Genomic DNA, 114,206 nt, shown 5'->3' on the forward strand with positions numbered 1-114,206 from the left:
ACTGTTGAAGTCTTTCCTGAGCTGTAATAGTTGTTTGTTACTTATCTAATTTATATGTTTACTCCTCCCCTCTAAATTTCTACTGCCCCAGATTAAATTCTTCCGCCGGATCAAATGTCTGCACGTTGAACCGGAAGCGATAGCGGGAGGTGGCGTTTGTCAAAAAGGGGAGACAAACTAATCCAATCACCCGGCACAGAATATGTACGGAGCCTGACACAATGACATATATACATGCAGGCTTATGCGTACGTCCGTGTAGCCCGATGCGTATATACGTGTAGGCTTATGCGTACGTCCGTGTAGGCTTGTGTCACCGTATGTGTGAAGCCTGATGCGTACAACATTTAAAAATAGGCAGCCCACACTGAATGTTGAAAAAAGACCTTTGTGTTTCCCAAAAAGCTCTTTATGTTTCCAAAAAACTTCACCACCTTTCCAAAAAACTTCAGCGCCTTTCCAAAAAACTTCACCATCTTTTTAAAAAAGTTCGGCATGTTTTTAAGGTAGGGGTAGATTACATCCCCTCACAAAGCTGCTCATTCCTTCTTCTCCGTTCATCCTTACATTTTAAATTTAACGCACTGACGAACAGTTGGTTAAAGATGACAGGACATCCCCTCATCCTCCCTTCAGCCATGCTTTCCAAGTCCCTTCACAATCTGCCTTCAGCAATTTCCTTTTTGACGAATGAAAGGAGGCTGAAAGGGTGGTGACGAGGTATCCACTCACTACCGGTTCCCTTATCAACAGATGAATGAGGGGTTGAAGAATGCCTACGAACAGGCAAGAGAAGAAGCAGGGCGCAAAGCTGCCTTGATACATATCACTGGAAGTGTTCATGATGTAACGGACGTACTTCCCGGTTGTTGATGAACTACATTCAGTTGTAGAAACAGGAAACAAGACATTTTCTCAATAAAAAGAAAATGAGAGTATGATTCTAATATTTAATAGCCACTTTGATAAGTAGGTGAATCGAATGGCTAATAGATTTTCCCGCTGCTTGTTCCGAGCATGAACCAACAGCGGGGTTGTTTGTAGGGATTTACTTTGTGGGAGGATTTATCCCACTACTAGTAATTGGAGGCAAATGGCGAGTATGAAATAAGCTATATAGCAGGCAACGGAGACAGCTAAGGAGACAAGCAGTTGTTTCACAAAAGATTTTTCTTTCCGCATATAATTGTAATTGAACGTTGCGCCTATGATTCCAAATAAAGCACCGATTAGTCCGCCTAGGAGGATAAGTAACACAGGCAGTCCACCCACAATATACTCGCGGGTAGACAGGCGTTCTTCCAAATCGATTTTTCGCCCGCGGAACACTGCGACATGGACAAAGTCAAGTCCGTAGACGACCTTTATTTCTTCTTGTTCTCCATTGGTATTGGTTATATGATACTTCGGATTAAACCGTCCTTGTCTTTTAATCTCTCTTCCGTCTTGATATAAACGTTGTTTAAAAGGGCCGTACTCTAATTTTAAATTGCCTTGTGCGCCTTCCAGTGTAAAATTCAATTCTCTTGCCATAGTATTTATTTTAGATGTTGTTCCTTTTTAAGTTGTCGGTAGATATCGGGTAGTCTGTCGTCTTGAAAAGACGTTATCTGAAAAGAACCGCTTTCTATCCTTCCGTTTACTTGCGGGTTTGTAATAACAGAATCGTTGAAAATAAAGGCTATTTGCCGTCCTATCGCTTTTTCCGTTTCGTCCGCCCATTTGTTTTGCTTGTGTTGACTCACTTTTCCGGTTATTGCATATCTGCCGAAGGCGTCGGTGTCCAGTCGGAGTGCACTAAAGTCTTTTACAGTCACAATCGGTTCAGGGTCAATGCTGTCTTTTTGTTCGGATATGATGTGATACCATCCGTTCTCATACTGTCGTGACTTGTGGTTTCGGTTGCATGAAGCAAGGCATGAGGTGAGGCAGGCAATGGGAAGGAGTATGCCAAATAGATTTCTGAGTTCCATATTTGATTGATTTATCTGTTTTTCAATGTCTTTCTTATCGATAGGCTTACATACGGCTCTTCTGGCTCTGTCCGGCTCCTGTTCCTTTATACTTGTTCTTTGCAGCATTGAACTTGTAGCGCAGGGTGAAAGTGACCTGTCGGAACTGGGTGATATAATCGCTCATCGTGCGTATGCCACTGTATATCACTACGTCCGCATCATCGGTTTCTAAAAGATTATTGGCTTGCAGTTGCATGCTCAGCCGGTTGTCGAAGAAGGCTTTGTATAAAGCCAGCGAAACATTGCACGCATCTTTTTGCTGGTACATGTTCTGGTTGTGTCCGCAAGTGGTGTAGGCGGCGTTTACATCCAGTAATATACCGGCAGGCAGCGAGAAGTTATTGCGCCAGACGAATGTGCCGACAGGATTGTTGAGTGACATCATGCCGTTGTGGGTTTTGATGGAGAACCACTGCTTGTAGAGCTCTGCCGTGAACTGCGGTTTCCACAGCCCGACGGTGGGCGCCACTGTCAGTGATGCTGTCATGCGGTCGTAGGATTCGGTGTTTACCACTTTCAGTAGTGAAATGGTGGGGTTCTCTTCCGAATAGTTTTCTGATATCTGCATCATGTCGTCTTTCACGCGGCTGTATCCCACGGAGACATTCAGCCATTGGTAAGAGGCTGACAGCAAGATGTTTTGCGTCATGGTCGGAGTCAGGAAAGGGTTTCCTGTCTGATAGGTATAGCGGTTGGCATAATAGGTGTTGTTTCGCAGATTGTCGTAAGAAGGGCGGGCGATGTCTCCTGCATAGCTGAGCTGCACCTGTGTCTTTCCGATGGGGAAATTGATGTTCAGCGATGGGAATATGTTATCGAACTTACGGCTTTGTACGTCTATGTGTTTGCCTTTTTCGTAGTAGTCGAAGCCCACGTGCTCGTATCGGATGCCTGCCTGTATGCTTACATCACCGAAGGACCGTGTATAGTCCACAAACATGGAGGCTGCCCCTTCCTTTATCTCGCTGTCATCATCGGCAAGGATACCTTCCGGGTTGAGGTAGAGATTGGTGCGTCCGGTATGCGAGTATTCACCTCCAAATGATAAATTGCCTTGCCACAGAGGGTGTGAAAGTACCAGCTTGGCGGCATAAAGTGTATTGTTGTTTTCATTGAAGGTATTGACATGGTTTTCATCGTGTTCGTTGATGATTTCCGTCGTGTTCTGCGTTTCTTTGGTAGGGCTCCATAAGCCGTCGGCATTGAAGTCGATGTTCCAGTTGTTTATCTGTCCGTTGTAGTAATAGTTCAGGTTGTGGCTGGTGGAAGGGTCGTAAAGCATCATCCGGCTGAAACTCTTCTCGTAAAGTTGGTTGTCGGAGAACACTTGTGTGAGATATCGCCAGTCTCCATGGGTAGCCATATAGCGGTCTATGTTGTAGCGGATTCCCATGGAATGTTTTTCATTGAACTGATAACTCATGGCGAGTGTGCCTTCTATGTTGCTGCGTTTTGTCTTGGCGTATGAGCCGTCCATCTTTTGCTGCCATAACTTGTCCAAATGGGTATTGATGATAATCTGCTGGTTGTTTCCGCCCCGCAATGTGCCTCCGAATAAACTGCCGGAGAGGTCGAAGCCGTTTTTGCGGTAGTTGAAGTTGAACTGGTCATAGACGCTCCAGCCATACGTGCGGCGGTTGCGTGTCACGAGCCGGTTGTCGAAGCCGAACCCTTCGCCTTGCGATTTCTTGGTGATGATGCGCACAACGGCTTTCACGGAAGCGTCGTAGCGTGCTCCCGGATTGCGCACCACTTCCACACTCTTTACGTTGTCTGAAGAAAGTTGCTCCAGTTCCGAGCTGCTTCTCACTTTTCTTCCGTTGATGTAGATTTCTGCCGTTCCTCTTCCGAACACATTTACCGTCCCTTCTTCAGCCGAAATACCCGGTATCTTGTCGAGCAAATCGTTTCCTGTACCGGATTTTTCCAATACGCTGCCGGTAACTGTGGTCACCATCGCATCGCCCTTCAGACGCATTTTGGGCAAGTCGGCTTTTACGGTCACTGCACCGAGCTGGTGTGTGTCTGCCGTCAGTTGGACAACACCTATGTCGGCAGGATTTATCGGTCGGTATATGGTGGCATATCCGATAGAGGAGATGCGTATGATTTGGTGTGGGGGTGTTGCGTTCAGACTGAATGTTCCGTCCTCTCCGCTTATCGTTCCGGTCACGAAGGCAGAGTCGGGGAGTGACAGCAGTACCACGTTGGCGTATGGCATCGGTTTGTTCTCTTCGTCTACTAATTTTCCACTGACTGTTTGTGCAAAAAGTCCGGTGATTATGCCTTGGCAAGCCAATATAAGTAATGCAATATTAAGTGCTTTCATATCGTGGTAAATGTGTTCGCTATACTCTTTCGGGGGCAATGTCGCGAAAATTATTGGTATCTACAAGTAAATAGTCGGAAACTTTAGCCGGCGCTACTGTTTTTTAAGTCGGCTCTAACTGCATTTATCGGGAGCGGTTTTATACTTTTTAGAGAAGGCGGCTTTATTGATGTTTGCGATAAAGGCTCTGGGGGTAATTCCTTTGTAGCGTTTAAAATTGCGGTTGAAGGTTGCATAGGATTTGAATCCACATTGTTCTGATAAAGTGCCGAGGTCTAGGGTCGGTTCTTTGTGTATGGCGGCTATAGCGTAATCGATACGGAGATTATTAATCCATGTAGTAAAGTCCATGCCGGTACACATGTTGACAGCCTTTGACACATAGTCACGGTTACTTTTTACTTCTTTGGTAACGAATTCAATAGACAAATCCTTGCTTAAGAATCTGTTGTGGTCTATGACAACGGTATGAATGTATGCGAATAAGGTCGCATTTTGCTGTGTCGGGCTTTTGGGGCGGTCTATGTTTTTGGATGGGGAGATAACAGTTGCCTTCTGCTGTTTGTCCTGCCGGTTGTTGACAGTCTCTTGAAGCGGTGCTTTCTTCTTGGCTTTGTTTTGCGAACTGGTGATTTTCCATTTTATAAGGTAGAATGCAATGGGGCTGAGTGCAATAAATATCATAATACTTATGATGATTGCATACGTCAAATGGCGGGAATATTCCAATTCTGTGTCTTTTTTCTCCAGGTTGAATTGGAGTTCTTGAATTTCAAGCCGGTCTGCCAAGTTTTTGCTGTCTTTTTCCTTTTGCATTTCATTGTAAATTTGTTGAACAGAGTCTCTGTGAGCAATTAATTCGAGTGCTTTCTTATATTGTTTGGTAGAACGACAGAAATGGCTGAAACTGGTTAGTGCCTCAATTTGTCTTTCTAATAATGGGGCTACTTGGCTGGACTCTTTCATTAAAGGCTCTACCATTGAGTAATAATAGTTTGCTTGTTGTTCTTTTTGATGTTTATGTAATAAGTTTGCTAAATAAGAAAAAGTTGATAACGAATAATTAGGCAGATTCTTTATATTGGGATTGGTTTCAATGGCTTTGTTTATGAAATATATGGCAGAGTCTTCTTTTTCTTCAATGATGTAGCTTTCAGACATTTTACAGTTAAGGAAGAAACTGTTCCTTTCTTTTCCGTTTAATCTTTCAGATAAAACAATGCGTGCGCTATCTGGCTTGTGGAGACCTAAACAGCACGTTACTAACAGATTTTGGATAGAAGGAGAAATCGTGACTATTTCTTTATTATGCTTGATAGCATCATTATAATAATACAGGGCTTTAGAGTAATTTTTATTATCAGCTAATAGCTTGATTAATGGTGGTAAACAAGTGTTCTCAAAGTTACTTAACTGATTGGCTATGATTAATTGGTATGCCTCTTCGTACGTAGAGATAGCTTGATTATAATCACCTAACCTACTTAGGTGATTAGCGATAATGAGTAAATCATCAACAATATATTGGGGAATATTGGCTATACGGTGCTCTTTAAGTAATTCAAACCAAATAGGTAGATATTCTTCTTGTTTTCCTCTTCTGTTAAGTAATTGAGCTTTGAGCCGTTTCACTTTCCATTTTTCTTCTTGAGTTAATGAATAATTTGTTTCTAGCTCATGAATATAATTAAATTCTATGTCCGATATTATAGTATTTGTATTTCTAAGTTCTAATTTATTGCATAGCTCAATTACACGCAATAGTATGCTTTTTCGTTCTCTGTTTGAAGCAAATGGTAAGAAATGCATTAACAAATCTTTTTGTTTTTGTATTGTGTTTGCTTTATTTTCATTTCTTTCTGCTATTTGGATAGCATACTTTACTTGTTCGTTGATAGGTTGCTTTTGTATTATGATTAATAGCGAATCAAAGGAAGATGATGAAATTGCAACTTTAGAGCATATTTGTTGCAATTCATAAACTTCCTTTTGCTTGTGTTTAGTGCAACAGATGCATAAGCATAATAAAAGGATTAAATATAAGATCTTCACTTATAATAGTTCCTTTAGACGAAAGTTATAGCTCGATATGCACAGACACTAGCACAATCGGCACATTCGTTACAATAATTTTCGTTTTTCAACACTACAAGTTGTGATTCTTTATCTATGTAAAGAAGACCAATAGAACATGCCTCTACACACTCTCCACATCCATTGCATTTTTTTTGGTCAATTTTCCATTTTCCTACTGGCATTGGCTCTTTTTTAGAGTTCCCCAATGATTCTTTGTTTTCCATAATTCTAGTGTTTTAAATGTTAGTTTTATCAAAATTACTCATTCTAATTAAAATAACAAGCCAAACTGCAAGGAAAAATACTTTTTATTTTCATAAGAAGGATTACCGTTGGCTTTCTCATATTCTCCTTCTATACCAATAAACCATTGTAAGTCAGACGTATGAGTGTATAAAATAGAGGCTCGGGCACTCCATCGAGGCTCTGTTAAAATATTAAAGTTTTCTTCTAACCTCTCCGGATTCTTCCACAACTTGATATCCGGCATACTTTGACCGGTTTGTGATTGTTCTTTCTTCATTATATCTCCGCTTCCTTTGCCATATTTTAATCCTATTCTGCAATTCATCTCTCCCGATTTCAGCCTGAGACTGTGAGTGAGGGTACTATGCAGCGTAAAGCGGTGTGCCGGTTGTACATATTTAATAGGATAAAAGAAAATAGTCTGTTTACTTGTATTATACAGAACGCCCGAGACGAGCGAAAACTGCGGATGTTGGTCGTCTCGCAGTCGGTAATACCCATATTCCAAAGCGTATTCATTCTGTTTGGAAGCAGAACGGAGGGCTTTTCCGTACGTGTGCCATATTCCGTTTACATCCTGTTGCTGAAGCGGGTCGTAACTCTCTGAATTATTGTATACAATGCGTACATTCCATTCATGGAAGTGGGTGGCGGAGTGCCTTGTAAGGCGGGCGTTGTATTTTATCCTCCATAAGTCGGTTTCGCCTTCTTTCTTGTTCTGTATTTGGCGGCTGACTATATCCTGTTCACCCGTCCTTCCGCTAATCTCCTGATATAAATGAAGCGCTCCGAATTTATTTTCTAGTTGTAAAGCTCCTCCCAGTTCTTCCGCACTATAATGCCAGTCGACATTCTCATTTCCCGGCAGTGTCTTGAAGAATCCCAGCGGATAAGAAATAAAGAAAGGATAAGTGCTGTGTGCACCTATATTCTGATAATCGACTTTCTCTTTTTTGCTCGAGTATAGAAAAGAAGCACCCCAGCGAATCGCTTTGTTCTGATAGCCGATGCTGGGAGTAAATTCCCATTCCATCCATTGATTCTTGTTTCTGGGGTCTGTATCTTTCGCTGTCAATTCAACAAGGTAGTCCAACCGACTGCCGACCATCCAATGTGCAGATACCGGTAGAGAGAATGCTCCTGCCAATTGATATTGTTCGGCACTTTGTTTTCCGCTGACCGAATCGCATAGGTTGAGGCTTTGCCAATAGTCGCCTGTCATTCCGTTCCAGTTTATGCGGTGTTTTTGGCTGTTTCTATATCCCATCTTACCATACACAGAAGCTTTTCCCAATTGTTGAAATGACTCACTGTATATGGAGTAATTGTCTGCCGATGAGGGAAAGGCGGTATTACCCAAATTCCCTTTCTGATGGCTGTATCCCGCTTTCGCGATGGAGAATGCATGAAAAGAATTGAAAGACAGACCGATTGGGTTTTCACCGTCCAGCCAACTGTTTTGCCTGTAAATTTCTTCCATAGAATATATATGTAATGAGTCGGGTCGGGCAAAAGTGAGGATACCGGTCATTAGAAGCAATATGGATAATGTGATTCGTTTTCTCATTGTCATTTCCTGTTTTTCAGAGTGGGCACAGTGGTTATCATATCGTTTGAGGAATTATTGGTATCCTGATAAATGATGCGGCCGTCTTCATTCAGACTACTTTTCCGAATCAGCGATTTGCCGGTATAGGGGCCGTCCGGAAGATAGGCTGCTCCACTGTCCAGTTCATCCGGTACCCGCTTGTAGGAGATGCGATCTGCACTTGCCACGCATTCCACGCAGTCAATTACCCATTCTTTGGGAATCATCAGGTAGAATTTCTTTGTATTGGAAGATTGGGGCCGGTTCTCCCGATTGGATATGTCGTTGACATAACTTTCGGCAGACTTGCCTTCTATTTTAAATACAATCATGGTCGGTCCGATTGCGGGAAGAGGATACATCCATATATTGGTATTCAGGTTGAGAAGCATCTTCATTGGCCTTACTCCGGCAGTAATGTCCTGCTGACTGAGGCTTACATCCCAAAATGCCCAGTCCGCTTTGGATAGGTCTACAGAATTGGTATGCTGATATTCGCCTCCCGTGTGGTCTACTGCATTAGTGGCTATGCTGATTTCTTCACCGGGATGTAAGGGATACTCTGTTCCGGTACCGGGAAATTGCCAGGTTACGTCGTTGATGGGGATACGCTTCATGTCGGTATATTTGATCCATGGAGATTGCAGGCTGGATGCAGGGTCGACGATGGCTACACATAAGCTGTCCAGATAGAGTGTCTCTTCCGAATTATTATGGAGAATGAGATATTGGTCGGATTGATATTCCTCTCCTTTTCTACCTATGCATCCGCCGTAATAAATTTCTTTAATAATGAGTGCGTTGCTCCGTGAACGAGACAGTTGCACTTTTGCAGTTCCTTCATATTGCTCGGATAACAAAGATAAAGCTTCGGTTCTGCCACTGAAGATTAAGCCCGATGCCGTTTGGTAGTGCGCCGAAGCAGTGTAATAACCGTATTCCACACGAAAGGCGGCGAGTCCTTCGGACGAACAAGGCATGGTATAAGTGATGCCTTGGTTCTGGTTGGTCAGGACGACATTGATTTTTTCATAAGGCAATGTGTCATAGCCTTCCGGTGCAATAACTTGTATATCTATCATACATGAGTTGCTCTCTTCTTTTTCTGAACACGAAAAAAGGGATACGGCAAGGAGGATGAACAGATAAAACTTTATTTTCATAATTGATTTGTGATGTTTAATAGGTCGTATTTCTCAGAATCGGATATTGATTTCAGCTCCGTAATACAGTTCCGGATTCAATATGGAGTATTGCTGTGTGCTGTTTCTGTATCGTTTCGGATTTGATTGTGTCAGGTTGTTGGCACAAAAGGCAACGGACACATGACGTCCTATTTCTTTGGTAATTCGCAGATTCAATAAGAAATAGGGCCCGAAAGAGTCTTCCTGGAAAGCCGTTAAGGTATTTGTTGACATGATCAAATCTGAAAAACGGCTGTCTGTCTCCATTTCTGCGGTAAAAGGATAAAGGCTGCCGCTTGCATCCATATAGTAGACCGGATTTAACCGTTTCTGATGTTCGATATCGGTCATGGCATCTCCTTCGATGCGACTGCCATTGGCATCGGTGAGGTAAACCGGATTGTTGTATCGGCTTTCCACGCCTTTCTTTTGCTTGTCCATCCATACGGCTTGCAGTGTCAGGCTGGCAATGAGCCCGATGCGGGGTAGTTGAGTGATGCATTGAAACCGAGTGTTGAACTGTTCCCACACTTGCAGGTTGCCGGTAGAAGAAGATGATTCATAGATGCCTACATAGGGGTAAGGCTTTCCATTGACTTCTATTTGGGGATGAAAGGCAGAAAGAGCTGTATTCTTTTCCTTCATGTGCATATAGTTGCCGCTGATGAGCAATGAAGAATGTAAGGGACGGCACCGGATGGGCCCGATGGTATACTCCACACCTTGCTTCTTTTGTTCTATGCCGTTTTGCGGCTGTTGGTAAGTGGCAAAGGAAGATAGGGTGGTATAGCCCAGCGTCTCTCCGTGATTAACGACACCGTCGGGAGTCAGTTCGGGGTGTTCTCCTTTGCCAATCAGAGTATTATAGCGGCGGTAGCTGAACGGTTCGGCTTGCAGTGCGGTGCAATATCCGTTTTTCAGATGCTCGTTATACCATACAATATCTGTGGTGATATCTGCTATTCGGAAGTTGATGCCCATTTCAAACTTACGGTTGACGGGAACAGCCAAATCGGGATTGAAGGTGCGGTCGGTAGCGTAAGTGTGCATGACGGCCATCCGATAATTATTTTCCGTGTCATTATATGTGAAGCTGTTCTTGTCAGTATAAGAGATATCGGGATACAGATAGGGCAATACCGGCATTTTGTGCATCAGTCCCCAGCCCAGTCGAAGGCTGAGGTACTGAATGAAAGAGTTGTCGTTGTTGTCCATCAATATTTGTTTAAGATTGATGCGCGGATCGGCTATGGGGCGGGGGTGCAATGCGTGAGTGTGTAACTTAATCATGCGCAGGCCGGTTTCCAATTCGGTCTGCATTTCTCCGGTGCGTACGACGATGCGGTTTTCGGCAAAAGCAGAATAATGATACACGAAAGGGATGTCACGATAAGAACGGGTTCGTATTCCTATCATGTTGAGGGGAGGATTTGAAGGATTAAAACTGATTCCCTTTCCCCGGTTACCTTCCATGTCGGCTTCCACTCCTAAAAGAAAATGCTCGTAGACTTGCTCACTCAATGCTTTTCTCAGATTGGCGATGAGGGAGGCGTGGGTGGTCAGTGGTTCTCCTTCTACAGAAAGGGGAGCAAAATAATTAGGCGGTAAGAAGTTTCCTTCATGTTCTCCCGGCAGTGTGGTGTAGGTAGTGACTTGTTGCGTGCCGGAATAATAGGTGTTTGACTCGTTCTTCTGTCTGCCGTAACTCATTCCTGCCCGATATTCCAGACTGGAGAGCCAAGGCTTCATTACCTTCCATTGTCCGTTGGCCGAAAAAGAGAATCCTTGATTGGTGTATCTTTGATATTCACCGTCCACACTGTTGTTTCCTCTTTTATCATTATCTTTCATCCAATACCCGCGTAAGTCAACTCTCAATGTCGCCGACCGGAAGTCTTTGGCGTAAGCGGCCTGGATACCGATACGGTGAAAGGTTTCTTCCGGAATTTGCGGCGCCTCACGTGAGAATGCATAGTCACCTCCTATATATAATGAGCCTCCGTTGCTGCCCAACCGAAAACCTTTCCCTGCGGATGCCAGTTTTTCTGTTGCAGTGAATCGCATGGATGCGCTGAAAGGCTGAATTCCGACTTTGGATTTGACCAAAACCATTCCACTGGTTACGTCTCCGTAACGGGCAGAAGGAATACCCCGTATCACTTCAACCGACTCGACGGAAGTGGGAGAGATGGAGCGCACATCAAAGCCCGAGAGTACTGTGGAATTATAAATTCCTCTTCTTCCTTCCAATCCCATCTGCTGCATATTCATATTATTATTCAAGCGCATTCCGTCTACCAAAATGGCCGTTCCCAATGCATTTGTTGTATTGTCATAAGAAGCGCTACGGATGGTGAAGCCGGCAGGAATGTTCAGATTAGGGTTGCGTGTTGTCACTCCCGGCAATAACTGTGTTAGGCCGGATAAATCCGTAGCCTGAATATGCCGGATAGCATCTTGTCCGATAATGGAACGGGAACCCGGCGTGTCCGGTTGGGAAGCCGTGACAATTACTTCCTTTAATTGTATGTGGCGAAGAGTGTCTACATCCGGCCTCTGCTTCTGTCCGTGGCAATGAAGCGAACAAAGAAGCAGTATCATAATGACAAATGTACTTGTATAATTGATGTAGCTCATCGTTGTTTTATGGGATTTCTTAAAATGTAGGGCATTTGCTCAAATGTTTTTAAGCATGTACAAAGAAAACAATTTTATTTCATCTGTTCACTATCTGCTATTAAAAAAGTAAAGAGGGCTGCCGCGTTTTGGAGTTTTCTAAGTACATTTGCAGGTACAATAACATGACTATGCTGCTATTTATATTAAAAACATTAAGTTTCTGTCTTTCATTATTTGCCTGGCTCTTATTAAGCGTGGCAGGTGTGTCCTTGATATGGGAATCCCGGCTGGTAAAAAAGAATTCAATTCGCCCTTTGTCACTCATTATAATCATGTGGGGCATTCTTTCTTATAATATATGTTCTGACAATTATCTGTTTCTGGCGGTTTACCGCTATTCTGAGTTCTTGTTTTATCTTTGTCTGATTACCGTTTACTTGATTTGTGCTTTAATAGCGAGCTATATAATGGGAAAAACTTTCCTGTACAGACTCCTTATGCATAAATTGAGAGGCTATGTTTCACCTCAAATCGTTCGTCTCCCTATTGGAATTGCAAGCGGAAACAATGCTTTTGATAATCGGCAGAGAATGGAGAACGTGCATTTTACTTCCGATATGAAAAAAAGAATACACGATGTATTGGATAATCCGAATTTGTTACAGGAACGGAATATTACAATGGAGAAAACTGCCAATCTGATTGGAGTGAATGTCTTTTATTTGAGAACTTATCTGAATTACCATCTGCAAACTACTCTTGCTAAATATCTCAGGGATAAGAGACTTGATTATGCCGAACAATTGTTGCTGGGAACTGATAAGTCCGTTGCTGAGATTGCAACGATGACAGGCTTTGAATCGGATGCCAAGTTCTTCGAGGCGTTTAAGGCACGTCATCAAAGTACTCCTTTGGCATGGAGAAAGAGCAAAAGCTCTCTTGAATAATATAAATCATCAGAGAAATATTATATTATCAGACAAGAAATAATCGATGAAATGGGGAAATATTATAAATGTTCTTATCGTTCTCGATTTGGGTATTTGATAAACTTTCATTCTGTCTACCTTTGCAATATGAATAAAACACCAATGGTGTTGTTGCAAATGACGAGACTTTATCACCAGTTATTTAAGATTGGTTTGTTAATTAAGATGAGGAATAGAGGGATATGGCTAGTATGCCACTCATTTAAAAATAAAAGGTCGAATCGTGATAAAGTTGTAGAGAAAACAAGTCCTCTACAAAAGTTGAGGGTCTCAATGTGAGGAATATGAAATAGAGATGAATGATGTCTCTATGGATAAGATTTATTTCTTTATATCGCGTATTTGGAATAAACCTTACATTAAAGAGTGCCGGAAAGAAAATGCCATTTTCTTTCCGGTATTATTTTTCTGATACACTTTTCTGATATGCGATACGTGGGGTACCGTTATGTGTATAGATAATGCCACATTCTTCAAAACCGTTTTTCTTCAAGATATTCTGCATCACATAATTGTCATGATGTGTGTCTACACGTATATTATGATGTTGCTCGAAGCACCATCGGATGCATTTGTCTGCAATTCCTTTTTCTTTCCCATTGGCAGCCATACGGTGAATTACACCATAGGGGGCCTCATTCAGCCACTTGCCATTATCGATAACCGTATAGGTAGGATCTTCTCCGATAATAAAACAGAAGGTGCCTACAATTTCTCCCTGCTCATTCTCGCACACATAGCTGTGGCCGTCGGCTATTTCCTGCTGAATGTATTCTTCAGAAGGATAACCGTTAATCCATTGGTTGGGGTTGCCATGTTCCTTCATAAATTGGCGGGCGTAGTCATATATGGCCATTATCGGCTTCAGGTCATCGAAGGTTGTTTGTCTGATTTTCATATTGGGTTGGGCTTACTATCGTGTTAAGATTAGAAATTCATTTTATATACGTTGGTCTCTTTCTGTTCAAATCCTATTGACTGATACAGCTTGTTGGCGGCTGTTCGTTTGGGGTTGGAAGTCAGCATCAGTACAGGGATGCCTTGTGATTTTACGAAATCGATGGCATGGCGGACTAAAATCTTGCTGAGTCCTTTTCCGCGATAAGTTGTATCCAGTACTACATCTTCTATCCATGCTTTTCCACCGGTGGGAGTATAATAAATGCCGACAGTCAACATTCCTGCGATTACTTGATTTTCTAAAAGGAAAAACAGGTGACTGTTTTCCGAGGTGAGTGTCTGCTTGAAAGCTTCTTCTGTAAGTGTGATGGAGCGGGTGGTCAGTTGAGTCAGAAACTTCCGGGTAGCTTCCAGATATTCGGGCTTATATTCGAGTATTTCGATGATTTGAGTCATAAATAAATTGGTTTTAAGTTTCTAATATAATAATAAGGTGAAGTCCGGTTTATGTCCGAGCTTTGAAAACCGGTGCGATTTTTTGTATTTCCGATTCGAAGCCGAACCAGTAGCCATGTTCTGTGTCAGTATCTGCAGGCAGAAAGCAAAGACGCAATTCAGGTTTATAATAACCATAAAGCACTTCCCAATGTTCAGGCGGGGTCTGCCGTTTGGTCTTTACATGCTCTGCCGGCAGCTTCTTGAGTGACATGCCTGCCTCTATCCATGCAATGGAAGCCTGTGTCTGATAGTTTGGATAGTATTGTTTGCAATATTCATAAAGCACCAACCCTCGTCTTTCCAAGCTCATAGGTTGGTCAATGAGATTGGCTTCCGTCAGGTAGGCCAGAAACTTATATAAAAAAGTCCTGTCGTTTACGATGAGTTCCCGTGTCAGGGATTGCCATGCGGGGGTATTGTAAAAGGCATCGAGTAAGCGGGACAGTTGGCGTGCTGTCTGCAATTCTCCGACGCTGATTTCTTTCGTTTGTAGTACTTCGTAAGGCGGGAGAGGGGAGTAGCGGATTTCCAACTCGTTTGCCCGACGGCGCATTTCTGTTCCGGGCAATAGCTTCAGAGATTCCAATTGGATTTCTCCGGCACAGTATCCGGCGAGGGTGTATACATCTTCGAATATTTCATCCAGATGATAAAGCGGTAGTCCCGCAATCAGGTCGGCATGAGTTTCCATATTGGAGAGTGAACAAAGGAAGGTCAGTCCTTCCAGTGCATCGGAGAGTTTTCCCATTCTCCGGCTTGTCTCCAGAACGGGTGCACGCAGACTTTGAATGCCGGCTTCCAGGTGGAGAAGTCCTGCGGGCAATTGTTTTAACTCTTCTTTCAACTCTTCCGATAACAATGCGGGATGAATTTCCAGATGGAAGCGGATGTCGGGCGAGAACTCCAGGAAGAGGCGAAGAAGTTCTTTGGCACGGCGCGGATTATAGTTGAAGGTACGGTCGAGCACACGTACATTCTTGATGCCATGACTGTGAATGATTTGCAATCTGTGCCGTATGCTTTCGATGGATAGTGTGCGAACAGGCTTTTCTCCTCCGCTTACACAAAAGGCGCAGGTGTTGAAGCATCCGCGTGTGGTCTCCAATTGTACGAAAGGTTTGCTCCAATTGAAGAAGCGGCTTTCTTCAGGGGGGACAAGGTCGGAAAAATGAAGTACGCGTGCTAAGCCATTGTCTTTATATTCCTTCTGGGGAGTCAGATAGCAGAGTCCCGGGATACTTTCCCACTTCTCGGGTTGCTCCCGACAGGCCAGCCATTGCGGAAACGCTTCTTCTCCTTCTCCTCTGAACACACAGTCGACAAAAGGATTCTTACGCAAGAACTCTTCATTATCTCCCAAAAACTCAGGGCCTCCCAAGATGAGACAAGCCTCTGGAAGCAATGCTTTGACACGAGATGTGATATGCATCAGTTGTTCGTGATTGAACAACCAAGTGGTGGCTGCAAGTATGTCGGGCCGGCGGCGGTAGATTTCATCGACAATCATCCCTACATTTTCATTAATGGTAGCAGATACTATATCCCATTCCACAGAGGTGTCCGAAGCTATCTGTGCATGCAAGGCGGGAAGTGCCAGCGAGGAGTGAGCATACGAGCTGTTGAGGTCTATCCAGAGAATCTTCATGTTTAATATTGTTTTCAGTTTGCAAAGATAGCTCTTTTTTTATATCTTGCCTGCGTTTTTAAACAGATACCGTTATGATTAGAAGAGCAGAACTACAAGATGCGAAAGCTATTACGGCTATTTATAATGAATATGTCGCACACAGTGTGGTTACATTTGATATCGAACCAGTGAGGGAAGAGGATATGCGCTTCCGGATAGCTGAGATTTCGGCTCATTATCCTTATTTTGTTTACGAGTCGGACGGAAAGGTTATGGGGTATTGCTATGCTCACCCCTGGAAACAGCGTGTGGCCTACGGACATACATTGGAAACGACTGTTTATCTTCTTCCCGATTGTGTCGGGAAAGGTATGGGCACCCAACTCATGACACGCTTGATAGAAGAATGTCGGAGGGAGGGGTATCATGCACTGATTGCTTGCCTGACGGAGCCGAATGAGGCCAGCACTTCCTTACACACTAAGTTGGGCTTTCAAAAAGTCTCTCATTTTAAGGAAGTTGGACTGAAATTTGGTAGTTGGCTCGATGTCGGCGATTACGAGCTCATCTTATAGCCTGTGAACATTTCCATCAAAAAAAAGGTTATAGCCATTAAAACTAAAAACAACTGACTATGACTCAAATTAGTATTAAAAGGGTATATGAAGACTTTTCGCCCAACGATGGTTATCGGGTATTGGTCGACCGTCTTTGGCCCAGAGGAATGAAACGGGAGCATCTGATATACGATTATTGGGCAAAAGAATTAACCCCTTCCAATGCTTTGCGTAAATGGTTTCATGCCGACGTAGAAAAAAGATGGGGCGCCTTTGCCGATATGTACCAAAAAGAACTGGAACGCTCACCTGCCGTTAAAGCGTTCATTGATAGGATAAAACCTTATGAAAAGGTTACACTTCTATATGCTTCGAAGAATCAGGAGCAGAATCATGCGCGTGTACTGGCGCAATATTTAAGCACACTTTCTTAGTTTTTGTGCAGAAAAAAGCTAACTTTGCGACCGTTTTAGGTAAAAAGAAGGATTATGATACAAAAGGTTCTAATCGCCAATCGTGGCGAGATAGCCGTACGTGTAATGCGTTCCTGTAAGGAAATGGGCATTCGCACCGTGGCTGTTTTTTCGGAAGCTGACCGCACAGCGCGGCACGTAATGTATGCAGATGAAGCCTGTTTGATAGGCCCTGCCGCTTCCAAAGATAGTTATCTGAATATAGATAATATCATCAAAGCTGCCAAGCAGCATCATGCCGATGCCATTCACCCCGGCTATGGTTTTTTATCCGAGAATGCAGACTTTGCCCGCCGTTGTAAGGAAGAAGGGATTATCTTTATCGGGCCTGCCGCCGAGACGATGGAGGCGATGGGCGATAAGATAGCTGCCCGCAAGCGTATGATTGCTGCCGGCGTACCTGTTGTTCCCGGAACGGAACAGCCGTTACAGAGTGCAGAGGAAGCAGTCCGCATTTGCAATGAAATCGGCTATCCCGTGATGCTGAAAGCCTCAATGGGTGGCGGTGGAAAGGGTATGCGCCTCATTCACAGTGAAAACGAAGTGGTGGAGGCTTATAATACCGCACGTTCGGAATCTATGTCGTCTTTTGGCGATGATACCGTTTATCTGGAGAAGTTTGTGGAAGAGCCTCACCATATCGAGTTCCAAATTCTGGGTGACAATCATGGCAATGTGATTCATCTGTTCGACCGAGAATGTTCTGTTCAGCGTCGTAACCAGAAAATAGTGGAGGAAAGTCCTTCGCCGTTCCTTACCCCCGAACTCCGCAGGGAGATGGGTGAGAAAGCGGTTGCCGCAGCCAAGGCGGTGAACTATTCGGGTGCGGGAACCATTGAGTTTCTCGTGGACAAGAACCGTAATTTCTATTTTCTCGAAATGAATACCCGCCTCCAGGTGGAACATCCCATCACGGAAGAAGTGGTCGGTGTAGATTTGGTAAAGGAACAAATCCGTATCGCCAATGACGAGGTGCTGCATCTCAGACAGGAGGAGTTGTTCCAGCGCGGCCATGCCATCGAATGCCGTATCTGCGCTGAGGATACGGAGAATAATTTCATGCCTTCGCCGGGTATCATCAAGCAGCTCACCGAGCCGAACGGTATCGGTGTCCGCATCGACAGCTACGTGTACGAGGGGTATGAGATACCCATCTATTACGATCCCATGATAGGCAAGCTGATTGTTTGGGCTACTACTCGACAATATGCCATCGAGCGTATGCGCCGTGTACTTTATGAATACAAAATCACCGGGCTGAAGACCAACCTCAGCTATTTGAAACGTATCATGCATACGCCCGACTTTGTGAAAGGCGAATATAATACGCTGTTTATCGAGAAGAACTCCCGTATGTTGTTGCGTGGCAACGGCAATAACGAGGAAATCGAGAATATTGCAATGATTGCCTCTTACATTGATTATCTGATGAATCTGGAAGAAAACAAGAGCTCGCAGTTGCCCGACGGCCGTCCCATCAGCCGTTGGCGTGAGTTCGGTTTGCAGAAGGGAGTATTACGCATCTAAACAAACGGAAAAGAAATATGGAAATACATATAGGAGACCGCATCGCCGATGTAACTTTGGTGAGCAAAGAGGGTAATAAGGTACAGTTCCTTATCGATGGAAAGCCTTATGACGTGGATATTGTGATGGCGGAGAACGGAAGTTGTTCCATTCTTCACGATGGCAATTCGTTTAATGCCGAGTTGATTCGCGGTGAAGGCGGTAAGAGTTATGACGTGAACATGTTCTACCGTTCTTACCACGTAAATATTGTGGATACGCAAACCAAGTACTTGCGCATGAAGAAGGGCGGAGAAGAGAAACAAGACAATCGGATTATTGCGCCCATGCCGGGTAAGGTCGTTAAGATTCCCGTCCAAAAGGGAGACTGTCTTAGTGCAGGAGACATCGTGGTGGTGCTGGAAGCCATGAAGATGCAGAGCAACTACAAAGTAAGTTCGGATTGTGTCGTAAAGGATATTCTGGTGCAGGAGGGCGATGCTGTCAATGCTAACCAGGAACTGATTATATTGGATATCATAAAAGAAGATTGAAAGAACCATGACAAGAGAAGAAATATACAGCCGGTTTGAGGAACTGGACAAAAACGCATCGCTGGGTGGCGGTGTGGACAAGATAGAAAAACAGCATGCGCAGGGCAAGATGACTGCCCGCGAACGTATTGAAATGCTCCTTGACAAAGGTACATTCAATGAACTTGACAAGCTGGTAAACCACCGTTGCACCAATTTCGGCATGGAGAAGAAACAGATTGCCGGCGACGGGATGGTGACGGGATACGGAAAGATAGACGGTCGTCTGGTTTTTGTGTATGCCTATGACTTCACCGCACACGGCGGTTCGTTGAGTGAAACCAATGCCGCCAAGATTGTCAAGGTGCAGGAACTTGCTCTGAAGAACGGTGCACCTGTCATTGCACTGAATGATTCGGGTGGTGCCCGTATTCAGGAAGGCGTGAATAGCCTTGCCGGTTATGCCTCCATCTTCTATCAGAATACCATTGCTTCGGGGGTCATTCCACAGATTTCCGCTATCTTGGGGCCTTGTGCGGGTGGTGCTTGCTACTCTCCCGCACTGACCGACTTTATCTTTATGGTGAAAGAGCAGAGCCACATGTTTATTACCGGGCCGGATGTGGTAAAGACCGTGACCAATGAAGAGGTGGGAAAAGAAGAACTGGGTGGCGCTTATACTCACAGTTCCAAGAGTGGCGTCACTCACTTTATGTGTAATAATGAGGAGGAAACTCTGATGAGCATCCGTGAACTGTTGAGTTTCTTGCCTTCCAACAATATGGAGGATGCTCCCCTTGTTCCCTGCACGGATGATATCCATCGTCAGGTAGAAGCGCTTCAGACCGTTATCCCCGAAGACCCCAATATGCCTTACGACATCAAGGACATCATTGAGCCGGTGCTGGACAACCAGTACTTTTTCGAGGTAATGCCCCATTTTGCCAAGAACGTGGTAGTGGGATTCGGTCGTTTGGGCGGTCGTTCGGTGGGTATCGTTGCCAACCAGCCCGCTTACCTTGCCGGTGTGCTTGATATTGATGCCAGCGACAAGGCTGCCCGCTTCATTCGTTTCTGCGACTGTTTCAATATACCTTTGATTACCTTTGAGGATGTTCCCGGTTTCCTTCCCGGCACGGTGCAGGAACACAACGGCATTATCCGTCACGGTGCGAAAATAGTGTATGCATACGCCGAGGCTACGGTTCCCAAAGTTACATTGATTACTCGTAAAGCATACGGTGGAGCCTATATCGTGATGTCCAGCAAACCGACAGGGGCTGATGTGAATCTGGCTTATCCGCAGGCCGAAATTGCAGTGATGGGTGCTGAGGGTGCAGTGAACATCCTTTATCGGAAATCGACTCCCGAAGAGAAGCAGGAAATAATTAAGGAGTATGAGAATAAGTTTTCCAACCCCTACCGTGCAGCCGAACGCGGACTGATTGACGAAGTGATTATGCCGCGCGATACAAGATATAAACTGGCTCAGGCGTTGGATATGTGTCACAACAAAAACCAAAGCAATCCGCCTAAGAAACACGGTAATATGCCGCTTTAAAGAAATAGAAGGATAAATGAACTTTTTATAGAAGAACAGTCTTGTTTCTAAAGAATAGGACTGTTCTTTGTTTTGTTCGTTATGGATTAACTGAAAAGTTGTAACTTTGTGCATTTTGAAGGCGAAGAAGATGATTGCTTGGTTCGCTATAAGTTGCATTAAAGCTTTATATAAAGTTGAATTGCCCGACAATATAGAAATAAAATAGCGTTTTATTTCTATATTGTCGGGCAATCTTTTATCTTTGTGTAACTTAACAACCTAGAAATAATATGTTCTTTCTTTGTAGACTGTGGATATGGTGTAAACGTTTCCGTCATCGTTGTGGTTACGGTGTGCACTCTCCGTCCGACTTTTTTTTGATAACTTCCATTATTTATGAGAGATACCCTTACTATGCATACCGGACATTGAAGAAAAGGGGATTCTCAAATTACCTGCCTCACTATCGGTGCAAAGTGAACCGTTTGCTGTTCAGATTGGTTAATTATTTCAGACCGAAATCTTTGATAGAAGTGGGGATTGGCAATGGAGCGTCCATCAGTTATATGCGTGCGGCTTGTCACACCATGGATTCTGTTACCCTGAAGGGAAGAGACCGGGATAAAACCTTACAGCAACTAGCTGAAAAGTTGGAAGAACTGCAATATATTGATTGCTTGCATATTGCACATACTTCCTTCTACCAAGAAGTGTTTGAACAATCCTTGCCCTATATACACCCGGATAGTTGGTTTATTATAGGAGGAATTTATGAATCAAAGGAGAAGCACGAATGGTGGAAAAAGGTGGTTGCTGATGAACGTGTCGGTATAACCTTTGATTTATATGATATCGGTCTGGTGTTTTTCGATAAGAAACGTTATAAACAGCATTATATAGTCAACTTCTTATAAATAAGACCATGAAAAAAAGTATGATATATACGAAGACAGGCGATAAAGGTACCACCTCATTGGTAGGGGGAGCTCGTGTGCCCAAGACACATATACGCTTGGAAGCTTATGGAACCATTGATGAACTGAACGCTTATTTGGGGTTTCTGCAAACATATTTGACAGAGGAAAACGACAAACATTTGGTGACCCATGTGCAGAATAAGTTGTTTTCCGTCGGCTCCTATCTGGCTACCGACCAGGCACAGACTGCATTGCGCATGGAGAGCCGTATAAGTGATGAAGATATTACATTATTGGAACAGGCCATTGATGAAATAGACAATGCACTCACTCCTCTTCATGCGTTTATCCTTCCGGGGGGGGCGCGTGGCGCTGCTGTCTGTCATATCTGCCGTACAGTGTGCCGTCGGGCTGAACGTCGTATATTGGCATTGGCCGGAGAATGTGAAATAGAGGCTCGTGTAACAGCTTTTGTCAATAGATTATCGGATTATCTGTTCATTTTGGCACGGAAGTTGAATCATCTTGCAGAAAAGGAAGAAATTTTTTGGGATAAAAGTTGCAGATGAAATAATTTATTATACTTTTGCGGCTAAATAGAGATAAAAGGAAAAGTATTTACTCAAAAAATAAGAAAACTATGTACTGGACATTAGAATTGGCCTCGAAGTTGGAAGATGCTCCCTGGCCTGCTACTAAGGATGAGTTGATTGACTATGCAATGCGTTCGGGTGCTCCGTTGGAAGTAATCGAAAACTTGCAAGAGATGGAAGATGAAGGCGAAATCTATGAAAGTATAGAGGATATTTGGCCGGATTATCCGAGCAAAGAAGACTTCTTCTTCAACGAGGAAGAGTATTAAACACAGGTGATGTAAAGACGGGTCGGAGCTTTTGGTTCCGGCCCGTCTTTGGTTTTTATCGGTATCAAACACTTTTCTAGCGGGGTAGGATGCAAGTTTTGTGGAGCTAGTCATTATTCTTAGGGATTTAACATATCAGGCAAACACCTGTCGCCGGATGTTTTCTCCTCCGGTTTTCAACCTCTGCATACGCTTAGAACTCCCTAAGTCGTTTCATTAGCCGGACTAAGCGTTTTCGTCCTTTCGGTTATGCCTGTCTGTCCGTCGGATTACTACAGTTTCCGGCAGTAGACTGTATAGTCTCCTTCAGCGGGCTGTACAGTCCATTACTGTAGACTGTACAGTCCATTACTGCAGTCTGTACAGTCCATTGCCGAAGACTGTAATAATCTTCCGTTTAAAAGGCCTTGGCTGACCCTAAGAAACGGCTTACTCTTCCCATGGTTGGTTAAATCGGGTACTGATAAGATTTTTCCCCCTTCCTGCAAAAGAATAACTTTATGCTGCGATTAAACATTATCATCGGAAAAAGTGTTTATCTTTGTGGCGTAAACTAAAAATAAACAAACATGAAAAAGATTATTAGTGTATTTATGGTAGCTGTATGTTTAATGATGGCTGCTCCTGCTCAAGCTCAGTTGCACTTTGGTGTGAAGGGTGGTTTGAACTTGTCAAAGGTTAGTTTCTCGAAGTCTGATTTAAAAGGAGACAATAAAACCGGTTGGTTTATCGGTCCGATGGCTGAGTTCACATTGCCTATTATCGGTGTAGGAGCTGATATAGCTGCTTTGTACTCACAAACAGATTTGGCTGCAAAAGGATATGATACAGATGCTAAATTGAAGACTTTTGAAATTCCTGTGAATTTGAAGTGGTCATTTGGCCTGGGAAGTATGCTGGGCGCGTATATTGCTGCCGGTCCGCAGTTTGGCTTTAATATTGGCAATAAGAAAGGTTTTATGGACTATGAGCTGAAGAAGAATAATACGACCTTCAATGTAGGTGCGGGTGTAAAGTTGATTCGCCACATACAAGTAGGTGTAAATTATAATTTTGCTTTAAGCCATACTGCTACTATTGAGACTGCCAACGAAGAAGTCATTAAGATTAAAAACAATACTTGGCAGGTGTCACTTGCATATCTGTTCTAAGCAAGCTCATTTAACAAAAGATAAAAGGGAGTGTGTCAAAACTAAACCGGCCTATCCCATCGTCAGCTGTAGGGGCAGGGTTTGCCTGCCCGAAGACACAAAGTAAACTGTTTTCGGGCGAGCGAACCTCGCCCCTACGAACGAAACGACAGCATTATCCACGTTTTGACACAACCCCTTTTTGTAATTTTGCAGCATGAAAAAATATGTAGATGTCATAGTGCCGTTACCCATTGCCGGTCAGTACACTTATTCGCTTCCGGCAGAAATGGAGGAGAAAGTGCAGATGGGGTGTAGGGTTATAGTACCGTTTGGACGGAAGAAATTCTATACGGCTATTGTCACTCATGTGCATTATGCAGCTCCCGAAGGTTATGAGACAAAAGATATAGAAGAGGTACTCGACTCAACTCCTGTGCTGCTGCCTAAGCAGTTTGAGTTTTGGGAGTGGCTGGCTTCTTATTATCTCTGTACATTGGGAGACGTCTATAAGGCTGCCATTCCGTCCGGCATGAAGTTGGAAAGTGAGACTTTAGTGGAATATAATCCGGATTTTGAAGCAACAGCTCCACTTCCTGAGAAGGAACAGAAATTATTGGATTTGTTGAGTTGCGATACGGAACAATGTGTCACACAGCTGGAGAAGGCTAGTGGAATGAAGAATATTCTTCCGGTCATTAAGTCACTGCTCGACAAGGAGGCCATTTACGTGAAGGAGGAACTGAAGCGTCATTATAAGCCTCGTACGGAGGCACGTGTGAAATTGGCTGACTCCGGTATCGATGAGGCCCGCTTACAACAACTTTTCAATGAACTGGGCCGTGCTCCCAAACAATTGGCACTGTTGATGAAGTATGTAGAACTTTCGGGCTGGGCATCGCGTGAAAGTACGTTGAAGGAGGTTACTAAAAAAACTTTATTGGAGAAGGCCGGTGGTTCTGCCGCCGTTCTCAACGGGCTGGTGGAAAAGGGAGTGTTTGAAATCTATCATCAGGAAATAGGACGTTTGGATAAAGGAATGCTGAAAACAGCGGATGTCAATCCATTGAATCCGGCACAACAACAGGCTTATCAGTCTGTTATTCAGAGTTTCAGAGAAAAGAATGTCTGTCTGTTGCACGGAGTGACGTCCAGTGGCAAGACTGAAATATATATTCATCTTATTCAAGAGGTGCTGAAGGCCGGTAAACAGGTTCTCTATTTATTGCCGGAGATTGCTTTGACTACTCAGATAACTGAACGTCTGAAGCGTGTATTCGGTCATCGTCTTGGCATTTATCATTCAAAATTCCCGGATGCCGAACGCGTGGAAATTTGGCAGAAGCAGTTGGGCGACGAAGGGTATGATGTTATATTGGGGGTGCGTTCCTCCATTTTCCTTCCATTCAAGAACCTGGGATTGGTAATAGTGGATGAGGAGCACGAGAATACATATAAGCAACAAGATCCGGCTCCTCGTTATCACGCCCGTAATTCGTCTATTATGCTTGCATCAATGTTTGGTGCTAAAGTCCTTTTGGGGACAGCCACTCCCAGTGTGGAGACTTACTTCAATGCAACATCGGGTAAATATGGGTTTGTAGAATTGAAAGAACGCTATAAAGATATTCAGCTTCCTCATATCGAATTGGTAGATATTAAAGAACTTGCTCATCAAAAAAGAATGCAGGGGCCTTTTTCGCCTCGGTTGGTTAAAGAGATAAAAGAGGCGCTTGAACGTAAAGAGCAGGTGATTTTGTTTCAAAACCGTCGTGGCTTTGCTCCGATGATAGAGTGTCATACGTGCGGTTGGGTTCCGAAATGCAAGAATTGTGATGTGAGCCTTACTTATCATAAAGGCTTGAACCAACTGACTTGCCATTATTGCGGGTATACTTATCAAGTACCTCGTTCGTGTCCTGCCTGCGGTAGTGTGGAATTGATGAATCGGGGATTCGGAACGGAGCGTATTGAAGATGATATCAAATTGATTTTTCCCGAGGCAAGAGTGGCCCGAATGGACTTGGATACTACTCGGACCCGGACGGCATATGAGAAAATCATAGCTGATTTTGAACAGGGGAAGACAGATATTTTGATTGGTACACAGATGGTCTCGAAGGGATTGGATTTTGACCATGTCAGTGTAGTCGGTATTTTGAATGCCGATACAATGTTGAATTATCCTGATTTCCGTAGCCATGAGCGTGCTTTCCAGTTGATGGCGCAGGTAGCGGGGCGTGCCGGAAGGAAGAACAGACAGGGGTTGGTGATTTTGCAGACAAAGTCTCCCGATTTGCCGGTAATTCATCAGGTGATATCGAATGATTATGAACAGCTTTACTATGACCAGTCTGCAGAACGACAGATTTTCAAGTACCCGCCTTATTATCGTCTCATCTATGTTTATCTGAAACATCGGAAAGAAGATATACTTGATATGGCGGCAGATGCGATGGCTGCACAACTCCGCTCCGGCTTGGGAAGTCGTGTATTGGGTCCGGATAAACCACCGGTAGCTCGTATCCAGACCTTATTTATTAAGAAGATTATGGTTAAAGTGGAACAGACCGCTTCGATAGCGAAAGTACGTGAATATTTGCTTGCCATACAACGCGCCATTATTGAAGACGAGCGTTTCCGTTCTCTGTTAGTATATTATGATGTAGATCCACAGTAGTTATGAAAATAGAATTAGATGTGCATACCCACACCATTGCCAGCGGGCATGCATTCAGCACTTTACAGGAAATGGCGCAGGCTGCTGCCGACAAGGGGTTGAAACTGTTGGGAATAACGGAACATTCATCCGGTATTCCGGGAAGCTGTAATCCCATTTATTTCAGAAATTTGCATGTCGTTCCCCGGCAGATGTATGGCATCGAACTGCTGTTGGGAGCAGAGATAAACATCCTTGATGGGGAAGGTAATCTTGATATGGATGAAAATTATATGAGAATGTTGGATATTCGAATTGCCGGTATCCATTCTTTATGTTATAATTATGGCACGATAGACGAGAATACGCATGGCATGGTGAAGGCAGTCAGTAATCCTTTCATTCATATTATCAGTCATCCCGGAGATGGTACGGCCGAATTGCATTTCGAGCCGATTGTATTGGCGGCCAAGGAACATCATACTCTATTGGAGATAAATAACAGTTCTTTAAAACCGACCCGTAATAAGCCGGATGCCCGGGAGAACAATCTTGCTATCCTGCGGCTGTGCAAACAATATGAGGTGCCGGTTATTTTAGGAAGCGATGCCCATATCTCATTTGATATTGCCCGGTACGATTATGTGTACGACCTGTTGCAACTAACTGAGTTTCCTGAGGCACTGATTATGAATCGTGACGTGAAATCATTTAAAGAATATCTTTGCTTGTAAAGCTATATGAAAAGAATACTTTTTGTCTGCCTCGGCAATATTTGCCGTTCCTCTTCTGCAGAGGAGGTTATGCGTACTTTAATTCAAAAAGAAGGTTTGGAAAGAGAAATTGAAGTAGACTCTGCCGGTATCCTGAGCTATCACCAAGGGGAGTTGCCCGATAGCCGTATGCGTATGCATGCTGCTCGCCGGGGATACAATCTGACCCATCGTTCCCGCCCTGTCCATACAGAAGATTTTTATCACTTTGATATGATTATCGGTATGGATGACCGCAATATAGAGGACTTGATAGAGCGTGCACCTGATTTGGACACAGAAAAGAAAATCCATCGGATGACAGATTATTGCAGGCTAAAGATGGCGGATTATGTACCCGATCCTTATTATGGAGGGGCGCAAGGTTTCGAGAATGTATTGGACATTCTGGAAGACGCCTGCGCCGGACTGCTTGAAGATATTCGTGCTATTTCTTCAACTCGGGATAACTGATTCGAGTGTGATACATCGTTTTCAGCTTTTCTTTAAACAGCGCTTTCACTAAGGCGATGTCTTTGAAGGTGATAGGACATTCTTTGAAGAACCCTTCTGTAACTTGTGCATCTATAATCTTGTCTACTAAGGTGCCGATGCTTTCTTCTGTGTATTCGGGCAGGCTTCGTGAAGCAGCTTCTACGGAGTCGGCCATCATCAGAATGGCTTGTTCTTTTGTGAATGGGTTAGGTCCCGGATAACGGAACTTTTCAGTATCCACTTCTTCGTCAGGGTGTTCGTTTTTATAGGAAATGTAGAAGTATTTGGTCAACCCTCTTCCGTGATGCGTACTGATAAAGTCTTTGATGACTTTGGGCAGGTTATGTTTCTCGGCAAGTTTCAGGCCGTCTGTGATATGGCTGATGATAACTTGTGCACTTTGTTCATAGTTGAGGCTCTTGTGTGGATTCACTCCTGATTGGTTCTCGGTAAAAAAAGCGGGATTTACCATTTTCCCTATATCATGATAAAGTGCTCCGGTACGGACTAACTGGCTTTTCGCACCAATCTTATTGGCAGCTTCCGCTGCTAAATTAGCCATTTGAAGGGAATGCTGGAAAGTACCCGGAGCTATTTCCGACATCTCACGCAGCAGACTGTTGTTGATATTGGAAAGTTCCACCAGCGTAACGTTGGAAGTAAAACCGAAGGTCTTTTCCAAAATAAACAATAGCGGATAGGCAAACAGCAGCAGAATACCATTGATCATAAAATAGATATACATACGTGTATTCAGTTTCGTCAGATCATCTTCGTGAATCAGCTCAAAAGCAAAATACAGCAATGCATAGCTGGCAAAGACTACCAAAGCCGTTCGCAGGAGTTGCGAGCGTTGTGATAACTCGCGCAAACTATAGATAGACACCATACCTGCTACCACCTGCAGGAGAATAAACTCATGAGGGAAACGTAACGTGATGGAACAGAGCAGGATGATAGTGACGTGAGCCATGAACGCTGTTCGCGAATCAAGGAAGATACGCACTATAATCGGTATCATTGCAAAAGGCACGATGTAAATACTGGATAAACTCTGCGAGACCATGACGGAGGCGACAACCGGGAATAGTACAATTAATGCGAAAAGCAAGGTCAAACTGCCTTTACGGTCATAATAGTCGGCACGGAACAAATCCAGATAGACCATGAAGCAGAACAGGAATATTCCTACATAAAGTATTTGTCCGGCTAATGTCAACCGCTTCTCCTGTAAAGATTCGCTTCGCTTTTCCCATTCTTTCCGTAAAGATTCCAATATATTATAGGTTTGCTCGTCTACGATTTCTCCCCGATCGATGATTTTTTGACCATTTAGAACGAAACCGTTTGCATACGAGATATTGGAAAGCAAATCTTTTTGTGCCGCTTCGGACTTGGGCTCGTCATAAATAAGGTTCGGAGTAATATAATTGTTTAAGTTGCACTGTTGCAATACTTTCTTTTTATAATGTGTAGTGTCGGCATTCAGCAGGTATTCATAGGCATCCTTTACAGTATATAGCTGCTCCACCAATCGGCTCGTGGCCGTATTTTGTTCTACAGTTCGTATGGCAGTGATGCTGTCCTCTTCCATCCGGGTGAGATCATTACCGGCAATAATTCCATTTCTATACAACTCTTTCAGCATACGTTCTATATATCTCACATAATCTGTGCCGGGCAAAGAGTGACGGAGCGTTTTGTTATAATCTTCCCTCAACTTCTCAATCATATTTTTTTCCACATTCTTTTCTATGTGGAAATAGGGTTGATAGGTGGCAAGAATACTATCCTGTTCTTTTTGCACTTGCATATCATTTTTATAAATGGGGAAATCGAACGATGCTTGCAGCAGTCCGTACTTCCATGGCTTATTGATGTCAAATTGATAGTTGAATTTGCCTTCATTGGGTAAAAAGTAAACTATCACTGACACAGTAGCAATGAAAATAAGGCTTTTATAGAGCAAATCTTTATATGAAAACCGTTTGCCGGTCTTGAAACTTTTCATAATCGTATATTTTTGCGCGCAAAATACGAAAAAATCGGGAAATTTAGATTAATTTTGCAGCGTATTTTATATAAAACAACAATGTCAGAAAGAAAAGTAAGAGTTCGTTTTGCTCCGAGCCCAACGGGAGCGTTGCATATTGGTGGTGTGCGCACTGCTTTGTATAACTATCTGTTTGCTCGTCAGCACGGTGGAGATTTAATTTTCCGTATAGAAGATACCGACTCAAATCGTTTTGTTCCGGGAGCGGAAGAATACATTATCGAGTCGTTCAAGTGGTTGGGTATTACGTTTGATGAAGGCGTAAGTTTTGGTGGTGACTTCGGTCCGTATCGTCAGTCTGAACGCCGCGATATTTATAAGAAATATGTGCAAGTCTTGCTGGATAACGATAAAGCTTACATTGCTTTTGATACGCCTGAAGAATTAGATGCCAAACGTAAGGAAATTCCTAATTTCCAGTATGATGCTTCAACTCGTATGGCTATGCGCAACTCTTTGACAATGTCGAAAGAGGAAGTCGATGCATTGGTGGCAGACGGTAAGCAATATGTGGTACGTTTCAAGATAGAACCTAACGAAGATGTCCATGTACATGATATCATCCGTGGCGAAGTGGTGATAAACTCATCTATTCTTGATGATAAGGTATTGTATAAATCTGCAGATGAACTGCCTACTTATCATTTGGCAAATATTGTGGATGATCATTTGATGGAAGTTTCTCACGTTATCCGTGGAGAGGAATGGTTGCCTTCTGCTCCTTTACACGTATTGTTGTACCGTGCTTTCGGCTGGGAAGATACGATGCCCGAATTTGCTCATCTTCCGTTATTGTTGAAGCCCGACGGAAATGGTAAACTGAGCAAGCGTGACGGTGATCGTCTCGGTTTCCCGGTATTTCCGTTGGAGTGGCATGATCCTAAGACCGGAGAAGTATCATCCGGTTATCGCGAGTCGGGATATTTGCCCGAGGCAGTTATCAATTTCCTTGCTTTATTGGGATGGAATCCGGGTAACGACCAAGAAATCATGTCATTGGATGAATTGGTGCAATTGTTTAACTTAAGCCATTGCAGTAAGGCCGGTGCAAAATTTGATTTTGAAAAGGGAAAGTGGTTTAACCACGAATATATATTAAAGAAAGACAATGCTGAAATAGCAACATTGTTTATGCCTGTCCTGAAAGAAAATGGCATAGAGGCTCCTATGGATAAGGTGGTAACTGTAGTGGGATTGATGAAAGACCGCGTTAGTTTCATTAAGGATTTGTGGGAAACCTGTAAGTTCTTTTTTGTTGCTCCAACAGAGTATGATGAAAAGACCACCAAGAAACGTTGGAAAGAAGATTCTCCCGAGCGTATGCTGGAACTTGCAGACGTATTGGAAGCTTTGGACGACTTCTCGTTGGAGAATCAGGAAAAGGTAGTAATGAAATGGATAGAAGATAAAGGTTATCATTTGGGTAATATCATGAATGCCTTCCGTTTGACACTGGTGGGCGAGGGCAAAGGGCCGCACATGTTTGATATTTCTGCTGTTTTAGGAAAAGAAGAAACATTGAGACGCATTCGCCGGGCTGTGGAAGTGCTCAAGTAATACCGTGAATCATGATTTATAATCTAGTCATCTATATTTATCTATTCGGGGTTAAGCTGGCTGCATTGTTCAGCTCCAAGCCTGCCAAGATGGTGAAGGGTCATCGGGAGGTTTTTGAGATTCTGCGTGACAAGATTGACCGGAATGCTCGTTATATCTGGTTTCATGCAGCATCTTTGGGTGAGTTTGAGCAAGGACGTCCATTGATTGAGCGCATTCGCAAAGAGCACCCCGAGTATAAAATATTGCAGACTTTCTTTTCTCCTTCCGGATATGAAGTGAGAAAAAATTATCAGGGAGCTGATATCGTGTGTTATTTGCCTTTTGATACTCCTCGTAATGTGAGACGTTTTGTCGAATTGGCAAACCCTTGTATGGTATTCTTTATAAAGTATGAATTTTGGCAGAACTATCTGAATACACTTTATAAGAAAGGTATTCCGGTTTATAGTGTTTCATCTATTTTCCGTCCGAATCAGATATTTTTTCGCTGGTATGGTAAGGATTACCGCAAAGTGTTGAAGACTTTTGCGCATTTGTTTGTGCAGAATGAAGTTTCTAAAAAACTGCTGGCAAGTATTGGTGTTACAGATGTGACAATTGTAGGTGATACTCGTTTTGATCGGGTATTGGATATTTGCGCCGTTGCAAAAGAACTTCCTTTGGTAAAAGCATTTAAAGGGGATTCGAAAACCTTTGTTGCCGGTAGTTCATGGGGGCCTGATGAAGATATCTTTATCAAGTACTTTAATGAACATCCCGAAATGAAGTTGGTCATAGCTCCTCATGTAGTGAGTGATAGCCATCTGAAAGAAATCATGGAGAAGGTAAAACGCCCGTGTGTTCGTTATACAGAGGCAACAGAAGAAAATGTATCAAAAGCTGATTGTCTGATTATTGATTGTTATGGATTGCTTTCATCCATTTACCGTTATGGAGAAATTTCATATATCGGAGGTGGTTTTGGAGTGGGTATTCATAATGTACTTGAAGCGGCTGTGTATGGTATTCCGGTTATTTTCGGACCAAACAATAAGAAATTCCGTGAAGCTCAGCATCTTTTAGAAAAGAAAGGTGGGTTTGAAATCAATGATTATGAGGAATTTAAAAGTTTGATGGATAAATTCCTGACTGATGATAGCTATTTGCTGCAGGCGGGAAATGCAGCCGGAGATTATGTGAAGAACAACTCCGGAGCTTTGGAAAAAATCATGAAAGCTATCCGATTGTAATTCATTGTAAGGTACAATAATAGAAGCCGTTTGTGGGATAAGTATTATCTTTCAGGCGGCTTTCCCTTTTTATTTTTTTATTTAATTTCTATCTTTGCGTTCAAGAATCATATTATGAGCATTAATGACGATATATTGTTGTTGAAACTCATTCAAGGCGGTAATGAGCAAGCTTTTAAGTATTTATTTGATACTTATTTTGCATCATTATGTCGTTTTGCACATGTTTATATATCAGATGTTCAAGACGCAGAAGAACTTATATTAGATCTTTTCGTTTATATTTGGGAACATCGAAGTGAGATAAATGTTACTCTTTCTTTTAAAGCATATCTTTTTCAGGCAACCCGTAACCGATGCTTAAATTATTTGCGCGACAATCGTCAAATGCTTCGTCTTGAAGAAGTGAGAGATGAAATACAAGATGAAGATATTTCTGCTCTTGAGATGGAAGAATTGCAGTATCTCATTATGGAGGCTATTTGTTCGTTGCCTAATAAGTGTCGGGAAGTTTTTCAATATAGCAGGCATGAGAATCTGACCAACAAAGAAATTGCAGAGAAAATGCAAATCTCAGTAAAGACTGTGGAAGCGCAGATAACCAAAGCTTTAAAGTTAATAAAGAACTTCTTGGACGAGAAATATACATATCTTTTTTAAAAAAAACTCTTTTTTGAATAAGGGTTATTTCATTTTAAAGTGTCATACAGTTGTAAAAAGCTAAAAAGACATACGAAATGAAAAAAGAAATACCCTGGATTCTAATTATTCAAAAGCTGAAACACGACATTACAGCTGAAGAAGAACACGACCTGACTGTGTGGTTGGCTGAGGATAACCATAGGGTAATTTTTGAGGAGTTGCAAATGTTGTGGCAAAGGGTGCAGGAAAATGCTGTTGATTATACTCCCGATACTAATTATTATTGGCAAGAGTTATCGAAGCGCATGAAGGCTACAGAGGTAAAAGCTGAACCTTCTGTTCATAAGACTCGTTTTGTATCTTTCAAACGCTATGCTGCTGTTGCTTCTGTTTTTTTGCTTATAGTCCTCTCTTGTACATTATATATAGGTATAAATTTGGGACGTCCGGAATCGGGTGCTCAGGTTTATACAAACTTAAGTGGTAAGTCAAAAGTTTATCTGTCAGATGGCACTCAAGTGTGTCTGCATACCAATACTTCCCTTTCCTTGCATACGGACTTTAATGATAACTCACGTCTGGTCAATCTCTTGGGTGAAGCATATTTTGATGTTAAGCATGATAAAGATCATCCTTTCGTAGTGGAGACTGAAGGTATGAAAGTGGTTGTACATGGAACAAAGTTTAATGTTACTTTTCATCCTGACTCTACTAATACATACGTGGGGCTTGTAGAAGGCTCTGTATCATTGGAGACGTCTAAAGAGCATCGTCTTATGCAACCGGGTGAAATGGCAACATTTAATAAGCTGAACAATGCCCTTTCAATTGAAAGAGGAGATGTCCACTTTATGACTTCGTGGGCTAATGATAAGATTATATTTAATGGAAAGTCTTTGGGGTATATTTGTCGCTTCCTTTCTAAATGGTATAGTGTGAAGATTAATCTGGCTCCATCTTTGTCTGATAAATATATTTATAGTTTTACTCTACGTCATGAAACATTAGAGGAAATTGTACGTATTATGGCACGCCTGAATCCATTAGAATACAATTTCGATGAACATAATGTGTTAACCATAAAAGAAATATCTAGTACTAACCCTTAAAAACATGATGCCTATGAAACATTGATGATATAAAAAAGGGAAGCTAAATAGGTTAGCATTCCCTCTTCTACATGAGTTAAATTAATTATTAACCGGAGGAATGAATAAAGAATTTGGTCGTTCTAGGCATTTATTCCCCACTAGTTAACTTTATAATCTACAAAAATATGAATTTAAAGAAATATTCCGCATTTATTTTAATGCTTTTTTGTACAACCTTTCTAATGGCCCAAACAGAAAAGCGTTTCTCCCTTTCTTTCTCAAATATTCCTCTATCAGAGGCTATGCCGAAAGTAGAGAAAGCTAGTGGCTATACATTTTTTTATAATCCCGCTGAAGTCAATATTAAGGTTAAGGTTAGCCTTTCCGTACAGAATGAAACTGTTCGCAAGGCTATGGATAAAATGTTGAATTCGGTCGGAATCGGTTTTGAAATAACAAATTCCCAAATCGTATTGTTTCCTAGCAATAAGAAGAGCACAGGAACACAAGGTGGTAAGGTGACAGTTAAAGGAAAAGTTGTCGATGCTACAGGTGAGCCGATTATTGGGGCAAATGTTGTAGAAAAAGGTACTGTTAATGGTGTAATTACAGATATTGACGGTAATTATCAGTTGAGTGTCTCTAAAGATGCAAGTCTTTTGGTGTCTTATATTGGCTATGTTCCACAGACCATAAAAGCGGGAACTAAAACCGAGATTTGTTTGGTGGAAGATTCCAAAACATTGGACGAAGTGGTTGTAGTAGGTTTTGGTACTCAGAAAAAAGTGAACTTGACCGGGGCTGTAGCTTCTGTTTCGAGTGAAGCTCTTGCAAATAAACCGGTTGCTAACATTGGCCAGGCTTTGCAAGGTGTTATTCCTAATTTGAATGTTTCAGCAACAAGTGCTTCCCCTGGAGCAGTTCCTTCTTTTAACGTTCGTGGAGGTACGTCAATGAGTCAGGATTCAAATGGCAAATGGCAGGTTGATGAAGGTAGTCCATTGATTTTGGTTGATGGTATACAAATGGATGCCACTTATCTTAATATGTTGAATCCTAATGATATTGAAAGCATTTCTTTATTAAAGGATGCTGCTTCGGCTGCTATTTATGGTGCTCGTGCTACGTATGGTGTAATGTTGGTTACCACTAAGTCTGGTCAAAAAGAACAAAGGCCAACAGTTACTTATAATTTTAGTATGCAGTGGAACACTCCATCGCATCGTCCTGATATTATGGATGCTTATACATTGCAATTGGCTGAGAATGAACGTACAGAATGGACTGGTAACTCTGTTTCGGATTGGAGTATGCAGTTATTGGAAGCCAAGAAAAAATGGATGGAAAATCCTACAGCAGAAAATGCTTGGATTTATCAGCAGGGAAGTACATCAAAATTTTCATGGGTTTCAAGCATGAATCCGTTTGAAGAAGTTGTAAGAGACTGGACACCATTGCAAAAACATACGGCCAGTATTAGTGGTGGAACTGCCAAAAGCCGTTATTATTTGTCCTTGGGATATCAGCATCAAGAAGGAATGTATAAAATAAATACAGATAAGCAAAATCGTTTTAATGGATTGATGAGTATCGATTCAGAAATCACCAAGTGGTTTAAAATCAATGCTAAGATTAGTTATAATGTTTCTAATTTGGATGAACCATATATTAATGCACAGAAGGGGTCTTTATGGTCTGCTATGATGGGAGAACCGGAACGTAATGTGTGTGCACCGGTGAAAACTGCTGCAACAGATCCCATGGGCGAAATGTGGACTGATAATATTATAGGTTGGTTGGCCTATGGAGCTACAAAAGAAACGAAACGTACCAATGCGGTGTTCAGTATCAATCCTACTATAACGTTGATGGACGGGTTGAGTTTGAAAGGTGAGTTTTCTTATCGCCCAAATGAATATTATTATAAAGAAGTAATTCCAACTCGTGAGTATGTGGTAGATAACTGGACATCTACTGTGAAAACTCACACTGATCCTTCCAGCATTTTAGAACAGGTAACTCATTCTGATTATTATACTATCAATGCTTATGCTAATTTTGATAAAACATTTGGAAAACATTATGTAGGAGCTGTAGCAGGTTTTAATCAGGAATGGTATACTTATCGTTATACAGGAGCTAAGGCTCAGGGTATTTTAACTCCTAATATTCCAGTGATAAATGCTGCTACTGGCAATTAATATGCTTATGATAGTGCAGAACATTGGGCTATTCGTGGAGCTTTTGCTCGTGTTAATTATATTTTTAATGATCGTTATCTGTTTGAGTTCAATGGTCGTTATGATGGTACTTCACGTTTCCGCAAGGAAGACCGATTCAAATTTTTCCCTTCTTTCTCCGCCGGTTGGAGAGTTTCTGAAGAATCCTTTATGAAAAATAATTGCACTTGGTTGGACAACTTGAAGTTAAGAGCTTCATGGGGCTCTTTGGGTAATCAGAATGTTTCTAATTATGCATATATCCCCGAATATGGTAGCGTTGGTTTTGTAAGTTGGAATATGGGGGGAAGTCGTCCAATGGGCATTTCTCCTTCGGGATTGATTTCTCCAAATTTGACTTGGGAAACAGCAACGACTATTGATTTCGGTATTGATGTGGCTTTATTGGGAAATCGTTTGGATTTGACTTTTGATTGGTACTCTCGTCGGACTAAAGATATTTTAATGGCAGGTGACAAGTATCCTAGTGTCTTGGGCGCTTCGGCACCTAAAAAGAATTCAGGTGTATTGCGCACAAATGGATGGGAATTGAGTTTGAAATGGAAGGACCGTTTGGCTAATGGATTAAATTACGATGTAAGCTTTGTTTTGTCTGACTATATAACCAAGGTCGTTCGCTTTGATGGTAATCCTAATAAATTACTTTCTTCTCTATATGCGGGTAAAACGATGGGTGAAATATGGGGATATAACAGTTTAGGTATTTTGCAAGAAGATGATTTTGTAACAGATGAAAATGGAAAACAAATATTACAAGGCGCTTCACAGTCTGATTTAGGCTCTACATGGTATCCGGGCGATCTTCGTTTTGAGGATTATGGAGGAAAAGAAAGTGATGATGAGCACAGAAGCAGTGTAGGCGCAGATGGTAAAGTTTCTACAGGACAGAATACTATTTATAATCCGGGTGACCGCAAAGTTATTGGTAACAGTACTCCGCGTTTCCGTTTTGGATTAAATGGTAATGTCTCATGGAAGAATATATCTCTCGGCATTTTCTTCCAAGGAGTTGCTAAGCGTGATGTTTGTATAACGGATCGTGCTTTATGGGGCGGAAACAATACTTCCGGAAACCGTGATACTTATAATAATTCATGGCGTCCTGACCGCACTAATGCGAAATATCATATGTATGGCAGAACTCAGAATTCAAGCATTGCACATACAGGAAATTTGTACAATGCTGCATATATTCGTTTAAAAACTTTGTCTTTGGGTTATAGCTTGCCTAAGTCATGGGTTACTAAAGTAGGAATGAATAGTGTTACTTTGAATCTTTCCGGTTATAATTTATTTGAAATTTCAGGTGTGCCTGATGTTTTTGACCCGGAATCAATTTCTTCATCTTACCCGATGATGCGCTCTGTATCAGTCGGTGCACAGATTAATTTCTAATTTTAAAAAGAAAAAGATTATGAAAATAAAAAAATATATATTGGCGTTGGGATTAGTTTCCATGCTTGTAGGATGTAATGATGATTTTATGGAACGTTATCCTTTGGATAATGTGACAGATGAGAATTTCTGGCAGACAGAAAGTGATTTGAAACTTTATTTAAATAAACTCTATCCTGCTTATATAAAAGGGCATGGTGATGGATGGTCGCAAGATAAATATATTACTCCGCTTCCGGTGACAGGAAGTCCTTTGGCTTATGGTGATTTTTATTCAGATAACTGTGTACGTACAGGTAGTGAACCAAAAGAATTGGCAGGGTTAAATAAAATTCCTACCGGGGCAGGAAGTGGTGGATGGAGCTGGACAAATTTACGAACTATTAATTTCTTTTTACAACGTTATCAACGTAGTAATCTTCCTGCTCAGAAGTTGGAACAATATGCAGGTGAGGCTTACTTTTTCAAAGCTCTTGATTATTATAAAAAGGTGTTATTTTTCGGTGATGTGCCTTGGTTGACTCGTGACTTAAATGTAGACTCAGAAGAATTGTATGCTCCACGTAATTCACGTGAAGAGGTTATGGATTCTTTGCTGATGTGTATTAATAAAGCCGTTGCCGGCTTGCCGCAAAAAGGAAAAGAAGAAAGTGGTCGTTTGAATAAGGATATGGCTAATTTTTTAAAAGCTCGTATTTGTTTGTTCGAAGGTACTTATCGTAAATATCATAAGGAACTAAATTTAAATGGAACTAAGTTCTTACAGGAATGTGTTACAGCTTGTAATGAATTGCTAGGCAAATATTCTTTATATACAGACAATTCAGGAGAGTCTTATTGGAAGATGTTTACGGCCTATGATTTTTCTAATAATAAAGAAGTTATTTTAGGTCGTACTTATATTCAGGATGAATTTGGTCATGCTTTTCAGCGTTATTATGACCAAAATAATAGTAACCGTCAATCAATGGGAGCAACCCGAGGGTTTATTGATGAATATTTGTGTGTTGACGGAAGACCTATTTATATAGGTGGTTCCGAAGGTAACTATGAAGAAAATCCAAATTTTGAAGGTTACGGAATGTGGAGAGAGTTGGAAAATCGTGACCCTCGTCTGGTGCAAACCATTTGTCGTCCTGGAGAACATGTTACTATCTATGAAGGAGGCATCGTTTCTTTGGAGGAGAATGGTATTAATTATCCGAAGATTAATTATAACACAAGCGGTTCTACTGTAACCGGATATCGTGTTATTAAACATTGGATGGGTGACATGGAAGAACAAGACCGTACGACTAACGGTATTCAGGCTGCTATCGAGTTCCGTTATGGCGAGCTGTTATTAATGTATGCTGAGGCTAAATATGAACTGGAAGGAACTTTGTCACAAGCAGATGTTGATATGACGATTAATGCTTTACGTGAACGAGCTGGATTTGATTTTGCAAAATATCCAACCTCAAAATTGGTGGTAGGACAAGAACCGGCAGACCCACGTTTGGATAAAATCTATGCAGAAAAATTGGATTATCCGGTTAGTCCGTTGCTTCGCGAAATCCGCCGTGAACGTCGCGTGGAATTGGCTATGGAAAATCATCGTTATGAAGACTTGATGCGTTGGAAGGCAGGTAAACTTCTGACAGTGCCTTTGCGCGGTATGCAGATGACTGATGAGATGCTGGAATTATATAGCGGCAAATATGAGAAGAAGGATACAAGTAAGCCGGGAGCAGAACGTTTTAGTGCAACTAAGGCTACTGTAGACAAGGATATCTTTTTGGATGAAGATGGATTTATTATCTGCTATCCGAAGAGTCCTTATAAATATACTATAAAAGGCACTCTGCCATGGGAAGACTATCGTTATTTATGGCCTATCCCTCGTGAGGAAATAACCATGAATCCGCAGCTCGAACAAAATCCAGGTTGGGAAGAGGCAGAGAATGATAAATAATTCTATTAAAACCTTCTACCGTAAAAAGATGCCTTGTAGCCCTTGCAGGGCATCTTTTTTTAATCATTTTTCTTTCTGAGGACAATATGTGTAGGTAATGGCAACAAAAATGGCAAGTCGTATTCGGTTGCTCTTGTTACTTTTGCATAGTCTTCATAGACAATCTTAATTATAATTCCTTTATTTATTGAACATGAAAAACAAATTCTTAAAGACTTTCATCTTATTCTCATTATTGGCAGCAGGAGCATCTGCTCAGAACAGCCATAAATTATTACCTGCCGAACAGGAAATTCCTTTGAATTATGGTGCTGACCGTTTAGGCAAACGCTATGATGCGGATATGCAGAAATTTCGCGATAACCGTCTGGGTGCTTTTATCCACTGGGGGCTGTATGCTATTCCCGGGGGTGAATGGAATGGCAAGGTCTATCCGGGAGCTGCCGAATGGTTGAAGTCATGGGCAAAAGTTCCGTCAGGCGAGTGGCTGGAATTGATGAAACAATGGAATCCGACGAAGTTTGATGCCAAGAAGTGGGCAAAGATGGCCAAAGAAATGGGAGTGCGTTATGTGAAGATTACCACTAAGCACCATGAGGGTTTTTGCCTCTGGCCCAGTAAGTATACAGAAAACACAGTAGCAAATACCCCATACAAGAAAGACCTTTTGGGAGAAATGGTAAAGGCGTATAACGATGAGGGCATTGATGTACATTTCTATTTCTCGGTGATGGATTGGAGTCACCCGGATTGGCGTTATGACGTGAAGACTCCTGAGGACAGTGCTGCTTTCAGCCGTTTTCTGACGTTTACAGATAATCAACTGAAGGAACTTGCAACCCGTTATCCGACAGTAAAAGACTTTTGGTTTGACGGCACCTGGGATGCCAGCATTAAGAAAAATGGTTGGTGGACGGCTCATGTGGAGCGTATGCTGAAAGAAATGCTTCCGGGTGTGACAATCAACAGCCGTTTGCGTGCCGATGACTACGGAAAACGCCATTTTGATAGTAATGGTCACTTGATGGGAGATTATGAATCCGGTTACGAACGTCGTTTGCCCGACCCGGTGAAGGACTTGAAAGTGACCCATTGGGATTGGGAAGCCTGTATGACAGTACCCGAAAATCAATGGGGATATCATAAAGACTGGTCTCTCAGTTATGTCAAGACGCCGGTAGAGGTGCTTGAACGTATTGTTCATGCTGTGTCTATGGGTGGAAATATGGTTGTAAACTTCGGTCCTCAGGCGGATGGGGATTTCCGTTCGGAAGAGAAGGAGTTGGCTAAATCCATCGGGACTTGGATGAAGAAGAACGGAACATGCATTTATGGTTGTGACTATGCTGGTTGGGAGAAACAGCCTTGGGGATATTACACCCGCAAAGGAGCGGATGTCTACATGGTTGTCTTCAATCCACCTTATTCAAAGCATCTGACAGTGAAAACACCGAAAGGTACTCAAGTAGTGAAAGCTGTATTGCTGAATGGAAAAGAAGTGAAGGTGGTGGAGACGGCACGAAATGAGTATAATGTAGATATGCCTGCACAGGACCCCGGCGAACCATTTGTCATCAAACTACAGATAAAAGAAGCTGTCGGTGCCGCGGATAAATATCGTGATGCTTTAACTTGATGGGAAAGATGAATTATATAAATAGGGTATGGGGAACAGCACTTGCAGTGCTGTTCTCTGTTTCCGTTTCCGCCCGGATTCCTTTTACGAAGGTGGAAACGAAAAATATGATGCGTAAGGTGGCGGATTGGCAGATAGCTCATCCCAATACCGGTCATGAACATGATGATGTGTCATGGACTCATGCTGTTCTTTATGCGGGAATGGTGGATTGGGCTGAACTGAGTGAAAAGGAAGACAATTATGATTTCTATTATCAGTGGTTGCTGCGCATTGGTAACCGTAATCATTACCAGTTGGGACAATGGATGTATCATGCTGATTTTATTGCAGTGGCACAGGTGTACATCGATTTATATAAGAAATATGGTAAGGAAAGAATGATGTGGCACACGTTAGCCCGTACCGATTGGGTGATTAATCATCCGGCGAAGGGAAATTTGGAACTGGATTATGGCCGTATCGAGACACTTGACCGCTGGTCATGGTGTGATGCTTTGTTTATGGCTCCTCCGGTGTATGCCAAGCTTTATACGATGACCGGTGATAAGAAATATATTGATTTTCTAAATCGTGAGTATAAAGCTACTTACGATTTTCTGTTCGATAAGGAAGAAAATCTCTTCTATCGTGATTCTCGTTATTTTAATAAGAAAGAAGCCAACGGCAAGAAGGTGTTTTGGGGCCGTGGCAATGGTTGGGTATTGGGCGGACTGAGTGAAATCTTGCAAGCTTTGCCTGAAAAGGATAAGAACCGCCGGTTCTATGAGGAATTGTTTGTAACTTTGTCTACACGTGTAGCTGAATTGCAGAGTAAGGATGGTTACTGGCATGCCAGTTTGCTCGACCCCGGGTCGTACCCGTCTCCCGAGACCAGTGCTACCGGCTTTATTGTTTATGCACTGGCTTATGGCATAAACGAGGGCTTGTTGGATAAGGATAAGTTTACTCCCGTTGTGGTGAAAGGCTGGCAGGCGATGCTTGATGCTGTTTCGGCAGAAGGTAAGTTGGGCTATGTGCAACCCATCGGAGCCGATCCGCGTAAAGTCACCCGTGACATGACAGAAGTGTATGGTGTAGGTGCTTTTCTGCTGGCCGGAAATCAAATTTATAAAATGGCGCAATAAATAAAGTCTTAAAGTTTAAAAGAATATTTAGTATAGATGAAGAAGTTAGTAAGTCTGTTGTTGGCCGGTTTGTTTGTTGCAGGAAATGCCATCGCTCGCGATGTCACCTCTTTCAATACCGGTTGGCAGTTTAAAAAAGGCCCTTTTTCTACCGATGCAATGAAGGCGGCTGCCCAATGGAACGGTAAATGGGAAGCAGTGGAAATACCGCATACATGGAATGCCAAGGATATGCAGGTGCAGTATAATAATTTCTACGAAGGAGCGGGATACTACAAGAAAAACTTTTTCTGTCCCGAGGAGTTGAAAGACAAGCGTGTGTTTTTGCGTTTTGAAGGGGTAGGTGCTTGTGCGGAAGTATATGTAAACGGGAAGATGACTGGAACACATAAGGGGGGATATTCTGCTTTTATGGTTGAAATCGGTACGTCATTGAAACCGGGTGCGGATAATGAAATTGTGGTAAAGGCTGACAATAAGTCTCGTCCCGATGTTATTCCGGTGAACCATGTCTTGTTTGGTGTTTATGGGGGTATCTATCGTCCGGTGTGGTTGGTTGTGACCGAAAAGACTAGCATCGCTGTTAACGATTGTGCTTCCGCGGGTGTTTATATCACTCAGAAGAATGTATCGAAACGTTCGGCCGATATTGCCGTAAAAGTCAAATTGGATAACGCCGCGTTGCAGCCTGTTCCTGTGATTCTTGAAAATACGATTTACACGCAGGAAGGAAAGAAGGTTGCTTCTCAAAAACAGAATATCGAATTGACACCTCAAGGTACACAGGCTTATGTCTCAAACTTTAAAATGAGCAATCCGCATTTGTGGCAGGGACGGGAAGACCCTTATCTTTATAAGGTGGTTTCACGCCTGATGCAGGATGGAAAGGTGATTGATGAAGTGATTCAGCCTTTGGGGGTGCGCAAGTATGAGATTGTTGCCGGCAAAGGTTTCTATCTGAACGGAGAGAAATATCCTATGTATGGAGTTTGTCGCCATCAGGACTGGTGGGGACTGGGAAGTGCGCTGAAGAATGAAAACCATGACTTTGATTTGGCGCAGATAATGGACGTGGGGGCTACCACTGTCCGTTTTGCCCATTATCAACAGTCAGATTATTTATATTCCCGCTGCGATTCTTTGGGACTGATTATCTGGGCTGAAATTCCTTTTGTGAACCGTGTCACCGGTTATGAGGCAGAGAATGCGCAAAGTCAGCTTCGCGAATTGATTCGTCAGAATTTCAATCATCCTTCTATCTATGTATGGGGGTTGCACAATGAGGTGTATCATCCTCACGAATATACATCGCAGTTGACTGCCGCTCTTCATGATTTGGCCAAGACGGAAGATCCCGACCGCTATACGGTTTCGGTGAATGGTTACGGGCACATGGAACATCCGGTGAATTTGAATGCTGATATTCAGGGTATGAACCGGTACTTTGGATGGTATGAAAAGAAAATTCAGGATATTGATGCATGGGTGGAAGGCCTGGAAGAGAAATATCCGTACGAGAAACTGATGCTGAGCGAATATGGCGCTGATGCCAATATCTATCACCAGACTGAATATCTGGGACAATCTCTCAACTGGACCAAGCCTTATTATCCTGAGACTTTCCAAACGAAGACGCATGAATATCAATGGAGTGTGATAGCTAAGCATCCTTATATCATTGCTTCTTATTTATGGAATACTTTTGATTTTGCTACGCCGATGGCTAACCGTGGTGGCATCCCCGGACGTAACATGAAAGGACTGATGACTTTCGACCGTAAAACCAAGAAGGATTCTTATTTTTGGTATAAGGCAAATTGGAGTAAAGAGCCTGTTTTGCATTTGACTCAGCGACGCAATGTGGAGCGTGAAAAGAAGGAGACTTCAGTAACGGTATATTCCAATATCGGTATGCCGAGGGTATATCTGAATGGACAGGAACTGCAAGGTATTCGTAAAGGTTATACTGATGTGCATTATGTTTTTGACCATGTTACTTTGTCTGACGGCAAAAATATGCTGAAGGCTGTTGTGTCTCGCGATGGAAAAGAGTATACGGATGAAATAGAATGGAACTATTCAGGCGAGAAGAACAGAGGGACGGAAGTCTACGAAAACAAAAACGAGCATTTCGGGTTGTAGAATAAATGTTGTCTAAACTGCTTTCACACAAAACAAAAGATAACCTGCTGATTGTCAGTTGCGTTTTGTGAAAGATGAGCGCGTTATGTGTGAAAGCGGATTTCACAAACTTCGGTTAGGTATTCAGAATGATTGTATTTCCTACTTGTACAATCTCTTTTCCCTTCCCCAAAAAAGACCTTGGAGTTTTCGGAAAACTTCAAGGTCTTTTTTGAATACTTCATGGTCTTTTTTTAAAACTTCACGGTCTTTTATTGGGTAGCTGTTTATTTGAATCGTGACGTATCTACCACTTCATGTTTCTTTTCCTTGTACCCTCCGAATATATAGTTGAAGGTCAGCATAATATGACGTGAATAGCTGTTGTTGTGCATATCCATATATTGTCCTCGGTTTCGCAAAGTGATATCTATATTCCCTTGCATTGAATTGAATATATCATTAGCTTTTAATATTAGGCCGGCTTTCTGATTGGCAAAATTCCAACGTAGTCCGGCATTGACGGCCCATACACTACTCAGTGTATAGCTTCCCTGAATGGAGGGACTCAGATACAGACCGGTCAGTTCCATACGGATGTCGGGATGATTGGAAAGGATGATATTGTTTTGCAACATTCCTAGGGCGGTCCATTTGTTATGATTAAAAGAAATGTCGAAGAAGTTGTCGCATTTAGCCTGATGGTAGATGGCCTGCATAGTGGCACGACTCTCCAGCCGGCTGCCTATTTTGAACGGAAGGATGGTTGTTGTCGAGAAACTTTGTTGATAATCCCAATTCAGCATTTTATAAATCAGAGTAAGTCGTTCGCTGCTCTGGTAGGCCAACTGCTCGAATCTGTGAGGTTCATAGTCGTAGGCTATACTGAAAATATATTTATTCTTCAAGATATAATTCAGGTTGAGCGAATAATCAGTGGATGGTTTTAGCATCGGATTGCCTTGAACTTCTTCGTAGCCGCTGATATAGCCGGTGCTTTCACTTAAATCCCAGTAACCGGGATAAGTCTTGTCCGAAGTAAACGAGAGTTGCAGGATATGTGAGGGGCCTGCTACATAAGTCATTGTTGCTGCCGGATAAATAGACCAGGCATGATAATTGCCCATCTTATAGTATTCTCCGGTTACGGAGACATTGAATGAAAGCCGTTCTCCTATACTTTTGCCGAATCCCGCGTATAGGTCACAGGTGTATTCTTCGTAACGGCTGTCTGTATTCAGTTGGCTCATGTCAGTGGTGCCGACAGCGTGATAAAACTGCGTATTGTGATCGTTGGCATAAGTCAATGAACCTCCGTAGCTCAGTGTACCGATATTTTTCATATCATGCTCCCTATCTATGTATACTTTCCAGCGGTCTATGTTCTGACCACTTGTAGTCTGGAAACGGTTGACGCTTTCCTCTCTGTCTTTGTTGGTAAAATCCTGATTGCTTTCTGATCGGTAAGAAGTATAGTTCACTCCGGCTTTCAGTCCGATGGGTGATATATAGTCCAATGCCAGGTTATGCATTCGTTTGTCTGCCGCAGTGCGGTTGTCATCAAGGTAAAAGATAATGGCTTCGGCATTCCTTTGAAGGATCAAAGCCGTATATTCGAAAAATATGAGCGTGCGTCGGCCGCCACTCGCAGTCGGAAAGGTGGAGCATCCGGATTCGGACTGGGATTGAACTATGTACTCCGTGTCGCTGAGGCACATGGCGGCACTGTGAGGGTAGAGAGCATCGAAGGAGAGTATAGCGAATTTTCTCTTTCTCTGCCTCAAAAAGAGTTCTTGAACTGACCGGGGAAAAGTGATAATGGATTCGGAATAAACAGAAAAAGAATAGGAGAGGAAGTTATGATAAAGTTGCTGTTGGTGGAGGATGATGCCAATCTTTGTTACATTATCCGTGGTGGTCTGGAAGATATGATAGGAGGTTATGAGGTGACGACTGCCATGAATGGGGAAGAAGGGTTGAAAATATGGAAAGGTCAACATCCTGATGTGATTGTTTCGGATATTGAAATGCCTGTAATGGACGGTTATGAGATGGTAAAACGTATTCGCGAACTGGATGGTGATACGCCTATTTTATTTACTTCGGGGCGCGTCTCGCCCAAAGATGTGGTGAAAGGTTATGAACTGGGTGTGAATAACTATATTAAGAAGCCTTTTTTGGCTGAAGAGTTGGATGCGCATATCGGTGCACTGCTGAAATTGAAACAGGGGGTGAGCGCCAGAAATGAGAGTGAAATGTATAGAATAGGTGGGAGTTATGTGTTTGATGCTGCCCATGCGGTATTGAGGCATCTTGTTTCGGGGACGGAGAAGACGTTGACGGAACGTGAAGCCAGTCTGCTGAAAATGCTTTGTGTCAAGATAGGGGAAGTGGTGAAACGTGAGATTATTCTTTCTACTCTTTGGGAGAAAGAGGACGATTATTTTGCGTCACGCAGTCTGGATGTTTTTGTCACACGGCTTCGTAAATTATTGGCTGAGGATGAAAAGGTGCAGATAAAGACTCTCAAAGGGGTGGGGATCAGTTTGGTTTGTTTACCGTAGGGGGAAAGATTGGAAAACCTGCTCTTTCCCCTATGGGTAAATAAAGATGTTATCGGCAAATCTTTAGAATTTATAAGCAAATCCGATATTGAATACGCCTTGGTCAAGGTCGCTGATAATCTGATATTTGATTTCGAAGTTCATCATCCATTGCGAATTAAGGTCAAATTCAGCACCGGCTCCCAGATTAGCGCCGAACTTTCCTTTATTTCCACTTAAATCCATTCCTTCAAATTTACCCAAATCCCAATGCCAATTTGTATAAGTCAATCCGAATAGCGGATAAAGACGTGCACCGCTTGCCACAGGAAAGAGATAGTGAGCATTGACATTGAAGTCGAACATATCAACTCCGTCATTTTTGAAGAAATAGTTGACAGATGGTTCCAGTCTCAGCGCATCAAGAATGTTGTATTGGTATTTAACACCGATGCCCACGCTTTTGATTTCGGTTCCATAACCTACTTGAAACCCAAGTGCTTGTTTACCCTGCTGGGCATGAACGCCGCATACAAATAATACCAGCATGCAGGCAAGAATAAGTAACTTTTTCATAATCAATAAATTAGAATGAATACTAGTTTGCTTTTTTGTTATTGCTTATTTCTTTTCATTAGCTTCTTCATCTTTGAACCAAGAGGCATACATCAGATAACCGTTTGCAATCTTTTCATTCAGTTCACGACTTTGCTCAGGGGGAATCTTTTTGATGAACTTGGCGGGAACGCCTGCCCAAAGACTTCCCGGTTCGATGATGGTATTGCTCAAGACTAAGGCTCCGGCAGCTACGATAGCCCCTTCGCCTACTACGGCATGGTCAAGCACGGTTGACCCCATACCTATCAGGGCACCGTCTTTGATGGTTGCACCGTGGATGGTTACGTTATGTCCCACGGATACATCGTTACCGATTTCGACTACTGATTTCTGATAAAGGGTGTGTAACACGCTCCCGTCTTGAATGTTGACACGGTCACCGATGCGGATGGCATTGACATCACCGCGCAGCACGGCATTGAACCAGATGCTGCAATCGCGCCCCATTACGACATCACCGATGACAGTGGCATTGTCAGCCAGATAACAGTTTTCTCCAATCTGAGGTGTGAATCCTCTTACCGATTTTATAAGTGCCATAATTCTTTCTTAGCGTTTTAAAGGTGAAGTTGCTTCTTTTAACCACTCCTGCTCTTCTTTGTTCAGTTGAGAGCTCAACCGATTATATACCATTTCATGGTATTCGTTGAACCAGGTGATTTCTTCGTCGGTCAACATATCGGTCACAATAGCCTCTTTGTCGATGGGACAGAGAGTTAGCGGCTCGAACTTCATGAAAGAACCGAACTCGGTTTCCATTGCAGGAACAGTCAATAACGTGTTCTCGGTGCGGATACCGTGACGACCGGCTTTATAAATGCCCGGTTCGTCTGTCACTGTCATACCCGGGCGGAGAGGAGTGGGCATATAGTTCATTCTGATCTGGTGAGGGCCTTCGTGCACACAGAGGAAATGACCGACACCGTGTCCTGTGCCGTGGAAATAGTTGACACCCGCTTTCCACATGGCTTGACGCGCTAAAATATCAAGCTGTGTGCCGCACGTCCCTTCAGGAAATATGGCATTTTGTAGCTGAAGGAATCCTTTCAGTACCAATGTATAATCTGTTTTTTCCTCATTACTGAGGGGGCCGAGCACGATGGTGCGCGTAATGTCGGTTGTTCCATCCAAATATTGTGCTCCACTGTCCAGCAGTAACATACCTTCGGGTTTCAAAGGAATATCTGTTTCGGGGGTTGCTTCGTAATGAACGATAGCTGCGTGTTCTTTATATCCGGCAATCGTATCAAAGCTGATTCCTTTGAAATCCGCTTGTTCGGCACGCAATTCATATAGTTTCCGATCGACACTCAGCTCGGTTTCATTTCCGGCGGGAACAGCTGTTTTCAACCATTTTAGGAATTTAACCATAGCTATGCCGTCGCGTTCCATGGCATGACGAAAACCGTTTATTTCAGTTTCGTTTTTCACCGCTTTCAGAAGACTGACGGGAGAAGGAATTTCCATTATCTTGTGCCCGGTGTCAATGCCATTGGCAGTTAGATAGCCGGCAGCATTAAAGAGTTTCATATTGAGAGCCGGAGACACCTGGATGTTCTGACGCACTTTCTTAATGTCACCCTCTACCTGATGATAGGATTTGAGGATGACTCCGTTTTCTTCCAGATAGACTTTGACCTCAGGCGAAAGTTTTTCTTCTATTATATATAAGGTAGCTTTCTTCTGAGTGATATGCATATAACTAATGAATACGGGGTTGCAATGTACATCACTTCCTCTTAGGTTTAGTGTCCACGCAATCTCATCCAAAGCGGATAACAAGATACTTTGGCAATTATTCTTGCGTATTTCCTCTCTGATGAGTTCTATTTTCTGTCGGCAGGAGCGTCCGGCATATTTTTCTTCCAATATAAATATGGGGTCGGATGGCAACGAGGGGCGATCCTTCCATATTTCATCAAAGGGGTCGGCAACACTTTCCACTTGGATTCCCTTGGGAGAACAAACGGCGTAAAGGGATTCCTTAAAATCGATACCGTTTACCCATCCGTCCATTCCGATGATATCTCCTTTTTTAAGTTCTTTAGAAAGCCATTCGGCAATAGAAGGAGTTCCGGGCATGCGGTCTTTAAATAAGGTGATACCTGTACCTTCCAACTGCTCGGCAGCTTGCAGGAAATAACGTGAGTCCGTCCATAGCCCTGCTTTTTTCATGGTGATGACTGCCGTACCTGCCGATCCGGTGAAGCCGGTCAGCCATTTGCGGGCTTCCCAATGTGCGGCAACATACTCACTATTATGTGGGTCGGTAGTGGGGAGTATAAATGCTTGTATACCATTCCTTTGCATAATCTTACGCAAAGCAGCTACTCTTTGTTTAATTTCAAATTTCATTGTATTTTGGTTTATAATAACTTAAACTCAATGACAAAGATACGATTTCTATATTATTTAAGATAAATATTTGCGGAAAGTTTTGTAAATAAAGAAAGTATGTGTAATTTTGCGCCGCAATTTGACTATAGAAAAATTTAGTAACAACATAATTTAATTATTAAAAACAATGATTGTAGTACCAGTAAAAGAAGGCGAAAACATTGAAAAAGCGCTGAAGAAATTCAAAAGAAAATTTGAAAAAACAGGTGTTGTAAAAGAACTGAGAGCTAGACAGCAGTTTGATAAACCGTCTGTAATCAACAGACTTAAGAAAGAACGTGCTGTATACGTGCAGAAACTTCAGCAGGTAGAAGAATAATTAATTCTCGCACTTTCTTTGAATAATTGAATTCTTTTTCATATATTCGTTGCTGAATTAATGAAGCGACGTTTCTTATGTTAATAGAATCTTTTTTGGATTATCTTCGGTTGGAAAAAAACTGTTCCGAGAAAACGATTGTTAGCTATGGAACAGATTTGACCAAATTTGAAGAGTTCTTTAAGAGTGTTGACGAGGAGGTGGATTTTACTACGGTAGATGCAGACGTCATCCGTTCATGGGTGGTAAACCTGATGGATGGTGGATATACTTCTACTTCGGTAAATAGGAAACTGAGTTCTCTCCGTTCGTTTTATCGTTATCTCTTGCGAAAGAAGGTAGTGGTGGTGGATCCGACACGTAAAGTGACTGGTCCTAAAAAAAAGAAGCCTCTGCCGGTCTTTGTGAAGGAAGAAGATATGAATAGGCTGTTGGACGAAATTCCTTGCGAAAAGGGATTTGCCGGCTGTCGGGATAAAACGATAATCGAAATGTTTTATGCTACAGGCATACGGCTTTCGGAATTGATTGGATTGAATGACGCGGATGTCGACTTCTCGGCTTCTCTTATTAAAGTAACGGGAAAGAGAAATAAGCAAAGGCTAATTCCTTTCGGTGATGAACTGAGGATGGCGTTGCTTAATTATATTAAAGTAAGAGATGAAGCAATACCCGATAGGGAGGAGGCTTTTTTCGTCAAACAGGATGGAAAAAGGTTGTACCCCATGAAGGTATATAATTTAGTGAAACGGAACCTGTCAAAAGTTGTAACGCTTAAAAAAAGAAGTCCGCACGTGTTAAGGCATAGTTTTGCTACTTCGATGCTGAATAATCAGGCGGAGTTGGGTGCTGTAAAAGAGCTTCTGGGGCATGAAAGTCTGACAACGACGGAAATCTATACGCATACGACTTTTGAAGAACTTAAAAAAGTGTATGAACAAGCTCATCCAAGAGCGTAAAAAAAGGAGGTAATTATGGAAGTAAGAATTCAAGCTATTCATTTCGATGCGTCTGAAAAACTTCAGGATTTTATTCAGAAGAAGGCGACTAAATTAGAAAAGTATTGCGATGATATAAATAAGGTGGAGGTGTCATTAAAAGTAGTAAAACCGGAAACCGCTATGAATAAAGAGGTCGGAATTAAAGTTTTGGCCATGAATGGAGAGTTTTTTGCGGAGAAGGTGAGCGATACATTCGAAGAAGCAATAGATGTGTGCGTGGATGCACTGTCTAAGCAATTGACAAAAACGAAAGAAAAACTACGCGGCAAATAAAAAAAGTCGCTAAAAGTTTTTGAGAATTAAAATAAATATCTAACTTTGCAGCCGCTTAGCCCTTCGAGGGGCAAGAGCTGCAAAGTTTTAGAAATAAGCCTCTTTAGCTCAGTTGGCCAGAGCACGTGATTTGTAATCTCGGGGTCGTTGGTTCGAATCCGACAAGAGGCTCGAAAGAGATGATGGGAACATCAATTGATCTTTGAAGAAAAGTTGGGCAAATACCAGAGTGGCCAAATGGGGCAGACTGTAAATCTGCTGGCTTACGCCTTCGGTGGTTCGAATCCATCTTTGCCCACACTTTGATTGAGACTAATGGTCTTTAGAATTGCGGAAGTAGCTCAGTTGATAGAGCATTAGCCTTCCAAGCTGAGGGTCGCGGGTTTGAGCCCCGTCTTCCGCTCTTTTTTGCTGTTATAGCTCAGTGGTAGAGCACTTCCTTGGTAAGGAAGAGGTCCCGAGTTCAAATCTCGGTAACAGCTCTTAGATAACGTAATTGCTGATTATTAATCAAATAAATAACAAGTAAAGCTATGGCTAAAGAGAAATTTGAACGTTCGAAACCGCACGTTAACATTGGTACTATCGGTCACGTTGACCACGGTAAAACCACTTTGACTGCTGCTATCACTACTGTGTTGGCTAAAAAAGGTCTTTCAGAATTGCGTTCTTTCGATTCAATCGACAACGCTCCTGAAGAAAAAGAAAGAGGTATTACTATCAATACTTCTCACGTAGAATATCAAACAGCTAATCGTCACTATGCTCACGTTGACTGTCCGGGTCACGCTGACTATGTAAAGAACATGGTTACTGGTGCTGCTCAGATGGATGGTGCTATCATCGTTTGTGCTGCAACAGACGGTCCGATGCCTCAGACTCGTGAACACATCTTGTTGGCTCGTCAGGTAAACGTACCTAGACTGGTTGTTTTCTTGAACAAGTGTGATATGGTTGAAGATGAAGAAATGTTGGAATTGGTAGAAATGGAAATGCGTGAATTGCTTTCATTCTATGATTTCGACGGTGACAATACTCCTATCATCCGCGGTTCTGCACTTGGTGCTTTGAATGGCGTTGCTCAGTGGGAAGATAAAATCATGGAATTGATGGAAGCTGTTGATACTTGGATTCCATTGCCTCCGCGTGATATCGATAAACCTTTCTTGATGCCGGTTGAAGACGTGTTCTCTATCACAGGTCGTGGTACTGTAGCTACAGGTCGTATCGAATCAGGTATTATCCATGTAGGTGATGAAGTTGAAATCCTTGGTTTAGGTGAAGATAAGAAATCAGTTGTAACTGGTGTTGAAATGTTCCGTAAACTGTTGGATCAAGGTGAAGCTGGTGATAACGTAGGTTTGTTGCTTCGTGGTATCGACAAGGCAGAAATCAAACGTGGTATGATTCTGTGTAAGCCGGGTCAGGTTAAAGCTCACTCTAAGTTCAAAGCTGAGGTTTATATCTTGAAGAAAGAAGAAGGTGGTCGTCACACTCCGTTCCACAACAAATACCGTCCTCAGTTCTACTTGCGTACTATGGACTGTACAGGTGAAATCACTTTGCCGGAAGGAACTGAAATGGTAATGCCTGGTGATAACGTAACTATTACAGTTGAGTTGATTTACCCGGTTGCTATCAACGTAGGTTTGCGTTTCGCTATCCGCGAAGGTGGACGTACAGTAGGTGCTGGTCAGATTACTGAAATTATTGACTAATACACATTATAAAATATGATCAGTTCTCGGTCGTAAAACGCCGGGAACTGATTTTTACGGGAGTAGCTCAGTTGGTAGAGCACCGGTCTCCAAAACCGGGTGTCGGGAGTTCGAGCCTCTCCTCCCGTGCTAAACTTGAAAGAATATGTTTCAGAAAGTAACAAATTATTGTAAAGAATCTTATGACGAATTAGTCCATAAAGTATCATGGCCGACTCGTAAAGAACTTTCAAATAGTGCAGTGGTTGTTTTATATGCTTCCCTACTCATTGCACTAGTCGTTTTTCTTATGGATTCAGTCTTCCAGTTCGTAATGGAAGATATTATCTATCCGCACTAATTAATTGTGAGTAAAATGTCTGAGATTGAAAAAAAATGGTACGTATTACGTGCCGTCAGTGGAAAAGAAAGCAAGGTTAAGGAATATCTTGATGCTGACATCAGGAATAGTGACCTTAGCGAGTATGTATCTCAGGTGTTGATTCCTACCGAGAAAGTGTATCAGGTTCGCAATGGTAAGAAAATTGTGAAGGAAAGAAGTTATCTTCCCGGATACGTTTTGGTCGAGGCTGCTCTCGTCGGTGAGGTTGCTCATCATTTGAGAAACACTCCCAATGTGATTGGCTTTTTGGGAGGCTCCGAGAATCCGGTGCCTTTGAGACAATCGGAAGTGAATCGTATACTTGGTACGGTGGATGAACTCCAAGAGGGTGGTGAAGAACTGAATGTTCCTTATACCGTAGGAGAAACAGTGAAAGTAATCGTTGGACCGTTCAGTGGATTCAGTGGTCTCATTGAAGAAGTGAACAGTGAAAAACGGAAACTAAAGGTTATGGTTAAGATCTTCGGACGTAAAACTCCGTTGGAACTTGGCTTTATGGATGTCGAGAAAGAATAATGCATTCTGTTACGTGCATTGTCTTTCGCTATAATTAATATATAAAAATTAGAAAAAAATGGCTAAAGAAGTTGCTGGACTAATCAAATTACAGATTAAAGGAGGCGCTGCAAATCCATCACCTCCCGTTGGACCTGCTTTAGGTTCTAAGGGTATTAACATCATGGAGTTTTGCAAGCAATTCAATGCCAGAACCCAGGACAAGGCAGGTAAGATTTTACCTGTAATCATTACCTACTACGCAGATAAGTCTTTTGATTTTGTTATTAAGACTCCTCCCGTAGCTATTCAATTGCTTGAGTTGGCTAAGGTTAAGAGTGGTTCTGCTGAGCCTAATCGTAAAAAAGTTGCCGAGATTACTTGGGAACAAGTACGTGCGATTGCTCAAGACAAAATGGTTGACTTAAACTGTTTTACTATCGAGTCTGCTATGACTATGGTGGCAGGTACAGCTAGAAGTATGGGTATCGCTGTAAAAGGGGAATTCCCGGGTAATAACTAATAAACTTCAATTATAATGGGTAAACTGACAAAAAATCAAAAGTTGGCTGCAGAAAAAATTGAAGCAGGGAAAGCATACTCACTGAAAGAAGCTGCACAATTAGTTAAAGATATCACTTTTTCTAAATTTGATGCTTCATTAGATATTGACGTACGTTTAGGTGTAGACCCTCGTAAAGCTAATCAAATGGTTCGTGGCGTAGTTTCACTGCCTCATGGAACTGGTAAGCAAGTACGTGTTTTGGTTCTGTGTACACCTGATGCTGAAGCTGCTGCAAAAGAAGCTGGTGCTGACTATGTTGGTCTTGATGAATATATTGAAAAGATCAAAGGTGGATGGACAGATATTGATGTAATCATCACAATGCCGTCTATCATGGGTAAGATCGGTGCTCTTGGTCGTGTTCTCGGTCCTCGCGGATTGATGCCGAATCCTAAGAGTGGTACTGTAACTATGGATGTAGCTAAAGCTGTTAAGGAAGTTAAGCAAGGTAAGATTGACTTTAAGGTTGATAAGAGCGGTATCGTTCATACTTCAATTGGCAAGGTTTCTTTTACTGCTGACCAGATTCGTGATAATGCGAAAGAATTTATCGCTACTATCATTAAACTGAAACCGAGCTCAGCTAAGGGTACCTATATTAAGAGTATTTATCTTTCAAGTACTATGAGTAAGGGTATCAAGATTGATCCCAAAACTGTAGAAGAAATCTAATAATAAGGAGGAATCATGAGAAAGGAAGATAAAGGCGTTATTATTGGTCAGTTGGCTGACACCGTAAAAGAATATGGACATTTCTACTTGGTTGATACAACTGCCATGGATGCAGCTGCTACAAGCGACCTGAGAAGAAAATGTTTCAAAGCCGGTGTTAAGCTGGTAGTTGTGAAGAACTCTTTGCTTCACAAAGCTTTGATGAGTATCGAAGATGTTGATTTCTCTCCGTTATTTGACTCTTTGAAAGGTACAACTTCAGTAATGTTCTGCGAAACTGCAAACGTTCCTGCTAAGTTGCTGAAAGAATACAAAGATGGAGTTCCTACACTGAAAGCTGCTTATGCAGAAGAAGGAATATATGTAGGTGCTGATCAACTCGAAGCTCTTGCTAATATTAAGAGTAAAAATGAAGTTATTGCTGAAATTGTTGCTTTGCTGCAATCACCGGCCAAGAACGTTATTTCTGCTCTTCAATCAGGTGGTAACACCATTCATGGAGTGCTTAAAACTCTGGGCGAACGTGCCGAATAATCAATTTTATAATCAATTAGTAACAAACAATTAAAATCATACAAAAATGGCAGATTTGAAAGCTTTTGCAGAACAATTAGTTAACTTGACAGTAAAAGAAGTTAATGAACTTGCAACTATCCTTAAAGAAGAATACGGTATTGAACCTGCTGCTGCAGCTGTAGCTGTTGCTGCTGGTCCTGCTGCAGGTGGTGCAGCTGCTGCTGAAGAAAAAACATCTTTCGATGTAGTTTTGAAGAGCGCTGGTGCTGCTAAATTGCAGGTTGTTAAAGCCGTTAAAGAAGCATGTGGTCTTGGTTTGAAAGAAGCTAAAGACTTGGTAGACGGTGCTCCTAGCACAGTAAAAGAAGGCTTGGCTAAAGACGAAGCTGAATCACTGAAGAAAACTTTGGAAGAAGCTGGAGCTGAAGTTGAGCTTAAATAATATTAAGCCTGATTATCAGGTAATTCGGTTAGGAATCCTCTAGACGAGGATTCTTAACCTTTTTGTGTCTATATTATTATTAAGTTCTACAAATAAATTATCAGATGTCTTCAAATACAGAAAACAAAAGAGTAAATTTTGCTTCCATCAAGAATCCGATGAAGTATCCGGATTTCCTGGAAGTGCAATTGAAGTCATTCCAAGACTTTTTACAACTGGATACCCCACCCGAAAAACGAAAGAACGACGGGCTGTATAAAGTATTTGCTGAAAACTTCCCTATCGCTGATACACGCAATAACTTTGTCCTTGAGTTCTTGGACTACTACATTGATCCCCCTCACTATACAATAGATGATTGTCTAGAGCGTGGGCTCACTTATAGTGTACCTTTGAAAGCTAAATTGAAGCTTTATTGTACAGACCCCGATCATGAGGATTTTGATACCGTTATTCAAGATGTTTATTTGGGCCCTATTCCTTATATGACTCCGAAGGGAACTTTCGTGATTAATGGTGCTGAACGCGTTGTCGTTTCTCAGTTGCATCGTTCTCCGGGTGTATTCTTTGGACAAAGTGTGCATGCTAACGGTACAAAATTATATTCTGCACGTATTATCCCATTCAAGGGGTCATGGATCGAATTCGCTACTGACATTAACAATGTGATGTATGCTTATATCGACCGTAAGAAAAAGTTGCCTGTTACAACGCTGTTGAGAGCTGTCGGCTTCGAAAATGATAAAGATATCCTCGAAATATTTAATTTGGCTGAAGAAGTTAAAGTCAATAAGGCCAACTTAAAGAAAGTTGTAGGAAGAAAGCTTGCTGCACGTGTCTTGAAGACATGGACAGAGGACTTTGTAGATGAAGACACTGGTGAAGTTGTTTCTATTGAACGTAACGAAGTCATCATTGACCGTGAAACTGTACTTGAAGCAGATCACGTAGATGAGATTATTGACTCAGGCGTTCAGAATATCCTTGTTCATAAGGAAGAAGCTAATTCATCAGACTATTCTATTATATTTAATACTCTTCAGAAAGACCCGAGTAACTCTGAAAAAGAGGCTGTGCTTTATATCTATCGTCAGTTGCGTAATGCAGATCCTGCTGATGATGCCAGTGCTCGTGAGGTTATCAATAACCTGTTCTTCTCTGAAAAAAGATATGACCTTGGCGAAGTAGGCCGTTACAGAATCAACAAAAAGTTGGGACTGACTACGGATATGGATGTGAAGGTATTGACAAAACAAGATATTATTGAGATTATCAAATATCTGATTGAGTTGATTAACTCTAAGGCTGATGTTGATGATATCGACCATTTGAGTAATCGTCGTGTGCGTACAGTGGGAGAGCAGTTGTCCAATCAGTTTGCTATAGGTTTGGCTCGTATGTCTCGTACTATTCGTGAACGTATGAATGTGCGTGACAATGAAGTGTTCACTCCGATTGATTTGATTAATGCGAAGACGATTTCTTCCGTTATCAATTCATTCTTCGGTACGAATGCATTGTCACAGTTCATGGACCAGACCAATCCGTTGGCTGAAATTACTCACAAACGTCGTCTGTCTGCGTTAGGCCCTGGAGGTTTGTCGCGTGAACGTGCCGGTTTCGAGGTTCGTGACGTACACTATACTCACTATGGTCGTTTGTGTCCGATTGAAACCCCTGAAGGTCCTAATATCGGTTTGATTTCTTCTTTGTGTGTGTATGCTAAGATTAATGAACTCGGTTTCATTTCTACTCCTTATCGTAAGGTAGCTGATAGTAAGGTGGATATTTCTGATGAAGGAATTGAATACTTGACTGCAGAAGAAGAAGAAGATAAGATTATTGCTCAGGGTAATGCGCCTTTGGATGATGAAGGTAAATTTGTTCGTGACAAGGTGAAGGCCCGTCGCGATGCCGATTATCCGGTTGTTACTCCTGATCAGGTAGAGTTGATGGATGTATCTCCTCAACAGATTGCTTCTATTGCGGCATCTTTGATTCCGTTCTTGGAACATGACGATGCTAACCGTGCGTTGATGGGTTCTAACATGATGCGCCAGGCAGTTCCTTTGTTGCGTACTGAGGCTCCTATTGTGGGTACAGGCATTGAAAAACAATTGGTTGAAGATTCTCGTACTCAGATTGCTGCTGAAGGTGACGGTGTAATCGAATATGTAGATGCAACTACTATCCGGATTCTGTATGACAGAACGGAAGATGAGGAATTCGTCAGCTTCGAACCTGCTTTGAAAGAATATAGGATTCCTAAATTCCGTAAGACCAACCAGAGCATGACTATTGACCTTCGTCCCATTTGTGATAAGGGTCAGCGTGTGAAGAAAGGTGATATTCTGACGGAAGGTTATTCAACACAAGGTGGTGAGTTGGCATTGGGTAAGAACCTGTTGGTGGCTTATATGCCTTGGAAGGGATATAACTATGAGGATGCTATCGTATTGAATGAACGCGTAGTACGTGAAGACTTGTTGACTTCTGTGCACGTGGATGAATATATATTGGAAGTGCGCGAAACAAAGCGCGGTATGGAAGAATTGACTTCTGATATTCCTAACGTGAGTGAAGAAGCGACTAAGGATTTGGATGAGAACGGTATTGTACGTGTGGGTGCTCGTATTGAACCGGGTGACATCCTGATTGGTAAGATTACTCCGAAAGGAGAATCAGATCCTTCTCCTGAAGAAAAACTGCTTCGCGCCATCTTTGGTGACAAGGCCGGTGATGTAAAGGATGCTTCACTGAAAGCTTCTCCTTCATTGCGTGGTGTCGTTATCGATAAGAAGTTGTTCTCGCGTGTAGTGAAAACTAGAAGTGAAAAGAACGCCGACAAAGCTATTTTGCCGAAACTGAATGATGAATTCGATGAAAAGGCAGCTAAGCTGAAAGATATCTTGATTGATAAATTGTTGGTGTTAACTAATGGTAAAGTATCTCAGGGTGTAAAAGATTACTTGGGAACCGAAGTTATTGCTAAGGGAGCTAAGTTTACAAAACGCGACCTTGAGTCATTGGATTATACAGTGATTCAGTTGAGTAAGTGGACGGCGGATGCTCACAAGAACGATATGATTCGTGACTTGGTAATGAATTACCTGAAGAAATATAAAGAACTGGATGCCGAGCTGAAACGTAAGAAGTTTGCTATCACAATAGGTGATGAGCTGCCTTCAGGTATTATTCAGATGGCTAAAGTTTATATTGCTAAGAAACGTAAGATTGGTGTGGGTGATAAGATGGCAGGTCGCCATGGTAATAAGGGTATTGTATCCCGTGTTGTCCGTCAGGAAGATATGCCGTTCTTGGCAGATGGTACTCCGGTAGATATCGTATTGAATCCGTTGGGTGTGCCTTCTCGTATGAACATCGGTCAGATTTTTGAAGCCGTATTAGGTCGTGCCGGAAAAGAATTAGGCGTGAAATTTGCTACTCCTATTTTCGATGGTGCATCTATGGATGACTTGAATGAATGGACGGATAAAGCCGGATTGCCTCGTTACTGTAAGACGTATCTTTGTGATGGTGGTACCGGTGAACGTTTTGACCAACCGGCAACGGTAGGTGTGACTTACATGTTGAAATTGGGTCACATGGTTGAAGACAAGATGCATGCACGTTCTATCGGTCCGTACTCTCTTATTACTCAGCAACCGCTTGGTGGTAAGGCGCAGTTCGGTGGTCAGCGTTTCGGAGAAATGGAAGTTTGGGCGCTCGAAGCATTTGGCGCAGCACACATCCTGCAGGAAATCCTGACTATTAAGTCTGATGACGTTGTTGGACGTTCTAAGGCTTACGAGGCTATTGTAAAAGGTGAGCCGATGCCTACTCCGGGTATCCCTGAATCTCTGAATGTATTGTTACATGAATTGAGAGGATTGGGACTGAGTATCAACCTTGAATAATAAAAATATAACTCTTTACAATATAAACAAGAAAGTATGGCTTTTAGAAAAGAAACGAAGATAAAGAGTAATTTCTCGAAAATCTCAATTGGTTTGGCTTCACCTGAAGAAATCCTTGAGAATTCGAGTGGTGAGGTGTTGAAGCCTGAAACTATCAACTACCGTACCTACAAACCTGAACGTGACGGTTTGTTCTGCGAACGCATCTTCGGTCCGGTAAAAGACTATGAATGTCATTGCGGTAAGTATAAACGTATTCGTTATAAAGGAATTGTTTGTGACCGTTGCGGTGTTGAAGTGACAGAAAAGAAAGTTCGTCGTGAACGTATGGGACATATCCAGTTGGTAGTGCCTGTGGCACATATCTGGTATTTCCGTTCATTGCCGAACAAAATCGGTTACTTGTTGGGATTGCCCACCAAGAAACTTGATTCTATTATTTACTATGAACGTTATGTCGTTATTCAGCCGGGTGCTGCCGCTGAAGAAGGCGTAAATGAATATGATTTGCTTTCAGAAGAGGAATATCTGGATTTGCTGGAAAAACTTCCGAGAGAAAATCAATATTTGGAAGATACAGATCCTAACAAGTTTATTGCTAAGATGGGAGCTGAAGCCATCTATGATTTGTTGGCTAAACTTGACTTGGATGCACTTTCTTATGAGTTGCGTCACAAGGCAAGCAACGACTCTTCACAACAGCGTAAGAATGAAGCATTGAAACGCCTGCAGGTTGTTGAATCGTTCCGCGCATCTCGCGGACGCAATAAACCTGAATGGATGATTGTACGTATTGTTCCGGTGATTCCTCCAGAACTTCGTCCGTTGGTGCCGTTGGATGGTGGTCGTTTTGCGACTTCTGACTTGAATGATTTGTATCGCCGTGTGATTATCCGTAACAATCGTTTGAAGAGACTGATTGAAATCAAAGCTCCTGAAGTAATCTTACGCAACGAAAAACGTATGTTGCAAGAAGCTGTCGATTCATTGTTCGATAATTCACGTAAGTCCAGTGCTGTAAAAACAGATGCAAACCGTCCGTTGAAATCACTGTCCGACAGTTTGAAAGGTAAGCAAGGACGTTTCCGTCAGAACCTGTTGGGTAAGCGTGTTGACTACTCAGCCCGTTCGGTAATTGTCGTTGGTCCTGAACTGAAAATGGGAGAATGCGGTATTCCTAAATTGATGGCTGCCGAACTTTACAAACCGTTTATTATCCGTAAATTGATAGAACGCGGTATTGTGAAGACGGTTAAGTCAGCCAAGAAGATAGTAGACCGTAAAGAGCCTGTTATTTGGGATATCTTGGAGCATGTAATGAAAGGTCATCCGGTATTGTTGAACCGTGCGCCGACATTGCACCGTTTGGGTATCCAGGCATTCCAGCCACACATGATTGAAGGTAAGGCTATCCAGTTGCATCCATTGGCATGTACTGCGTTCAATGCCGACTTTGACGGTGACCAGATGGCTGTTCACTTGCCTTTAAGCAATGAAGCTGTATTGGAAGCTCAGATGTTGATGCTTCAGGCACATAATATTTTGAACCCGGCTAATGGTGCGCCTATCACCGTACCCGCCCAGGATATGGTACTCGGTTTGTATTATATTACAAAACTGAGAAAAGGTGCTAAAGGTGAGGGACTGACATTCTATGGACCGGAAGAAGCTTTGATTGCTTATAATGAAGGTAAGGTAGATATCCATGCAATTATCAACGTTGTCGTAAAAGACTTGGATAAAGATGGCAATATTGTAGATGTAATGATGAAGGAAACTTCTGTAGGCCGTGTGATTGTAAATGAAATCGTTCCGGCAGAAGTGGGTTATCTGAATACCATTATTTCTAAAAAGTCTTTGCGTGACATCATTAGTGATGTTATCAAGGCGGTGGGTGTTGCTCGTGCTTGTGAATTCTTGGATGGTATTAAGAACTTAGGTTACCATATGGCGTTCAAGGGTGGTCTGTCATTCAACTTGGGTGATATTATCATTCCGAAGGAAAAAGAAGAACTGGTAAAACGCGGTAACGAAGAAGTAGAACAAATCATGATGAACTATAATATGGGTTTCATCACTGATAATGAACGTTACAACCAGGTTATTGATACATGGACTCATGTCAACAGTGACTTGTCTGATATCCTTTATAAGACTATTAAGAACGATGACCAAGGTTTCAATTCAGTATTTATGATGCTTGATTCCGGTGCCCGTGGTTCTAAGGAACAGATTCGTCAGTTGTCAGGTATGCGTGGTTTGATGGCTAAACCGCAGAAAGCTGGTGCTGAAGGAGCTCAGATTATTGAAAACCCGATTCTTTCAAACTTTAAGGAAGGTTTGTCTGTGTTGGAGTACTTTATCTCTACCCACGGTGCTCGTAAAGGTTTGGCGGATACCGCGTTGAAGACTGCCGATGCCGGATACTTGACTCGTCGTCTGGTAGACGTGTCGCATGATGTGATTATTAATGAAGAAGACTGTGGAACACTTCGCGGTTTGGTTTGTACTGCTTTGAAGAATAATGATGAAGTTATTGCTACTCTGTACGAACGTATCCTCGGACGTGTTTCTGTACATGATATTATTCATCCTACAACCGGTAAGTTGATTGTTGCCGGAGGTGAAGAGATTACTGAAGATATTGCACAGGAAATTGAAGATTCTCCGATTGAAAGCGTAGAAATCCGTTCTGTATTGACTTGTGAATCGAAGAAAGGCGTATGTGCCAAGTGTTACGGACGTAACCTTGCTTCAAGCCGTATGGTTCAAAAGGGAGAAGCTGTCGGTGTCATCGCTGCACAGTCTATCGGTGAGCCGGGTACTCAGTTGACGTTGCGTACGTTCCATGCCGGTGGTATCGCCGGTAACATGGCTGCCAATGCAAGTATTGTTGCCAAAAACAATGCTCGTCTGGAATTTGAGGAACTTCGTACTGTTGATACTGTAGATGAAACTACCGGTGAAGCCGTGAAAGTGGTAGTAGGCCGTTTGGCTGAGGTGCGCTTTATTGATGTAAATACCGGTATCATTTTATCAACTCATAATGTTCCTTACGGTTCTAAATTGTATGCTGCTGACGGTGATGTGGTTGAAAAAGGTAAACTGATTGCTAAATGGGATCCGTTCAACGCTGTTATCATTACCGAAGCAACCGGTAAGATTGAGTTCGAAAGTATGGTTGAGAACGTAACTTATAAGGTGGAATCAGATGAAGCTACCGGTTTGCGTGAAATCATCATTATCGAATCTAAGGATAAGACAAAAGTACCTTCTGCTCATATTACGACAGAAGATGGTAACTTGATACGTACTTATAACTTCCCTGTGGGTGGACACGTTGTTATTGAAAACAATCAATCGGTGAAGGCCGGTGACATCCTTGTGAAGATTCCGCGTGCTGTCGGTAAGGCTGGTGATATCACCGGTGGTCTGCCTCGTGTAACAGAATTGTTTGAGGCACGTAACCCGTCTAACCCTGCTGTGGTTTCTGAAATCGATGGTGAAGTTACCATGGGTAAGATTAAACGTGGTAACCGTGAAATTATTGTAACATCCAAGACGGGTGAAGTGAAGAAGTACTTGGTTAATCTTTCTAAGCAGATTCTTGTTCAGGAGAACGACTATGTACGTGCCGGAACTCCGCTGTCTGACGGTGCGATTACTCCTGCCGACATCTTGGCCATTAAAGGCCCTACGGCTGTGCAGGAATATATCGTAAACGAGGTACAGGATGTTTATCGTCTGCAAGGTGTGAAGATTAATGATAAGCACTTTGAGATTATCGTTCGTCAAATGATGCGTAAAGTTGAAATTGATGAACCGGGCGATACCCGCTTCTTGGAACAGCAAGTGGTGGATAAGCAAGATTTCATGGAAGAAAATGACCGCATCTGGGGTAAAAAAGTTGTCGTTGACGCAGGTGATTCTCAGAACTTACAACCGGGTCAGATTGTAACTGCCCGTAAGTTGCGTGATGAGAACAGTATGTTGAAGCGTCGTGACTTGAAACCCGTTGAAGTGCGTGACGCTATCCCTGCAACATCTACTCAGATTCTGCAAGGTATTACTCGCGCTGCTTTGGGAACTTCAAGCTTCATGTCGGCTGCATCCTTCCAGGAAACAACCAAGGTTCTGAACGAAGCTGCCATCAATGGTAAAGTAGATAAACTGGAAGGTATGAAGGAAAATGTGATTTGTGGTCACTTGATTCCTGCCGGTACCGGACAGCGTGAATTTGAAAAGATTGTTGTTGGTTCAAAAGAAGAATACGACCGCATCTTGGCAAATCGCAAAAATGTACTTGACTATAGTGAAGTAGAATAATACAATTCATCAAGACTCTAAATAGAAGGTCGGTTTTCCTAAGGGGAGACCGACCTTTTTTATTTAATAAACCGGTATATTCTCTTTCTCTGGCTCTATCACTTTCCCCCGCCATTACATAGCACAGATTTCTTAGCTAATAAGGTCGACTTAACCTGACACAATGACATATATATGTATAGGCTTATGCATACGTACGCGTAGGCTTACGCGTACGTATGTGTAGGCTTACGCCACCGTATGTATGAACCGATGCGTGCCTACGTGTGAATTACCAACCAATCTTCCAAATTATTCGTAAATCATATTTGATGATAAAAAGATTTCAGCCATTTTTAAACAGACTCTCATTGTTTTTCTAAAAGTTTGATAATAATAGTCCTTTTTTCAGAATAATATATCTATATTTGTAGTCAGTCAAAGCGACAAAGAGAGTTCGTGTTTGATATGTTAATGTTAATAGAGCGTTTTTGATATTACTTTGTGTTAGAAAATCCCCAATTTTCGAAGCGGAACAAAGTGGATACAACAGAACGCTCACGTCGTGTGTTTATACTTCCTTCTAAAAGGAAATATGCATAACGGCGTGGGACTGTTGTTTTTATTTGTTCCGTGGGTATGGGGATACCTCTAACGCAGATAAGACATTAAAACAGTTCCCACGCTTTTATATATTTATGCCATCCTTAGGGAGCAGGGAGGGAGATACATTAGGCCGCTATGAAAACAATAGAAGAACTGGAAGAACTCAACCGCCAATTACAAGTCGAATTGAGGGAAGCTAGGGCTGCACAGGCTCAAGCCGAAGCCGCTAATCAAAACAAATCGGTGTTTCTTGCCAATATGAGCCATGAGATACGAACGCCGCTTAATGTTATTATGGGGTTCTCGAACTTGATTGTTACTGCTGCTACCGAGGAAGAAAAGCGAATGTATGCGGACGTTCTGGAAAATAATTGTTCATTGTTGCTTCAGCTTATTAATGATATTTTGGACCTGTCGAAAATAGAATCGGGAACATTGACTTTTGCAGAGGAAGAAGTGGAACTGAATATGTTACTGGAAGAACTGGCAAGCGCGATGCGTACACGGATTGTCACAGAGGAGGTTGTCTTGAATTGTGTTACACTTTCTGCTCCTTGCTTTATTGTGACGGAGAAAAAACGGCTTTCTCAAGTGCTTATTAATCTATTGACAAATGCTATTAAGTTTACGACCAAAGGCAGCATTCATTTAGGCTATGAAATTCATGGGAAAATGCTTTATTTTTATGTGTCTGATACCGGATGCGGCCTTCCTGAATCTCAAAAGCAAAAAGTGTTTGAACGATTTGTCAGACTTGATTCCGCTAAACCGGGTACGGGGCTGGGACTTGCAATTTGTCGCACTATTGTGGAAAAAATGGGAGGATGTATTGGTGTAGAATCAGAGGAGGGAAAAGGAGCTTGTTTCTGGTTTACTATTCCTTATGCTCTCTCTTCTATAGAAAAAAATGATATTTAGTGTGTCTATTGTTGCTTGATTGATTCCTTTTCCTTACTTTTGCTCGTCTGCTACTAAGAAGCAGATAATATTTACCTTTTAATATAGAAGAAAATAATCATGGAAAACGAAAAAAACAACAATCAGCTCCAAATAGAGTTGAAAGAAGAAGTAGCACAAGGCACTTATGCCAATCTTGCCATAATTACACATTCCAGCTCTGAATTTATAGTAGATTTCGTGCGTGTAATGCCCGGATTGCCGAAAGCAGGGGTGCAATCTCGTATTGTATTGACTCCTGAGCATGCTAAGCGCCTGATGTATGCTTTGCAAGAAAATGTGGCAAAATATGAACGTAATTTCGGACCGGTCCGTATGCCTGAAGAGATGAATGGTGCCAACGGTGGTCCTGACGGCAAGACTTTTATTCCGCCTATGAGCGGCTTTAAGGGAGAAGCATAAGCTATACTTTGTCGTGTAAATGGCATATTAGTCTGTCTTTCAAAAGATTTTTTTGAGAGACAGACTATTTTTATTGCTTAAAAGTATTGTTTATTAAAATGTTATTCGTAACTTTGCAGCCCAAAATGTATAGTTTTGGATTGAATTAGTAAATTAATAAACAATATATAACAATTAAAAATCAAACAAAATGCCTACTATTCAACAGTTAGTAAGAAAAGGAAGAGAGGTTTTGGTTGAGAAAAGTAAGTCTCCGGCACTGGATTCATGTCCTCAAAGACGTGGTGTTTGTGTTCGTGTGTATACTACTACTCCGAAGAAACCGAATTCAGCAATGCGTAAAGTTGCTCGTGTACGTCTGACAAACTCTAAGGAAGTGAACTCTTACATTCCGGGAGAAGGACACAACTTGCAAGAACACTCAATCGTATTGGTTCGCGGTGGTCGTGTGAAAGACCTTCCGGGTGTACGTTATCACATCGTTCGTGGTACTTTGGATACAGCAGGTGTGGCTGGTCGTACACAAAGACGTTCTAAATACGGTGCTAAGCGCCCGAAAGCTGGACAAGCAGCAGCTCCTGCAAAAGGAAAAGGTAAAAAGTAATTTGAAGCCTAGCTGAAATTCCGAAAAGAAAAAAGTATTTTAATTTAAGTTTTTGGTTTGTTGGAATAAGCTATAAAGGTTGAGTAAATGCTTCGGTGGAAGCGTTGAAGTAAACAAGAGTCGCAGCCCCAAACAAAAAACATTATTTTTTAAAGAAAAATGAGAAAAGCAAAACCAAAAAAACGTGTGATCCTTCCGGATCCGGTATTTAATGACCAGAAGGTTTCTAAATTCGTTAACCATCTGATGTATGATGGAAAGAAGAATACCTCTTATGAAATCTTCTATGCTGCATTGGAAACAGTAAAAACAAAACTTCCTAACGAAGAAAAATCAGCTTTGGAAATCTGGAAGAAGGCTTTGGATAACGTAACTCCTCAGCTGGAAGTTAAGTCTCGCCGTGTAGGTGGTGCTACATTCCAAGTTCCTACTGAAATCCGTCCTGATCGCAAGGAATCAATCTCAATGAAAAACTTGATCCTTTTCGCTCGTAAACGTGGTGGTAAATCAATGGCAGATAAATTGGCTGCTGAAATCATCGACGCATTCAACGAACAGGGTGGTGCCTTCAAGCGTAAAGAAGATATGCACCGTATGGCAGAAGCTAACCGTGCATTCGCTCACTTCAGATTCTAATCAAGTAATAATTAAATAAGTAAAGGACGAAAATGGCTAAAAATGATTTGCATTTGACCCGCAATATCGGTATCATGGCTCACATCGATGCCGGTAAGACAACCACTTCGGAACGTATTTTGTTCTACACCGGTCTGACTCACAAAATTGGTGAAGTTCATGATGGTGCAGCTACAATGGACTGGATGGCTCAGGAGCAGGAACGTGGTATTACTATTACCTCTGCAGCAACAACAACTCGTTGGAAATATGCAGGCAATACTTATAAGATTAACTTGATTGATACTCCGGGACACGTTGACTTTACTGCTGAAGTAGAGCGCTCATTACGTGTGTTGGATGGAGCTGTTGCTGCTTACTGTGCTGTTGGTGGTGTAGAACCTCAGTCAGAAACAGTATGGCGTCAGGCTGATAAATACAATGTACCTCGTATCGGTTATGTTAACAAAATGGACCGTTCGGGTGCTGACTTCTTTGAAGTTGTTCGTCAGATGAAAACTGTGCTCGGTGCAAATCCTTGTCCTGTTGTAATTCCTATCGGTGCAGAAGAAAGTTTCAAGGGTGTTGTTGACTTGATCAAGATGAAAGCTATCTTGTGGCATGACGAGACTATGGGTGCAGACTACAGTGTGGAAGATATCCCTGCAAACTTGGTTGACGAAGCTAATGAATGGAGAGAAAAATTACTTGAAAAAGTTGCTGATTTCGATGATGCTTTGATGGAGAAGTTCTTTGACGATCCTTCTACTATCACTGAAGAAGAAATTTTGCGTGCTCTGCGTGCAGGAACCTTGAAGATGGAAATCGTTCCGATGTTCTGTGGCTCTTCATTCAAGAACAAGGGAGTTCAGACATTGCTTGATTATGTTTGTGCATTCTTGCCTTCTCCGCTGGATACTCCTGCTATCGTGGGTACTAACCCTAATACAGGTGCAGAGGAAGACCGCAAGCCTAGTGAAGATGAAAAAACTTCAGCTTTGGCGTTTAAGATTGCAACCGACCCCTATGTAGGTCGTTTGACTTTCTTCCGTGTTTACTCTGGTAAAGTAGAGGCTGGTTCTTATATTTATAATACTCGTTCTGGTAAAAAAGAACGTGTATCACGTTTGTTCCAGATGCACTCAAATAAGCAGAACCCTGTTGAAGTAATCGGTGCAGGTGATATTGGTGCAGGTGTTGGTTTCAAGGATATCCGTACAGGTGATACTTTGTGTGATGAAGAAGCACCGATTGTATTGGAATCTATGGAATTCCCTGATCCGGTTATCGGTATTGCAGTTGAACCTAAAACTCAGAAAGACTTGGATAAACTGTCTAACGGTTTGGCTAAGTTGGCTGAAGAAGACCCGACATTTACAGTTAAGACTGATGAACAGTCAGGTCAGACTATTATTTCTGGTATGGGTGAGCTTCACTTGGATATCATCATTGACCGTCTGAAACGTGAGTTCAAGGTAGAATGTAACCAAGGTAAACCTCAGGTTAACTATAAGGAAGCTATTACAAAGACTGTTGAGTTACGTGAAGTTTACAAGAAACAATCTGGTGGTCGTGGTAAATTTGCTGATATCATCGTAGCAATCGGCCCGGTTGATGACGACTTTACTCAAGGTGGCTTGCAGTTTGTTGATGAAGTGAAGGGTGGTAACATTCCTAAGGAATTCATTCCGTCGGTTCAGAAAGGTTTCCAAACAGCAATGAAAAATGGTGTGTTGGCAGGTTATCCGCTTGATTCACTGAAAGTAGTTTTGAAGGATGGTTCATTCCACCCGGTTGACTCTGACCAGTTGTCATTTGAAATCTGTGCTATTCAGGCGTACAAGAACGCTTGTGCTAAAGCAGGCCCTGTATTGACAGAACCTATCATGAAATTGGAAGTTGTAACTCCCGAAGAAAACATGGGTGATGTTATCGGTGACTTGAACAAACGTCGCGGTCAGGTAGAAGGTATGGAATCAAGCCGTTCTGGTGCTCGTATTGTTAAAGCAAAAGTGCCTTTGGCTGAAATGTTCGGTTATGTAACAGCTTTGCGTACCATTACCTCAGGTCGTGCAACTTCATCTATGACTTATGACCATCATGCTCAGGTGTCTAGCTCAATTGCTAAGACAGTTCTTGAAGAAGTGAAGGGTCGTGTAGACTTAGTATAATAAAGAATAATTTGGGGCGACGGGTTAGCGAATGACTCTTAATCCGGCCCCACTTTATATGTTTTTAATCATTTTATAAATAACAATCTAATGAGTCAAAAAATTAGAATTAAACTGAAATCATACGATCACAACTTGGTAGATAAATCTGCTGAAAAGATCGTGAAAACAGTGAAGGCTACAGGCGCTATTGTTAGCGGTCCTATTCCATTGCCTACTCACAAACGTATTTTCACTGTAAACCGTTCGACTTTCGTTAACAAGAAGTCACGTGAACAGTTTGAACTTTCTTCTTATAAGAGATTAATCGATATCTATAGCTCAACAGCTAAGACAGTAGATGCTCTGATGAAGTTGGAGTTACCGAGTGGTGTAGAAGTAGAAATTAAAGTTTAATCCATTAAAAATTAACTGAAATGCCAGGATTATTAGGAAAGAAAATCGGAATGACATCCGTTTTCAGTGCTGATGGTAAGAATGTACCATGCACTGTTATCGAAGCTGGTCCTTGTGTAGTTACTCAGATTAAGAGTGTCGAAAAAGACGGCTATGCAGCTGTTCAGGTAGGTTTCCAGGACAAAAAGGAAAAACACACTACCAAACCTTTGATGGGACACTTTAAAAAAGCTGGTGTAACTCCAAAGAGACACTTGGCCGAGTTCAAAGATTTTGAAACAGAATTGAATTTAGGAGATGCAATTACTGTAGAATTGTTCAATGACGCTGCTTATGTGGATGTTGTTGGTACTTCTAAGGGTAAAGGTTTCCAAGGTGTTGTAAAAAGACATGGATTTGGTGGTGTAGGTCAGACTACTCACGGTCAGCACAACCGCGCTCGTAAACCGGGTTCTATCGGTGCTTGTTCATACCCTGCAAAAGTATTCAAAGGAATGCGCATGGGTGGTCAGATGGGCGGTGACCGCGTGACTACACACAACTTACAGGTATTAAAAGTGATTCCGGAACACAACTTGCTGTTGATTAAGGGTTCTGTACCGGGTTGCAAAGGTTCAATCGTAATAATTGAAAAATAATGGAAGTTAACGTATTAAATATTAAAGGTGAAGACACCGGAAGAAAGGTTACGTTAAACGAATCAATCTTCGGAATTGAACCCAATGATCACGCTATCTATCTGGATGTTAAACAGTTTATGGCTAACCAACGTCAGGGAACTCACAAATCTAAAGAAAGAAGCGAAATCAGCGGTTCTACTCGTAAATTAGGTCGTCAAAAAGGTGGTGGCGGTGCACGTCGCGGTGATATCAACTCTCCGGTTTTGGTAGGTGGTGCTCGTGTATTTGGTCCAAAACCTCGTGACTACTGGTTCAAACTGAATAAAAAAGTTAAGACATTGGCTCGTAAGTCAGCTTTGTCTTATAAAGCACAAGCAAACGCAATCGTTATCGTTGAAGACTTCACTTTTGAAGCTCCTAAGACAAAAGATTTCGTTGCAATGGTAAATAATCTTAAAATTGCTGACAAGAAGTTGCTTTTGGTTTTGCCGGAAGCTAATAAAAACGTATATTTGTCAGCTCGTAACATCGAACGTGCTAACGTAGCAATTGCTTCTGCATTAAATACTTACAAAGTATTGGATGCTGAAACCCTTGTTGTTACAGAAAGCTCGCTCAAAGCTATCGAGAATATCTTATCTTAATTTAAAAAGGAGGCTTAGATAATGGGAATTATTATTAAACCGTTGGTTACAGAGAAAATGACTGCGATTACCGAAAAGTTAAACCGTTTCGGCTTTATTGTACGTCCTGAGGCTAACAAGTTGGAAATTAAGAATGAGATTGAAGCTTTGTATAATGTTACAGTAGTAGATGTAAATACGCTAAGATATTCTGGAAAGAATAAGAGCCGTTATACTAAAACTGGACTTATCAGTGGCCGTACAAATGCTTATAAGAAAGCAATTGTTACATTGAAGGAAGGTGATACTATTGATTTTTATAGCAATATTTAATAAAGATGGCAGTACGTAAATTTAAGCCCACAACACCGGGGCAAAGACATAAGATTATTGGTACTTTTGAGGAAATTACTGCGTCAGTACCAGAAAAGTCTCTTGTAAGCGGAAAACGTGTATCAGGAGGTCGTAATAATGTCGGTAAAATGACGGTTCGCTATGTCGGCGGTGGTCATAAGCAAAAATACCGTTTTATTGATTTCAAGAGAAATAAAGACGGCGTTCCAGCAGTGGTTAAAACTATTGAATACGATCCGAATCGTTCGGCTCGTATCGCTTTGTTGTTTTATGCTGATGGTGAAAAAAGATATATTATTGCTCCTAATGGATTGCAAGTTGGTAGCACTTTGATGTCTGGAGTTAGTGCAGCGCCTGAGATTGGTAACGCACTTCCACTCGAAAACATCCCTGTCGGTACTGTAATTCACAATATTGAATTGCGTCCGGGTCAAGGTGCAGCTTTGGTAAGATCGGCTGGTAATTTTGCTCAGTTGACTTCAAGAGAAGGTAAGTATTGTGTAATCAAATTGCCTTCAGGTGAAGTAAGACAAATACTTAGTGCTTGTAAGGCTACTATTGGTAGCGTAGGTAACTCTGATCATGGATTGGAAAGTTCTGGTAAGGCAGGTCGTTCTCGTTGGTTGGGACGTCGTCCTCGCAACCGTGGTGTTGTTATGAACCCGGTTGATCACCCGATGGGTGGTGGTGAAGGACGTGCTTCAGGAGGTCATCCAAGATCACGTACAGGCTTGTATGCTAAGGGCTTGAAGACAAGAGCTCCTAAGAAACAGTCTTCTAAGTATATTATCGAGAGAAGAAAGTAATAACTGATTAATTGAGTAAATTATGAGTCGTTCATTAAAAAAAGGTCCATATATTAACGTAAAACTGGAAAGCAAAGTGCTTGCTATGAATGAAAGCGGCAAGAAGAATGTCGTTAAAACTTGGGCTAGAGCTTCAATGATTTCGCCTGATTTCGTAGGGCATACAATTGCAGTTCATAACGGAAATAAATTTATTCCTGTTTACGTTACTGAAAACATGGTAGGACACAAGTTGGGCGAATTCGCACCAACACGTACATTCCGTGGTCATGCTGGTAACAAGAAAAAATAAGCAGGATAATCTGAAGAAATAATAAAGTAATAAATAATGGGAGCAAGAAAAAAAATATCGGCTGAAAAAAGAAAAGAAGCCCTTAAGACCATGTATTTTGCAAAGTTGCAAAATGTTCCTACATCTCCACGCAAAATGCGTCTCGTGGCTGACATGATTCGTGGTATGGAAGTGAACCGTGCATTGGGTGTCTTGAAGTTTTCTTCTAAAGAAGCTTCTGCAAGAGTGGAAAAGCTATTGCGCTCTGCTATTGCTAACTGGGAACAGAAAAACGAACGTAAAGCAGAGGACGGTGAATTGTTTGTAACAAAGATTTATGTTGATGGTGGTGCAATGCTGAAAAGAATGCGTCCGGCTCCACAGGGAAGAGGTTACAGAATTCGCAAACGTTCAAATCACGTGACTTTGTTCGTTGATTCTAAGAATACTAATGATAATCAAAATTAAGACTAGATGGGACAGAAAGTTAATCCGATAAGCAACCGTTTAGGAATTATCAGAGGATGGGATTCTAACTGGTACGGTGGCAACGATTATGGTGACGCTTTGTTGGAAGACAGCAAAATCCGTAAATATTTGAATGCCAGACTTGCAAAAGCCAGCGTTTCAAGAATTGTTATTGAACGTACACTGAAATTGGTGACAATCACAGTTTGTACAGCTCGTCCGGGTATTATCATTGGTAAAGGCGGTCAGGAAGTTGACAAGCTGAAAGAAGAGTTGAAGAAAATCACAGATAAGGATATTCAGATTAATATCTTTGAAGTGAAGAGACCTGAGCTGGATGCTGTTATTGTAGCTAACAATATCGCTCGTCAGGTAGAAGGTAAGATTGCCTATCGCCGTGCCATTAAAATGGCTATCGCAAATACCATGCGTATGGGTGCTGAAGGTATCAAAGTATTGATTTCAGGACGTTTGAATGGCGCTGAAATGGCTCGTTCTGAAATGTATAAAGAAGGAAGAACTCCGTTGCATACATTCCGTGCAGATATCGACTACTGTCATGCTGAAGCTTTGACTAAGGTTGGTTTGCTGGGTATCAAAGTATGGATTTGCCGTGGTGAAGTGTATGGCAAGAAAGAATTAGCACCGAACTTTACTCAGACAAAAGAGAGCGGTCGCGGTGGAAATGGCAACAACAACGGTGGTAAGAACTTCAAAAGAAAGAAAAACAATCGCTAACGGATTTGAATTTTAGGAATTATGTTACAACCGAAAAAGACAAAATTCAGAAGACAGCAGAAGGGCAGTCAGAAAGGAAATGCTCAAAGAGGAAACCAATTGGCTTTTGGCTCATTTGGAATTAAATCTTTGGAGACTAAATGGATTACAGGTAGACAAATTGAAGCTGCACGTATTGCGGTAACAAGATATATGCAACGTCAAGGACAGATTTGGATCCGTATTTTCCCGGACAAACCTATTACTCGTAAGCCTGCTGATGTGCGTATGGGTAAAGGTAAAGGTGCTCCTGAAGGCTTCGTTGCTCCGGTTACTCCGGGTCGCATTATCATCGAGGCAGAAGGTGTTCCTTATGAAGTAGCTAAAGAAGCTCTGCGCCTTGCAGCTCAGAAACTTCCTGTTACTACTAAGTTTATAGTTAGACGTGATTACGATGCTCAAAACCAAAATGCTTAATTTATTATGAAGATTGCAGAAATTAGAGAAATAGCTACCAATGAATTGGCAGAAAGAATTGAAGCTGAAGTAGCCAATTACAATCAGATGGTTTTAAATCATTCTATCTCTCCGCTGGATAATCCTGCACAGATTAAGAAATTACGCAGAACAATCGCGCGTATGAAAGCAGAATTGCGTCAGAGAGAACTTAACAAATAATAATGGTCCTCATGGAAGCTAGAAATTTAAGAAAAGAAAGAACTGGTGTTGTAGTAAGTAATAAAATGGATAAGACCATTACTGTTGCTGCTAAGTTTAAGGAAAAACACCCTATTTATGGTAAGTTCGTTTCTAAGACGAAGAAATACCATGCTCATGATGAAAAGAATGAATGTAATGTAGGTGATACAGTACAGATCATGGAAACTCGTCCTTTGAGCAAAACTAAGAGATGGAGATTGGTTGAAATAATTGAAAGAGCTAAGTAATTATGATACAAGTAGAATCCAGACTTACAGTGTGTGACAACAGTGGCGCTAAAGAAGCTCTTTGTATCCGCGTTTTGGGCGGTACAAGGAGACGTTACGCCTCTGTAGGGGATGTCATTGTAGTTTCTATCAAGAGTGTAATCCCCTCTAGTGATGTTAAAAAAGGTGCAGTATCAAAGGCTTTAATTGTACGTACTAAGAAAGAAATCCGTCGTGCTGATGGTTCTTATATTCGTTTTGATGATAATGCTTGCGTATTATTGAACAACGCAGGTGAAATTAGAGGAAGTCGTATCTTTGGCCCTGTAGCAAGAGAGTTGCGTGCTGCAAACATGAAAGTGGTATCACTTGCACCTGAAGTACTTTAATTTTGTAAAAGATTTAAGTAATGAGTAAATTACATATTAAAAAAGGCGATACAGTTTACGTAAACTCTGGTGAAGATAAAGGTAAAACTGGCCGCGTGCTGAAAGTTCTTGTTAAAGAAGGACGTGCACTTGTAGAAGGTATCAATATGGTATCTAAGAGTACCAAACCTAATGCAAAGAATCCTCAGGGAGGTATCGTAAAGCAGGAAGCTGCTATTCATATCTCTAACTTGAATGTGGTTGATCCGAAGACTGGTAAACCGACACGTGTGGGAAGAAAAGAAAGTTCTGATGGAAGAACATTTGTTCGTTATGCTAAAAAATCGGGAGAGGAGATTAAATAATGAGTAATACTGCTAGCCTTAAGAAAGAATATGCAGAGCGCATTGCGCCTGCATTGAAGAATCAGTTCCAGTATTCTTCATCTATGCAAATTCCCGTACTTAAGAAGATTGTTATCAATCAGGGCTTGGGTATGGCTGTTGCAGACAAGAAGATTATTGAAGTTGCTATTAATGAGTTAACAGCAATTACTGGTCAGAAAGCTGTAGCAACAGTTTCACGCAAAGATATCGCTAACTTTAAGTTGCGTAAGAAAATGCCGATTGGTGTAATGGTAACTTTGCGTCGTGAAAGAATGTATGAGTTCCTTGAAAAACTGGTTCGCGTTGCTTTGCCACGTATCCGTGACTTTAAAGGTATCGAAAGCAAGTTTGATGGACGAGGTAACTATACATTGGGTATTCAGGAACAAATCATTTTCCCTGAAATAAATATCGATAGTATTACTAAAATTCTCGGAATGAATATTACCTTTGTAACTTCTGCTCCGACAGACGAAGAAGGTTATGCCTTGTTAAAGGAATTTGGTTTACCGTTTAAAAACTCAAAAAAAGATTAATATATTATGGCAAAAGAATCAATGAAGGCTCGTGAAGTAAAAAGAGCCAAACTTGTAGCCAAATATGCTGAAAAACGTGCTGCGTTGAAGAAGATTGTTAATTCAGGTGACCCTGCTGAAGCTTTTGAAGCTGCTCAGAAATTACAGGCTCTTCCTAAGAATTCTAATCCTATTCGTTTGCATAATCGTTGTAAATTGACTGGTCGTCCTAAAGGTTATATTCGTCAGTTCGGAATCTCAAGAATTCAGTTCCGCGAAATGGCTTCTAATGGATTGATTCCGGGCGTTAAGAAAGCAAGCTGGTAATTCTTTTTATTTTTAAATATTGTCAGGGTGGTCCTGATTAATTTAATTAATTATTTATATGACAGATCCAATCGCAGATTATCTCACCAGATTGAGAAATGCAATTAGTGCAAAGCACAGAGTAGTAGAAGTGCCTGCCTCAAATTTGAAAAAGGAAATCACTAAGATTCTTTTTGAAAAAGGCTACATTCTGAACTACAAATTCGTAGAAGATGGTCCTCAAGGAACTATCAAAGTGGCTTTGAAGTATGACACAGTAAACAAAGTAAACGCAATCAAGAAGTTGATTAGAGTTTCTTCTCCGGGTTTGCGTCAGTATACTGGTTACAAAGACATGCCGAGAGTAATTAATGGTTTAGGTATTGCTATAATATCTACTTCCAAAGGTGTAATGACTAACAAAGAAGCTGCCGAGCTGAAAATTGGTGGTGAAGTTCTTTGTTACGTATATTAATTAGGAGGATAAGCAATGTCAAGAATAGGAAAATTACCCATTAGTATTCCCGCTGGAGTAACAGTTACTCTGAAGGACAATGTAGTTACAGTAAAAGGTCCTAAAGGCGAATTAAGCCAATTTGTTGATCCCTCTATCAATGTTGCTGTTGAAGATGGACATGTGGTGTTGACAGAAAATGAAAATGCAATGTTGGATAACACAAAGCAGAGACATGCTTTCCACGGCTTGTATCGCTCATTGGTTAACAACATGGTTGTTGGTGTTTCTGAAGGTTACAAAAAAGAACTGGAACTTGTCGGTGTAGGTTACCGTGCTTCAAACAATGGTAATATTATTGATTTCGCATTAGGTTATACTCATAACATCTTTATGCAGTTGCCTCCTGAAATCAAAGTAGAAACTAAGTCAGAAAGAAATAAGAACCCTCTTATTATATTGGAATCTTGTGACAAACAGCTGTTAGGTCAGGTTTGTTCAAAAATACGTTCTTTCCGTAAGCCGGAACCTTATAAAGGTAAAGGTATTAAGTTTGTTGGCGAAGAAATTCGTAGAAAGTCTGGTAAGTCAGCCGGTGCTAAATAATTTACATAAAATTGTATTATCATGACAACAAAATTAGAAAGACGAATCAAGATCAAATATAGAGTACGCAATAAGGTTTCAGGTACTACTGAACGTCCGCGTATGAGTGTGTTTAGAAGTAACAAGCAGATTTATGTTCAGGTTATCGATGATTTGGCTGGTAAGACTTTGGCTTCAGCTTCATCTTTGGGAATGGAAGCTATGCCTAAGAAAGAACAAGCTGCTAAAGTTGGTGAACTGATTGCTAAAAAAGCTCAGGAAGCTGGTATTACGACTGTCGTGTTCGACCGTAATGGTTACTTGTATCATGGGAGAATAAAAGAAGTGGCTGATGCTGCTCGTAACGGTGGACTTAAATTTTAATCAATTATGGCAGTTAATAATAGAGTTAAGATAACTAACGATATAGAGTTAAAGGACAGATTGGTTGCTATTAACCGTGTTACAAAAGTAACAAAAGGTGGTAGAACATTCAGCTTCTCTGCAATTGTCGTTGTTGGAAACGAAGACGGTATCATTGGTTGGGGTCTTGGTAAAGCAGGTGAAGTTACAGCTGCTATTGCTAAAGGCGTAGAGGCAGCTAAAAAGAACCTTACTCGCGTTCCCGTTCTGAAAGGCACAGTTCCTCACGAACAATCTGCTAGATTCGGCGGTGCCGAAGTATTCATCAAACCGGCTTCTACCGGTACTGGTGTTGTAGCAGGTGGCGCTATGCGTGCTGTTTTGGAAAGTGTTGGTATTACAGACGTTTTGGCTAAGTCAAAAGGTTCTTCTAACCCGCACAACTTGGTAAAAGCTACAATCCTAGCTTTGGGTGAAATGAGAGATGCTCGCATGGTAGCTCAGAACAGAGGTGTAAGTATGGAAAAAGTATTTAGAGGATAAGGAGGAAATATGTCAACTATTAAGATTAAACAAGTAAAAAGTAGAATTGGTGCTCCTGCTGATCAGAAAAGAGTACTCGATGCACTGGGACTTCGCAAAATGAATCGTGTGGTTGAACACGAAGCAACTCCTTCAATTCTTGGAATGGTAAATAAGGTTAAACACTTGGTTGCCATCGTTAAGTAATTCATTGTTAATAAAAAAACTAATTACGATATGAATTTAAGTAATTTAAAACCTGCAGAAGGATCTACAAAGACCAGAAAAAGAGTTGGCCGTGGTGCTGGTTCTGGTTTAGGCGGTACTTCTACAAGAGGTCATAAAGGAGCTAAGTCAAGATCAGGCTATTCAAAGAAGATCGGTTTTGAAGGTGGTCAGATGCCTCTTCAACGTCGTGTTCCGAAGTTTGGTTTTAAGAATATTAACCGTGTAGAATACAAAGCAATCAATCTTGAAACTATTCAGAAATTGGCTGAAGCTAAAAATCTGACTAAAGTGGGAATGAATGACTTTATCGAAGCTGGTTACATTTCTTCTAATCAATTGGTAAAGGTACTAGGTAACGGTAGTTTAACTACTAAACTCGATGTAGAAGCAAATGCTTTCTCAAAGAGTGCGGTAGCTGCAATCGAAGCTGTTGGTGGTAATGCAGTAAAACTCTGATTCAATGAGAAAATCTATTGAAACATTAAAGAATATATGGAAAATTGAGGATCTGAGACAAAGGATCCTCATTACTATATTATTTGTTGCAATATACAGGTTTGGTTCTTACGTGGTTCTTCCAGGTATTAACCCGGCTATGTTAACTCAGTTGCATAAACAAACGAGTGAAGGTTTGTTAGCCTTGTTAAACATGTTCTCTGGAGGAGCGTTCTCAAATGCATCTATTTTTGCATTGGGAATTATGCCATATATTTCGGCATCAATTGTGATTCAGCTTTTAGCGATTGCTGTTCCCTACTTTCAGAAAATCCAACGTGAAGGTGAAAGTGGTAGACGAAAAATCAATCAGTATACTCGTATATTGACAATTGCTATCTTGATTTTCCAGGCTCCCTCATATCTGATTAACTTAAAGATGCAGGCTGGCCCATCACTTAATGCTTCATTAGATTGGACATTCTTTATTATTACTTCTACCATCATTTTGGCAGCAGGAAGTATGTTTATCCTGTGGCTTGGAGAAAGAATTACTGATAAAGGTATCGGTAATGGTATTTCATTCATTATTTTGATTGGTATCATTGCACGTTTGCCTCAATCTTTGTTTCAGGAAGTCGTTTCCCGTTTATCTTCTCCGGGTGCCGGTGGTATCGTTATGTTCTTATTGGAAATAGTATTCTTACTATTCGTTATTGCAGGAGCCATTCTTTTGGTTCAGGGGGTTCGCAAGATTCCTGTACAATATGCAAAACGTATTGTAGGCAATAAGCAATATGGTGGTGCCAGACAATATATTCCTTTGAAAGTGAATGCTGCGAATGTAATGCCTATCATTTTTGCTCAGGCAATTATGTTTATTCCTATTACATTAGTAGGCTTTTCTAATGCTGCTACAGCAAGTGGTATTGTACGTGCATTTGTAGATCATACTAGCTTCTGGTATAACCTTGTTTTTGCAATATTGATTATTGTATTTACATATTTCTATACTGCAATTACAATAAACCCGAACCAGATGGCAGAAGATATGAAGAGAAATAATGGTTTTATTCCGGGAATAAAACCAGGTAAGAATACAGCTGAGTATATAGATGCGATTATGTCTCGTATTACTCTGCCGGGTTCTATTTTCTTGGCTGTTATTGCTATTTTCCCTGCTTTTGCAGGTGTATTCGGAGTAAAGGCTGAGTTTGCCCAGTTCTTCGGTGGAACATCATTGTTGATTCTTGTTGGTGTGGTATTAGATACTCTTCAGCAAGTTGAAAGTCATCTGTTGATGCGTCACTATGACGGATTATTGAATTCCGGAAGAATTAAGGGTCGCTCAGGTAATGTCGCTGCATATTAATTTAGTCTGAAGATGATATTTCTTAAGACAGATGATGAGATAGAGCTGCTTCGTCAGAGTAACCTACTTGTAGGTAAAACTCTGGCTGAAGTTGCTAAATTGATAAAACCAGGTGTAACAACCAGGGAACTGGATAAGGTAGCAGAAGAGTTTATTAGAGATAATGGTGCTATTCCTACTTTTAAAGGTTTCCCAAACCAGAATGGTGATCCGTTTCCCAGTACATTATGTACTTCTGTAAATGATCAGGTTGTACACGGCATTCCGAATGATATACCTTTGAAAGAAGGGGATATCGTTTCTGTTGATTGTGGTACTTACATGAATGGTTTCTGTGGTGATTCTGCCTATACATTTTGTGTTGGTGAAGTTGATCCGGAAGTAAGAAAACTTTTGAAAACAACAAAAGAAGCTCTTTATCTTGGCATTGAGAATGCCATTCATGGAAAAAGATTGGGTGATGTAGGCTATGCGGTTCAGCAGCATTGCGAATCAAATGCTTATGGTGTGGTAAGAGAATTTGTGGGACACGGTATTGGTAAAGAAATGCATGAAGACCCACAAGTACCCAATTATGGTAAAAGAGGATATGGCACTCTATTGAAAAAAGGAATGTGTATTGCCATTGAACCAATGATTACGTTGGGCTCTCGTCAGATAGTGATGGAGAGAGATGGATGGACAGTACGCACGAGAGATAGGAAATGTGCTGCTCACTTTGAACATACTGTTGCAATAGGAGTAGGAAAGGCAGATATTTTATCCTCATTTGAATATGTCGAACAAGTATTAGGAGATAAAGCAATTTAATATGGCAAAGCAATCCGCAATAGAACAAGATGGAGTTATCGTAGAAGCATTGTCAAATGCAATGTTTCGTGTTGAGCTAGAAAACGGGCATGAGATTACTGCTCATATCTCTGGCAAGATGAGAATGCATTACATTAAAATATTACCCGGGGATAAGGTCAGAGTAGAGATGTCTCCTTATGACTTATCTAAAGGAAGAATCGTTTTTAGATACAAGTAAAAAAGAAATAAGATATGAAAGTAAGAGCATCATTAAAGAAACGTACGCCGGAATGCAAAATCGTTAGACGAAATGGCCGTTTGTATGTTATTAACAAGAAAAATCCTAAGTATAAACAACGTCAAGGATAATTTATTATTTTTGCAAAAAAAATAATTTAGTATATGGCTATAAGAATAGTTGGTGTAGATTTGCCTCAAAATAAGAGAGGCGAGATTGCGTTGACCTATGTATATGGTATCGGACGCAGCAGTTCAGCAAAAATCTTGGATAAGGCTGGTGTTGACAGAGATCTTAAAGTAAAAGATTGGACAGATGATCAAGCAGCTAAAATTCGTGAAATCATTGGTGCTGAATACAAAGTAGAAGGTGATCTTCGTTCAGAAGTGCAATTGAACATTAAGCGATTAATGGATATTGGTTGCTATCGTGGTGTGCGTCATCGTATTGGTCTGCCGGTTCGCGGTCAGAGTACAAAGAACAACGCCCGTACACGTAAGGGAAGAAAGAAAACAGTTGCAAATAAGAAAAAAGCTACTAAATAATAATTGTTGATATGGCAAAAAAAACAGTCGCAGCTAAGAAGAGAAATGTGAAGGTTGACGCTAATGGACAGTTGCATGTTCATTCTTCATTCAACAACATCATTGTATCTCTGGCAAATAGTGAAGGTCAGATTATCTCATGGTCTTCTGCAGGTAAGATGGGATTTAGAGGTTCTAAAAAGAACACTCCTTATGCAGCTCAGATGGCTGCACAAGATTGCGCTAAAGTTGCGTTTGATCTTGGCCTGAGAAAGGTGAAAGCTTACGTTAAAGGTCCTGGAAACGGACGTGAGTCTGCTATCAGAACTATCCACGGAGCTGGTATTGAAGTTACTGAAATTATCGATGTAACTCCGCTTCCTCACAATGGTTGTCGTCCTCCGAAGAGAAGAAGAGTATAAAAGATAACCCTATTTTTATATGTAACTTGATTTTGTTAATAATGGATTGCACTTTCCTTTCTGTAATCGCGGCTGCAACAAATTAAGTTCATTAGTAACAATTAAATTAGAAAAAGAAAATGGCTAGATATACTGGACCAAAATCAAGAATTGCCCGTAAATTCGGTGAAGGAATCTTTGGAGCAGATAAAGTTTTATCTAAGAAGAATTATCCTCCCGGACAGCATGGTAACAACAGAAGAAGAAAGACTTCTGAGTATGGTGTCATGTTGGCAGAAAAACAAAAAGCTAAATATACTTACGGTGTATTGGAAAAACAATTCCGTAACCTGTTTGAAAAGGCAGAGAGTGCTGCCGGTATTACCGGTGAAATCTTGTTGCAGAGTTTAGAGGCTCGCCTTGACAACGTGGTGTTCCGTTTGGGTATTGCTCCTACTCGTGCAGCTGCTCGTCAGTTGGTAGGTCACAAGCACATTACAGTAGATGGTAAAGTGGTAAACATTCCTTCATACGCTGTAAAACCCGGTCAGATTGTAGGTGTACGCGAAAGATCTAAATCTTTGGAAGTGATTGCAAATTCACTGGCAGGATTCAATCATAGCAAATATCCTTGGTTGGAATGGGATGAAAGCATCAAAGCAGGTAAGTACTTACACACACCTGAAAGAGCAGACATTCCTGAAAACATTAAAGAACACTTGATCGTTGAATTGTACTCTAAATAATAATTAATTTCATGGCGATATTAGCATTTCAAAAACCTGATAAAGTATTAATGTTGGAAGCGGATTCCAAATTCGGTAAATTTGAATTCCGTCCACTCGAACCCGGTTTCGGTATTACCGTAGGTAATGCTTTGCGCCGTATTCTTCTTTCTTCATTGGAAGGATTTGCAATCAACACGATTAAAATCGAAGGTGTAGAACATGAGTTCGCCACTGTTCCAGGTGTTAAAGAGGATGTTACCAACATTATCTTAAATCTGAAGCAAGTCAGATTTAAGCAAGTAGTAGAAGAATTTGAAAACGAAAAGGTAAGCATTACCGTTGAGAATTCTAGTGAATTTAAGGCAGGTGATATAAGTAAGTATTTGACTGGATTTGAAGTGTTAAATCCTGAATTGGTTATTTGCCATTTAGATTCAAAAGCAACTTTACAGATGGACATTACTATTAACAAAGGTAGAGGCTATGTTCCGGCTGACGAAAACCGTGAATACTGTACTGATGTGAACGTAATTCCCATCGATTCTATTTACACACCGATACGTAATGTAAAATATCAAGTAGAAAACTTCCGTGTTGAGCAGAAGACTGACTACGAAAAGCTGATATTGGAAATTACTACCGATGGTTCCATTCATCCGAAGGAAGCTTTGAAAGAAGCAGCTAAAATATTGATTTATCACTTTATGTTGTTCTCTGACGAAAAGATTACTCTTGAGACTTCTGATGTGGACGGCAATGAAGAATTCGATGAAGAAGTATTGCACATGCGCCAGTTGCTGAAGACCAAGCTGGTTGATATGGACCTCTCTGTTCGTGCTTTGAACTGTTTGAAAGCTGCCGATGTAGAAACATTGGGTGACTTGGTACAGTTTAACAAGACCGATCTGTTGAAGTTCAGAAACTTCGGTAAGAAATCGCTCACGGAGCTTGATGATTTGCTCGAGAGTCTGAATCTGTCGTTTGGAACTGACATTTCTAAGTATAAATTAGACAAAGAATAAAAAATGAGACATAATAAGAAATTCAATCATTTAGGTCGTACTGCTTCTCATAGAAGCGCTATGTTATCTAACATGGCTTGCTCTTTGATTAAGCACAAAAGAATCACTACGACTGTTGCAAAGGCTAAAGCTTTGAAGAAATTCGTTGAGCCTTTAATTACAAAGTCTAAAGACGACACTACTAATTCACGTCGTGTAGTATTTAGCAACTTGCAAGATAAAATCGCTGTAACAGAATTATTCAAAGAAATTTCTGTAAAGGTAGCAGATCGTCCGGGTGGTTATACTCGTATCATCAAGACAGGACATCGTCTGGGTGACAACGCTGAAATGTGCTTCATCGAGTTAGTTGACTATGATGAAAACATGGCTAAGACTGCAACTGCTAAGAAAACAACTCGTACTCGTCGTTCTAAGAAGAGTGCTGCTGAAGCTCCTGCTGCAGAAGCTCCTGCTGCAGAAGCTGCAACTACAGAAGAAGCCCCTAAAGCTGAGTAATCTGTACACAACTATATATATTAAAGGTCGTAACCAAGTGGTTACGGCCTTTTTTATTTGTTTGCAATAGTTGAACAAATTCTCTTGTTGTTTGTTAATTTAATATAGGAAATGAAACAGGAAAGGCTAATTATGCTATCTTTGCAATAGAAAAACAAGAAAATGAAAGGATTCATTGCAATCATATTATTCTTTGTGCTTGCATTGGCAGGAGTCAAAACAGGGCATTTCAGCGTAGCTTCTTCGGTAGTTGTGCCGGAGCAATGTGCTGTGCAAGATGACTGTTCCACTCAGGCACATACAATAAATGAAGGTGCTATCATTCCTTTGGAAAGAGAGAGATGCCTGGCTGATATGGAGTTCAGCGATGCCCACACACTGGCCCATCGTGTAAGTACCTCAGCAGAGCGTTTATACCGTTTTTCTTCCATAGAGACCATACAATACATGAAAGCCTTATTGCGCAAATTAGCCACACGTATGGACATGCTTGCCCACTGCTCAAAACGTGTTTACGATACTTCGCGCAGCCAAAGCTGGGACGATGCCTGCGAGCATTATATCTTTGGCATGAGGCGTATTCTGATTTAGATTTTATTCTTTTACTCGTATTTTATGCATTCGTATTATCCTGTTGCTACAGGGTAATAGGGGAGTGTATAGGGATAGTTATGTTTTTCTTATTAGTAACAGAATAAAATTTGAAGATTATGAATAATGCAGTTTCAGCTGATGTAACTCTGTTTTCAAGAGTACATCCCGACATAGTAAAACGTATCAGTGTTTCGTCAGTTATTGTTTCGGCCTTACTTGCCATTGGCGGTATTGGTGCTTTCGTTACCTCCTTGCGGATGGGCGACGCCACATCTACCTTGAGTATGATATTTATGACAGCCGGTACAATTCTGCTTCTTATAGCTCTTTTTCGCCTTTTCTGGCGGAGCAAAGAATGGGTCTACACTCCCACAGGCAGTGTGACCAAAGAAGGTTCTTGTTTCTTTGATGTATGCGATTTGCATGCGTTGACCGACCAGTTGGATAAGAAAGTATTTGGCAAAGACAGTGATGTGCAAGTAAAAACTAACGGTAATGTTCGGATGGATTATCTTATTTCTCAAGATAAGAGATTTGCAGCTGTCCAGCTGTTCCGTTTCATCCCTTATACGTATGAAGCAGCATCTTCCGTGTATTATCTGACCGGACAAGATGCGCTGGGCTTCACACGCTGTCTGGAAACTAATAAATTTTGATTTTTTCTATGACTCTTTATGTTATGAAAGTAAAGCAAGCCTGTGAAGGTGAACTTTACTTGCTTAAGACGTTAATGTGATAAATTGTTGGGTGGGGTTAGTCGTTGATGACCAGCCCCATCTTTTTCATTAAAAAGCACGCATTCATGTTGCGGGCAACACCCTCACGCATTTTGTAGGAAAAAGCCAACTCATTGTTTGTGATATCTGCCTCGAAGCAATAATTGCGGATTTCATCAGGGAAGTATTCGATTAGTTTGCCCAGCAAGAGGTCATGCGTAGCGATGATGCCGTTTGCTTTCAGCGTCATCAACTGTTTGACAAGGGCAAAAGACCCTTTCTGTTTGTCCATCGAATTGGTGCCTTTCAGTATTTCATCCAGAATGATAAATAATTCCTCACCCGAGTTCAGCCGGTCGATAATCTGTTTCAAACGTTTCAGTTCAGCAAAGAAATACGATTCGTTATCATTGAGCGAGTCTGAAGTCCTCAAGCTGGTTATGAGTCGGGCAGGATAGATTTCGAGCGAGTCACAACACACCGGACTGCCAATGCAGGCAAGCACATAGTTTATTCCGATAGTACGCAGATAAGTACTTTTGCCGGCCATATTCGCTCCGGTAATAATGACGAAAAAGGGGCGCGAAGGAATCTCCGCATCGTTTTTCACACATTGGTTTACGGGCATCAGCGGATGTCCCATTTCCCGGGCACGGAAGACGAACGGCCTGTCGGCTATCACCGGATACGTATAAGCCGGATGATTGAATGCAAAAGTTCCCATCGAACAGAGTGCATCCATTTCTCCGAGCGTATCCAGCCAATGCAGAAGGCAGCCCCCATATTTCCTTCTCCACTCTTCGATGCGCATCACCTGGCGGAGCTGCCAAAACACAGAACCCTCCAAAAGTACATACATAATCAGATTATTCCTTAAATCCAGTCTGTCCAGTTCGGCCGACAACTCCTTCAGCACCTCCGTTGTCCGCTTTCCATCCGTACCGAAATCCGCTTTGAGGCGGGCAAGCAACGGCGCCTTCATCTCCTGTCCGTCAATGAGCTCAATGAGTTTTGCATAAATGGAAAGGATGCGGAGCTTCTTGTCATATATTCCTTGCAGGTTAGTGACATGTTTGATAAGCCCGAAACTCGCCACCACGAACGTGCCGAAAGCAAGCCCGAGCCAACTCATCGGAATTACTCCGGCCAATCCCAATGCCAATAAGACGGTATTGACCGCAGGCACAAGCCAAAGCATAGGACGGCTCCACCACATCCGGCTGAAATAAGCGGAAGATTCCGTCCATTCCTTAATCTCGTTGCGGTCGCCGGCCTCACCCTTGTAGAGCAGTCCGGTGATGCGGAAAGATTCGCGGAACTTATCATATCCGGCAAGTTCGCCGACTGCCGCCTGTCGTTCCTCTATTTCTTCCTTCTTTTCCAAAGGTTTCTGCAGCCATTCCGCCAGTTTGTTTTTTCCGAAAGAAGTGCACGTGCGGTTCATCGCCTGAAACAGAGAATGATGTCCAAAGATGTCGAGGTCTAAAGAATAGCGGTGGGCTGCGTTGACAAACTCTGCCCCTTCGTCAAACGGCTCATAGTTATTATCCAATGCCGAAATCTCGTCTCGATTAACACGGATACATGTCTCCAGCCACTCTTTTCGGAAGAAGAGTCCATTGTGGAACTTCACCAGCATCAGAAACGGTACGAACGTGAGTGCGATAATCAAACATAAGACGGCAGTTCCGGCATCATAGCCATAGATTACCCCGAAGACACCTGCCAGAAACAGGACAACCCGCAGGCTGCTGATGCGCATAATCTTGTTCTTTACTGTCTGAAGTTCCTTTTCCGCTTCGTCAATCCGTTGTTGATATTGTGCTTTTAATTCCATTTTTTTATTTGTTCATTGATAGTACTTGCAGGCAAATATAGGGAAAAATATCCCTCCTTCGTCAGTAATTATGTTATTTAGCCTTATCTGCCTGTCGTTTCGCAGCGATAAGGAGAAGTCGGGAGAATGAAACTTTAACGGAAAAAATGGATGTTTCTCTCCCGAAAAGTGTATATTTGTCAATAGAAAGAGCAACAAACACATTGATTATGAAAAAAATAGCATTGATATTGCTTTCATCCCTTATCCTGTCGGGATGTTCTCCTTATGGTATGCAGGGAAACCCGGCGGCAGTGCAGGCAGGTGCGGCCATCGGCGGTGTGCTGGGGGCCATTATAGGCGACAGGGCAGGCGGATATAACGCCTCACAGTTCGGAGCTTTGGTGGGAACAGTGGCCGGGGCTGCAGTAGGCAATGCGGTGACTACCCCTCGGCGGGACGATGGCACGGAAGAAGGATATTATATAGAAAGCCGCACGTCGCGCCCGTCCTATAGCACTTCGTCGGCAGGAGGGTATGACGGCTACGCACCGGCCTATTCGGATTTGCGTGTCACGAATCTTCGCTTTATCGATGACAATCGTAATCATACGATTGATGCCGAGGAAGACAGTAAGTTGGTATTCGATGTGGTGAATGACGGTGATACTCCCGCCTACAATGTCACTCCCATGATTGAAGAAGTGACCGGCATGAAACATATCCTTATCTCTCCGGCACAGCAGATTGCCTATATGCCGGTGGGAAATACGATTCGTTATACGGCAACAATCCGCGGCGGCAGAAAGCTGAAGACAGGAGAGGCCGTGTTCAGGGTTTATACCACGGAGAGCAACGGTGCGGTGAGCCAGACACATGAGTTTTCTTTGCCCACACAGAAAAGGAAGAAATGATTTATCAAACCAAATAACACAATGAAAAAGACAAAACTATTTGCAGCACTGCTCTTGATGGCTGTGTGTGCAGGATGCGGAACGGAAAAAGAGCAGGCAACGATGGTCACGGTGGATATTGCCGGCGAACATTCAGAGAAGGAAGTGCTCCTTCAGGATTTTATGGATGTGGAATACATTCCATTGGAGACAAGTGATGAATTTGTGACCCAGGGAAGTGTGATGGATATAGGCGACAAGTATCTGCTGGTGAAGAACTGGGCAAACGACGGCGACATTTTTGTTTATGACAGAAAGACCGGTAAGGGCATACGGAAAATAAACCGGAAGGGACAAGGTGCCGAAGAATATAACTTTATCAACGGAATTATTCTGGACGAAAGCAGCGATGAAATGTTTGTCAACTGCACTGCAGCGAAAAAAATCTATGTGTATGATTTGTCGGGAAACTTCAAGCGTTCCTTTGAGCACCCGAAAGATACCGAATTCATGGATGTCCTTAATTATGATAAAGACAATCTGATTTGTTATGATATGTCTGTCTATTATAAAGACGGACAGCCCAGAGAGAAAGGAAAATCCTATCACTCGCTCATTTCCAAGAAAGACGGAAGTGTCACTCGTGGCATCTATCTTCCGTATGATGTAGTCAAGGCTCCTTGTGTGCAGCAGGGAGATGGAGTGGCGATGGCTTCTGTACGTCCGATTATTCCGAACCGGGGAGAATGGCTGTTGGTTGACTGTTCTTCGGATACGGTGTATAATTATGTGCCCGAAAAAAACGAACTGGTTCCTTTCCTTGCAAAAGCGCCGACCAAGGACCCGGAGATACTCCTGACAATGGGAGCTATCACCGACCGTTATTATTTTATTCACACTGTAAAGAAAGTGTTTGATTTTACTACCGGAAGAGGATTCTTTATGAACGATTTCATGTACGATAAGCAGGACAATGCGCTTTATAAGGCAAAGGTGCTCAATAGTGATTTTGTAAAGAAACGCGGTGTGGATATGTTTTTGCGCCCAATCAATAATAATGAAATCGCGGTTGTTCAGACATTGGCAGCCGGTCAGTTGGTCGAAGCTTATCAAGAAGATGGACTGCAAGGCCGGTTGAAAGAGGTGGCAGCGGGATTGGATGAAGAAGCCAATCCGGTGGTCATGCTGGTGAAGTATAAACACTAAGATGACAGACGGTATCTTATACCCCAAACAATGGGCATTGTTTTCGAAGAATGTTACCATTGTTTGGAAAAACTCTTTCCATTGTTTGGGAAAAACCTCACGAGAGTTTTTGAGGTATATATTTCCTGCTTTTCTTCCGGAAAAAGTGATTGAGCAGGAATAAATGCAAATCATGTTTCACACATATCGTGGGGATAACGTACTGTCGTACAGTGACTTGTTGTGAAACGTACTGCATGGGCGAAATCTGTCACAGGAAATTGTTATAATGAAAAAAGGTGGAAGAGCTTTTTGTTATAACAGTTGCCTGATAAAAGACCAAGGTCTTTTTAAAAAACTCCTTCACCTTTTTCAAAGACTTCAAGGTCTTTTTTCAAAACCTCAAGGTCTTTTTTGAGTACTCCATCGTCAGTTTTTATTGATGATGCTTTGAATTTCTTGCAATGTTAAGTTTCCGGTGATGATGATGATGGTAAGCTCATTCTGTTCCTCGCTCAGCAATACGAATTCCTTTTGCTTTTCCTTATCATGTTTCAAGAAAATCGTAGTCTTCTCACCTTCATCGTTGATGCGCATCAGCTCCTCGTAACCGTTCTTGGGGTTGATATAGCTGACATCTTTCTTTATCTGCGCAATGACAGACGCCTTTTCACAACTCAGAATCTGAATATTGTCCAACTTACTTGCCATTTTTCCGATATTGACACCCTCGGCTTTCATATCGGGCATCAGACTGAGCATCGCTTTGGATATATATACAGATGTAACACCTTCCATATCGGCATACTTGTCAAAAAAAGAGTCCTGTGCATAAGTGAATAATGAGCAGAGGGACAGTAACAGGGTAATAATATATGTACGTTTCATCACTTTAAGTTTTTAATTCGTTTCAATTGTTGGTTTACATTCTCTTGTATCTTTTCGGTGGTCTCGTGTACCGTTTCCACTTGTTGCACTCCCTTATTGAGCGCAGACGAAAACATGAGCAGTGCTTTTTGAGCCTCTGCGTATGCTTCGGCAGGAGAAGCGCAGGTATCTTGCGGGGTAGGAGATGTGTAAGGTTTATACAGATACATTCCTACCGAGAAGAGAAGGAGCAGACTGGCGGCAATGCTGCCCATCCACTGCAAGCGGATGATGCGTGTACGCTTTTTTATCTTCATGGTTCGCCGTTCGCGCGTATCCCATTCGTCTATCAGACCGCTTAATTTACTTTCCAGACCTTCGGGCGTTTCCGGTTCAGGTTGGGAGGCGAGCTGTGCGAAGAGTCTTTTCTCGGCAAGTAGGTGTGCCGGAACGTCCTCTTGTGCAAAGAACTTTTTCAGTTCTTTTTCTTCGGCCTCATTCGTTTCTCCGTCATAATATCGGACTAGTAATTGTTCTATTTCATTTACTTTCATAGTTCATAAGTTCATTAAATTGTTCACGTATCTTTTTGCGGGCACGGCTCAGCAATACACGGATATTGACGGCCGTGAGTCCGGTGGCTTGTTCTATTTCTTCGTAAGAGCAGTCGTTCACGTCACGCAGCAGGATGATTTGTTGCTGTTGCCGCGGCAACTGTCCGATTAATTTTTTTACCTGATTTGCTTCGTCTCTTTGTTCTATTTCGTGCACCATGTTGCTGTCTGTCGGGAGATTTAGCTCTTCGGGCAGTCGGCTGTCTTCGTCCGGTCTGCAGGAACGGAGGGAATCGTAGCACAAATTTTTGATAAGCGTCACACAATAAGCCTCAATGCTGGCAACCTCGGGAAGTTCGTCGCGCTTTTTCCACAATTTCAGATACGCCTCCTGCACCATGTCCTCGGCATCCTGCACATTGCCCATCAAGCGGAAGGCCACTCGATAGAGTTTGGCATGGCAAGGTAGAAATTGTTGTTTAAAACTAGCGGCGTCCATGTTACATTTCTTTTGCCAATAGTTTGGCTATTTTGCTTTTGCTCACTTTTCCCTTCAGCTGCACCAATGTACAATCGCCGTTTCCGGTGCATACGATGAGCAGTTCACGTATCACGTCATTCTTGCTTTTTGCCAGAATGCGCATCTTCTCACCTTCATCGTTTACCTGAACCAGCGTCTCGTATCCTTCAATTCGCTGTGCGTTTATCTTTTTGTTGAAGCGTTCCTGTACATTTTTCGAGCAAGCTTCCAAGTCCAGAATTCTTATTGATTTAAATTTCCGGGCAAGCTTCGCATCGTTGTCATTTCCCATAAACATCTTTCCGATGGTCATCATAAACGGTGAGATATTAATACACTCTGCGTTGGGTTCTTTCCCGAATTCATCGAAGAGGGAATTAAGGTTTTGGGCAAAACCGATGTGGCAGATAAATAATAATGCTAATGCCAATATGTACTTTTTCATGGTCTTATTTTGTTTATGTTTATACTTCAGGTAATCTTTTAAAAGCGCTTTCATTTAGATAGACGGAAGCAGAAAGAATGTTGTTACAAAGAAAAGTGTTTTTTTCTTTCAGATAGGGAAAAAATAATCGGGGGGATATGGGTTGTTCTTAGTTGCGGACAGGAAGACGCACCCATAACCATTTGGGAATGAGTCTCCAGAAGAATACCAGTACTTGATAGCGCCGGTCGATGATGACGGTTCGTTTCTTTTTGTTGAGTGCACTGATGATGTGTGCGGCTACTTTGGAAACGTTCATCAGCAGAGGGTATTTGTCGTCTTTCAGTAGCGGGGTGGCTACAAATCCGGGGCGGATGTCGGTGAAGATAATGGGCAGCCGGTTCATGTGCGCCAATTGGTCGAGGGCCTCGATGTAAGTATTCTGAAAACGTTTGGTGGCAGAATAAGCAGGAGCCGAACCCAGTCCTTTGGTTCCGGCAATGGAACTGATTACCGCCAAATGTCCGTATCCTTGTTGTTCAAAATAATGATAGGCTGCCGTCACCATGCGGATGAAACCCTCCACATTGGTGGCGGCAGTCTGTAGTTCGATATCCGGTGTCAGAGAGAGATTTTGTTTGCCGATGCCTGAGCTCAGCAAGAATAAATCCATTCCTCCCAGCTTATCTATCAGTCGTTGCAGCAAATGGGGCGCATCTTCGCGGGTGACGTCCAAGGCTTGGGCGCACACCTGTCCGGGAGCAGTCAGGAGGAGTTTTTCCAGTTCCTCTTCCCTGCGTCCGGCTATGCCTACCTGCCATCCGGCTTTCAGGTAGCCTTTGGCTACTTCCAGCCCGATGCCCGAGGTGGCTCCGATGATGACAACCCGTCTGACTGACATAGCTTGTCTTATTTAATATGTTCCAAGGCCTGTTCCAAATCAGCGATGATGTCGTTGGCATCTTCGATACCTACCGACAGGCGGATTAAGTCGGGTGCAACTCCGGCTTCCATCAACTGCTCGTCCGTCAACTGGCGGTGTGTATGGCTGGCAGGGTGGAGCACACACGTGCGGGCATCTGCCACATGAGTCACGATGCAGGCCAGTTTCAGTGCGTCCATAAATTTGATGGCCTCTTCGCGGCTGCCGTTCAGTCCGAAAGCGATAACGCCGCAAGAGCCGTTCGGCATATATTTCTGTGCCAGTTCATAATATTTGCTGCTCTTCAGGCCACAATAGTTCACCCATTTCACCTGTGGATTGGCTTCCAGCCATTCGGCAACTTTTTGTGCATTCTCACAGTGACGAGGCACGCGCAGATGGAGTGTTTCAAGTCCCAGATTCAGCAGGAACGCATTTTGTGGTGACTGAATGGAACCGAGGTCACGCATCAGTTGTGCGGTAGCTTTGGTCATATAGGCCATTTTGCCGAATGCCTTGGTGTAAGTCAATCCGTGGTAAGACTCGTCCGGCTGCGTCAGTCCGGGGAATTTGTCAGCGTGCGCTTCCCAGTCGAAATTACCGCTGTCTACGATGGCTCCGCCTACACTGGTGGCGTGTCCGTCCATATATTTGGTGGTAGAGTGAGTCACAATGTCGGCTCCCCATTCAAACGGGCGGCAGTTGATGGGAGTGGCGAAAGTATTGTCGACAATCAGAGGTACACCATGCTTGTGGGCAATGCGTGCAAACTTCTCAATGTCAAGTACATCGATGCTGGGGTTTGAGATGGTTTCTCCGAACAATGCTTTGGTGTTCGGGCGGAAAGCCTTGTCAATTTCTTCTTCGGGCGCATCGGCATTGACAAAAGTGCATTCGATGCCGAGTTTCTTCAATGTAACTCCGAAAAGGTTGAAAGTACCGCCGTAGATGGTAGACGAGCACACGAAATGGTCACCTGCCTGGCAGATATTGAAAATGGCATAGAAATTAGCAGCCTGTCCCGATGAAGTAAGCATGGCCCCCACGCCACCTTCCAATGCGGCAATTTTTGCTGCCACTGCGTCATTGGTAGGGTTTTGCAAGCGGGTATAGAAATAGCCCGTATCTTCAAGGTCGAATAAACGAGCCATCTGTTCGCTGGTATCATACTTGAAAGTTGTACTTTGATAAATGGGCAAAACGCGCGGTTCCCCTTTCTTCGGCTGCCATCCTCCTTGTACGCAAAGGGTGGATTTGCTAAACTTCTTATCCATGTCTATTCTTTAAGTTAATGGTTTTACTTTAAGTAAATTGAACGCAAAAGTAAGAATAATCTCTTATTTAGTGTTCTTTTATTAGGAAAAGTATTATATTTGAATGAAATTAATAAGCATAACTATGGGAGAGGAAATAAAATTCAGGCATACGATGCCGGTACAAATACGGTTTAGTGACGTAGACCAGTTCGGACACATGAACAATTCAGTCTACTTTTCTTTATACGATTTGGCAAAGACGACTTATATAAAAGATGTGTTGGGGAGCGCAGACTGGCATAAGATGGCAATTGTGGTAGCGAATATCAATGCCAATTTCTATGCACCTGTATTCTTTTCAGACCATTTGATAATAGAAACGGCTGTTGTCCAGTTGGGGCATAAAAGTTTCACATTGCTGCAACGTGCCGTGGCGACGGATACGCAGGAAGTGAAATGCGAGTGCCGCACAGTGATGGTGGGCTATGATATTGCAACCAAAGAGCCGAAGCAGATAGCTGAGGATTATAAGCAGGCGATTTGTGCTTACGAGGGCAAGACAATGGACGAGTTGGCAAAGAAGTAACCCCCTTCTTCGATATAATAAATTAATTTATGAATTATTCGGTGATTTATTAATATAATAGCTCGCCGAATTATTTTTTTATACCTTTGTGGAGAGGACGTTGTTATTGCTTCGCATGATGCCGGTCTTCTTTTTCTTTCCCTTTCCGCATAGAAATTTAATGATTTATACTTACCTTGTCTTAAAGAAGGCTTCAATAACAGCATCTTTGTTTTAATTATACCTCCTGTTTAAAAAATAATCGTTATATCATAAAATATTTCATTAAATCTATTTGTGTTATTAAATTAAGTTCTTATATTTGCGAAGTCGAATTGATTTAATATAAATGAAAAACAAGAAAATCTATCCTTGGGTGGTGGTAGGTCTTTTGTGGGTTGTAGCACTTCTCAACTACATGGACCGCCAGATGCTTTCTACAATGCAGGAAGCAATGAAAGTGGACATTGTGGAGCTCAATAAGGCTGAGGCTTTTGGAGCTTTGATGGCTGTATTTTTGTGGATTTACGGTTTTATGAGTCCGGTAGCCGGCATTATTGCCGACCGGGTGAGTCGTAAATGGTTAATCGTCGGTAGCCTTTTTGTATGGTCTGCCGTGACTTATTTGATGGGTTATGCGACTGATTTCCATGAACTTTACTGGCTGCGTGCCACCATGGGAGTGAGTGAGGCTCTATATATTCCTTCAGCACTTTCGCTGATTGCCGACTGGCATCAGGACAAATCACGTTCGCTTGCTATCGGTATCCACATGACCGGTCTGTACACCGGACAGGCCATCGGAGGTTTTGGCGCAACAGTGGCGGCCGCTTTCTCCTGGCAGCTTACCTTCCATTGGTTTGGTATTGTAGGTATTATCTATGCGCTGGTATTGGTGCTGTTCCTGCACGAAAATCCTACTCATATAAAAATAGAGAAACTTGCAAAGGAAACGCCTCGCAAGAAAGGCTCTGTCTTCAGCGGATTGGCAGTTGTACTGTCCAATTGGGCTTTCTGGATTATCCTGTTCTATTTTGCAGCTCCCAGTTTGCCGGGATGGGCAACCAAGAATTGGCTTCCGACATTATTCTCCGAAAGTCTGAATATTCCAATGGCTGAGGCAGGCCCGATTTCTACTATAACCATTGCCCTGTCATCGTTTATCGGTGTTATTGTGGGTGGTGTCTTGTCGGATAAATGGGTACAGAAGAATATCCGCGGACGTGTTTATACCGGTGCCATCGGTTTGGGACTGACGGTTCCTTCCTTGCTGTTGCTGGGCTTCGGACACAGCTTTGTGAGTGTGGTGGGAGCCGGATTACTCTTTGGAGTAGGTTATGGTATCTTCGATGCCAACAATATGCCGATTCTGTGTCAGTTTGTATCAGACAAACATCGTGGAACCGCTTATGGAATTATGAACATGACAGGTGTGTTTGCCGGTGCAGCCGTAACGGAACTTTTAGGCAAATGGACTGACGGAGGCGGATTGGGACAGGGCTTTGCCATGCTGAGCGTCATCGTTCTGGTTGCTTTGGCTCTCCAGCTATTCTTCCTGCGTCCGAAGACAGATAATATGGTAGATTAAATTATACATTAAGACAACAATGATAGTTTCAAGATTAGAGAACAGTTCACGGATAGAAAGTCTTCATCCGTTGTTCAAACAATTATTTGATTATGTAAAGACGCATGACTTGCTGAATGCTCCTTTGGGACGCATTGAACTGGACGGCGATAACTTATTTATTAATAATGTAAATCCCGAATGTGTTCCAGCCGACAAGCAAGTGCTGGAAATGCACCGTGATTACATTGATGTGCATATTCTTTTGACGGGTCAGGAAACTATCGGTTGGAAGGCTATTGAAACATTGGAACATCAGGCTCAGGCTTATCAAAAGGAGGGAGACTGTGCACTTTATAGTGACAGACCCACCTTGTTTGCCACCTTACAGCCCGGTGAGTTTGCCATTGTTTATCCCGAAGACCCGCATGCTCCGGTCATCGGTGAAGGAAAAATCAGAAAATTAATAGGAAAAGTAAAACTCTAAAAGAAATAGTTATGGAAAAGATTATTGGACTTATTGACGCACCTTTTACCCCGTTTTATGAAAACGGAGAAGTGAATTATGAACCGATTGAAGCCTATTGCCAACTGCTGGTAAAGAATGGCCTTCAGGGAGTATTTATCAATGGTTCTTCCGGTGAAGGTTATATGCTGACCGAAGACGAACGTATGAAATTGGCAGAACGTTGGGTGGAAGTTGCTCCTCAAGGTTTTAAAGTTATCGTACACGTGGGTAGCACTTGTGTGAAGTCCAGCAAACGTTTGGCTGAACATGCCCAAAAGATTGGTGCGTGGGGTATTGGTGCCATGGCTCCTCCCTTCCCGAAAGTAGGCCGTATTGAAGAGTTGGTGAAATATTGCGAAGAAATCGCTTGCGGTGCACCCGAACTTCCTTTCTATTTCTATCACATCCCTGCGTTTAACGGCGCTTTTTTGCCGATGGTAGCTTTCCTTGAAGCTGTGGACGGACGCATTCCAAACTTTGCCGGTATCAAATATACCTTCGAAAGTATGTATGAATACAACCAGTGCCGTCTTTACAAGAACGGTAAGTTCGATATGCTTCACGGACAGGACGAAACAATTCTTCCTTGTCTTGCTATGGGCGGTGCTCAGGGCGGTATCGGCGGAACAACAAACTATAACGGCAAAGAATTGGTAGGTATCATCGAAGCATGGAAAGCCGGAGACTTGGAATTGGCCCGTGAACGTCAGAACTTTGCACAGGAAGTAATCAATGTTATCTGCCATTATCGCGGTAATATTGTCGGTGGTAAACGTATTATGAAACTGATTGGTCTGGATTTGGGTAAGAACCGCACTCCATTCCAGAATATGACCGATGAAGAAGAAGCTGCCATGAAGAAAGAATTGGAAGCAATCAACTTCTTTGAAAGATGTAACAAATTCTAAATAAAACATTTGCTCTTATGAATGTAAATGAATATTTGTCGAACTGGGCAGAATGCTATAAAAGAGATTTGACTGAAAACATTCTTCCGTTCTGGTTGGAAAACGGTCTTGACCGCAAGCATGGTGGTGTATATACCTGCCTGAACCGTGACGGAAGTCTGATGGATACCACCAAGTCGGTATGGTTTCAGGGACGTTTCGGCTTTATCGCAGCCTATGCCTACAATAATATAGAGAAGAATCCCGAATGGCTGGCAGCTTCAAAAAGTTGCATCGACTTTATCGAGGCGCATTGTTTTGATGTCGACGGACGTATGTATTTTGAAGTAATGGAAGATGGCACTCCGCTGCGTAAACGCCGTTATGTCTTCTCGGAAGGCTTTGCCGCCATTGCCATGTCGGAATATTCTATTGCATCGGGAGACCGTACCTATGCCGAGAAAGCATTGGAGCTGTTCAAGCGCATCATGCACTTCCTCAATACTCCGGGCATATTGGAACCGAAGTATCTGGATACGTTGAAATCGCAAGGACATTCCATCACAATGATTCTGGTAAATACTGCTTCGCGCATCCGCGCAGCTATCAATGATCCGGTGCTGACAGAACAAATCGACCGTTCCATCAAGGCATTACGTACTTATTTCATGCATCCGGAGTTTAAGGCATTGCTTGAAATGGTAGGTCCTGACGGAGAATTTATCGATTCTATCAACGGCCGTACCATCAATCCGGGACACTGCATTGAGACAGCCTGGTTTATTTTGGAAGAGGCTAAGTATCGCAACTGGGATAAAGAATTGGTTGATATGGCATTGACAATCCTTGACTGGTCTTGGGACTGGGGATGGGACAAGGAATATGGCGGTATCATTAATTTCCGTGATTGCAAGAATCTGCCTCCTCAGGATTATTCTCAGGATATGAAGTTCTGGTGGCCGCAGACAGAAGCTGTTATTGCTACTCTGTATGCTTATCAGGCTACAGGCAATGAAAAATATCTGGAGATGCATAAGCAAATCAGCGACTGGACTTATGCCCACTTCCCTGATAATGAATATGGCGAATGGTATGGTTATTTGCATCGTGACGGAACAGTGGCACAGCCGGCTAAGGGTAATATCTTTAAAGGGCCGTTCCATATTCCCAGAATGATGATTCGCAGCTATACGCTTTGCGAAGAGATACTGAAGAAATAATATTAGACTTAATAAGGTTGAAAGCCGCAGCAACGTTGGGAAACGAAGTTGCGGCTTTTTTATTGTCACTTGAAAGAGCTATTCGGCCAAGACTTTATCCAGCCATGGCAGCACAAATTCATTTTTGAAGTAATGGTTCGGTCCGTCTACATTTACGGAGTCATAGAAAGAGGTTCTGCCGAGTCCTTCAGGCAAGTTTTGGGCAGGATTACGTGTCTCGGGTGCTGCATATTTCTGATAATGGTGTGTTTCAATGTTTTCCGGGTGTCCGCTTATCTCATAGGCTCGTTTTACTAAATTGAAGTCTCTGTCCAGTCCGCCTTCCGTCAGAATGATGGGGCGGGGAGCAAGCGAGGCCACTATATCAGGAAAGTTGAAGTATTTCCAGAAGTCGGGTATCAAATGGCGGATGGAATTGGGGAAAGGACGGCGTCCCCTTTGATCCGGTTCTGTCATTACAATGGCTCGTTCCTGTGTTTGGCATAAAAAGTCATTGTAGACGAAAGCGTAAATGGAAGGATCCATGACGCCCAATACCATTAGAGGTTCAGTGCCCAAAGAGAATCCACTGACAACAATACGGTCTTGGCGTATGAAGGGTTGGCACTTCATCCATTCCAGCACCTGTTTGTTTAGAAAAGAAGTATACCCCAAATAGCTCCATCCCAATTCCAGCAAAATGCGTGACGGAGTGTCATAATCATAACTTGTTCCGGCCAACGGCTCCAGGTCGGCTGCCTCTCCTGCCGCCGCATTGTCTACAGCCACTGCGATGTATCCTTGTTTTGCAATATTTAAAGCCATGGCCGCCCGCATATTGCTGGCAGAGACTTCTCCGATGAGGTTTTCTTTCGTCATACCCGAGCCGGGGATGCATAGTACGGCAGGACCGGGACTTTGGGCCTTGTCGGGAATCAGTATATAAAAAGTAGAAACACAGTGAGGCAGTGGGTAGAATTCCCATTTTTCTTGCCGATAACCATCTTTCTGTATTTTCTCTATACAGACAGGCACCGGTTGATCGGTGATGTGGGGATGATGCATGATTTCTATCATGGCTGTCCGTACTCCTTTTTGCCATTCGGCAAATTCTTGCCGGGTGAAGTCATGCCGGAATGCATAGAGTGGTTTAGTATCTTTGAGCATGGCATGTACTACTCCGTAGGTGCTGAGATAACGTCCGTCATTTCGTTCGGAACAAACGGTTTTATGTTTTTCCGGAGAAAATGTTGTTTGCGCGAATAGCATTGACGATGACAGGCAGATGATGAGGAGAACTGCCCATTTCTTCATTTTAAGTTTTGTTTTCTGCATGATTAGATTGTATGAGGTTATCATTTTGAGGCTAAGATAATAAATTGGAAATGAATTGTGGTGAATTTACCATAGAAAATTAAAGAGGACACCCTCCCGGGCATCCTCTTCCAAAATCAATGTTAAAATCGACTATATCTGTAATACAGATGTCTTTTAATTATTTATATCCCGGTGTTTGAGTCAATTCCGGATCTTTGGTAATCATATTGGTTTCTATCGGCCAGTATAATTTGTAAGCCTCTGCTTCGGTTAAGATTGCCTTCTTGCCATCTTTACTTCCTTCAGGACAGAATACCAGATGTTTGCCTCCTTTGGTTAATGTCATACGTTTCAGGTCATACCAGCGTTGGCCTTCACCTAACATCTCTTTATCTTTTTCATGTAGGATAGCCAGTTCGTTTTCTGTAAAACTACCGTTGGTGTAGCCATATTTAGCCGCATCCCAATTTTTGCCGTAAGCACGTTCGCGTATCTTGTTTATATAGGTAGCTACATCTCCGCCTTCCATATTTGCTACTTCGGCCATCATCAGGTATACACCGGCCAAACGATAAGCAATGACATCAGCATCCCAAATATAACGGTTGATGGATTCATCGAAGTGTCCCATTATTTTCTTGTACACTGTACCTGCCAATGAGTTGTCCTTACGTGAATAGGCTCCCAGGAATGTTGCATCACGGCGACTGTCTGTCTTGTCATAAGACAGGTAGAATTCCGGTAGATATTCTATGCGTTGCATACCGGTGGTGCTGACTTTCAGCGTATCGCCCATAGGCTTTCCGTTTTCGTCGTTGAAACCTACAGTTTTGAATGCTCCGGTCTGATAGTTGTATATGAAGGCCGTAAATGGGTTGGATGCTTCTCCTTCCATATATCTTACGGCAAAAATAACTTCATCATTACCTTTATTGTTTGCGCTGAACACGTCCTCGTAGTTTGATTGTAAGGCGAGACCATAATTGTTCATCAGACTTTGCAGGTGATTCTTGGCTACACTTAAGTCTGCATTGTTTGCTGTATTGTCATCTACTGAGACTTTGGCATTCCATAAGTAAACTTCGGCAGCCAAATATTCAGTAGCGGCTTTTGACCAATAGCCTTTTAAATTCTTTCGGTTATTGGGATCGAAAGAGTTGTTATTTCCAAAGTGGTCAAGTGAAGCTTTTAAGTCTGCTTTGATTTGTTTCATGACTTCAGAACCGGCAGAACGCTTCATATAAAGGTTGTTCGGGTTGAAATCACCGTTTACTACCGGGTTCGGATCTAAGCGCAGAGGCAAAGTACCATAAGTGCGATACAGTCCGAAGTAATAGAAAGCGCGCAGGCCGTAAGCTTGTCCCAGATAATAGGCTTTTTCTTCTTCGGTCATATAATCGGCTTCCAGTGTCTTCTGCAACATGATATTTATATTGGCAATGCATCCATATATGTTACCGAAGTTTGTGATTCCCGGAGATTCGGCATTCAGGGCCTGATTTACGATACCTTGATAAGAAACTGAAGTTCCGTCTACGGCTACATCAGGAATGCTGGTTCCACCGCGTGCTTCGCCCAATACATATTGCTGCTGGAATATTTGGTCACGGAAGTTTTTGTGTATTCCGTCCATATAAGCAATCACATGTTCTTTTCTTGTCCAGAAGTTACCATCTCCGTAAGTGTCAATGGGAGCCAAGTCCAAAGCATCGCAACCTGTCATGCCGGCAGCAAAAGCGAATACGCTGAAGCGAAATGCTAATTTAAATATTTTATTTCTCATAATTGTAGTCTTTTTTATTTATTAGATTAGAATGTTAAGTTAACCCCAAATAAAATGGTACGCGGCAATGAATAGCCTTGTCCGACTGCACCGTTATCTTTCGGGTTGGCTTCGGGAGAACCTACGTTTTTCGCACCGGTGATGTAACCTAGGTTCTGTCCTGTAATAGAGACTTCGGCACGTTGCATCTTCAACATTTTGGCTACAGATTCAGGCAATGAATAGCTCAGCGAGATTTCGCGGATAGCCAAGTAGTCGCCTCTGTATGCAAACATGGTAGATGCGATATAGTTGTTCTTTCCGTTTTGGTCGGCAAACAGGTAACGCGGGTATTTGGCGTTCGGATTGCTTTCTGACCAAGTGTCATAGTACATTGTGGGGGTATTGTAGGTTCCTTGGTAACATCCCATGAACCATGGAGTGGTACTTTGTGATCCACTGTTTTCATACAACCAGAAGCCTAGGGCATAGTCAAAGCGTCCGTATAGTTGGAAGTTTTTCCATCTGAGGGTAGTGTTGAAACCGCCGGTCCAGCGTGGAGAGGTAGCTCCTACTTTTACTTTATCGAATTCATCGATTACGCCGTCTTTATTCACGTCATGGAACTTCGTGTCACCCGGTTGGATGGGGAAGTTTGTGGTAGCATTCTGTTGGTCGGCTGTCAGTTTGTTCCATGCTTCAGGGCCATAGTAGGTTCTGGAACCATACTTTCTCACCAAGTTACCCGGGATTTCATCGTATGAACGGTAAATGCCATCCGCTTGGTATAAATAAAGCATGCCCGGTTCCTGACCTTCTTGCTGTCCGCCTACCCATTTTTTCTCATCTCCGTTTCCTGTATATACTTGGAATGCATTGATACGGTTTCTTTCCATGCCATTGTCTGGTAATGAAACGATTTTATTCTTATTGAATGCGATATTTCCCGAGGCACTCCATGTCCAGTCCTTGTTATCGATAATTTTTCCTGAAAGTTCTATTTCGATACCTTGGTTACGGAACTCACCGTTATTGTTTGTTACGGATGAGAAACCGGTAGAGGTAGGGAAACTTAACGCTGCATATTTGTCTGATGTCAGTCGATTGTAGTATGTCAGGTTAGTATTCAGTCGGTTGGCAAAGAAGCTCATGTCCGCACCTACTTCAAAGGTGGCAGTCTTTTCCCATCTCAAGTTCGGGTTAGGAAGTCCTGTAATCAGATAAGACGTATTTCCGTTATAGTTGAATGAGCCGCTGCTATTGCTTGAAGCGTAGCTTCCCTGCAAGGTATAGGCACCAATACCTGATGCATTACCGTTGATACCGTAGCTGGCACGCAATTTACCGAATGACATTACGGGAATAGCGTCTTTAATGAAGTCTTCACGTCCGAAAATCCATCCGGCAGATACTCCGGGGAAGAATCCCCAACGGTTGTCGCCCAACAGAGAAGAGTAACCATCGCGGCGGAAGACGAATGACAATAGGTATTTGTCTTTAAAATCATAATTTAAGCGTCCGAAGAATGACAGGATACGTTGCTTTTCGTGCCATGAATTGATAGTACGCTTGCCTTCGCCCTTATCGGTCAGTGACAGGTCAGGAAGGTCATCGGTAGGTGCGCCCTGACCTTTTGCCTCAAATCCGCGTTTGTACTTGTTGTAGTATTCCATACCCAACATCACTTCTACATGATGGTCGCGGAAGAAGGTTTCGTTATAGTTCAACACAGCATTGTAAGTTTGGCGGAAATCGCGGTCATAATAAGCTGTAGCCGATCTTGTGCGCACAAAGTTTCCGGGAGTATTTTCATAATCCTTTGTGAAGCTTTCTTGATATGTCTCAGAGTAATACCAGTTCATGTTGGCTGTTAATGACAGATTTTTCAGGAAATCAATCTTGAAGGATTGGCTCATTGTGAACTTATCGCTCTGATTATCATTCCACCATTGGTCGGGTTGATACATTTGATTACCGTCGGCGGTACCCGGGCCTAGTTTCATGTTGCCTTCTTCATCTTCGAAAAGAACAGTAGGAGGAAGTGAGCGTACTCGTCCGAAATAGTTCAACTCTGAACCATTGGAACCGGGCATGTTCTTCCAGTTGGCACGGTTATAGTTCAGTGACGAAGTGGAAGTAAGCCAGTCTGCGATTTTATAACTGGCATTGGTAATGAATGAATAGCGTTCGTAGAATGTATTAACGGGAACACCTTCCTGACGGTTGTATCCCAAACCGGCGTAGTAGGTACCACGGTCATTACCACCGGACATATTGATGTTGTAGTCCTGTGAGAATGCGGGATTATTCAGGTTATATTTATCTACATCTGTATTCTTGTATAAAATTTCTTTGCCGGTAATAGGGTCTGTCACTGTCTGCCATCCTCTACCTAGCAGATATTTGTTGTCCTCGTTTAAGAACTGAGTACTGTAAATATCCTGATCCAGATTGTTTCCGGTACCGAAAGGTTGCTTACCATTCAGGTAGTTTTCATAACCTGTCCAGTAAGTTTTAGTCTTTCCTTCTTTGTCTTGGAATAAGTGTCCGGCATCCCAGTGTGCTTTACGCATCGCTTTAATATATTCGCCTGCTTCCAAAAATTCATAGGGAGTGCGTGCATAGCTCAAACCTAATTTGGCCTTGAAATTAATTTCGCGGAAACCAGCTTTACCTCTTTTGGTGGTAATAAGGATTACACCGTTACTGGCACGTGCACCGTAAAGTGCAGTAGCACCGGCATCCTTTAATACATCCATAGACTCAATGTCTTCAGGGTTGATGTCACTCATAGAGTCTCTGAGCTGTCCGTCTACTACAACAAGTGGAGAACCGGTTCCATCCAAGTTGGTACCACCACGCAAAATAATCGTAGGAGTTGCACCGGGACTACCTGATGACTGGATAACCTTCAAGCCGGCTACGGCACCAGACAATGCTTGTGCAGGATTGGAGTGCATACCTACGTTCAAACTTTCCTGTTTTACTTTAGAAATTGAGTTCGTTACTTTGGTGCGCAATTGTTGACCACCATAACCGGTAACCACAACCTCTCCCAGCATTTCTGTATCGTCTTTCAATGTAACATTTAGAGGCTGGCCATTCCATTTTACTTCTGTTGTTTTATATCCAACGAAAGAAATCTGGATGATATCCCCTTTCTTCACGTTACTCAGAGAGAAGTCACCGTCAATGCCGGTGATTGTTCCGTTTGTTGTACCTTTTACTACTACAGATGCACCAATAACGGTTTCACCTGTTGTGTCTTTCACAATACCGGTACAAGAGCCATTTTGTTGTGTGATTTTCACGTCGGTTATACCGGGTTCGGCAACCGCGTAAGCTGTTCCTGTAGAGACGCCCATTAAGAACAGCAACGTACTGACTGACTTTAGCCTTTTTAACATAGCTGTGATTTTTTTTATTAGTGTTTATTATAGCAAGAAATTATTTTCTAATTAAGTTCTTTTAGAACTCTGCAATAATTTGTATTTAGGTTTACGCTGCAAATATATTATATTATTTATTAATGCAAGCATATTTAAGAAATTATTTTTAATATATACCCAATATTTTATCAATATTGAACGCATATCATCTCTAAATCTTATATAAATAATCTTATTCGGCTGTAGATAGATAAAATATTATCCACCAATATTGCATAATTAGGTAGAATTATGGTAGATACAAAAGCCATATTACACCTATATATATACTCCGTCAAATGGTATACAGGTCTTGTGGCAATGTTGCAGAGTTCTAAAAGAACTTAGTAAATGATTAAAATGTCGTGGCATGAGCTTCCTCTGGATAATGGGAAATTGGGAGATAAAGAGAGGGAGAGAGGTAGGCGCGTGTGGTCTATATATGAGGTTCCTTGAACCTGGAGAATGTAGAAGAATATAAATATAATGGAAGAAGTAAATGTGTCAAAACTCTCCTTTTATCGAAATCACCCTCGCTACAACTACCTGTGGCGAGGGTGACTTTTAGCTTATGAGGGTTTCGACCTCTTCTTATATATTATCTATAAGACTTTTCTAATATTTCCAGTATCTCATCGTCGGTTATGGGACGCGGATCAAGTGTGAACAAGCCTCCCATCGTGTCGCGTGCGTTCTGCAATATTCTAGGGAAGTCATCGGGCCGGATGCCATACTCACTTAATTTTAAGTGGTTCACGCCACATTCTTTTTGCATTGTTATCAGTGCGTCGATGAAATCGGATGCACGATTACTCTTCTTTTCGGTCATCACTTCGGCCATCTTCATGTAACGTTTGGTGCAGTCGTGGCGGAAAGTTTCAAAGTAGGCTTCAGAAAGTGCTATCAGTCCGGCTCCGTGAGGCAGTTGCGGATAGTAGGCACTCATGGCATGTTCCAGCGAATGTTCGGAAGTGCAACTGGAGGTGGATTCTACCATTCCGGCCAGTGTGCTTGCCCAGGCAACCTTGGCGCGTGCTTTCAGGTTTTGGCCGTCGGCTACGGCTACCGGCAAGTATTTGTATAATAAGCGGATAGCTTCCAATGCATATAGGTCACTGATAGGAGTCGCACAGTTGGCAATGAAACCTTCGGCAGCGTGGAAAAAAGCATCAAACCCTTGAAAGGCAGTAAGCTTGGGTGGGATGGATACCATTAATTCAGGGTCTACAATGGAAAGGGTAGGATAGGTGAGGGGAGAACCGAAACCTATTTTCTCTTGTGCTGTTTCATGGGTGATTACTGTCCACGGATCCATTTCGGTGCCCGTGCCCGCTGTTGTGGGAATGGCTATAATAGGTAGAGCCTTGCTGATGGGGCGTCCTTTACCTGTCCCTCCTGAAACGTAATCCCAATAATCACCGTCATTGCATGCCATTACAGCGATACTCTTGGCGGAGTCAATAGAACTTCCTCCTCCCAGTCCGACCACAAAGTCACATCTTTCTTCGCGACAGATGGCAGCTGCTTCCATTACATGTTCTTTGATTGGGTTGGGAAGTATTTTATCGTAAACTACCGTCTCTACATGATTCAATCTCAGTTGGGCGAGTACTTTTTGCAGATATCCATATTTTCGCATGGAAGTGCCCGCAGAAATAACAACCAATGCTTTCTTACCCGGTAATTTTTCACTTGATAACTTATTGATTTCCCCACAACCGAATATCAGTTTGGTAGGGATGTACAAACTAAATACAGGATTTGCTTTCATGTTCTTTCGTATTTAAAGTTTCACTGATAACAAATGTAGGAAAATAATAGTTTTGGTGTTTAAGTAAATTGTTAAATTTTACATACTGCCGGGTTTTACTCCTTTTCTTTATTCAGTTTGAGATAGATATGTTTGTAAACTCCCATTCACAGGACTTTGTCGAAGAGAGTGAATTCAAGTCCCTCTTTTTAATATCCAGTTTTTGGTAAGGGCTGTCAGAACGCTGATGATATTGTCTATAGTCTGTCATTCTGAACGTTAGTTAAGAATCTGTTAAGCGTTATTTTGTGTTTATGGATTCTTTTTTCGTTTCCTTGTCACAAATTCTTCGAAAAAGATATCCCGATTGTCTGTAACAGTTCCTTTGTGGGGGTATCTTCTACCTGGATGGTGGCATAGGCGATAGGGGTGGCGGATGCCTTGTCGGTCACTATGCCTCTGATGGTTTGTGTCAGATTCTGTGCTGTGATAGAAAGGCATAGACATGTCATAAACAGACTTAGTCTCGTAATTCTGCAACGAAACAATTAGCGTAAATAGAGATACCCCATATAAATTCACTATATTTGCACGCTTACATGTGAGAAAAGAATGCTACTATGATTAATACATTAACTTCCTTACGGCTCTTTTTTGCGCTGATGGTTTTCGGGGCGCATTGTTATGTCGTTGATTCCACCTTTTCAACTCATTTCTATAAAGAGGGGTTTGTGGGCGTGAGTTTCTTCTTTATATTGAGCGGCTTTATTATCGCTTATAATTATCAGCAGAAGCTGGTGGAGCGGAAAGTGTCGAAACGTCAGTTTTGGGTGGCACGAATTGCCCGTATCTATCCATTGCATATAGCGACCTTATTGGGAGTGGCCGTGATAGGTAATCTGTTGCATCCGATGGGTTGGGGGGAAGGATTGAGGCATTTTATTCCTGCACTGTTCCTTTTGCATCCTTTTGTTCCTCGGATGGATTACTTCTTTTATTTCGACAGTCCTTCCTGGAGTTTGGGGTGTGAGCAGTTGTTTTATTTCTTGTTTCCGTTTTTAGCCCTGTTATTTTATAAAAAGCAGCGGTTGGTGGGAGTCTTGCTAGTTTGTGCCGTGGTGGTTCCTACGCTGATGTCACTGACGGATGAGGCGAATATCCGTGGTTATTGGTATGTGAATCCATTGGCCCGATTCCCTGATTTTCTGGTGGGTATGTTGCTGTATCGGGTCTATGAATGGTGCCGTTCCAAACAGTTGTCTTTTTCTACAGCTTCATTGCTCGAAGTTGGGGCGGTATGTATCTTCCTGCTGTTTTATATGGTTTCGGAGGACTTGGTCCCCAAGGTATACCGTTATTCCTGTTATTATTGGATTCCGATTTCGTTGGTTCTGTTGATATTCTCTTTGCAGAAAGGGTTCCTTTCCCGCATTCTATCCAATAAATATCTGGTTGTCGGCGGTGATATCAGTTACAGCTTTTATCTGATTCATTTGTGGGTTATACTGGCTTATGTGGAATTGGCGCAAACATACGATTGGCACATCAGCCTGTATATCAGTATCCCGCTTATCTTTGCAGTTACTATCGCATTGAGCCTGCTTTCTTATTATTATTTTGAGAAACCGGCCAACCGCTTGGTAAAACGAATTTTAAATAAATAACAATAACTATTTCATGGAAAAACAATTATCAGAAAAACTGCCGCGTATTGAGGTGGTAGATGCTTTGAGGGGATTTGCTGTGATGGCAATTCTCCTAGTACATAACTTGGAACATTTTATCTTTCCGGTTTATCCTACAGGAGACCCCGGATGGTTGAATATTCTGAATGACGGAGTCTTTAACATTACTTTTTCTTTGTTTGCCGGAAAAGCTTATGCTATTTTTGCTTTGCTGTTCGGGTTTACATTCTATATTCAGTCGGCCAACCAGCAACGGAAAGGGAAGGATTTTGGCTATCGCTTCCTTTGGCGTCTAGTCTTATTAGCCGTTTTTGCTACTGTTAATGCTGCTTTTTTTCCGGCAGGAGATGTCCTGTTGCTGTTTGTTGTAGTGGGTGTCGTATTGTTTGTGGTGCGCAAGTGGAGTGATTGTGCCATTTTGCTTACGGCTATCCTGTTCCTTTTGCAACCCGTAGAGTGGTATCATTATATAGTCAGTCTGTTCGACCCTTCGCATACGTTGCCCGATTTGGGAGTAGGACCGATGTATCAGGAAGTGGCAGCTTATACGAAAGAAGGAAACTTTGGAGAGTTTATATGGGGGAATATCACTTTGGGACAGAAAGCCAGCTTGTATTGGGCATTGGGGGCCGGTCGCTTTTGGCAGACTGCCGGCTTGTTTCTGATGGGACTGTATATCGGCCGTAAGCAGCTTTTTGTTTCTTCCGAGGCCAATACACGTTTTTGGGTGAAGGCACTCATTATCTCTGCCATCGCATTTGCTCCGTTGTTTCAGTTGAAAGAATTGGTGATGGTAAGTGGCAGTCCGCTTGTTCAGGGAACAGTAGGAACGGCTTTCGATATGTGGCAGAAGTTTGCATTCACGGTAGTGCTGGTTGCATCTTTTGTGTTGCTTTATCAAAAGGAAGGTTTCAAGAAGTTTGTGTCCAATCTTCGCTTTTATGGAAAAATGAGTTTGAGTAATTACATTGGGCAATCCATTGCCGGAGCTATCATTTATTTCCCATTCGGATTGTATCTCGCTCCTTATTGTGGCTATACGCTCAGTCTGATTATCGGGTTTGTACTCTTCTTCTTGCAAGTTTATTTCTGCAAATGGTGGTTGAAGAGTCACAAACAAGGACCGCTGGAAGGCATTTGGCATAAATGGACATGGTTGGGAGCAAACAAGTGATTTGTTGCAGAAAGTAAGACACGCATATCGAATAATGAAAAAATATTTACGTATGAAAAACCAAATTGCATTATTAGGCTTGTTGGCTTTATGTACTCACTCTCAGATGAGTGCGGCATCTCCTCAAAAAAGTATTTATCATAAAGGCTGGATTGACTTTAATAAGAATGGAGTGATGGATATTTATGAAAATCCCAAAGCTCCATTGGAAGCTCGTGTGCAGGACTTGTTGAGTCAGATGACCCTTGATGAGAAAACTTGCCAGATGGCTACACTTTATGGTTCGGGACGCATTCTGAAAGACGCATTGCCTCAAGAAAGTTGGAAAAACGAAATATGGAAAGACGGTATTGGAAATATTGATGAAGAGCATAACGGTCTTGGCAAGTTCCGTTCAGAGTATGCTTTTCCTTATACCAAGCATGTAGATACAAAGCATACCATCCAGCGTTGGTTCATTGAAGAGACCCGTCTGGGCATTCCGGTTGATTTTACGAATGAAGGGATACGCGGACTGTGCCACGACCGTGCCACGTATTTCCCGGCCCAGTGTGGACAAGGTGCTACTTGGAATAAAGAACTGATTGCGCGTATTGCCGAAGTGGAGGCGCTGGAAGCCGATGCTTTGGGGTATACCAATATCTATTCTCCCATTTTGGATATTTCGCAAGACCCCCGCTGGGGACGCTGTGTGGAAACGTATGGTGAAGATCCCTATCTGGTGGGACAACTGGGTAAACAAATGGTAACTACCCTTCAAAAGTATAATTTGGTTGCCACTCCCAAGCATTTTGCCGTTTACAGTATTCCTGTGGGCGGACGTGACGGGCAGACACGTACCGATCCCCATGTGGCACCGCGCGAAATGAGAACGCTTTATCTGGAGCCTTTCCGGGTGGCTTTTCAGGATGCGGGTGCTCTGGGTGTGATGAGCTCTTATAATGATTATGACGGTGAGCCGATTAGTGGAAGTTATCATTTCCTGACCGAAATTTTACGTCAGGAATGGGGATTCAAGGGCTATGTGGTTTCTGACAGTGAGGCAGTGGAGTTTGTTGCAGGCAAACATAAGGTGGCTGATACATACGAAGACGGTATTGCGCAGTGTGTCAATGCCGGTCTGAATGTGCGTACTAATTTTACCGCTCCCGATGAGTTTATAATTCCTTTGCGTAAAGCTATTGCCGATGGAAAGATTTCCTTTGATACGGTGGACAAGCGTGTGGCGGAAATTCTTCGTGTAAAGTTTTGGTTGGGGCTGTTCGACCATCCGTATCGCGGTGATGGAAAACTGGCCGAGAAGATTGTACATAGCAAAGAGCATCAGGCGGTGGCACTTGATGCAGCCCGTCAGTCATTGGTTTTGCTTAAGAATGAGAAAGAGATGCTGCCCTTGTCCAAGTCGATTCGGAAAGTGGCCGTTATCGGTCCGAATGCCGAAGAGAAAAAGCAGCTCATCTGCCGTTACGGACCCGCCAATGCACCGATAAAGACTGTTTTTCAGGGAATAAAGGAAATGCTTCCCGATGCAGAGGTGGTTTATCGGAAAGGGTGTGACATTGTAGACCCGCATTTCCCGGAAAGTGAAATCCTTGATTTCCCGAAGACGGAAGAAGAAAGCAGGCTGATGGATGAGGCGGTTGCTGCCGCGCAAAATGCAGAAGTTGCCATTATGGTGCTGGGCGGTAATGAACTGACGGTAAGGGAAGACCGCTCGCGTACCAGCTTGGAACTGCCTGGCCGTCAGGAGGAGTTGCTGAAAGCTGTGATGGGCACAGGCACACCGGTAGTGCTGGTGTTACTTGACGGTCGCGCGGCAACCATTAATTATGCGGCGGCTACTGTTCCGGCGATATTACACGCCTGGTTTCCCGGCGAATTTTGCGGACAGGTAGTGGCTGAGGCTCTGTTTGGAGACTATAATCCGGGTGGAAGGCTGGCTGTGACTTTCCCTAAATCAGTAGGACAAATACCCTTTGCCTTTCCTTTCAAACCAGGCTCGGATGTTCCGGCAAGCACTTCGGTTTATGGTGCACTTTATCCTTTCGGATATGGTCTGAGCTATACTTCTTTTGTGTATAGTGATTTGCAAATAACTCCTAAGGAACAGGGGGCGCAGGGCGAAGTGAATATAAGTTGCCGAGTGAAGAATGCGGGCAAGGTAAAAGGAGATGAAGTGGTACAACTTTATTTGCGTGACGAAGTGAGCAGTGTCACTACCTACACGAAAGTGCTGAGGGGCTTTGAACGTATCTCTTTGGAACCGGGAGAGGAAAAAATCGTTCGTTTTAAACTTCGTCCGCAGGATTTAGGGCTGTGGGATAAGAATATGAACTTCTGTGTAGAGCCGGGAAGTTTCAAAGTTATGGTTGGAGCTTCATCGGCGGATATCCGTTTGGAGGGAAACTTTGAGGTTATATAAACGTCATTGGGAAAGTCCCCTGCCGCTGCCTAATGAGGGTGAATGTGAACTAAGTTAAACCAAAGAAGAACTTTGAATCTGAAACTTGCGCATCCTGAAAAGCAAGAGAAAGAGTCGTATCATTACTCGAAACAGAGTGCGATACGGCTCTTTTAAGTTTGGCAGTTACCATCTGTCACTTTCTCGGAAGGGTCATTTTTGTTTTGACCCTCAAAGGTATGAGTTTCATCGCGAAGTGGAAGCTGAAGAAACCGGTGGTAAATATTGGGTGAGAAAACGGCAGATGTCATGGTGGCGGAGGAAGGATTCTTCCTTCCTCCTTTCATTGGCCGTGGAAACGCCCTGCTGGTAGGGGTTCCGGTAGTGAATGGACATCCTGTATTGTCGTTTCATCCTCCTTTCATTTGTAATATTTCTTCCGGATTTAATTTTTTCTATAACGCTTTCATTTACGGTAGGGGCGGACCCATGTGTCCGCCCAATGGCTTAAAGTGAACTGTTCTCAGGCAGACACACGGGTCTGCCCCTACAGAAAACGGTAGTCTAAAAAGATGAGACACAAGGGAATTGCTGAAGGCAAATTGTGAAGGGACTCGGAAAGCGCGGCTGAAGGGAGGATGAGGGGATGTGCTGTCATTCTTAACCGACTGATTATATGAGTGTTTTGATTAAAATGTAAGGATGAACGGAAAGAAGGATGACCGGCTTAATGAGGGGATGATGCAATCTGCCCCTACATGAAAAACATACCGAGCTTTTTAAAAAAGATACCGAGCTTTTCTGAAAACACAACGACCTTTTTAAAAAAGACTTTGAGGTTTTTAAAAAACATCAANTTAAAAAAGATACCGAGCTTTTCTGAAAACACAACGACCTTTTTAAAAAAGACTTTGAGGTTTTTAAAAAACATCAAGGTCTTTTTTGCAGCATGGGAGTGTGTCAAAACTAAACCGGGCTATCCCATCGTCAGTTGTAGGGGCAGGGTTCGCCTGCCCGAAGACACAAAACAAACTGTTTTCGGGCGAGCAAACCTCACCCCTACGCACGAAACGACAGCATTATCCACATTTTGCCCCCCTGTTTGTAAAGTGTGTACGTACGCATCGGTCTACACATACGGTGGCATCAGCCCACACGTACGTACGCATCGGCCTACACGTACGTACGCATGAGCCTGCACGTATATATGTCATTGTGTCAGGCTCCGTCATAT

General features: G+C 42.3%; 111 protein-coding genes, 5 tRNA genes and 2 pseudogenes. 89 read left to right on the forward strand and 29 right to left on the reverse strand.

The genetic code is table 11. The features are described from left to right. Window positions 1-621: 621 nt before the first annotated feature. The 9 genes from IR173_RS09720 to IR173_RS09760 form a co-directional block, all read right to left on the reverse strand. Window positions 622-843, reverse strand: coding sequence for a hypothetical protein (locus IR173_RS09720; protein WP_237039438.1), 222 nt, complete (start codon window positions 841-843; stop codon window positions 622-624). 222 nt (window positions 844-1,065) lie between these two features. Next, the gene (locus tag IR173_RS09725) at window positions 1,066-1,533 is read right to left on the reverse strand and encodes a hypothetical protein (protein WP_237039439.1); all 468 of its coding nucleotides are present in this window, start codon (window positions 1,531-1,533) and stop codon (window positions 1,066-1,068) included. Window positions 1,534-1,538: 5 nt separating this feature from the next. Beyond that, window positions 1,539-1,973 (reverse strand): SecDF P1 head subdomain-containing protein, encoded by a 435-nt coding sequence (locus IR173_RS09730; RefSeq protein ID WP_237039440.1) that lies wholly within the window; start codon window positions 1,971-1,973, stop codon window positions 1,539-1,541. 46 nt (window positions 1,974-2,019) lie between these two features. Then, the gene (locus tag IR173_RS09735) at window positions 2,020-4,344 is read right to left on the reverse strand and encodes an outer membrane beta-barrel family protein (protein ID WP_237039441.1); all 2,325 of its coding nucleotides are present in this window, start codon (window positions 4,342-4,344) and stop codon (window positions 2,020-2,022) included. Window positions 4,345-4,458: 114 nt separating this feature from the next. Then, window positions 4,459-6,318 carry an AraC family transcriptional regulator gene (locus IR173_RS09740; protein WP_237039442.1) on the reverse strand — a complete coding sequence of 620 codons (1,860 nt, stop codon included), beginning with the start codon at window positions 6,316-6,318 and terminating at the stop codon, window positions 4,459-4,461. 92 nt (window positions 6,319-6,410) lie between these two features. Next, window positions 6,411-6,644: an ATP-binding protein gene (locus IR173_RS09745; protein ID WP_237039443.1), complete on the reverse strand. Its 234-nt coding sequence runs from the start codon at window positions 6,642-6,644 to the stop codon at window positions 6,411-6,413. A gap of 47 nt (window positions 6,645-6,691) precedes the next feature. Further along, window positions 6,692-8,233: a DUF6850 family outer membrane beta-barrel protein gene (locus IR173_RS09750; protein WP_237039444.1), complete on the reverse strand. Its 1,542-nt coding sequence runs from the start codon at window positions 8,231-8,233 to the stop codon at window positions 6,692-6,694. A 2-nt stretch (window positions 8,234-8,235) separates the two neighbouring features. After that, window positions 8,236-9,417 (reverse strand): DUF4876 domain-containing protein, encoded by a 1,182-nt coding sequence (locus IR173_RS09755; RefSeq protein ID WP_237039445.1) that lies wholly within the window; start codon window positions 9,415-9,417, stop codon window positions 8,236-8,238. Window positions 9,418-9,450: 33 nt separating this feature from the next. Next, complete coding sequence (locus IR173_RS09760) at window positions 9,451-12,075, reverse strand: TonB-dependent receptor plug domain-containing protein (protein WP_237039446.1); 2,625 nt, start codon at window positions 12,073-12,075, stop codon at window positions 9,451-9,453. Between the two features lie 599 nt (window positions 12,076-12,674). Here IR173_RS09760 and IR173_RS09765 point away from each other — a divergent pair. After that, window positions 12,675-13,004, forward strand: coding sequence for a helix-turn-helix domain-containing protein (locus tag IR173_RS09765; protein WP_237039447.1), 330 nt, complete (start codon window positions 12,675-12,677; stop codon window positions 13,002-13,004). Between the two features lie 442 nt (window positions 13,005-13,446). Here the strand turns inward: IR173_RS09765 and IR173_RS09770 are convergent, their stop codons facing one another. From IR173_RS09770 to IR173_RS09780, 3 genes are read right to left on the reverse strand one after another with little or no spacing between them, the layout of a single operon-like run. Beyond that, the gene (locus IR173_RS09770) at window positions 13,447-13,944 is read right to left on the reverse strand and encodes a GNAT family N-acetyltransferase (RefSeq protein ID WP_237039448.1); all 498 of its coding nucleotides are present in this window, start codon (window positions 13,942-13,944) and stop codon (window positions 13,447-13,449) included. Window positions 13,945-13,973: 29 nt separating this feature from the next. Further along, window positions 13,974-14,402, reverse strand: coding sequence for a GNAT family N-acetyltransferase (locus IR173_RS09775; RefSeq protein ID WP_237039449.1), 429 nt, complete (start codon window positions 14,400-14,402; stop codon window positions 13,974-13,976). 49 nt (window positions 14,403-14,451) lie between these two features. Further along, a complete protein-coding gene (locus IR173_RS09780) occupies window positions 14,452-16,089 on the reverse strand; it encodes a B12-binding domain-containing radical SAM protein (RefSeq protein WP_237039450.1) in 1,638 nt (545 codons plus the stop codon). Window positions 16,090-16,163: 74 nt separating this feature from the next. Between IR173_RS09780 and IR173_RS09785 the strand changes: the two genes are divergently transcribed. The 12 genes from IR173_RS09785 (at window position 16,164) to IR173_RS09840 (ending at window position 27,477) form a co-directional block, all read left to right on the forward strand. Then, window positions 16,164-16,646: a GNAT family N-acetyltransferase gene (locus IR173_RS09785; protein WP_237039451.1), complete on the forward strand. Its 483-nt coding sequence runs from the start codon at window positions 16,164-16,166 to the stop codon at window positions 16,644-16,646. Window positions 16,647-16,705: 59 nt separating this feature from the next. Further along, window positions 16,706-17,062, forward strand: a complete 357-nt coding sequence (locus IR173_RS09790; protein WP_237039452.1) for a DUF488 domain-containing protein — start codon at window positions 16,706-16,708, stop codon at window positions 17,060-17,062. 54 nt (window positions 17,063-17,116) lie between these two features. Further along, window positions 17,117-18,628, forward strand: coding sequence for an acetyl-CoA carboxylase biotin carboxylase subunit (accC, locus tag IR173_RS09795; protein ID WP_237039453.1), 1,512 nt, complete (start codon window positions 17,117-17,119; stop codon window positions 18,626-18,628). Between the two features lie 17 nt (window positions 18,629-18,645). Next, window positions 18,646-19,161: a biotin/lipoyl-containing protein gene (locus IR173_RS09800; protein WP_237039454.1), complete on the forward strand. Its 516-nt coding sequence runs from the start codon at window positions 18,646-18,648 to the stop codon at window positions 19,159-19,161. 7 nt (window positions 19,162-19,168) lie between these two features. Further along, complete coding sequence (locus IR173_RS09805; protein ID WP_237039455.1) at window positions 19,169-20,701, forward strand: acyl-CoA carboxylase subunit beta; 1,533 nt, start codon at window positions 19,169-19,171, stop codon at window positions 20,699-20,701. A 272-nt stretch (window positions 20,702-20,973) separates the two neighbouring features. Beyond that, window positions 20,974-21,597 (forward strand): hypothetical protein, encoded by a 624-nt coding sequence (locus tag IR173_RS09810; protein ID WP_237039456.1) that lies wholly within the window; start codon window positions 20,974-20,976, stop codon window positions 21,595-21,597. Window positions 21,598-21,605: 8 nt separating this feature from the next. Further along, the gene (locus IR173_RS09815) at window positions 21,606-22,169 is read left to right on the forward strand and encodes a cob(I)yrinic acid a,c-diamide adenosyltransferase (RefSeq protein ID WP_237039457.1); all 564 of its coding nucleotides are present in this window, start codon (window positions 21,606-21,608) and stop codon (window positions 22,167-22,169) included. Window positions 22,170-22,240: 71 nt separating this feature from the next. Continuing rightward, window positions 22,241-22,462: a DUF2795 domain-containing protein gene (locus IR173_RS09820; protein WP_002558131.1), complete on the forward strand. Its 222-nt coding sequence runs from the start codon at window positions 22,241-22,243 to the stop codon at window positions 22,460-22,462. 569 nt (window positions 22,463-23,031) lie between these two features. Beyond that, window positions 23,032-23,613, forward strand: coding sequence for a porin family protein (locus IR173_RS09825; RefSeq protein ID WP_237039458.1), 582 nt, complete (start codon window positions 23,032-23,034; stop codon window positions 23,611-23,613). A gap of 196 nt (window positions 23,614-23,809) precedes the next feature. After that, window positions 23,810-26,272, forward strand: coding sequence for a replication restart helicase PriA (priA, locus tag IR173_RS09830; RefSeq protein ID WP_237039459.1), 2,463 nt, complete (start codon window positions 23,810-23,812; stop codon window positions 26,270-26,272). 2 nt (window positions 26,273-26,274) lie between these two features. Continuing rightward, entirely contained in the window at window positions 26,275-26,985 is a 711-nt protein-coding gene (locus tag IR173_RS09835; RefSeq protein ID WP_237039460.1) for a phosphatase, read from the forward strand. Between the two features lie 6 nt (window positions 26,986-26,991). Beyond that, window positions 26,992-27,477, forward strand: a complete 486-nt coding sequence (locus IR173_RS09840; protein WP_237039461.1) for a low molecular weight protein-tyrosine-phosphatase — start codon at window positions 26,992-26,994, stop codon at window positions 27,475-27,477. Here the strand turns inward: IR173_RS09840 and IR173_RS09845 are convergent. Then, window positions 27,452-29,509: an HD family phosphohydrolase gene (locus IR173_RS09845; RefSeq protein WP_237039462.1), complete on the reverse strand. Its 2,058-nt coding sequence runs from the start codon at window positions 29,507-29,509 to the stop codon at window positions 27,452-27,454. The genes IR173_RS09840 and IR173_RS09845 overlap by 26 nt on opposite strands. A gap of 81 nt (window positions 29,510-29,590) precedes the next feature. On the opposite strand from IR173_RS09845, the gene gltX reads away from it, so the two are divergent. From gltX to IR173_RS09890, 9 genes and pseudogenes are all read left to right on the forward strand, one after another. Then, on the forward strand, window positions 29,591-31,108 hold the full coding sequence (gltX, locus tag IR173_RS09850) for a glutamate--tRNA ligase (protein WP_237039463.1): 1,518 nt from the start codon (window positions 29,591-29,593) through the stop codon (window positions 31,106-31,108). A gap of 11 nt (window positions 31,109-31,119) precedes the next feature. Continuing rightward, window positions 31,120-32,340 carry a 3-deoxy-D-manno-octulosonic acid transferase gene (locus IR173_RS09855; RefSeq protein WP_237039464.1) on the forward strand — a complete coding sequence of 407 codons (1,221 nt, stop codon included), beginning with the start codon at window positions 31,120-31,122 and terminating at the stop codon, window positions 32,338-32,340. A 114-nt stretch (window positions 32,341-32,454) separates the two neighbouring features. Next, window positions 32,455-33,000, forward strand: coding sequence for an RNA polymerase sigma-70 factor (locus IR173_RS09860; RefSeq protein WP_237039465.1), 546 nt, complete (start codon window positions 32,455-32,457; stop codon window positions 32,998-33,000). Window positions 33,001-33,077: 77 nt separating this feature from the next. Then, entirely contained in the window at window positions 33,078-34,091 is a 1,014-nt protein-coding gene (locus IR173_RS09865; RefSeq protein ID WP_237039466.1) for a FecR family protein, read from the forward strand. A gap of 284 nt (window positions 34,092-34,375) precedes the next feature. Next, window positions 34,376-37,708, forward strand: a pseudogene (locus IR173_RS09870) (TonB-dependent receptor). 19 nt (window positions 37,709-37,727) lie between these two features. Next, the gene (locus tag IR173_RS09875; protein WP_237039467.1) at window positions 37,728-39,662 is read left to right on the forward strand and encodes a RagB/SusD family nutrient uptake outer membrane protein; all 1,935 of its coding nucleotides are present in this window, start codon (window positions 37,728-37,730) and stop codon (window positions 39,660-39,662) included. 193 nt (window positions 39,663-39,855) lie between these two features. After that, entirely contained in the window at window positions 39,856-41,298 is a 1,443-nt protein-coding gene (locus tag IR173_RS09880; RefSeq protein ID WP_237039468.1) for an alpha-L-fucosidase, read from the forward strand. An 8-nt stretch (window positions 41,299-41,306) separates the two neighbouring features. Next, window positions 41,307-42,425, forward strand: a complete 1,119-nt coding sequence (locus IR173_RS09885) for a glycoside hydrolase family 88/105 protein (RefSeq protein WP_237039521.1) — start codon at window positions 41,307-41,309, stop codon at window positions 42,423-42,425. A 36-nt stretch (window positions 42,426-42,461) separates the two neighbouring features. After that, window positions 42,462-44,567: a glycoside hydrolase family 2 protein gene (locus IR173_RS09890; RefSeq protein ID WP_237039469.1), complete on the forward strand. Its 2,106-nt coding sequence runs from the start codon at window positions 42,462-42,464 to the stop codon at window positions 44,565-44,567. 266 nt (window positions 44,568-44,833) lie between these two features. Here the strand turns inward: IR173_RS09890 and IR173_RS09895 are convergent, their stop codons facing one another. Continuing rightward, complete coding sequence (locus IR173_RS09895; protein ID WP_237039470.1) at window positions 44,834-46,078, reverse strand: outer membrane beta-barrel family protein; 1,245 nt, start codon at window positions 46,076-46,078, stop codon at window positions 44,834-44,836. A gap of 24 nt (window positions 46,079-46,102) precedes the next feature. Here IR173_RS09895 and IR173_RS09900 point away from each other — a divergent pair. Together IR173_RS09900 and IR173_RS09905 are read left to right on the forward strand one after the other, a co-directional pair. Continuing rightward, window positions 46,103-46,348, forward strand: a pseudogene (locus IR173_RS09900) (ATP-binding protein); the annotation flags it as partial. 57 nt (window positions 46,349-46,405) lie between these two features. Next, on the forward strand, window positions 46,406-47,110 hold the full coding sequence (locus IR173_RS09905; protein ID WP_237039471.1) for a response regulator transcription factor: 705 nt from the start codon (window positions 46,406-46,408) through the stop codon (window positions 47,108-47,110). Window positions 47,111-47,173: 63 nt separating this feature from the next. On the opposite strand, the gene IR173_RS09910 is transcribed toward IR173_RS09905, so the two are convergent. From IR173_RS09910 to IR173_RS09920, 3 genes are read right to left on the reverse strand one after another with little or no spacing between them, the layout of a single operon-like run. Continuing rightward, on the reverse strand, window positions 47,174-47,665 hold the full coding sequence (locus tag IR173_RS09910; protein WP_237039472.1) for a porin family protein: 492 nt from the start codon (window positions 47,663-47,665) through the stop codon (window positions 47,174-47,176). 45 nt (window positions 47,666-47,710) lie between these two features. Next, window positions 47,711-48,247 (reverse strand): gamma carbonic anhydrase family protein, encoded by a 537-nt coding sequence (locus IR173_RS09915; RefSeq protein ID WP_237039473.1) that lies wholly within the window; start codon window positions 48,245-48,247, stop codon window positions 47,711-47,713. A 9-nt stretch (window positions 48,248-48,256) separates the two neighbouring features. Next, window positions 48,257-50,062 carry an aminopeptidase P family protein gene (locus tag IR173_RS09920; protein ID WP_237039474.1) on the reverse strand — a complete coding sequence of 602 codons (1,806 nt, stop codon included), beginning with the start codon at window positions 50,060-50,062 and terminating at the stop codon, window positions 48,257-48,259. Between the two features lie 169 nt (window positions 50,063-50,231). On the opposite strand from IR173_RS09920, the gene rpsU reads away from it, so the two are divergent. From rpsU to IR173_RS10190, 54 genes are all read left to right on the forward strand, one after another. Further along, window positions 50,232-50,423, forward strand: coding sequence for a 30S ribosomal protein S21 (gene rpsU / locus IR173_RS09925; protein ID WP_005941924.1), 192 nt, complete (start codon window positions 50,232-50,234; stop codon window positions 50,421-50,423). Between the two features lie 77 nt (window positions 50,424-50,500). Continuing rightward, window positions 50,501-51,382, forward strand: coding sequence for a tyrosine recombinase XerC (gene xerC / locus IR173_RS09930; protein WP_237039475.1), 882 nt, complete (start codon window positions 50,501-50,503; stop codon window positions 51,380-51,382). Window positions 51,383-51,397: 15 nt separating this feature from the next. Beyond that, on the forward strand, window positions 51,398-51,697 hold the full coding sequence (hpf, locus tag IR173_RS09935; RefSeq protein ID WP_237039476.1) for a ribosome hibernation-promoting factor, HPF/YfiA family: 300 nt from the start codon (window positions 51,398-51,400) through the stop codon (window positions 51,695-51,697). Between the two features lie 97 nt (window positions 51,698-51,794). Further along, a tRNA-Thr gene (locus tag IR173_RS09940) sits at window positions 51,795-51,868 on the forward strand. A 44-nt stretch (window positions 51,869-51,912) separates the two neighbouring features. After that, window positions 51,913-51,995 (forward strand) — tRNA-Tyr (locus IR173_RS09945). A gap of 32 nt (window positions 51,996-52,027) precedes the next feature. Then, a tRNA-Gly gene (locus IR173_RS09950) sits at window positions 52,028-52,100 on the forward strand. A 7-nt stretch (window positions 52,101-52,107) separates the two neighbouring features. Then, window positions 52,108-52,179 (forward strand) — tRNA-Thr (locus IR173_RS09955). Window positions 52,180-52,230: 51 nt separating this feature from the next. Next, entirely contained in the window at window positions 52,231-53,415 is a 1,185-nt protein-coding gene (gene tuf / locus IR173_RS09960; RefSeq protein ID WP_237039477.1) for an elongation factor Tu, read from the forward strand. A 56-nt stretch (window positions 53,416-53,471) separates the two neighbouring features. Then, window positions 53,472-53,544, forward strand: a tRNA-Trp gene (locus tag IR173_RS09965). A gap of 16 nt (window positions 53,545-53,560) precedes the next feature. Further along, window positions 53,561-53,755 carry a preprotein translocase subunit SecE gene (secE, locus tag IR173_RS09970; RefSeq protein WP_117912541.1) on the forward strand — a complete coding sequence of 65 codons (195 nt, stop codon included), beginning with the start codon at window positions 53,561-53,563 and terminating at the stop codon, window positions 53,753-53,755. Window positions 53,756-53,770: 15 nt separating this feature from the next. Then, window positions 53,771-54,313 (forward strand): transcription termination/antitermination protein NusG, encoded by a 543-nt coding sequence (nusG, locus tag IR173_RS09975; protein WP_237039478.1) that lies wholly within the window; start codon window positions 53,771-53,773, stop codon window positions 54,311-54,313. 58 nt (window positions 54,314-54,371) lie between these two features. After that, window positions 54,372-54,815 (forward strand): 50S ribosomal protein L11, encoded by a 444-nt coding sequence (gene rplK / locus IR173_RS09980; RefSeq protein WP_005941913.1) that lies wholly within the window; start codon window positions 54,372-54,374, stop codon window positions 54,813-54,815. Between the two features lie 15 nt (window positions 54,816-54,830). Further along, window positions 54,831-55,529 (forward strand): 50S ribosomal protein L1, encoded by a 699-nt coding sequence (gene rplA / locus IR173_RS09985; protein ID WP_005941912.1) that lies wholly within the window; start codon window positions 54,831-54,833, stop codon window positions 55,527-55,529. Between the two features lie 15 nt (window positions 55,530-55,544). Further along, the gene (rplJ, locus tag IR173_RS09990; protein WP_237039479.1) at window positions 55,545-56,063 is read left to right on the forward strand and encodes a 50S ribosomal protein L10; all 519 of its coding nucleotides are present in this window, start codon (window positions 55,545-55,547) and stop codon (window positions 56,061-56,063) included. Between the two features lie 46 nt (window positions 56,064-56,109). After that, window positions 56,110-56,487 (forward strand): 50S ribosomal protein L7/L12, encoded by a 378-nt coding sequence (gene rplL, locus IR173_RS09995; protein ID WP_005941908.1) that lies wholly within the window; start codon window positions 56,110-56,112, stop codon window positions 56,485-56,487. A gap of 104 nt (window positions 56,488-56,591) precedes the next feature. Further along, complete coding sequence (gene rpoB, locus IR173_RS10000) at window positions 56,592-60,404, forward strand: DNA-directed RNA polymerase subunit beta (RefSeq protein ID WP_237039480.1); 3,813 nt, start codon at window positions 56,592-56,594, stop codon at window positions 60,402-60,404. 36 nt (window positions 60,405-60,440) lie between these two features. Beyond that, window positions 60,441-64,730 (forward strand): DNA-directed RNA polymerase subunit beta', encoded by a 4,290-nt coding sequence (gene rpoC, locus IR173_RS10005; RefSeq protein ID WP_237039481.1) that lies wholly within the window; start codon window positions 60,441-60,443, stop codon window positions 64,728-64,730. 720 nt (window positions 64,731-65,450) lie between these two features. Further along, window positions 65,451-66,233 carry a sensor histidine kinase gene (locus IR173_RS10010; RefSeq protein ID WP_237039482.1) on the forward strand — a complete coding sequence of 261 codons (783 nt, stop codon included), beginning with the start codon at window positions 65,451-65,453 and terminating at the stop codon, window positions 66,231-66,233. Between the two features lie 99 nt (window positions 66,234-66,332). Further along, window positions 66,333-66,674, forward strand: a complete 342-nt coding sequence (locus IR173_RS10015) for a DUF3467 domain-containing protein (RefSeq protein ID WP_237039483.1) — start codon at window positions 66,333-66,335, stop codon at window positions 66,672-66,674. Between the two features lie 190 nt (window positions 66,675-66,864). After that, window positions 66,865-67,278, forward strand: coding sequence for a 30S ribosomal protein S12 (gene rpsL, locus IR173_RS10020; protein WP_005844840.1), 414 nt, complete (start codon window positions 66,865-66,867; stop codon window positions 67,276-67,278). A gap of 159 nt (window positions 67,279-67,437) precedes the next feature. Then, entirely contained in the window at window positions 67,438-67,914 is a 477-nt protein-coding gene (gene rpsG / locus IR173_RS10025) for a 30S ribosomal protein S7 (RefSeq protein ID WP_237039484.1), read from the forward strand. 32 nt (window positions 67,915-67,946) lie between these two features. Next, a complete protein-coding gene (fusA, locus tag IR173_RS10030) occupies window positions 67,947-70,064 on the forward strand; it encodes an elongation factor G (RefSeq protein WP_237039485.1) in 2,118 nt (705 codons plus the stop codon). A gap of 90 nt (window positions 70,065-70,154) precedes the next feature. Beyond that, the gene (rpsJ, locus tag IR173_RS10035; protein ID WP_005941888.1) at window positions 70,155-70,460 is read left to right on the forward strand and encodes a 30S ribosomal protein S10; all 306 of its coding nucleotides are present in this window, start codon (window positions 70,155-70,157) and stop codon (window positions 70,458-70,460) included. Between the two features lie 20 nt (window positions 70,461-70,480). Then, window positions 70,481-71,098: a 50S ribosomal protein L3 gene (rplC, locus tag IR173_RS10040; protein WP_237039486.1), complete on the forward strand. Its 618-nt coding sequence runs from the start codon at window positions 70,481-70,483 to the stop codon at window positions 71,096-71,098. Further along, window positions 71,098-71,724, forward strand: coding sequence for a 50S ribosomal protein L4 (rplD, locus tag IR173_RS10045; RefSeq protein WP_237039487.1), 627 nt, complete (start codon window positions 71,098-71,100; stop codon window positions 71,722-71,724). Before rplC ends, rplD begins: the two co-directional genes overlap by 1 nt. A 21-nt stretch (window positions 71,725-71,745) precedes the next feature. Continuing rightward, window positions 71,746-72,036: a 50S ribosomal protein L23 gene (rplW, locus tag IR173_RS10050; protein ID WP_237039488.1), complete on the forward strand. Its 291-nt coding sequence runs from the start codon at window positions 71,746-71,748 to the stop codon at window positions 72,034-72,036. 5 nt (window positions 72,037-72,041) lie between these two features. Next, on the forward strand, window positions 72,042-72,863 hold the full coding sequence (rplB, locus tag IR173_RS10055; RefSeq protein WP_237039489.1) for a 50S ribosomal protein L2: 822 nt from the start codon (window positions 72,042-72,044) through the stop codon (window positions 72,861-72,863). 22 nt (window positions 72,864-72,885) lie between these two features. Further along, window positions 72,886-73,155, forward strand: coding sequence for a 30S ribosomal protein S19 (gene rpsS / locus IR173_RS10060; RefSeq protein WP_178797807.1), 270 nt, complete (start codon window positions 72,886-72,888; stop codon window positions 73,153-73,155). Window positions 73,156-73,191: 36 nt separating this feature from the next. Beyond that, window positions 73,192-73,602 (forward strand): 50S ribosomal protein L22, encoded by a 411-nt coding sequence (gene rplV / locus IR173_RS10065; RefSeq protein WP_005941874.1) that lies wholly within the window; start codon window positions 73,192-73,194, stop codon window positions 73,600-73,602. 6 nt (window positions 73,603-73,608) lie between these two features. Further along, the gene (gene rpsC, locus IR173_RS10070) at window positions 73,609-74,340 is read left to right on the forward strand and encodes a 30S ribosomal protein S3 (protein WP_237039490.1); all 732 of its coding nucleotides are present in this window, start codon (window positions 73,609-73,611) and stop codon (window positions 74,338-74,340) included. A gap of 21 nt (window positions 74,341-74,361) precedes the next feature. Continuing rightward, on the forward strand, window positions 74,362-74,796 hold the full coding sequence (rplP, locus tag IR173_RS10075) for a 50S ribosomal protein L16 (RefSeq protein WP_005844860.1): 435 nt from the start codon (window positions 74,362-74,364) through the stop codon (window positions 74,794-74,796). Between the two features lie 6 nt (window positions 74,797-74,802). Continuing rightward, window positions 74,803-74,997 carry a 50S ribosomal protein L29 gene (gene rpmC, locus IR173_RS10080; protein ID WP_005941868.1) on the forward strand — a complete coding sequence of 65 codons (195 nt, stop codon included), beginning with the start codon at window positions 74,803-74,805 and terminating at the stop codon, window positions 74,995-74,997. Between the two features lie 11 nt (window positions 74,998-75,008). Continuing rightward, window positions 75,009-75,266, forward strand: coding sequence for a 30S ribosomal protein S17 (gene rpsQ, locus IR173_RS10085; protein WP_237039491.1), 258 nt, complete (start codon window positions 75,009-75,011; stop codon window positions 75,264-75,266). Between the two features lie 2 nt (window positions 75,267-75,268). Next, window positions 75,269-75,634, forward strand: coding sequence for a 50S ribosomal protein L14 (gene rplN / locus IR173_RS10090; protein ID WP_005941865.1), 366 nt, complete (start codon window positions 75,269-75,271; stop codon window positions 75,632-75,634). A gap of 20 nt (window positions 75,635-75,654) precedes the next feature. After that, on the forward strand, window positions 75,655-75,978 hold the full coding sequence (gene rplX / locus IR173_RS10095) for a 50S ribosomal protein L24 (protein ID WP_005941862.1): 324 nt from the start codon (window positions 75,655-75,657) through the stop codon (window positions 75,976-75,978). After that, window positions 75,978-76,535: a 50S ribosomal protein L5 gene (gene rplE / locus IR173_RS10100; RefSeq protein WP_005941860.1), complete on the forward strand. Its 558-nt coding sequence runs from the start codon at window positions 75,978-75,980 to the stop codon at window positions 76,533-76,535. Before rplX ends, rplE begins: the two co-directional genes overlap by 1 nt. Window positions 76,536-76,541: 6 nt before the next feature. Further along, the gene (gene rpsN / locus IR173_RS10105; RefSeq protein WP_005941858.1) at window positions 76,542-76,841 is read left to right on the forward strand and encodes a 30S ribosomal protein S14; all 300 of its coding nucleotides are present in this window, start codon (window positions 76,542-76,544) and stop codon (window positions 76,839-76,841) included. Window positions 76,842-76,899: 58 nt separating this feature from the next. Continuing rightward, window positions 76,900-77,295, forward strand: coding sequence for a 30S ribosomal protein S8 (rpsH, locus tag IR173_RS10110; RefSeq protein ID WP_005941856.1), 396 nt, complete (start codon window positions 76,900-76,902; stop codon window positions 77,293-77,295). Between the two features lie 15 nt (window positions 77,296-77,310). Then, window positions 77,311-77,880, forward strand: a complete 570-nt coding sequence (gene rplF / locus IR173_RS10115) for a 50S ribosomal protein L6 (RefSeq protein WP_005941855.1) — start codon at window positions 77,311-77,313, stop codon at window positions 77,878-77,880. Window positions 77,881-77,901: 21 nt separating this feature from the next. Then, entirely contained in the window at window positions 77,902-78,243 is a 342-nt protein-coding gene (gene rplR, locus IR173_RS10120) for a 50S ribosomal protein L18 (RefSeq protein WP_237039492.1), read from the forward strand. Between the two features lie 6 nt (window positions 78,244-78,249). After that, window positions 78,250-78,765, forward strand: a complete 516-nt coding sequence (gene rpsE / locus IR173_RS10125; protein ID WP_005941853.1) for a 30S ribosomal protein S5 — start codon at window positions 78,250-78,252, stop codon at window positions 78,763-78,765. 9 nt (window positions 78,766-78,774) lie between these two features. Then, complete coding sequence (gene rpmD / locus IR173_RS10130) at window positions 78,775-78,951, forward strand: 50S ribosomal protein L30 (protein ID WP_005941851.1); 177 nt, start codon at window positions 78,775-78,777, stop codon at window positions 78,949-78,951. 30 nt (window positions 78,952-78,981) lie between these two features. Continuing rightward, on the forward strand, window positions 78,982-79,428 hold the full coding sequence (gene rplO / locus IR173_RS10135; protein ID WP_005941849.1) for a 50S ribosomal protein L15: 447 nt from the start codon (window positions 78,982-78,984) through the stop codon (window positions 79,426-79,428). 4 nt (window positions 79,429-79,432) lie between these two features. Then, window positions 79,433-80,779, forward strand: coding sequence for a preprotein translocase subunit SecY (secY, locus tag IR173_RS10140; protein WP_237039493.1), 1,347 nt, complete (start codon window positions 79,433-79,435; stop codon window positions 80,777-80,779). A 12-nt stretch (window positions 80,780-80,791) separates the two neighbouring features. Further along, window positions 80,792-81,589 (forward strand): type I methionyl aminopeptidase, encoded by a 798-nt coding sequence (gene map, locus IR173_RS10145; protein ID WP_237039494.1) that lies wholly within the window; start codon window positions 80,792-80,794, stop codon window positions 81,587-81,589. A 1-nt stretch (window position 81,590) separates the two neighbouring features. After that, window positions 81,591-81,809: a translation initiation factor IF-1 gene (gene infA / locus IR173_RS10150; protein WP_002558052.1), complete on the forward strand. Its 219-nt coding sequence runs from the start codon at window positions 81,591-81,593 to the stop codon at window positions 81,807-81,809. Window positions 81,810-81,823: 14 nt separating this feature from the next. Continuing rightward, window positions 81,824-81,940, forward strand: coding sequence for a type B 50S ribosomal protein L36 (gene ykgO, locus IR173_RS10155; protein WP_002558051.1), 117 nt, complete (start codon window positions 81,824-81,826; stop codon window positions 81,938-81,940). Between the two features lie 33 nt (window positions 81,941-81,973). Then, the gene (gene rpsM / locus IR173_RS10160; protein ID WP_005941839.1) at window positions 81,974-82,354 is read left to right on the forward strand and encodes a 30S ribosomal protein S13; all 381 of its coding nucleotides are present in this window, start codon (window positions 81,974-81,976) and stop codon (window positions 82,352-82,354) included. A gap of 11 nt (window positions 82,355-82,365) precedes the next feature. Beyond that, a complete protein-coding gene (gene rpsK / locus IR173_RS10165) occupies window positions 82,366-82,755 on the forward strand; it encodes a 30S ribosomal protein S11 (protein WP_005675443.1) in 390 nt (129 codons plus the stop codon). 119 nt (window positions 82,756-82,874) lie between these two features. After that, window positions 82,875-83,480: a 30S ribosomal protein S4 gene (rpsD, locus tag IR173_RS10170; RefSeq protein WP_005941835.1), complete on the forward strand. Its 606-nt coding sequence runs from the start codon at window positions 82,875-82,877 to the stop codon at window positions 83,478-83,480. An 11-nt stretch (window positions 83,481-83,491) separates the two neighbouring features. Then, window positions 83,492-84,484 carry a DNA-directed RNA polymerase subunit alpha gene (locus IR173_RS10175; protein WP_005941832.1) on the forward strand — a complete coding sequence of 331 codons (993 nt, stop codon included), beginning with the start codon at window positions 83,492-83,494 and terminating at the stop codon, window positions 84,482-84,484. Window positions 84,485-84,487: 3 nt separating this feature from the next. Beyond that, window positions 84,488-84,982: a 50S ribosomal protein L17 gene (gene rplQ, locus IR173_RS10180; protein WP_237039495.1), complete on the forward strand. Its 495-nt coding sequence runs from the start codon at window positions 84,488-84,490 to the stop codon at window positions 84,980-84,982. A 162-nt stretch (window positions 84,983-85,144) separates the two neighbouring features. After that, window positions 85,145-85,573 (forward strand): hypothetical protein, encoded by a 429-nt coding sequence (locus IR173_RS10185; protein WP_237039496.1) that lies wholly within the window; start codon window positions 85,145-85,147, stop codon window positions 85,571-85,573. Window positions 85,574-85,692: 119 nt separating this feature from the next. Next, complete coding sequence (locus IR173_RS10190) at window positions 85,693-86,232, forward strand: hypothetical protein (protein WP_237039497.1); 540 nt, start codon at window positions 85,693-85,695, stop codon at window positions 86,230-86,232. 97 nt (window positions 86,233-86,329) lie between these two features. On the opposite strand, the gene IR173_RS10195 is transcribed toward IR173_RS10190, so the two are convergent. Continuing rightward, the gene (locus IR173_RS10195) at window positions 86,330-88,129 is read right to left on the reverse strand and encodes a MutS family DNA mismatch repair protein (RefSeq protein ID WP_237039498.1); all 1,800 of its coding nucleotides are present in this window, start codon (window positions 88,127-88,129) and stop codon (window positions 86,330-86,332) included. A 209-nt stretch (window positions 88,130-88,338) separates the two neighbouring features. On the opposite strand from IR173_RS10195, the gene IR173_RS10200 reads away from it, so the two are divergent. Together IR173_RS10200 and IR173_RS10205 are read left to right on the forward strand one after the other, a co-directional pair. Then, window positions 88,339-89,022: a hypothetical protein gene (locus IR173_RS10200; RefSeq protein WP_262914292.1), complete on the forward strand. Its 684-nt coding sequence runs from the start codon at window positions 88,339-88,341 to the stop codon at window positions 89,020-89,022. A gap of 21 nt (window positions 89,023-89,043) precedes the next feature. Further along, window positions 89,044-90,207, forward strand: coding sequence for a 6-bladed beta-propeller (locus tag IR173_RS10205; protein ID WP_237039499.1), 1,164 nt, complete (start codon window positions 89,044-89,046; stop codon window positions 90,205-90,207). Between the two features lie 408 nt (window positions 90,208-90,615). Here the strand turns inward: IR173_RS10205 and IR173_RS10210 are convergent, their stop codons facing one another. From IR173_RS10210 to IR173_RS10235, 6 genes are all read right to left on the reverse strand, one after another. Next, complete coding sequence (locus IR173_RS10210) at window positions 90,616-91,074, reverse strand: DUF4252 domain-containing protein (RefSeq protein ID WP_022507739.1); 459 nt, start codon at window positions 91,072-91,074, stop codon at window positions 90,616-90,618. Then, window positions 91,074-91,607: a hypothetical protein gene (locus IR173_RS10215; RefSeq protein ID WP_237039500.1), complete on the reverse strand. Its 534-nt coding sequence runs from the start codon at window positions 91,605-91,607 to the stop codon at window positions 91,074-91,076. Before IR173_RS10215 ends, IR173_RS10210 begins: the two co-directional genes overlap by 1 nt. Beyond that, a complete protein-coding gene (locus tag IR173_RS10220) occupies window positions 91,594-92,106 on the reverse strand; it encodes an RNA polymerase sigma factor (protein ID WP_237039501.1) in 513 nt (170 codons plus the stop codon). Before IR173_RS10220 ends, IR173_RS10215 begins: the two co-directional genes overlap by 14 nt. Before the next feature lies 1 nt (window position 92,107). Further along, window positions 92,108-92,572, reverse strand: coding sequence for a DUF4252 domain-containing protein (locus tag IR173_RS10225; protein WP_237039502.1), 465 nt, complete (start codon window positions 92,570-92,572; stop codon window positions 92,108-92,110). Between the two features lie 148 nt (window positions 92,573-92,720). Next, on the reverse strand, window positions 92,721-93,452 hold the full coding sequence (locus IR173_RS10230) for an SDR family NAD(P)-dependent oxidoreductase (protein ID WP_237039503.1): 732 nt from the start codon (window positions 93,450-93,452) through the stop codon (window positions 92,721-92,723). 8 nt (window positions 93,453-93,460) lie between these two features. After that, window positions 93,461-94,747, reverse strand: a complete 1,287-nt coding sequence (locus IR173_RS10235) for an O-acetylhomoserine aminocarboxypropyltransferase/cysteine synthase family protein (protein WP_237039504.1) — start codon at window positions 94,745-94,747, stop codon at window positions 93,461-93,463. Window positions 94,748-94,871: 124 nt separating this feature from the next. On the opposite strand from IR173_RS10235, the gene IR173_RS10240 reads away from it, so the two are divergent. From IR173_RS10240 to IR173_RS10260, 5 genes are all read left to right on the forward strand, one after another. Beyond that, a complete protein-coding gene (locus tag IR173_RS10240; RefSeq protein WP_237039523.1) occupies window positions 94,872-95,315 on the forward strand; it encodes an acyl-CoA thioesterase in 444 nt (147 codons plus the stop codon). 328 nt (window positions 95,316-95,643) lie between these two features. Further along, window positions 95,644-96,882 (forward strand): MFS transporter, encoded by a 1,239-nt coding sequence (locus tag IR173_RS10245; protein ID WP_237039505.1) that lies wholly within the window; start codon window positions 95,644-95,646, stop codon window positions 96,880-96,882. Window positions 96,883-96,901: 19 nt separating this feature from the next. Further along, window positions 96,902-97,348, forward strand: a complete 447-nt coding sequence (locus IR173_RS10250; RefSeq protein WP_237039506.1) for a YhcH/YjgK/YiaL family protein — start codon at window positions 96,902-96,904, stop codon at window positions 97,346-97,348. 11 nt (window positions 97,349-97,359) lie between these two features. Continuing rightward, window positions 97,360-98,277: a dihydrodipicolinate synthase family protein gene (locus IR173_RS10255; protein ID WP_237039507.1), complete on the forward strand. Its 918-nt coding sequence runs from the start codon at window positions 97,360-97,362 to the stop codon at window positions 98,275-98,277. Window positions 98,278-98,294: 17 nt separating this feature from the next. Further along, on the forward strand, window positions 98,295-99,476 hold the full coding sequence (locus IR173_RS10260; RefSeq protein ID WP_237039508.1) for an AGE family epimerase/isomerase: 1,182 nt from the start codon (window positions 98,295-98,297) through the stop codon (window positions 99,474-99,476). A gap of 78 nt (window positions 99,477-99,554) precedes the next feature. Here the strand turns inward: IR173_RS10260 and IR173_RS10265 are convergent, their stop codons facing one another. The 5 genes from IR173_RS10265 to IR173_RS10285 all read right to left on the reverse strand — a co-directional run bounded on the left by IR173_RS10265 (window position 99,555) and on the right by IR173_RS10285 (window position 108,224). Further along, window positions 99,555-100,769 (reverse strand): alpha/beta hydrolase family protein, encoded by a 1,215-nt coding sequence (locus tag IR173_RS10265; protein WP_237039509.1) that lies wholly within the window; start codon window positions 100,767-100,769, stop codon window positions 99,555-99,557. Window positions 100,770-100,950: 181 nt separating this feature from the next. Beyond that, window positions 100,951-102,555, reverse strand: coding sequence for a RagB/SusD family nutrient uptake outer membrane protein (locus tag IR173_RS10270; protein ID WP_237039510.1), 1,605 nt, complete (start codon window positions 102,553-102,555; stop codon window positions 100,951-100,953). A 26-nt stretch (window positions 102,556-102,581) separates the two neighbouring features. After that, window positions 102,582-105,941, reverse strand: coding sequence for a SusC/RagA family TonB-linked outer membrane protein (locus IR173_RS10275; RefSeq protein WP_237039511.1), 3,360 nt, complete (start codon window positions 105,939-105,941; stop codon window positions 102,582-102,584). A 619-nt stretch (window positions 105,942-106,560) separates the two neighbouring features. After that, entirely contained in the window at window positions 106,561-107,733 is a 1,173-nt protein-coding gene (locus IR173_RS10280; protein WP_237039512.1) for an iron-containing alcohol dehydrogenase, read from the reverse strand. Between the two features lie 317 nt (window positions 107,734-108,050). Then, the gene (locus tag IR173_RS10285; RefSeq protein ID WP_237039513.1) at window positions 108,051-108,224 is read right to left on the reverse strand and encodes a peptidase associated/transthyretin-like domain-containing protein; all 174 of its coding nucleotides are present in this window, start codon (window positions 108,222-108,224) and stop codon (window positions 108,051-108,053) included. A 108-nt stretch (window positions 108,225-108,332) separates the two neighbouring features. On the opposite strand from IR173_RS10285, the gene IR173_RS10290 reads away from it, so the two are divergent. The 4 genes from IR173_RS10290 (at window position 108,333) to IR173_RS10305 (ending at window position 113,488) form a co-directional block, all read left to right on the forward strand. Continuing rightward, window positions 108,333-109,376, forward strand: coding sequence for an acyltransferase family protein (locus IR173_RS10290; protein ID WP_237039514.1), 1,044 nt, complete (start codon window positions 108,333-108,335; stop codon window positions 109,374-109,376). A gap of 13 nt (window positions 109,377-109,389) precedes the next feature. After that, entirely contained in the window at window positions 109,390-110,571 is a 1,182-nt protein-coding gene (locus IR173_RS10295) for a DUF418 domain-containing protein (RefSeq protein WP_237039515.1), read from the forward strand. Window positions 110,572-110,677: 106 nt separating this feature from the next. Continuing rightward, window positions 110,678-112,993, forward strand: a complete 2,316-nt coding sequence (locus IR173_RS10300) for a glycoside hydrolase family 3 N-terminal domain-containing protein (RefSeq protein ID WP_237039524.1) — start codon at window positions 110,678-110,680, stop codon at window positions 112,991-112,993. Window positions 112,994-113,257: 264 nt separating this feature from the next. Continuing rightward, complete coding sequence (locus IR173_RS10305; RefSeq protein ID WP_237039516.1) at window positions 113,258-113,488, forward strand: hypothetical protein; 231 nt, start codon at window positions 113,258-113,260, stop codon at window positions 113,486-113,488. Window positions 113,489-114,206 lie beyond the last annotated feature (718 nt).

It is taken from the genome of Phocaeicola faecalis (genome assembly GCF_021730445.1).
Lineage (GTDB): Bacteria > Bacteroidota > Bacteroidia > Bacteroidales > Bacteroidaceae > Phocaeicola > Phocaeicola faecalis.

Excerpts from the sequence above, each read along its gene's own strand:
- IR173_RS10210 (WP_022507739.1), bottom strand. The coding sequence starts at position 91,074 with ATGAAACGTACATATATTATTACCCTGTTACTGTCCCTCTGCTCATTA.
- IR173_RS09920 (WP_237039474.1), bottom strand. The coding sequence starts at position 50,062 with ATGAAATTTGAAATTAAACAAAGAGTAGCTGCTTTGCGTAAGATTATG.
- rpsG (WP_237039484.1), top strand. The coding sequence starts at position 67,438 with ATGAGAAAAGCAAAACCAAAAAAACGTGTGATCCTTCCGGATCCGGTA.
- IR173_RS10290 (WP_237039514.1), top strand. The coding sequence starts at position 108,333 with ATGATTAATACATTAACTTCCTTACGGCTCTTTTTTGCGCTGATGGTT.
- IR173_RS09790 (WP_237039452.1), top strand. The coding sequence starts at position 16,706 with ATGACTCAAATTAGTATTAAAAGGGTATATGAAGACTTTTCGCCCAAC.
- IR173_RS09880 (WP_237039468.1), top strand. The coding sequence starts at position 39,856 with ATGAAAAACAAATTCTTAAAGACTTTCATCTTATTCTCATTATTGGCA.
- IR173_RS10200 (WP_262914292.1), top strand. The coding sequence starts at position 88,339 with ATGAAAAAAATAGCATTGATATTGCTTTCATCCCTTATCCTGTCGGGA.
- rpmC (WP_005941868.1), top strand. The coding sequence starts at position 74,803 with ATGAAGATTGCAGAAATTAGAGAAATAGCTACCAATGAATTGGCAGAA.
- map (WP_237039494.1), top strand. The coding sequence starts at position 80,792 with ATGATATTTCTTAAGACAGATGATGAGATAGAGCTGCTTCGTCAGAGT.
- IR173_RS09810 (WP_237039456.1), top strand. The coding sequence starts at position 20,974 with ATGTTCTTTCTTTGTAGACTGTGGATATGGTGTAAACGTTTCCGTCAT.
- IR173_RS10220 (WP_237039501.1), bottom strand. The coding sequence starts at position 92,106 with ATGGACGCCGCTAGTTTTAAACAACAATTTCTACCTTGCCATGCCAAA.
- IR173_RS09905 (WP_237039471.1), top strand. The coding sequence starts at position 46,406 with ATGATAAAGTTGCTGTTGGTGGAGGATGATGCCAATCTTTGTTACATT.
- IR173_RS09910 (WP_237039472.1), bottom strand. The coding sequence starts at position 47,665 with ATGAAAAAGTTACTTATTCTTGCCTGCATGCTGGTATTATTTGTATGC.
- IR173_RS10270 (WP_237039510.1), bottom strand. The coding sequence starts at position 102,555 with ATGAGAAATAAAATATTTAAATTAGCATTTCGCTTCAGCGTATTCGCT.
- rplW (WP_237039488.1), top strand. The coding sequence starts at position 71,746 with ATGGGAATTATTATTAAACCGTTGGTTACAGAGAAAATGACTGCGATT.
- gltX (WP_237039463.1), top strand. The coding sequence starts at position 29,591 with ATGTCAGAAAGAAAAGTAAGAGTTCGTTTTGCTCCGAGCCCAACGGGA.
- IR173_RS09725 (WP_237039439.1), bottom strand. The coding sequence starts at position 1,533 with ATGGCAAGAGAATTGAATTTTACACTGGAAGGCGCACAAGGCAATTTA.
- rpsH (WP_005941856.1), top strand. The coding sequence starts at position 76,900 with ATGACAGATCCAATCGCAGATTATCTCACCAGATTGAGAAATGCAATT.
- rplA (WP_005941912.1), top strand. The coding sequence starts at position 54,831 with ATGGGTAAACTGACAAAAAATCAAAAGTTGGCTGCAGAAAAAATTGAA.
- IR173_RS10010 (WP_237039482.1), top strand. The coding sequence starts at position 65,451 with ATGAAAACAATAGAAGAACTGGAAGAACTCAACCGCCAATTACAAGTC.
- nusG (WP_237039478.1), top strand. The coding sequence starts at position 53,771 with ATGTCTGAGATTGAAAAAAAATGGTACGTATTACGTGCCGTCAGTGGA.
- IR173_RS09840 (WP_237039461.1), top strand. The coding sequence starts at position 26,992 with ATGAAAAGAATACTTTTTGTCTGCCTCGGCAATATTTGCCGTTCCTCT.
- IR173_RS09860 (WP_237039465.1), top strand. The coding sequence starts at position 32,455 with ATGAGCATTAATGACGATATATTGTTGTTGAAACTCATTCAAGGCGGT.
- IR173_RS10225 (WP_237039502.1), bottom strand. The coding sequence starts at position 92,572 with ATGAAAAAGTACATATTGGCATTAGCATTATTATTTATCTGCCACATC.
- rplQ (WP_237039495.1), top strand. The coding sequence starts at position 84,488 with ATGAGACATAATAAGAAATTCAATCATTTAGGTCGTACTGCTTCTCAT.
- rpsD (WP_005941835.1), top strand. The coding sequence starts at position 82,875 with ATGGCTAGATATACTGGACCAAAATCAAGAATTGCCCGTAAATTCGGT.
- IR173_RS10280 (WP_237039512.1), bottom strand. The coding sequence starts at position 107,733 with ATGAAAGCAAATCCTGTATTTAGTTTGTACATCCCTACCAAACTGATA.
- rplB (WP_237039489.1), top strand. The coding sequence starts at position 72,042 with ATGGCAGTACGTAAATTTAAGCCCACAACACCGGGGCAAAGACATAAG.
- IR173_RS10190 (WP_237039497.1), top strand. The coding sequence starts at position 85,693 with ATGAATAATGCAGTTTCAGCTGATGTAACTCTGTTTTCAAGAGTACAT.
- secE (WP_117912541.1), top strand. The coding sequence starts at position 53,561 with ATGTTTCAGAAAGTAACAAATTATTGTAAAGAATCTTATGACGAATTA.
- IR173_RS10260 (WP_237039508.1), top strand. The coding sequence starts at position 98,295 with ATGAATGTAAATGAATATTTGTCGAACTGGGCAGAATGCTATAAAAGA.
- IR173_RS10215 (WP_237039500.1), bottom strand. The coding sequence starts at position 91,607 with ATGAAAGTAAATGAAATAGAACAATTACTAGTCCGATATTATGACGGA.
- rpsM (WP_005941839.1), top strand. The coding sequence starts at position 81,974 with ATGGCTATAAGAATAGTTGGTGTAGATTTGCCTCAAAATAAGAGAGGC.
- IR173_RS10295 (WP_237039515.1), top strand. The coding sequence starts at position 109,390 with ATGGAAAAACAATTATCAGAAAAACTGCCGCGTATTGAGGTGGTAGAT.
- hpf (WP_237039476.1), top strand. The coding sequence starts at position 51,398 with ATGGAAGTAAGAATTCAAGCTATTCATTTCGATGCGTCTGAAAAACTT.
- IR173_RS09845 (WP_237039462.1), bottom strand. The coding sequence starts at position 29,509 with ATGAAAAGTTTCAAGACCGGCAAACGGTTTTCATATAAAGATTTGCTC.
- IR173_RS09875 (WP_237039467.1), top strand. The coding sequence starts at position 37,728 with ATGAAAATAAAAAAATATATATTGGCGTTGGGATTAGTTTCCATGCTT.
- IR173_RS09855 (WP_237039464.1), top strand. The coding sequence starts at position 31,120 with ATGATTTATAATCTAGTCATCTATATTTATCTATTCGGGGTTAAGCTG.
- IR173_RS09835 (WP_237039460.1), top strand. The coding sequence starts at position 26,275 with ATGAAAATAGAATTAGATGTGCATACCCACACCATTGCCAGCGGGCAT.
- IR173_RS09805 (WP_237039455.1), top strand. The coding sequence starts at position 19,169 with ATGACAAGAGAAGAAATATACAGCCGGTTTGAGGAACTGGACAAAAAC.
- IR173_RS09865 (WP_237039466.1), top strand. The coding sequence starts at position 33,078 with ATGAAAAAAGAAATACCCTGGATTCTAATTATTCAAAAGCTGAAACAC.
- rpsL (WP_005844840.1), top strand. The coding sequence starts at position 66,865 with ATGCCTACTATTCAACAGTTAGTAAGAAAAGGAAGAGAGGTTTTGGTT.
- IR173_RS10265 (WP_237039509.1), bottom strand. The coding sequence starts at position 100,769 with ATGAAGAAATGGGCAGTTCTCCTCATCATCTGCCTGTCATCGTCAATG.
- rpsE (WP_005941853.1), top strand. The coding sequence starts at position 78,250 with ATGGCAGTTAATAATAGAGTTAAGATAACTAACGATATAGAGTTAAAG.
- IR173_RS09820 (WP_002558131.1), top strand. The coding sequence starts at position 22,241 with ATGTACTGGACATTAGAATTGGCCTCGAAGTTGGAAGATGCTCCCTGG.
- IR173_RS09775 (WP_237039449.1), bottom strand. The coding sequence starts at position 14,402 with ATGACTCAAATCATCGAAATACTCGAATATAAGCCCGAATATCTGGAA.
- IR173_RS10175 (WP_005941832.1), top strand. The coding sequence starts at position 83,492 with ATGGCGATATTAGCATTTCAAAAACCTGATAAAGTATTAATGTTGGAA.
- IR173_RS09765 (WP_237039447.1), top strand. The coding sequence starts at position 12,675 with ATGAAAAAAAGAATACACGATGTATTGGATAATCCGAATTTGTTACAG.
- IR173_RS09760 (WP_237039446.1), bottom strand. The coding sequence starts at position 12,075 with ATGAGCTACATCAATTATACAAGTACATTTGTCATTATGATACTGCTT.
- rpoC (WP_237039481.1), top strand. The coding sequence starts at position 60,441 with ATGGCTTTTAGAAAAGAAACGAAGATAAAGAGTAATTTCTCGAAAATC.
- IR173_RS09730 (WP_237039440.1), bottom strand. The coding sequence starts at position 1,973 with ATGGAACTCAGAAATCTATTTGGCATACTCCTTCCCATTGCCTGCCTC.
- IR173_RS09750 (WP_237039444.1), bottom strand. The coding sequence starts at position 8,233 with ATGAGAAAACGAATCACATTATCCATATTGCTTCTAATGACCGGTATC.
- fusA (WP_237039485.1), top strand. The coding sequence starts at position 67,947 with ATGGCTAAAAATGATTTGCATTTGACCCGCAATATCGGTATCATGGCT.
- IR173_RS09890 (WP_237039469.1), top strand. The coding sequence starts at position 42,462 with ATGAAGAAGTTAGTAAGTCTGTTGTTGGCCGGTTTGTTTGTTGCAGGA.
- rpsC (WP_237039490.1), top strand. The coding sequence starts at position 73,609 with ATGGGACAGAAAGTTAATCCGATAAGCAACCGTTTAGGAATTATCAGA.
- IR173_RS10255 (WP_237039507.1), top strand. The coding sequence starts at position 97,360 with ATGGAAAAGATTATTGGACTTATTGACGCACCTTTTACCCCGTTTTAT.
- rpmD (WP_005941851.1), top strand. The coding sequence starts at position 78,775 with ATGTCAACTATTAAGATTAAACAAGTAAAAAGTAGAATTGGTGCTCCT.
- IR173_RS09825 (WP_237039458.1), top strand. The coding sequence starts at position 23,032 with ATGAAAAAGATTATTAGTGTATTTATGGTAGCTGTATGTTTAATGATG.
- IR173_RS09785 (WP_237039451.1), top strand. The coding sequence starts at position 16,164 with ATGATTAGAAGAGCAGAACTACAAGATGCGAAAGCTATTACGGCTATT.
- IR173_RS09755 (WP_237039445.1), bottom strand. The coding sequence starts at position 9,417 with ATGAAAATAAAGTTTTATCTGTTCATCCTCCTTGCCGTATCCCTTTTT.
- tuf (WP_237039477.1), top strand. The coding sequence starts at position 52,231 with ATGGCTAAAGAGAAATTTGAACGTTCGAAACCGCACGTTAACATTGGT.
- IR173_RS10285 (WP_237039513.1), bottom strand. The coding sequence starts at position 108,224 with ATGACATGTCTATGCCTTTCTATCACAGCACAGAATCTGACACAAACC.
- IR173_RS10205 (WP_237039499.1), top strand. The coding sequence starts at position 89,044 with ATGAAAAAGACAAAACTATTTGCAGCACTGCTCTTGATGGCTGTGTGT.
- IR173_RS10230 (WP_237039503.1), bottom strand. The coding sequence starts at position 93,452 with ATGTCAGTCAGACGGGTTGTCATCATCGGAGCCACCTCGGGCATCGGG.
- accC (WP_237039453.1), top strand. The coding sequence starts at position 17,117 with ATGATACAAAAGGTTCTAATCGCCAATCGTGGCGAGATAGCCGTACGT.
- secY (WP_237039493.1), top strand. The coding sequence starts at position 79,433 with ATGAGAAAATCTATTGAAACATTAAAGAATATATGGAAAATTGAGGAT.
- infA (WP_002558052.1), top strand. The coding sequence starts at position 81,591 with ATGGCAAAGCAATCCGCAATAGAACAAGATGGAGTTATCGTAGAAGCA.
- IR173_RS10195 (WP_237039498.1), bottom strand. The coding sequence starts at position 88,129 with ATGGAATTAAAAGCACAATATCAACAACGGATTGACGAAGCGGAAAAG.
- rpoB (WP_237039480.1), top strand. The coding sequence starts at position 56,592 with ATGTCTTCAAATACAGAAAACAAAAGAGTAAATTTTGCTTCCATCAAG.
- IR173_RS10235 (WP_237039504.1), bottom strand. The coding sequence starts at position 94,747 with ATGGATAAGAAGTTTAGCAAATCCACCCTTTGCGTACAAGGAGGATGG.
- rplV (WP_005941874.1), top strand. The coding sequence starts at position 73,192 with ATGGGAGCAAGAAAAAAAATATCGGCTGAAAAAAGAAAAGAAGCCCTT.
- priA (WP_237039459.1), top strand. The coding sequence starts at position 23,810 with ATGAAAAAATATGTAGATGTCATAGTGCCGTTACCCATTGCCGGTCAG.
- IR173_RS09915 (WP_237039473.1), bottom strand. The coding sequence starts at position 48,247 with ATGGCACTTATAAAATCGGTAAGAGGATTCACACCTCAGATTGGAGAA.
- rpsQ (WP_237039491.1), top strand. The coding sequence starts at position 75,009 with ATGGAAGCTAGAAATTTAAGAAAAGAAAGAACTGGTGTTGTAGTAAGT.
- IR173_RS09895 (WP_237039470.1), bottom strand. The coding sequence starts at position 46,078 with ATGCATAACCTGGCATTGGACTATATATCACCCATCGGACTGAAAGCC.
- IR173_RS10240 (WP_237039523.1), top strand. The coding sequence starts at position 94,872 with ATGGGAGAGGAAATAAAATTCAGGCATACGATGCCGGTACAAATACGG.
- rplN (WP_005941865.1), top strand. The coding sequence starts at position 75,269 with ATGATACAAGTAGAATCCAGACTTACAGTGTGTGACAACAGTGGCGCT.
- rpsJ (WP_005941888.1), top strand. The coding sequence starts at position 70,155 with ATGAGTCAAAAAATTAGAATTAAACTGAAATCATACGATCACAACTTG.
- rplP (WP_005844860.1), top strand. The coding sequence starts at position 74,362 with ATGTTACAACCGAAAAAGACAAAATTCAGAAGACAGCAGAAGGGCAGT.
- rplK (WP_005941913.1), top strand. The coding sequence starts at position 54,372 with ATGGCTAAAGAAGTTGCTGGACTAATCAAATTACAGATTAAAGGAGGC.
- IR173_RS09780 (WP_237039450.1), bottom strand. The coding sequence starts at position 16,089 with ATGAAGATTCTCTGGATAGACCTCAACAGCTCGTATGCTCACTCCTCG.
- rplX (WP_005941862.1), top strand. The coding sequence starts at position 75,655 with ATGAGTAAATTACATATTAAAAAAGGCGATACAGTTTACGTAAACTCT.
- rplL (WP_005941908.1), top strand. The coding sequence starts at position 56,110 with ATGGCAGATTTGAAAGCTTTTGCAGAACAATTAGTTAACTTGACAGTA.
- IR173_RS10245 (WP_237039505.1), top strand. The coding sequence starts at position 95,644 with ATGAAAAACAAGAAAATCTATCCTTGGGTGGTGGTAGGTCTTTTGTGG.
- IR173_RS09720 (WP_237039438.1), bottom strand. The coding sequence starts at position 843 with ATGAACACTTCCAGTGATATGTATCAAGGCAGCTTTGCGCCCTGCTTC.
- rpsS (WP_178797807.1), top strand. The coding sequence starts at position 72,886 with ATGAGTCGTTCATTAAAAAAAGGTCCATATATTAACGTAAAACTGGAA.
- rplC (WP_237039486.1), top strand. The coding sequence starts at position 70,481 with ATGCCAGGATTATTAGGAAAGAAAATCGGAATGACATCCGTTTTCAGT.
- rplF (WP_005941855.1), top strand. The coding sequence starts at position 77,311 with ATGTCAAGAATAGGAAAATTACCCATTAGTATTCCCGCTGGAGTAACA.
- IR173_RS09735 (WP_237039441.1), bottom strand. The coding sequence starts at position 4,344 with ATGAAAGCACTTAATATTGCATTACTTATATTGGCTTGCCAAGGCATA.
- rplO (WP_005941849.1), top strand. The coding sequence starts at position 78,982 with ATGAATTTAAGTAATTTAAAACCTGCAGAAGGATCTACAAAGACCAGA.
- rpsK (WP_005675443.1), top strand. The coding sequence starts at position 82,366 with ATGGCAAAAAAAACAGTCGCAGCTAAGAAGAGAAATGTGAAGGTTGAC.
- rplR (WP_237039492.1), top strand. The coding sequence starts at position 77,902 with ATGACAACAAAATTAGAAAGACGAATCAAGATCAAATATAGAGTACGC.
- IR173_RS09800 (WP_237039454.1), top strand. The coding sequence starts at position 18,646 with ATGGAAATACATATAGGAGACCGCATCGCCGATGTAACTTTGGTGAGC.
- IR173_RS09745 (WP_237039443.1), bottom strand. The coding sequence starts at position 6,644 with ATGGAAAACAAAGAATCATTGGGGAACTCTAAAAAAGAGCCAATGCCA.
- IR173_RS09770 (WP_237039448.1), bottom strand. The coding sequence starts at position 13,944 with ATGAAAATCAGACAAACAACCTTCGATGACCTGAAGCCGATAATGGCC.
- rpsU (WP_005941924.1), top strand. The coding sequence starts at position 50,232 with ATGATTGTAGTACCAGTAAAAGAAGGCGAAAACATTGAAAAAGCGCTG.
- IR173_RS09815 (WP_237039457.1), top strand. The coding sequence starts at position 21,606 with ATGAAAAAAAGTATGATATATACGAAGACAGGCGATAAAGGTACCACC.
- xerC (WP_237039475.1), top strand. The coding sequence starts at position 50,501 with ATGTTAATAGAATCTTTTTTGGATTATCTTCGGTTGGAAAAAAACTGT.
- rplE (WP_005941860.1), top strand. The coding sequence starts at position 75,978 with ATGAGTAATACTGCTAGCCTTAAGAAAGAATATGCAGAGCGCATTGCG.
- IR173_RS10015 (WP_237039483.1), top strand. The coding sequence starts at position 66,333 with ATGGAAAACGAAAAAAACAACAATCAGCTCCAAATAGAGTTGAAAGAA.
- ykgO (WP_002558051.1), top strand. The coding sequence starts at position 81,824 with ATGAAAGTAAGAGCATCATTAAAGAAACGTACGCCGGAATGCAAAATC.
- rplJ (WP_237039479.1), top strand. The coding sequence starts at position 55,545 with ATGAGAAAGGAAGATAAAGGCGTTATTATTGGTCAGTTGGCTGACACC.
- rplD (WP_237039487.1), top strand. The coding sequence starts at position 71,098 with ATGGAAGTTAACGTATTAAATATTAAAGGTGAAGACACCGGAAGAAAG.
- IR173_RS10275 (WP_237039511.1), bottom strand. The coding sequence starts at position 105,941 with ATGTTAAAAAGGCTAAAGTCAGTCAGTACGTTGCTGTTCTTAATGGGC.
- rpsN (WP_005941858.1), top strand. The coding sequence starts at position 76,542 with ATGGCAAAAGAATCAATGAAGGCTCGTGAAGTAAAAAGAGCCAAACTT.
- IR173_RS10185 (WP_237039496.1), top strand. The coding sequence starts at position 85,145 with ATGAAAGGATTCATTGCAATCATATTATTCTTTGTGCTTGCATTGGCA.
- IR173_RS09885 (WP_237039521.1), top strand. The coding sequence starts at position 41,307 with ATGAATTATATAAATAGGGTATGGGGAACAGCACTTGCAGTGCTGTTC.
- IR173_RS10300 (WP_237039524.1), top strand. The coding sequence starts at position 110,678 with ATGAGTGCGGCATCTCCTCAAAAAAGTATTTATCATAAAGGCTGGATT.
- IR173_RS10250 (WP_237039506.1), top strand. The coding sequence starts at position 96,902 with ATGATAGTTTCAAGATTAGAGAACAGTTCACGGATAGAAAGTCTTCAT.